The 106,458-nt window shown below is 72.9% G+C and carries 97 protein-coding genes, 1 tRNA gene and 1 pseudogene (1 of these 99 only partly in view); 58 read left to right on the top strand and 41 right to left on the bottom strand.

Annotated elements, in window-relative coordinates:
* Positions 1-147: 147 nt before the first annotated feature.
* On the bottom strand, positions 148-765 hold the full coding sequence (locus AB0D32_RS18955; RefSeq protein ID WP_357091360.1) for a DUF4126 domain-containing protein: 618 nt from the start codon (positions 763-765) through the stop codon (positions 148-150).
* A gap of 71 nt (positions 766-836) precedes the next feature.
* Between AB0D32_RS18955 and nucS the strand changes: the two genes are divergently transcribed.
* Positions 837-1,496: an endonuclease NucS gene (gene nucS, locus AB0D32_RS18950; protein WP_357091358.1), complete on the top strand. Its 660-nt coding sequence runs from the start codon at positions 837-839 to the stop codon at positions 1,494-1,496.
* A 69-nt stretch (positions 1,497-1,565) separates the two neighbouring features.
* On the opposite strand, the gene AB0D32_RS18945 is transcribed toward nucS, so the two are convergent.
* Positions 1,566-3,062 (bottom strand): aldehyde dehydrogenase family protein, encoded by a 1,497-nt coding sequence (locus AB0D32_RS18945; protein ID WP_357091355.1) that lies wholly within the window; start codon positions 3,060-3,062, stop codon positions 1,566-1,568.
* A gap of 352 nt (positions 3,063-3,414) precedes the next feature.
* Between AB0D32_RS18945 and AB0D32_RS18940 the strand changes: the two genes are divergently transcribed.
* From AB0D32_RS18940 to AB0D32_RS18910, 7 genes are all read left to right on the top strand, one after another.
* Positions 3,415-3,870 carry an FHA domain-containing protein gene (locus AB0D32_RS18940; protein ID WP_357091353.1) on the top strand — a complete coding sequence of 152 codons (456 nt, stop codon included), beginning with the start codon at positions 3,415-3,417 and terminating at the stop codon, positions 3,868-3,870.
* A gap of 98 nt (positions 3,871-3,968) precedes the next feature.
* Positions 3,969-5,027 carry an alpha/beta hydrolase gene (locus tag AB0D32_RS18935; RefSeq protein WP_357091351.1) on the top strand — a complete coding sequence of 353 codons (1,059 nt, stop codon included), beginning with the start codon at positions 3,969-3,971 and terminating at the stop codon, positions 5,025-5,027.
* Between the two features lie 119 nt (positions 5,028-5,146).
* Positions 5,147-6,985: a 3-hydroxybutyryl-CoA dehydrogenase gene (locus AB0D32_RS18930; protein ID WP_357091349.1), complete on the top strand. Its 1,839-nt coding sequence runs from the start codon at positions 5,147-5,149 to the stop codon at positions 6,983-6,985.
* Positions 6,986-7,025: 40 nt separating this feature from the next.
* A complete protein-coding gene (locus tag AB0D32_RS18925) occupies positions 7,026-7,520 on the top strand; it encodes a SigE family RNA polymerase sigma factor (protein ID WP_357091347.1) in 495 nt (164 codons plus the stop codon).
* Positions 7,517-8,569, top strand: a complete 1,053-nt coding sequence (locus AB0D32_RS18920) for a hypothetical protein (protein WP_357091345.1) — start codon at positions 7,517-7,519, stop codon at positions 8,567-8,569. The genes AB0D32_RS18925 and AB0D32_RS18920 overlap by 4 nt, the downstream gene beginning before the upstream one ends.
* Positions 8,570-8,621: 52 nt before the next feature.
* Complete coding sequence (locus tag AB0D32_RS18915) at positions 8,622-8,948, top strand: hypothetical protein (protein ID WP_357091343.1); 327 nt, start codon at positions 8,622-8,624, stop codon at positions 8,946-8,948.
* 66 nt (positions 8,949-9,014) lie between these two features.
* Complete coding sequence (locus tag AB0D32_RS18910) at positions 9,015-9,824, top strand: alpha/beta hydrolase (RefSeq protein WP_357091341.1); 810 nt, start codon at positions 9,015-9,017, stop codon at positions 9,822-9,824.
* A 132-nt stretch (positions 9,825-9,956) separates the two neighbouring features.
* Here the strand turns inward: AB0D32_RS18910 and AB0D32_RS18905 are convergent, their stop codons facing one another.
* From AB0D32_RS18905 to mce, 5 genes are all read right to left on the bottom strand, one after another.
* Positions 9,957-11,273 (bottom strand): AI-2E family transporter, encoded by a 1,317-nt coding sequence (locus AB0D32_RS18905; RefSeq protein WP_357091339.1) that lies wholly within the window; start codon positions 11,271-11,273, stop codon positions 9,957-9,959.
* Between the two features lie 411 nt (positions 11,274-11,684).
* On the bottom strand, positions 11,685-13,928 hold the full coding sequence (locus AB0D32_RS18900; RefSeq protein ID WP_357091337.1) for a hypothetical protein: 2,244 nt from the start codon (positions 13,926-13,928) through the stop codon (positions 11,685-11,687).
* Positions 13,929-14,103: 175 nt separating this feature from the next.
* Positions 14,104-15,363: a DivIVA domain-containing protein gene (locus AB0D32_RS18895; protein ID WP_357091335.1), complete on the bottom strand. Its 1,260-nt coding sequence runs from the start codon at positions 15,361-15,363 to the stop codon at positions 14,104-14,106.
* 288 nt (positions 15,364-15,651) lie between these two features.
* A complete protein-coding gene (gene ccrA / locus AB0D32_RS18890; RefSeq protein ID WP_357091333.1) occupies positions 15,652-17,016 on the bottom strand; it encodes a crotonyl-CoA carboxylase/reductase in 1,365 nt (454 codons plus the stop codon).
* Between the two features lie 284 nt (positions 17,017-17,300).
* Positions 17,301-17,774, bottom strand: a complete 474-nt coding sequence (gene mce, locus AB0D32_RS18885) for a methylmalonyl-CoA epimerase (RefSeq protein ID WP_357091331.1) — start codon at positions 17,772-17,774, stop codon at positions 17,301-17,303.
* A 60-nt stretch (positions 17,775-17,834) separates the two neighbouring features.
* Here mce and AB0D32_RS18880 point away from each other — a divergent pair, with 60 nt between their 5' ends.
* The 6 genes from AB0D32_RS18880 to AB0D32_RS18855 all read left to right on the top strand — a co-directional run bounded on the left by AB0D32_RS18880 (position 17,835) and on the right by AB0D32_RS18855 (position 25,087).
* The gene (locus tag AB0D32_RS18880; protein ID WP_357091329.1) at positions 17,835-19,034 is read left to right on the top strand and encodes an acetyl-CoA C-acetyltransferase; all 1,200 of its coding nucleotides are present in this window, start codon (positions 17,835-17,837) and stop codon (positions 19,032-19,034) included.
* Between the two features lie 66 nt (positions 19,035-19,100).
* Positions 19,101-20,105: a methylmalonyl Co-A mutase-associated GTPase MeaB gene (gene meaB / locus AB0D32_RS18875; protein ID WP_357091327.1), complete on the top strand. Its 1,005-nt coding sequence runs from the start codon at positions 19,101-19,103 to the stop codon at positions 20,103-20,105.
* A 120-nt stretch (positions 20,106-20,225) separates the two neighbouring features.
* Positions 20,226-20,639 carry an Asp23/Gls24 family envelope stress response protein gene (locus AB0D32_RS18870; RefSeq protein ID WP_357091325.1) on the top strand — a complete coding sequence of 138 codons (414 nt, stop codon included), beginning with the start codon at positions 20,226-20,228 and terminating at the stop codon, positions 20,637-20,639.
* Between the two features lie 106 nt (positions 20,640-20,745).
* Complete coding sequence (locus AB0D32_RS18865; RefSeq protein ID WP_357091323.1) at positions 20,746-22,434, top strand: methylmalonyl-CoA mutase family protein; 1,689 nt, start codon at positions 20,746-20,748, stop codon at positions 22,432-22,434.
* Between the two features lie 285 nt (positions 22,435-22,719).
* Positions 22,720-23,637, top strand: coding sequence for a tetratricopeptide repeat protein (locus AB0D32_RS18860; RefSeq protein WP_357091321.1), 918 nt, complete (start codon positions 22,720-22,722; stop codon positions 23,635-23,637).
* 67 nt (positions 23,638-23,704) lie between these two features.
* The gene (locus tag AB0D32_RS18855) at positions 23,705-25,087 is read left to right on the top strand and encodes an arginase family protein (RefSeq protein WP_357091318.1); all 1,383 of its coding nucleotides are present in this window, start codon (positions 23,705-23,707) and stop codon (positions 25,085-25,087) included.
* A gap of 70 nt (positions 25,088-25,157) precedes the next feature.
* Here the strand turns inward: AB0D32_RS18855 and AB0D32_RS18850 are convergent, their stop codons facing one another.
* The gene (locus AB0D32_RS18850; protein WP_357091316.1) at positions 25,158-27,119 is read right to left on the bottom strand and encodes a penicillin-binding transpeptidase domain-containing protein; all 1,962 of its coding nucleotides are present in this window, start codon (positions 27,117-27,119) and stop codon (positions 25,158-25,160) included.
* 287 nt (positions 27,120-27,406) lie between these two features.
* Between AB0D32_RS18850 and AB0D32_RS18845 the strand changes: the two genes are divergently transcribed.
* Positions 27,407-32,482 (top strand): NAD-glutamate dehydrogenase, encoded by a 5,076-nt coding sequence (locus tag AB0D32_RS18845; RefSeq protein ID WP_357091314.1) that lies wholly within the window; start codon positions 27,407-27,409, stop codon positions 32,480-32,482.
* A 101-nt stretch (positions 32,483-32,583) separates the two neighbouring features.
* Here the strand turns inward: AB0D32_RS18845 and AB0D32_RS18840 are convergent, their stop codons facing one another.
* Positions 32,584-33,270, bottom strand: a complete 687-nt coding sequence (locus tag AB0D32_RS18840; protein WP_357091312.1) for a class F sortase — start codon at positions 33,268-33,270, stop codon at positions 32,584-32,586.
* 1 nt (position 33,271) lies between these two features.
* Positions 33,272-34,339 (bottom strand): hypothetical protein, encoded by a 1,068-nt coding sequence (locus AB0D32_RS18835; protein WP_357091310.1) that lies wholly within the window; start codon positions 34,337-34,339, stop codon positions 33,272-33,274.
* A gap of 568 nt (positions 34,340-34,907) precedes the next feature.
* On the opposite strand from AB0D32_RS18835, the gene AB0D32_RS18830 reads away from it, so the two are divergent.
* Positions 34,908-36,701, top strand: coding sequence for a glycoside hydrolase family 6 protein (locus tag AB0D32_RS18830; RefSeq protein WP_357091308.1), 1,794 nt, complete (start codon positions 34,908-34,910; stop codon positions 36,699-36,701).
* Between the two features lie 103 nt (positions 36,702-36,804).
* On the opposite strand, the gene AB0D32_RS18825 is transcribed toward AB0D32_RS18830, so the two are convergent.
* From AB0D32_RS18825 to AB0D32_RS18815, 3 genes and pseudogenes are all read right to left on the bottom strand, one after another.
* Positions 36,805-37,188: a hypothetical protein gene (locus tag AB0D32_RS18825; protein WP_357091306.1), complete on the bottom strand. Its 384-nt coding sequence runs from the start codon at positions 37,186-37,188 to the stop codon at positions 36,805-36,807.
* A gap of 775 nt (positions 37,189-37,963) precedes the next feature.
* Positions 37,964-38,197 (bottom strand): annotated as a pseudogene (locus tag AB0D32_RS18820) (hypothetical protein); the annotation flags it as partial.
* 225 nt (positions 38,198-38,422) lie between these two features.
* A complete protein-coding gene (locus AB0D32_RS18815; protein ID WP_357091304.1) occupies positions 38,423-39,016 on the bottom strand; it encodes a hypothetical protein in 594 nt (197 codons plus the stop codon).
* 190 nt (positions 39,017-39,206) lie between these two features.
* Between AB0D32_RS18815 and AB0D32_RS18810 the strand changes: the two genes are divergently transcribed.
* The 9 genes from AB0D32_RS18810 (at position 39,207) to AB0D32_RS18770 (ending at position 50,018) form a co-directional block, all read left to right on the top strand.
* A complete protein-coding gene (locus AB0D32_RS18810) occupies positions 39,207-39,626 on the top strand; it encodes a Fur family transcriptional regulator (protein ID WP_357091302.1) in 420 nt (139 codons plus the stop codon).
* A gap of 34 nt (positions 39,627-39,660) precedes the next feature.
* Entirely contained in the window at positions 39,661-41,151 is a 1,491-nt protein-coding gene (locus AB0D32_RS18805) for a catalase (RefSeq protein WP_357091300.1), read from the top strand.
* Positions 41,152-41,379: 228 nt separating this feature from the next.
* Positions 41,380-43,857, top strand: coding sequence for a nitrate- and nitrite sensing domain-containing protein (locus AB0D32_RS18800; RefSeq protein WP_357091298.1), 2,478 nt, complete (start codon positions 41,380-41,382; stop codon positions 43,855-43,857).
* 12 nt (positions 43,858-43,869) lie between these two features.
* Entirely contained in the window at positions 43,870-44,289 is a 420-nt protein-coding gene (locus AB0D32_RS18795; RefSeq protein WP_357091296.1) for a roadblock/LC7 domain-containing protein, read from the top strand.
* On the top strand, positions 44,279-44,668 hold the full coding sequence (locus AB0D32_RS18790) for a DUF742 domain-containing protein (RefSeq protein WP_357091294.1): 390 nt from the start codon (positions 44,279-44,281) through the stop codon (positions 44,666-44,668). The genes AB0D32_RS18795 and AB0D32_RS18790 overlap by 11 nt, the downstream gene beginning before the upstream one ends.
* The gene (locus AB0D32_RS18785) at positions 44,649-45,251 is read left to right on the top strand and encodes an ATP/GTP-binding protein (protein ID WP_357091292.1); all 603 of its coding nucleotides are present in this window, start codon (positions 44,649-44,651) and stop codon (positions 45,249-45,251) included. The genes AB0D32_RS18790 and AB0D32_RS18785 overlap by 20 nt, the downstream gene beginning before the upstream one ends.
* 134 nt (positions 45,252-45,385) lie before the next feature.
* The gene (locus AB0D32_RS18780; protein ID WP_357091290.1) at positions 45,386-46,423 is read left to right on the top strand and encodes a lactonase family protein; all 1,038 of its coding nucleotides are present in this window, start codon (positions 45,386-45,388) and stop codon (positions 46,421-46,423) included.
* Positions 46,424-46,565: 142 nt separating this feature from the next.
* The gene (locus AB0D32_RS18775) at positions 46,566-48,326 is read left to right on the top strand and encodes a substrate-binding domain-containing protein (protein ID WP_357091288.1); all 1,761 of its coding nucleotides are present in this window, start codon (positions 46,566-46,568) and stop codon (positions 48,324-48,326) included.
* A 210-nt stretch (positions 48,327-48,536) separates the two neighbouring features.
* Entirely contained in the window at positions 48,537-50,018 is a 1,482-nt protein-coding gene (locus AB0D32_RS18770; protein WP_357091285.1) for a sugar transferase, read from the top strand.
* Positions 50,019-50,030: 12 nt separating this feature from the next.
* On the opposite strand, the gene AB0D32_RS18765 is transcribed toward AB0D32_RS18770, so the two are convergent.
* Positions 50,031-51,161: a PP2C family protein-serine/threonine phosphatase gene (locus AB0D32_RS18765; RefSeq protein ID WP_357091283.1), complete on the bottom strand. Its 1,131-nt coding sequence runs from the start codon at positions 51,159-51,161 to the stop codon at positions 50,031-50,033.
* Positions 51,162-51,257: 96 nt separating this feature from the next.
* Between AB0D32_RS18765 and AB0D32_RS18760 the strand changes: the two genes are divergently transcribed.
* Positions 51,258-51,791, top strand: a complete 534-nt coding sequence (locus AB0D32_RS18760) for a MarR family transcriptional regulator (RefSeq protein ID WP_357091281.1) — start codon at positions 51,258-51,260, stop codon at positions 51,789-51,791.
* 51 nt (positions 51,792-51,842) lie between these two features.
* On the opposite strand, the gene AB0D32_RS18755 is transcribed toward AB0D32_RS18760, so the two are convergent.
* Positions 51,843-53,081 carry an ROK family protein gene (locus AB0D32_RS18755; protein WP_357091279.1) on the bottom strand — a complete coding sequence of 413 codons (1,239 nt, stop codon included), beginning with the start codon at positions 53,079-53,081 and terminating at the stop codon, positions 51,843-51,845.
* Positions 53,082-53,157: 76 nt separating this feature from the next.
* Between AB0D32_RS18755 and xylA the strand changes: the two genes are divergently transcribed.
* The 3 genes from xylA (at position 53,158) to AB0D32_RS18740 (ending at position 57,388) form a co-directional block, all read left to right on the top strand.
* Positions 53,158-54,345, top strand: a complete 1,188-nt coding sequence (xylA, locus tag AB0D32_RS18750; protein ID WP_357091277.1) for a xylose isomerase — start codon at positions 53,158-53,160, stop codon at positions 54,343-54,345.
* 11 nt (positions 54,346-54,356) lie between these two features.
* Positions 54,357-55,823, top strand: coding sequence for a xylulokinase (xylB, locus tag AB0D32_RS18745; RefSeq protein ID WP_357091274.1), 1,467 nt, complete (start codon positions 54,357-54,359; stop codon positions 55,821-55,823).
* A gap of 140 nt (positions 55,824-55,963) precedes the next feature.
* Complete coding sequence (locus tag AB0D32_RS18740) at positions 55,964-57,388, top strand: MFS transporter (RefSeq protein ID WP_357091272.1); 1,425 nt, start codon at positions 55,964-55,966, stop codon at positions 57,386-57,388.
* A gap of 44 nt (positions 57,389-57,432) precedes the next feature.
* Here the strand turns inward: AB0D32_RS18740 and AB0D32_RS18735 are convergent, their stop codons facing one another.
* The 5 genes from AB0D32_RS18735 to AB0D32_RS18715 form a co-directional block, all read right to left on the bottom strand.
* A complete protein-coding gene (locus AB0D32_RS18735) occupies positions 57,433-59,109 on the bottom strand; it encodes a glycoside hydrolase family 13 protein (protein ID WP_357091385.1) in 1,677 nt (558 codons plus the stop codon).
* A gap of 59 nt (positions 59,110-59,168) precedes the next feature.
* On the bottom strand, positions 59,169-60,212 hold the full coding sequence (locus tag AB0D32_RS18730) for a LacI family DNA-binding transcriptional regulator (protein WP_357091270.1): 1,044 nt from the start codon (positions 60,210-60,212) through the stop codon (positions 59,169-59,171).
* A gap of 60 nt (positions 60,213-60,272) precedes the next feature.
* A complete protein-coding gene (locus AB0D32_RS18725) occupies positions 60,273-61,241 on the bottom strand; it encodes a carbohydrate ABC transporter permease (protein ID WP_357091267.1) in 969 nt (322 codons plus the stop codon).
* Between the two features lies 1 nt (position 61,242).
* Entirely contained in the window at positions 61,243-62,292 is a 1,050-nt protein-coding gene (locus tag AB0D32_RS18720; RefSeq protein ID WP_357091266.1) for a sugar ABC transporter permease, read from the bottom strand.
* Positions 62,293-62,364: 72 nt separating this feature from the next.
* Positions 62,365-63,705 (bottom strand): ABC transporter substrate-binding protein, encoded by a 1,341-nt coding sequence (locus tag AB0D32_RS18715; RefSeq protein ID WP_357091264.1) that lies wholly within the window; start codon positions 63,703-63,705, stop codon positions 62,365-62,367.
* Positions 63,706-63,952: 247 nt separating this feature from the next.
* On the opposite strand from AB0D32_RS18715, the gene AB0D32_RS18710 reads away from it, so the two are divergent.
* A complete protein-coding gene (locus AB0D32_RS18710) occupies positions 63,953-64,726 on the top strand; it encodes a peptidoglycan DD-metalloendopeptidase family protein (RefSeq protein WP_357091262.1) in 774 nt (257 codons plus the stop codon).
* Positions 64,727-64,789: 63 nt separating this feature from the next.
* Here the strand turns inward: AB0D32_RS18710 and AB0D32_RS18705 are convergent, their stop codons facing one another.
* From AB0D32_RS18705 to AB0D32_RS18685, 5 genes are all read right to left on the bottom strand, one after another.
* Positions 64,790-65,284 carry a TspO/MBR family protein gene (locus AB0D32_RS18705; protein WP_357091260.1) on the bottom strand — a complete coding sequence of 165 codons (495 nt, stop codon included), beginning with the start codon at positions 65,282-65,284 and terminating at the stop codon, positions 64,790-64,792.
* 159 nt (positions 65,285-65,443) lie between these two features.
* A complete protein-coding gene (locus AB0D32_RS18700; RefSeq protein ID WP_007464364.1) occupies positions 65,444-65,587 on the bottom strand; it encodes a GPGG-motif small membrane protein in 144 nt (47 codons plus the stop codon).
* Positions 65,578-66,354, bottom strand: a complete 777-nt coding sequence (locus tag AB0D32_RS18695; protein ID WP_357091258.1) for a metallophosphoesterase — start codon at positions 66,352-66,354, stop codon at positions 65,578-65,580. The genes AB0D32_RS18700 and AB0D32_RS18695 overlap by 10 nt, the downstream gene beginning before the upstream one ends.
* 9 nt (positions 66,355-66,363) lie before the next feature.
* Positions 66,364-66,639: a hypothetical protein gene (locus tag AB0D32_RS18690; RefSeq protein WP_357091256.1), complete on the bottom strand. Its 276-nt coding sequence runs from the start codon at positions 66,637-66,639 to the stop codon at positions 66,364-66,366.
* The gene (locus AB0D32_RS18685) at positions 66,636-67,274 is read right to left on the bottom strand and encodes a nucleotidyltransferase (protein WP_357091254.1); all 639 of its coding nucleotides are present in this window, start codon (positions 67,272-67,274) and stop codon (positions 66,636-66,638) included. The genes AB0D32_RS18690 and AB0D32_RS18685 overlap by 4 nt, the downstream gene beginning before the upstream one ends.
* A gap of 103 nt (positions 67,275-67,377) precedes the next feature.
* On the opposite strand from AB0D32_RS18685, the gene AB0D32_RS18680 reads away from it, so the two are divergent.
* The 4 genes from AB0D32_RS18680 to AB0D32_RS18665 all read left to right on the top strand — a co-directional run bounded on the left by AB0D32_RS18680 (position 67,378) and on the right by AB0D32_RS18665 (position 71,619).
* Positions 67,378-68,085 carry a dTMP kinase gene (locus AB0D32_RS18680; protein WP_357091252.1) on the top strand — a complete coding sequence of 236 codons (708 nt, stop codon included), beginning with the start codon at positions 67,378-67,380 and terminating at the stop codon, positions 68,083-68,085.
* A gap of 254 nt (positions 68,086-68,339) precedes the next feature.
* Positions 68,340-69,254, top strand: a complete 915-nt coding sequence (locus AB0D32_RS18675; protein ID WP_357091250.1) for a MurR/RpiR family transcriptional regulator — start codon at positions 68,340-68,342, stop codon at positions 69,252-69,254.
* Positions 69,251-70,207, top strand: coding sequence for an N-acetylmuramic acid 6-phosphate etherase (gene murQ, locus AB0D32_RS18670; protein ID WP_357091248.1), 957 nt, complete (start codon positions 69,251-69,253; stop codon positions 70,205-70,207). The genes AB0D32_RS18675 and murQ overlap by 4 nt, the downstream gene beginning before the upstream one ends.
* Positions 70,208-70,629: 422 nt before the next feature.
* Positions 70,630-71,619: a sigma-70 family RNA polymerase sigma factor gene (locus AB0D32_RS18665; protein ID WP_357091383.1), complete on the top strand. Its 990-nt coding sequence runs from the start codon at positions 70,630-70,632 to the stop codon at positions 71,617-71,619.
* A 73-nt stretch (positions 71,620-71,692) separates the two neighbouring features.
* On the opposite strand, the gene AB0D32_RS18660 is transcribed toward AB0D32_RS18665, so the two are convergent.
* On the bottom strand, positions 71,693-72,667 hold the full coding sequence (locus tag AB0D32_RS18660; RefSeq protein ID WP_357091246.1) for an NlpC/P60 family protein: 975 nt from the start codon (positions 72,665-72,667) through the stop codon (positions 71,693-71,695).
* Between the two features lie 492 nt (positions 72,668-73,159).
* On the opposite strand from AB0D32_RS18660, the gene AB0D32_RS18655 reads away from it, so the two are divergent.
* The gene (locus tag AB0D32_RS18655; protein WP_357091244.1) at positions 73,160-73,684 is read left to right on the top strand and encodes a DUF6232 family protein; all 525 of its coding nucleotides are present in this window, start codon (positions 73,160-73,162) and stop codon (positions 73,682-73,684) included.
* 6 nt (positions 73,685-73,690) lie between these two features.
* Here the strand turns inward: AB0D32_RS18655 and AB0D32_RS18650 are convergent, their stop codons facing one another.
* A complete protein-coding gene (locus AB0D32_RS18650; RefSeq protein WP_357091242.1) occupies positions 73,691-74,020 on the bottom strand; it encodes a DUF3817 domain-containing protein in 330 nt (109 codons plus the stop codon).
* A gap of 26 nt (positions 74,021-74,046) precedes the next feature.
* Positions 74,047-74,478 carry a hypothetical protein gene (locus AB0D32_RS18645; RefSeq protein ID WP_357091240.1) on the bottom strand — a complete coding sequence of 144 codons (432 nt, stop codon included), beginning with the start codon at positions 74,476-74,478 and terminating at the stop codon, positions 74,047-74,049.
* A 120-nt stretch (positions 74,479-74,598) separates the two neighbouring features.
* On the opposite strand from AB0D32_RS18645, the gene AB0D32_RS18640 reads away from it, so the two are divergent.
* Genes AB0D32_RS18640 through AB0D32_RS18630 form a run of 3 tightly spaced genes read left to right on the top strand, consistent with a single transcriptional unit; the run spans position 74,599 to position 75,818 of the window.
* The gene (locus AB0D32_RS18640) at positions 74,599-74,925 is read left to right on the top strand and encodes a DUF6158 family protein (RefSeq protein WP_357091381.1); all 327 of its coding nucleotides are present in this window, start codon (positions 74,599-74,601) and stop codon (positions 74,923-74,925) included.
* Entirely contained in the window at positions 74,925-75,245 is a 321-nt protein-coding gene (locus tag AB0D32_RS18635) for a hypothetical protein (RefSeq protein WP_357091238.1), read from the top strand. Before AB0D32_RS18640 ends, AB0D32_RS18635 begins: the two co-directional genes overlap by 1 nt.
* A gap of 36 nt (positions 75,246-75,281) precedes the next feature.
* Complete coding sequence (locus tag AB0D32_RS18630; protein WP_357091236.1) at positions 75,282-75,818, top strand: DUF1360 domain-containing protein; 537 nt, start codon at positions 75,282-75,284, stop codon at positions 75,816-75,818.
* Positions 75,819-75,887: 69 nt separating this feature from the next.
* Here AB0D32_RS18630 and AB0D32_RS18625 read toward each other — a convergent pair whose 3' ends face one another.
* The 3 genes from AB0D32_RS18625 to AB0D32_RS18615 form a co-directional block, all read right to left on the bottom strand.
* Positions 75,888-76,097, bottom strand: coding sequence for a hypothetical protein (locus AB0D32_RS18625; RefSeq protein WP_357091234.1), 210 nt, complete (start codon positions 76,095-76,097; stop codon positions 75,888-75,890).
* Between the two features lie 27 nt (positions 76,098-76,124).
* Positions 76,125-76,373: a hypothetical protein gene (locus tag AB0D32_RS18620; RefSeq protein ID WP_357091379.1), complete on the bottom strand. Its 249-nt coding sequence runs from the start codon at positions 76,371-76,373 to the stop codon at positions 76,125-76,127.
* Between the two features lie 354 nt (positions 76,374-76,727).
* The gene (locus AB0D32_RS18615) at positions 76,728-77,825 is read right to left on the bottom strand and encodes a 3-deoxy-7-phosphoheptulonate synthase (RefSeq protein ID WP_357091377.1); all 1,098 of its coding nucleotides are present in this window, start codon (positions 77,823-77,825) and stop codon (positions 76,728-76,730) included.
* A gap of 284 nt (positions 77,826-78,109) precedes the next feature.
* Between AB0D32_RS18615 and AB0D32_RS18610 the strand changes: the two genes are divergently transcribed.
* The 5 genes from AB0D32_RS18610 to AB0D32_RS18590 all read left to right on the top strand — a co-directional run bounded on the left by AB0D32_RS18610 (position 78,110) and on the right by AB0D32_RS18590 (position 83,025).
* Entirely contained in the window at positions 78,110-78,325 is a 216-nt protein-coding gene (locus AB0D32_RS18610) for a hypothetical protein (protein ID WP_357091232.1), read from the top strand.
* Positions 78,326-78,540: 215 nt separating this feature from the next.
* Positions 78,541-79,833, top strand: coding sequence for a pitrilysin family protein (locus AB0D32_RS18605; protein WP_357091230.1), 1,293 nt, complete (start codon positions 78,541-78,543; stop codon positions 79,831-79,833).
* The gene (locus AB0D32_RS18600) at positions 79,833-81,179 is read left to right on the top strand and encodes a pitrilysin family protein (RefSeq protein ID WP_357091228.1); all 1,347 of its coding nucleotides are present in this window, start codon (positions 79,833-79,835) and stop codon (positions 81,177-81,179) included. The genes AB0D32_RS18605 and AB0D32_RS18600 overlap by 1 nt, the downstream gene beginning before the upstream one ends.
* Positions 81,180-81,435: 256 nt before the next feature.
* Complete coding sequence (locus AB0D32_RS18595; RefSeq protein WP_357091225.1) at positions 81,436-82,461, top strand: aspartate-semialdehyde dehydrogenase; 1,026 nt, start codon at positions 81,436-81,438, stop codon at positions 82,459-82,461.
* A gap of 123 nt (positions 82,462-82,584) precedes the next feature.
* On the top strand, positions 82,585-83,025 hold the full coding sequence (locus AB0D32_RS18590) for a PPOX class F420-dependent oxidoreductase (RefSeq protein WP_357091223.1): 441 nt from the start codon (positions 82,585-82,587) through the stop codon (positions 83,023-83,025).
* A gap of 171 nt (positions 83,026-83,196) precedes the next feature.
* Here AB0D32_RS18590 and AB0D32_RS18585 read toward each other — a convergent pair whose 3' ends face one another.
* Positions 83,197-84,789, bottom strand: coding sequence for a hypothetical protein (locus tag AB0D32_RS18585; RefSeq protein WP_357091220.1), 1,593 nt, complete (start codon positions 84,787-84,789; stop codon positions 83,197-83,199).
* A gap of 248 nt (positions 84,790-85,037) precedes the next feature.
* Between AB0D32_RS18585 and AB0D32_RS18580 the strand changes: the two genes are divergently transcribed.
* The 7 genes from AB0D32_RS18580 to AB0D32_RS18550 all read left to right on the top strand — a co-directional run bounded on the left by AB0D32_RS18580 (position 85,038) and on the right by AB0D32_RS18550 (position 91,485).
* Positions 85,038-85,454 (top strand): CBS domain-containing protein, encoded by a 417-nt coding sequence (locus AB0D32_RS18580; protein WP_357091218.1) that lies wholly within the window; start codon positions 85,038-85,040, stop codon positions 85,452-85,454.
* Between the two features lie 306 nt (positions 85,455-85,760).
* Positions 85,761-86,324, top strand: a complete 564-nt coding sequence (locus AB0D32_RS18575) for a hypothetical protein (RefSeq protein ID WP_357091216.1) — start codon at positions 85,761-85,763, stop codon at positions 86,322-86,324.
* Positions 86,325-86,489: 165 nt separating this feature from the next.
* Positions 86,490-86,867 carry an SCP2 sterol-binding domain-containing protein gene (locus AB0D32_RS18570; protein ID WP_357091214.1) on the top strand — a complete coding sequence of 126 codons (378 nt, stop codon included), beginning with the start codon at positions 86,490-86,492 and terminating at the stop codon, positions 86,865-86,867.
* A complete protein-coding gene (locus AB0D32_RS18565) occupies positions 86,867-88,927 on the top strand; it encodes a glycogen debranching N-terminal domain-containing protein (protein ID WP_357091212.1) in 2,061 nt (686 codons plus the stop codon). Before AB0D32_RS18570 ends, AB0D32_RS18565 begins: the two co-directional genes overlap by 1 nt.
* Positions 88,928-89,034: 107 nt before the next feature.
* Positions 89,035-89,784, top strand: a complete 750-nt coding sequence (locus tag AB0D32_RS18560; protein ID WP_357091210.1) for a lysophospholipid acyltransferase family protein — start codon at positions 89,035-89,037, stop codon at positions 89,782-89,784.
* A 101-nt stretch (positions 89,785-89,885) separates the two neighbouring features.
* On the top strand, positions 89,886-90,500 hold the full coding sequence (locus AB0D32_RS18555) for an isochorismatase family protein (RefSeq protein ID WP_357091208.1): 615 nt from the start codon (positions 89,886-89,888) through the stop codon (positions 90,498-90,500).
* Between the two features lie 4 nt (positions 90,501-90,504).
* Positions 90,505-91,485: a DJ-1/PfpI family protein gene (locus AB0D32_RS18550; protein ID WP_357091206.1), complete on the top strand. Its 981-nt coding sequence runs from the start codon at positions 90,505-90,507 to the stop codon at positions 91,483-91,485.
* Here the strand turns inward: AB0D32_RS18550 and AB0D32_RS18545 are convergent.
* The 4 genes from AB0D32_RS18545 to AB0D32_RS18530 all read right to left on the bottom strand — a co-directional run bounded on the left by AB0D32_RS18545 (position 91,367) and on the right by AB0D32_RS18530 (position 95,195).
* Positions 91,367-92,092: a hypothetical protein gene (locus tag AB0D32_RS18545; protein ID WP_357091204.1), complete on the bottom strand. Its 726-nt coding sequence runs from the start codon at positions 92,090-92,092 to the stop codon at positions 91,367-91,369. The genes AB0D32_RS18550 and AB0D32_RS18545 overlap by 119 nt on opposite strands.
* A gap of 73 nt (positions 92,093-92,165) precedes the next feature.
* Entirely contained in the window at positions 92,166-92,879 is a 714-nt protein-coding gene (locus AB0D32_RS18540) for a response regulator transcription factor (protein WP_357091202.1), read from the bottom strand.
* Positions 92,852-94,012: a hypothetical protein gene (locus AB0D32_RS18535; protein ID WP_357091375.1), complete on the bottom strand. Its 1,161-nt coding sequence runs from the start codon at positions 94,010-94,012 to the stop codon at positions 92,852-92,854. Before AB0D32_RS18535 ends, AB0D32_RS18540 begins: the two co-directional genes overlap by 28 nt.
* 4 nt (positions 94,013-94,016) lie before the next feature.
* On the bottom strand, positions 94,017-95,195 hold the full coding sequence (locus AB0D32_RS18530; RefSeq protein ID WP_357091199.1) for an ATP-binding protein: 1,179 nt from the start codon (positions 95,193-95,195) through the stop codon (positions 94,017-94,019).
* Here AB0D32_RS18530 and AB0D32_RS18525 point away from each other — a divergent pair.
* A complete protein-coding gene (locus AB0D32_RS18525; RefSeq protein ID WP_357091387.1) occupies positions 95,158-95,328 on the top strand; it encodes a hypothetical protein in 171 nt (56 codons plus the stop codon). The genes AB0D32_RS18530 and AB0D32_RS18525 overlap by 38 nt on opposite strands.
* Before the next feature lie 141 nt (positions 95,329-95,469).
* Here AB0D32_RS18525 and AB0D32_RS18520 read toward each other — a convergent pair whose 3' ends face one another.
* Positions 95,470-96,027 carry a DinB family protein gene (locus tag AB0D32_RS18520; RefSeq protein WP_357091197.1) on the bottom strand — a complete coding sequence of 186 codons (558 nt, stop codon included), beginning with the start codon at positions 96,025-96,027 and terminating at the stop codon, positions 95,470-95,472.
* Between the two features lie 151 nt (positions 96,028-96,178).
* Between AB0D32_RS18520 and AB0D32_RS18515 the strand changes: the two genes are divergently transcribed.
* Both AB0D32_RS18515 and AB0D32_RS18510 read left to right on the top strand, forming a co-directional pair.
* Positions 96,179-96,769: a hypothetical protein gene (locus tag AB0D32_RS18515; protein WP_357091195.1), complete on the top strand. Its 591-nt coding sequence runs from the start codon at positions 96,179-96,181 to the stop codon at positions 96,767-96,769.
* Between the two features lie 132 nt (positions 96,770-96,901).
* Entirely contained in the window at positions 96,902-97,588 is a 687-nt protein-coding gene (locus AB0D32_RS18510) for a tyrosine-protein phosphatase (RefSeq protein WP_357091193.1), read from the top strand.
* A gap of 64 nt (positions 97,589-97,652) precedes the next feature.
* Here the strand turns inward: AB0D32_RS18510 and AB0D32_RS18505 are convergent.
* Positions 97,653-97,725, bottom strand: a tRNA-Arg gene (locus AB0D32_RS18505).
* Between the two features lie 165 nt (positions 97,726-97,890).
* Here AB0D32_RS18505 and AB0D32_RS18500 point away from each other — a divergent pair.
* A complete protein-coding gene (locus AB0D32_RS18500) occupies positions 97,891-98,592 on the top strand; it encodes a hypothetical protein (protein ID WP_357091191.1) in 702 nt (233 codons plus the stop codon).
* A 55-nt stretch (positions 98,593-98,647) separates the two neighbouring features.
* Here the strand turns inward: AB0D32_RS18500 and AB0D32_RS18495 are convergent, their stop codons facing one another.
* The gene (locus AB0D32_RS18495; RefSeq protein WP_357091189.1) at positions 98,648-99,685 is read right to left on the bottom strand and encodes an alpha/beta hydrolase; all 1,038 of its coding nucleotides are present in this window, start codon (positions 99,683-99,685) and stop codon (positions 98,648-98,650) included.
* An 81-nt stretch (positions 99,686-99,766) separates the two neighbouring features.
* Positions 99,767-100,177 carry an HPF/RaiA family ribosome-associated protein gene (locus AB0D32_RS18490; RefSeq protein WP_357091187.1) on the bottom strand — a complete coding sequence of 137 codons (411 nt, stop codon included), beginning with the start codon at positions 100,175-100,177 and terminating at the stop codon, positions 99,767-99,769.
* 457 nt (positions 100,178-100,634) lie between these two features.
* Between AB0D32_RS18490 and AB0D32_RS18485 the strand changes: the two genes are divergently transcribed.
* The 3 genes from AB0D32_RS18485 to AB0D32_RS18475 all read left to right on the top strand — a co-directional run bounded on the left by AB0D32_RS18485 (position 100,635) and on the right by AB0D32_RS18475 (position 104,959).
* Entirely contained in the window at positions 100,635-101,492 is an 858-nt protein-coding gene (locus AB0D32_RS18485; RefSeq protein WP_357091185.1) for a single-stranded DNA-binding protein, read from the top strand.
* Positions 101,493-102,401: 909 nt separating this feature from the next.
* A complete protein-coding gene (locus AB0D32_RS18480) occupies positions 102,402-103,418 on the top strand; it encodes a cobalamin biosynthesis protein (RefSeq protein ID WP_357091183.1) in 1,017 nt (338 codons plus the stop codon).
* Entirely contained in the window at positions 103,415-104,959 is a 1,545-nt protein-coding gene (locus AB0D32_RS18475) for a cobyric acid synthase (protein WP_357091181.1), read from the top strand. The genes AB0D32_RS18480 and AB0D32_RS18475 overlap by 4 nt, the downstream gene beginning before the upstream one ends.
* 395 nt (positions 104,960-105,354) lie before the next feature.
* Here AB0D32_RS18475 and AB0D32_RS18470 read toward each other — a convergent pair whose 3' ends face one another.
* Entirely contained in the window at positions 105,355-105,756 is a 402-nt protein-coding gene (locus AB0D32_RS18470; protein ID WP_357091373.1) for a rhodanese-like domain-containing protein, read from the bottom strand.
* Between the two features lie 216 nt (positions 105,757-105,972).
* On the opposite strand from AB0D32_RS18470, the gene AB0D32_RS18465 reads away from it, so the two are divergent.
* On the top strand, positions 105,973-106,458 hold the 5' portion of the coding sequence (locus AB0D32_RS18465; protein WP_357091179.1) for a hypothetical protein. 138 nt of this gene lie beyond the right edge of the window; only the first 486 of its 624 coding nucleotides appear in the window; it begins with the start codon at positions 105,973-105,975; the stop codon falls past the right edge of the window.

Below are 106,458 nucleotides of genomic sequence, written 5' to 3'. Positions count from 1 at the left end.
CCGGCACCCCACCCGGGGTGCCGGCCAGCGGCGTCTGCGCGTCCGGGGCCGAGAAGTCAAGGGCCGGCCAGCAAGCCGGCGAGGGGCTGCCTCGACGTGGCGGGGTGGCGTACCGGTAGGAGAGGCGTGTCGGTGGGCGTACGACGGTCAGACGCGGAAGCCGGCGGCCCGCGCCGCCTGGCGTTCCCGGCGACGCTCGGAGCGGCGGCGCAGGAACCAGAAGAGGAAGACGACCAGCCCGAGCAGGAACGCCAGCACCAGCACCGGCAGGATGATCGCCACCACCGACATGACGACGCTGGTGGCGTCCTCGGCGGTGCTGGCCACCGGCGCGCCGACGCCGGCCGTGGTCGCGTTGATGACCGGCCGGGCGGCGGACTTCAGCAGGTGCACGCCGAGGGCGATCAGCACCCCGGTCACCACCGGGACCCACTGGCTGGACGAGAAGAAGCTGCCCGGGTCGCTCACCGTCACCGTCTCCGAGGACGAGCCCGCGCCGAACGCCAGGCCGCCGGCGGTCGGCCGGACCACGGTCTGCACCACGTCGTTGACGTGGTCGACCACCGGGACCTTGTCGGCGACGACCTCGATGACCAGCAGCACCGCCAGGATCGCGATCACCCAGCCGTTGCCCAGCCACTGCCACCCGCCGGGCAGGTCGATGAGGCTGGTGTAGCGGGCCAGGAGGCCCATGGTGAGCAGGGGGATGTATGCGTTCAGGCCCGCCGAGGCGGCGAGACCGGTACCGGTGAGAACTTCGAACACCGGCTCAGCATCGCACCGGCACGCCAGTGCCGCTCGGTGGAGCGGGCCGGGGTCTCGGCTACCCTCGTCGGGTGCGGTTGGTCATTGCGAAGTGCTCGGTGGACTACGTCGGACGGCTCTCGGCCCACCTGCCGCCGGCCACCAGGTTGCTCATGGTGAAGGCGGACGGGTCGGTGTCGATCCATGCCGACGACCGGGCGTACAAGCCGTTGAACTGGATGAGCCCGCCCTGCCGGCTGGAGGAGGCCCCCGGTGTGTGGCGGGTCGTCAACAAGGCGGGGGAGGAACTGCGGATCACCCTGGAGGAGATCTTCCAGGACACCTCGTACGAGCTGGGTGTCGATCCGGGCCTGCGCAAGGACGGCGTGGAGGCGCACCTCCAGGAGTTGCTGGCGGCCAACCTGGAGACCCTCGGTGAGGGGTTCACGTTGATCCGCCGGGAGTACATGACGGCCATCGGGCCGGTCGACCTGCTCTGCCGGGACGCCGCGTCCGGCACCGTCGCCGTCGAGGTGAAGCGCCGGGGCGAGATCGACGGTGTGGAGCAGTTGACCCGGTACCTGGAACTGCTCAACCGCGATCCGCTGCTCGCCCCGGTCGCCGGGGTCTTCGCCGCTCAGGAGATCAAGCCGCAGGCGCGGGTGCTCGCCGCGGACCGGGGCATCCGCTGCGTGGCCGTGAACTACGACAGGCTGCGCGGCATCGAGCGCGACGAGCTCACCCTCTTCTGAGGCACGCCGGGACACCCGACGCCACGCTGCTCCCACCACGCTGGACACACGTGGGGACGTGTCTGACAGTCACCTGCCGTACATGACCTTGATGGCCTTCACGAGCCGGGCGACGTCGGCCGGCGTCCGTTCGAAGGTCGTCGAGGGCAGCAGCGACCGGGCCCGCCGCCGGGTGATGGCCTTGGCGCGGCCGAACTCGCGCAGCCCGTCCTCGCCGTGGATGCGCCCGAAGCCGGAGTCGCCGACTCCGCCGAACGGCAGGGTGGACATCCCGGCGAAGGTCAGCGCCGAGTTCACCGACGCCATGCCCGAGCGCAGCCGCCGGGCGATCGCCACCGCGCGCCGCTGGCCGAAGACCGAGCCCCCCAGGCCGTACGACAGGGCGTTGGCCCGGGTGACGGCCTCGTCGGCGTCGCGGACCCGGTTGATGGTCAGGGTCGGGCCGAACGTCTCCTCGCGTACGGCGGCGGAGTCCTCCGGGACGTCCACCAGCACGGTCGGCCGCACGTACGGCGGCTGCACCGCGTCCGCGCCGCCGAGTACGGCCCGGCCGCCCCGGGCCAGCGCGTCGTCGATGTGCCGGCGGATCACGTCGACCTGGCTGGGCATGGTGATCGGGCCGATGTCGGCGTCGTCGGGGCCGACGGTCAACCGGCCTGCCCGCTCGACCACCTTGCCGACGAAGGCGTCGAAGACCGGCTCGACCGCGTAGACCCGTTCGATGCCGATGCAGGTCTGGCCGGCGTTGGTCAGCGCGCCCCAGACGCACGCCTCGGCGGCGGCGTCCAGGTCGGCGTCGGCGTCGACGATCATCGCGTCCTTGCCGCCGGCCTCCAGCAGCACCGGCGTCAGTGACTCGGCGCAGGCCGCCATCACCTTCCGGGCGGTGGCCGGCGAACCGGTGAAGGCCACCTTGTCCACTCCGGAGCGGCAGAGCGCCGCCCCGACGTCACCGAGCCCGTGCACCGTGGTGAACACGGGCTGCTCCGGCACCACCTCGGCGAACGTGTCGACCAGCCACTGCCCGACGGCGGGGGTGTACTCGCTGGGCTTCAGCACCACCGCGTTCCCCGCCGCCAGCGCGTACGCGGCGGAGCCGATCGGGGTGAAGACGGGGTAGTTCCACGGGCCGATGACGCCGACGACGCCGTACGGCTGGTATTCGAGGTGGGCGGAGAACTCGGCCAGGATGAACCGCGAGCGGACCCGGCGGGGGCCCAGCACCCGGCGTGCGTTGCGGGCCGCCCAGTCGACGTGCTCGACGGCGCTGACGATCTCGACGATGGCGTCGGCGACCGGCTTGCCGCCCTCGACGTGCACCAGCTCGGCGAGCTCCTCGATCCGTCGGGCGAGGAGGCTGCGCCAGCGCAGCAGCCGCTCCCGTCGCCCACCGAAACCGAGCCCGGCCCACCACCCGCCGGCCGCGCGGGCCCGGTCGACGGCCCGTCGGACGTCCTCGGCGGTGGCGACCGGCAGCCGGCCGGCTTCCGCGCCGTTCGCCGGGCTCGTCGAGACCAGCCGACCGTCCTCGATGACCGGGGTACCCGGGACATGCACAGCCGTCATGGCGGAAGTCTAGACCCGAGGCTTACTCGCCGGTAGGGCTCCGGGCCCGGTCCCGCCCGCCGGATCGGCCCGCGTGACATGCCTCCCGAGCTCGCCGAACGCCGGCAGGCATGCTTCGGGCGGTGGTGGGCGTGCCCGTCGAGCGGGGCGCTGACCGGCCGCGTGGGGTCGGGGCGGGGTGGACGGGTGTCGGCCGAACTTGTGATGATTCTTCCATCGGTGCCCGCCGAACCGGCGAACGCGAGGTGTCCGGCCGGAGGCGCGGAGGTGACCACGCGGCGGTGTGGGGCGACTACCGTGTGATGGCAAGCTGACGCGCGGGGTGGCCGCGTGGGGTGGAGGCTGACGGTCCATGGAGGAACATCTGGAACTGAGGCCGTTGTTGACGGTGGCCGGTGGGTCGATGCGGGGGCTGAGCTTCAGGGTCGGCCCTGAGCGGCAGGTCATCGGCCGGGCGTCGACCGCCGACATCGTGGTGAACGACGGCCATCTGAGCCGCCGGCACGCCGAGGTCTGGCTGACGGGCGAGGGGGTGGCCCTGGCGGACCTGGGCTCCACCAACGGCACCTGGCTCAACGACCGGCGGATCGTCGGCGTGGAACGGCTGGCCGACGGGGACGTGATCCGGCTGGGCCGCACCGAGCTGCGGATCTTCGACCCGGGCGTGGCGCGCACCGACCCGGTGGGGTTCAGCTTCGGCGAGCCGCGCCGCGACCGCCGTCCGACCCTGCCGTTGCCGATCGCGGCCCCGGCCGCACCCGACGCCGGCGCGGTGGTGGTTCCGGCGATCCTGTCCGCCCCGTACTGACCGGGTCGGTGGCGGACGCCGGAGCACACCTTCCGGTGCTGGAAGGTGGCGGGCCGGCCCATGGACGCGTCCGACGCCGTCGTGGCAGCATCCGGCGGATGGAGACCGGACAGCAGTTGGTGTCGGCGAACGGAATCACCCAGGCGGTACGGGTGGCCGGGCCGCCGGACGGCGTTCCCGTGCTGCTGATCCACGGCAACTGCTCGTCGGCGGCGTTCTGGGAGCCGCTGGTGCGGCGACTGCCGGCCACGCTCCGGGTGGTCGCGCCCGACCTGCGCGGCTACGGGCTCACCGACACCGCCCCGGTCGACGCGACCCGGGGGCTGGCCGACTTCGCCGACGACGTCGCCGCGCTGCTCGACGAGCCGTCCCTCTTCGTGCCCGGCGCCCGGCCGGTGGTGGCGGGGCACTCGCTCGGCGGCGGGGTGGCCATGCGGCTGCTCGTCGACCACCCCGACCGGGTGGGCGCGCTGCTGCTAGCGGCGCCCGTGTCGCCGTACGGCTACGGCGGCACCCGGGACCTCACGGGGACGCCGACCACCCCCGACTTCGCCGGCACCGGCGGCGGCACCGCCAACCAGGAGTTCGTCAAGCGGCTGGCCGCCGGCGACCGGAGCGCGGACGACCCGGCCAGCCCGCGCGCCGTGCTGCGGGCCACGTACGTGGCGGACCCGGCCTCGCTCGGCGACGACGAGGAACTGCTGCTGGACAGCCTCCTCTCCACCGCGACCGGCGACGGCAACTATCCCGGCACGGCGGTGGCCTCGGCGAACTGGCCCGGCACGGCACCGGGGCGGCGCGGCGTGCTCAACGCCCTCTCCCCGGCGCACTTCCGGGTCGCCGACGAGCTGGTCGCCGTGGCCGTCAAGCCGCCGATCACCTGGGTCCACGGGGACGCCGACGTGATCGTCTCGGACACCGCGATGATGGACCTGGCCCACCTCGGCTCGCTGGGTGTGGTGCCCGGCTGGCCGGGGGAGGGGGCCTGCCCGGCGCAGCCGATGGTGGGGCAGACCCGGGCGGTGCTGGAGCGTTACGCGGCGGCCGGCGGGGCGTACCGTGAGGTGCTGCTCCCCGGCTGCGGGCACAGCCCGCACCTGGAGCGACCGGCCGAGTTCGTCGCCGAGCTGCTGAGGCTGACCGACGAGGCGGGCTGACCGCCGGGCTCGTGAAATTTCCCACGGCGCCTCGACAACACAGTGTCGCGTGGCAGACTCGCGCGCATAACCTTAATGGTCGTTCATGCGGCCGTTCGGAGTAGTTGAGGAGGCTGGTCGTGGCGCGCGAGTTCACCAGCGTGGGCGTTGTGGGTCTGGGCACCATGGGTGCCGGCATCGTCGAGGTATTCGCGCGCAACGGGGTCGACGTCGTCGCGGTCGAGATCTCGGAGGACGCGCTGCAACGCGGTCGGGCCATCCTCACCGGGTCGACCGACCGGGCCGTGGCCAAGGGCAAGCTCGCCGAGGCCGACCGGGACGCGCTGCTGAGCCGCGTACGGTTCGCGGTCGGGCTGGACGCGCTGCACTCGGTGGACCTGGTCGTCGAGGCGGTGCCCGAGCACCTGGACCTGAAGCAGCGGATCTTCGCCGAGCTGGACCGGGTCTGCAAGCCCGAGGCGATCCTGGCCACCAACACCTCGTCGCTGAGCGTCACCGAGATCTCGGTCGCCACCACCCGGCCCAACCAGGTGATCGGCATCCACTTCTTCAACCCGGCCCCGGTGATGAAGCTGGTCGAGGTGGTCCGCACCGTGGTCACCTCCGCCGACGTGGTCGCCGACGTCGAGGCGCTCTGCAAGCGACTCGGCAAGGTCGACGTCACCATCAGCGACCGCGCCGGCTTCATCGCCAACGCGCTCCTCTTCGGCTACCTCAACCACGCCGTCGGCATGTTCGAGTCGCACTACGCCACCCGCGAGGACATCGACGCCGCCATGAAGCTCGGCTGCGGCCTGCCGATGGGCCCGCTGGCGCTGATGGACCTGATCGGCCTGGACACCGCGTACGAGATCCTCGACACCATGTACCGGCGCGGCGGGCGGGACCGCCGCCATGCCCCGGTACCGCTGATCAAGCAGATGGTCACCGCCGGGCTGCTCGGTCGAAAGTCGGGCCGGGGCTTCTACACCTACGAGCGGCCGGGCTCCCCGGTCGTCGTACCCGACGAGCGGACGCCGGTGGTGACGGAGGCGGCGCTCGGCGACGGCACCGGCGCGATCTACGCGGCGGGGGGCGCCGGGAGCGAGCTTGCGAGCCCCGCAGTCGTGACCAAGATCGGTATCGTCGGCTCCGGGACGATGGCCACCGGCATCATCGAGGTCTTCGCGAAGGCCGGCTACGAGGTCGTCTCGGTGACCCGGGGCGCGGAGAAGTCCGCCAAGGTCTTCGAGGCCGTCAAGACCTCGCTCAACAAGGGCGTGGTGCGCGGCAAGCTCAGCGAAACCGACCGGGACGCCGCGCTCGGCCGGATCAACTGGTCGGCCACCCTGGAACACCTCGCCGACGTCGACCTCGTCGTCGAGGCCGTGGTCGAGGAGTTGAGCGTCAAGAAGGCCCTCTTCGCCAGCCTCGACGAGATCTGCAAGCCGGGCGTCGTGCTCGCCACCACCACCTCCTCGCTGCCGGTGATCGACGTCGCGATGGCCACCCAGCGGCCCGCCGACGTGGTCGGGCTGCACTTCTTCAACCCGGCGCCGCTCATGCCGCTGGTCGAGGTCGTGGAGACCATCCGCACCTCGGCGGAGACCACCGCCACCGCCCGAGCGGTCTGCGCCGCGCTGGGCAAGACGGGCGTGGTCTGCGGTGACCGGTCCGGCTTCATCGTCAACGCGCTGCTCTTCCCGTACCTCAACGACGCGGTGAAGATGCTGGAGGCGAGCTACTCGACCGCCGACGACATCGACCACGCGATGAAGCTGGGCTGCGGCTACCCGATGGGCCCGTTCGAGCTGCTCGACGTGGTCGGCCTGGACGTCGCGCTGGCCATCCAGCGGGAGCTCTACCTGGAACTGCGCGAGCCGGGCTTCGCGCCCGCGCCGCTGCTGGAGCACCTGGTCACCGCCGGCTATCTGGGCCGCAAGAGCGGCCGGGGCTTCCGCGACCACACCCGTCGCTGAGCGGGTCAACACCGGCGGCCGGTGACGGCGTCTGGATGGTGTGACCTTCGAGGAGTACGTCAGCAGCCGGGGCCCGGCCCTGATCCGGCTGGCCCGGCTGCTGACGGGGGACGAGCACCGGGCCGAGGACCTCACCCAGGACGTCCTGGCCCGCGCGTACGTGCACTGGCGGAGAATCGCCCGGGCGGACCGGCCGGACGTGTACGTGCGCCGGATGCTGGTCAACGCCAACAACTCCTGGTGGCGCCGGCGCACGAACCGGGAACTGGCCACCGCCGATTTCGCGGAACGGCCGCACCGCGGCGACCTGGGCGGCGAGATGGCCGAACGGGACGCGATGTGGCGGCTCATCCTCGCGTTGCCGCGCCGCCAGCGGGCGGTGCTCGTGCTGCGCTACTACGAGGACCTCGACGACGCGACGATCGCCCAGATCCTCGGCTGCTCGCCGGTCACCGTCCGCACCCATGCCATGCGGGCGCTCATCCACCTCCGGGAGCGCTGCGGCGCCCCGGCCACGAACGGGAGCGGGCTGTGATCGACCTCGACCAGCGGATCGTACGGACGCTGCGGGAGCGCGCCGAGGGAACGGTCGACACCGACCGCCTGACGGCACTCGCCGTCGCCCGGGGCAAGGCCCGCCGCCGTCGTCGCCAGGCCGGCACGGGCGTCGCGGTGGGCCTGGCGGCGGTGCTCGGATTCACCGTCGCCACCGGCACGGGGCTGCCGGAGCGGGTACGGCCGCCGGACGCCGCCGCACCGGCCGTCGCCACCGCCGCGCCGGCCCGGCTGGACGGCGTCCCCGGCGCCGCCGCCCGGCCCGACCTGGTCGGCACGGATCCGCAGGTGCTGCACTTCGGGTTCGATCCGGCCCGGGCCCGCTACCTGGGCTGGCAGGTCGAATCCGGCGTGGAGGGCGCCCGGATCGCTGTCGACGGCAACCGGGCGGTCACCGTCGAGCTGGCCTCCTCCGCCGCCGCGCTCATGCACGGTGTGGTCGACGGACTGCCGGTCGACGTGTCGGCGATGACGGTCGAGGAGGCATACGACGGCAGCGACCGCCGGCACCGGGGCAGGGGAGAGACGCCCAGCTGGTTCCGGCTCTGGCAACCAGCTCCCGGCCTGTACGCCCGGGCCAGTGTGACCGCCGCCACCGCCCGGGAGATCGACGTGGCGGTCGACGCCCTCCGGCTGGACGACGCGCGCCGCTGCGACGGTCCGGTGCGGCTGACCACGTTGCCCACCGGCGCCCGGCTCACCGGCTGCCGGATCGACGCGGACTCCTTCCCCGACACGCTGCGGGTGTCGCTGCGGGTGGCCGCGACCGAGCAGCGCCAGATGACCGTGTCCTTCGAGTACGCGAGCAGTATCGCCAGCAGCCGGGCCGAGGGGAACCGGACGATCGCCGGCCGGCCCGCCTACCGTTACCCGCAGGGCGAGCAACTGGAGCTGCTCGGCTTCCCGGAGGCCCATCTGGTGGCCGACTTCGGCTGGCCCTTCGGCGGCTTCACCGAGCAGGACGCCGCCCTCGTACTGGGCGGGGCGTGGGTGGCCGAGGATCTGGGCCGCCCGGAGACCTGGGACTGACCGGCCAGCCGTCCCGGGCCGGCTCCGCCGTCGGCCCGTACGCTTGGCAAGCGTGAGCCCCCGTCGCAACCGACCCCGCCGCGATGAGTCCGCGCACCTCGACTCCGACCGGGCCCGCCAGGGCGTCGCCTCGGTGCAGCAGTGGCGCGACGGCGACTGGCAGGTACGCGGGATCAGCGGCGGCGCGTCCACCAAGACGTACCGCTGCCCCGGCTGTGACCAGGAGATCCGGCCCGGGGTGGCGCACCTGGTGGCGTGGCCGGCGGACGGGCGGGGCGACCTGACCGACCGGCGGCACTGGCACAGCGGGTGCTGGCGGGCCCGGGACCGGCGCGGGCCGGCCGTCCAGCGCGGTCGCGGCGCTCCCCGGTACGGCTGAGCGACCTGGATCACGCTGTTTCCGCCCCGCCCGGCGGTGCCCGGCCGCACCGGCGAGACTGGAGGGGTGAGCACACCGATCCGCGCGTCCTCCATCCTGCCCGGGCACCGCGAGGCCATCGAGCTGCACACCGCGGACGGGCTGCGGCTGGTCGGCGAACTGGCCAGGCCGCTGGACCGTGAGCCGGTGGCCACCCTCGTCTGCCTGCACCCGCTGCCGACGCACGGCGGGATGATGGACAGCCACGTGTTCCGCAAGGCGGCGTGGCGGCTGCCGGCCCTCGCCGATGTGGCGGTGCTCCGCTTCAACACCCGGGGCACCACCAGCCTGCGCGGCACCAGCGAGGGGGCCTTCGACAACGCGGTCGGCGAGCGCTTCGACGTTGCCGCCGCCATCGAGTACGCCGAGTTCCACGAGCTGCCGGACGTCTGGCTGCTCGGCTGGTCGTTCGGCACCGACCTGACCCTGAAGTACGGCTCCGACCCGGCCGTCGTCGGGGCGATCCTGCTCTCCCCGCCGCTGCGTTACTCCGCCCCGGCGGATCTCGACCAGTGGGCGGAGTCCGGCAAGCCGCTGACCGCGCTGGTCCCCGAGTTCGACGACTACCTGCGTCCCGACGAGGCCCGGGAGCGCTTCGCGGCGGTGCCGCAGGCCGAGGTGGTCGGGGTGCCCGGCGCGAAGCACCTCTGGGTCGGCGACGCCGAGACCGTACTGGACGAGGTGGTCCGCCGGGTCAACCCGGCCGCCACCGTGCCGCTGCCGACGACCTGGGACGGCCCGATGGAGACCGGCGACGTCAGCGCGTACGCCGACCGCACGGTGGCCTCCTTCGCGGACCGCCCGGTGCCCGGCCCGCCCCCCGGCCAGGCCGGCTGACCGCCCCGGCGCCCGCTGTTTCTCGTTCGTCGCGCCGAGGGCGGTGGTCGTCGGGATCGACGTGCGGCGTTCCGCCGTCGGCCGCACACCCGTCGTGGGCCCGGCGGTTTGCCCGGGTGCGGCCGGCATAGGTCAGCGGGTGTCCTGCCTGGGCAGGACCACCTCCCGCAGGATGAGCTGGAGCGCGGCCACCGCCGGGATCGCGATCAGCGCGCCCACCACCCCGAGCAGGGAGACCCCGAGCAGGGCGGCGACCAGGGCGGCCACCTCGTTGACCGACACCGACCGGCGCATGATCTTGGGGTAGATCAGGTAGTTCTCCACCTGCTGGTAGATCAGGAAGAACACCGCACAGGCGATGCCGACCGGCAGGTCCGTGGCGAACCCGACCAGGCTGACGATCACCGCGCCCAGGGTCGCGCCGATCTGCGGGATCAGGTCCGTCACCGCGACCACCACGGCCAGCGCGAACGGGTACGGCAGCCCGACGATCAGCGCGAAGACGTACGTGGAGACCCCGGCCAGCACCGCGATGCTGAGCGCGCCGACCATGTACGCGCCCACCTTGGTCAGGATCTCGTCCCCGATGAGCCGCACCCGTTCCCGGCGCGAGCGAGGCACCAGCGAGTAGCCGAGTTCGCGGAGGCGGTCGAAGTAGGCCAGGAAGTAGATGGTCAGCACCAGCACGGTCAGCCCCCGGAAGACCGTGCCGAAGACCAGTTGGGCGCCGCCGAGCACCCCGCCGAGGGCCTGACCCACCGTGTTGGCGTTCGCCGCGCTCTGCACCCGCTCCATCAGGTCGTACCGCTCCACGAGATCGTTGACCGTCTCGTTGCGGCGTAACGCCTCCAGGTAGCTCGGCAACTGGTCGATGAACTGCCCCGTCTGCGTCACGATCGGCGGCACCAGGGCGAACACGCCGCCGCAGAGCAGCAGCACGACGGCCAGCGCGACCACCGCCACGGCAAGCCCGTGCGGCAGCCCCACCGACCGCAACCGGACCACGGCGGGATGCAGGCCGACGGCGAGGAAGAGCGCGATGGCCACCAGGACCAGGATCCCGGCCGCGTTGCGCAGGCCCAGATAGAGGGTGTACGCGAGCAGCACCCCGGCCGCCCCGGTGAAGCCGACGAGGAAACTGCTGCGCTTCAACGGGCGCCCCGGCGTACCGAACCGGCTCGATCCGTTCGTCGCCTGCTCGTCGTCACCCGCCGCGTCCGCCGCCCTAGGGCGCACTGCGACCCGGTCCCGCTCGCCGGTGACCTCCTCGGGGGTGGTGGCGCCCCCGGGGCCGGTGGCTGGCTCGGGCCTGGCGGCTGGTTTGGGTCCGGCGGCGTGGTCCGGCTTTGGTCCGGTGGCGTGTTCCGGCGTCGGGTTCGTGTTGCCCGGTGCCGGGTTGGTGCCGGGCTCCCGGTCGCCGCTCGACGCCGTCGGTCCGTCGTCTGCCATCGGACCTCCCTGATCGACTCCCCGCCGGACGCCCGACTGCGGGCACACCTCCGCGCTTTCCACACAGGAGCGTACGCCGCAGGCCCGACCCTTCCGCCCAGCGTGGCCGTGCCCACCGGAACCGGCCGCGAACCCCTGTTCGAGCAGCAACATGACGGCAAGGCCAGCCCGATCCTGAGATCTTGGAGGAAGGCGGCCCCCGGAGGGGCCTGATCCTTCCAGGTCTACTAGACGTAACGTGACCCGAGCCGGCAGGCGACATGCGGCGGAGCGCGGGGAACGAAGGAGATCTTGGTACGAATCGGCCCTTGGAGGGGCCGTCCCGTACCAAGATCTCGGAGCAGGGCGAGACCGGGGACGGCGAGCGGCCACCGACCAGGTGTGGCCCCGCCGTGCCCGGTGCCGGGGGCGTCAGTCCTTTTCGACGACGACCTTGCTCGGCTTCGCGCTGCGCTCGTCGGTGGTCGGCTTCGCCGGTCGCTTGCCGTTCTCGCCGGTGCTGGTGATCTTCGTCGGGGCGGCACCTCGGCCGCCCTCGCCGGGCACCGCCGCCACGGTCGGTTCCCCGTCCACGCCGGCACTGGCCGTACCCCCGTCGACGGTGGTCACGGTCGCGACCTTGCCGTTGTCCGGCTGCCCGGAGTCGGCCGGCTCGATGCGGCCCTTGGCCGGTTGTCCGGCATCTGCCGGCTCCACCTTGCCGGCGGCGGGTTTCCCACCCGAGGGGGGTGCCGCCTCCGCGGGGCCGGTCGCCCCACCCACCGCGGCCACGCCCACGCTCGCGCCGGCCTTACCCGTGCCCGCCGTGTCCGCCGTGTCCACGCCCGCAGTGCCTGCCTTGCCCGTGGTGCCCGCGCCCGCGCCCGCCGAGACCGCACCCGCACCCGTGCCCGCCGGAGCCTTGTCCGCGTCGGCACGGGGCTTCCCGCCGTTCGCCGTGGCCGGCCCGCCGCCTGCCACCACCGGGGCGGCCACGACGGCGCCGTCGGTCCCGCCCGGGCGGTCGGCCGCGCCGACCAGGCTCAACCGCAGCTCCGCCACCTGTCGCTGGAGCTCGTCGGACTCCTGCCGGGAGGTCCAGGTCTCCTGCCGCAGGTCGGCCAACTGCTGCTGGGCCTGGGCGATCTCCAGCATCACCTGGGCGAGCTGCTGCCGGCTGGCGGCGGCTTCCTGCTGCGTGGCGGCGAGGTGCTGCTGGGTGGTGGCGAGGTGCTGCTGCGTCGTGGCCGCGTACTCCTCGAACTGCCGGCGCGACGTGGACACGTGCTCGTCGGCCTTGCGGCGCTTCTCGGTCGCCTCCGACTCGGCCCGGCTGAGCAGCGTCGTGGCCTCCTCCTCGGCCTGCCTGCGCATCGTCAGCGCGTCCTGCTCGGCGGCCTGGCGGATGGTGGCCGCGCCCTGCTCGACCTCGTTCTTGCGGGCGGTGTACTCCGCCTCCAACGTGGTGCTGCGCGACTCGAACCCGGACTCCAGTTCCTCGTGCCGGCTCTTGTGCTGCTTCTCCAGCTCGGCCTGCCGGGTCTTGTGCTGCTGGTCCAACTCGTCGCGGCGCTTCGTGAACTCCTGCTCGGCCGTCGCGCGGCGCTGGGTCAGCTCGCGGTCCGCCGCCTCGCGCCGGCTGTTGACCTCCTGCTCCACCCCGGCCCGCCAGGTGCCCAGCTCCTGCTGCGTCTGGGCCCGGGCGTGCTGCACGTACGCCTCGGTCTCGGTGCGCATCCGCTGCACGTACGCCTCGGTCTCGGCGCGGCTGCGCTTGGCCGTCTCGGTGGCCTGGGTGGTGAGCCGCTCCGCCTCCTGGCGGGCCTTCTCACGGGTGGCCCGGCCGGCGCCGGCGGCGTCGTCGATGATCTGCTTGGCGTCCCGCTGCGCCTTGGCATGGGTGGCCCGGCCCGCCTCGGTCGCCTGGTCGACCAGGCGCTTGGACTCCTGCTGGGCCTTGGCGTGCACCTCCTTGGCGGCCTCGCGGAGCTGGGTGGCCTCCTGCTGGGCCTTGGCGTGCACCTCCTTGGCGGCCTCGCGCAGCTTGGTGGCCTCCTGCTGGGCCCGGTGATGGATCTCCTTGGCCGCGTCCCGCAGCTGGGTGGCCTCCTGCTGGGCCTTCGCCAGCGCCTCCTGGGCGGCCTTGCGGAGCCGGGCGCCCTCCTCCTTGGCGGTCCTGACGGCGGCGTCCGCCTCGGCCTTGCGGGCCGCGGTGTGTCGCTCCTCCTCCGTCCGGCGGGCGGCCAGCGCGATCTCGAAGTCCTTGAGGGCGGTGGCGGCCTGCTCGCGAGCTTCCTCGACGATGTGCTCGGCGGCACCCCGGCGCGCTTCGATCTCCTCGCCGGCGGCCACCAGGATCGCGTCGGCCTGCTCCTCGGCGAGGGTGAGGATCTGCTCCACCCGGGGGCCGAGGTGCCGGTAGGAGACGTTCTCCAGCGCCCCGGACGACTTGCGCGCCTGGGCCAGGTCCCGCTGGAGCACCTCGACCTGACCGGCCAGCTTGTGGATCTGTGTGTAGGCCTGCTCCCGTTCGGCCGCCAGGGCCGCGATCTCGTGCTCCGCGCGAGCGACGTACCGGTCGACCTGTCGTTTCTCGTACCCCCGCAGAGCGGACTCGAAGCTGGGCTCCGTGGTCACGTCCCCGCCGAGAGCGAACAGTTCCTCGCCGTGCGACATGCCCCCATCCTCACACGCATCCAGTCCGGCTGGGGCGATACGGACGCCCCGGATAGGACCTACTTCACTACTGACACGCCCGGGCAATTCACTTGGCCCGCAAACGCATACGGCGCGGGGCGCACCGGTCACCCGGTGTCACCCCGCGTCGCGGATCATGCCCCGGTCAGGTGGGTCAGTTGGTCGTCTCCGCGGTCGCCCGCTCGTCGGCGCCGTCGGCCTTCTTCGCCTCCGGCTTGGCCTGTGCCGGCGGCGCGGCGGGCACGCCCGGCACGATGCCGGCGAGACCGGAGAGCATCTGGCCGAGCTGCGAGGTGACGGCGTCCTTCTGCCGGGTGAGGTCCTCGACCTCGCGGCGGGCCGCCTGGGTGGTCAGCTCGGCCTCGGTGCGCGCCTCGGTGAGCAGGCGGTTCGCCTCGGCCTTGGCCTCGGTGAGCGTCTTGTCGGCCAGCGCCTTGGCCTTGTCGACGGTCTCGTTGGCGGTGCGCTCCGACTCGACCCGGCGGGCCTCGGCGCGCTGCTCGATCTCCTTGGCCCGCTCCTGCGCGGCGTGGGCCCGCTGCTCGGCCTCGCTGACCAGCTTCTGGGTCTGGGCGACCTGCGCGGCGTGCCGCTCCGACTCCTCGCGCTCGGCCTTCTCCCGACGCTCGGCGAGCTGGAGCTCCAGGGCCTGGAGGTCCTTGTCGCGCTTGTCGCGGGCGTCGGTGAGCAGCTTGGTCGCCTCGGCGCGCTTCTCCTCGGCCTCGCGGGCGGCCTTCGCCCGCTGCTGGGTGATCTCCCGCTCGGCGGTGGCCCGCAGGGTGGCGACCTCGCGCTCGACGGTGGACTTCAGCTCGGCGACCTCGTGGGCGGTGACCGTGCGCAGCTGCTTGGTCTCCCGATCGGCGTCGGCACGCAGCGTGTCGGCCTCGCGCCGGGCCTGGACGCGGACCTCGGCGGCCTCGCGCTCGGCGGCGGTGCGGACGCTGCCCGCCTCCCGCTCGGCGTTGGCCTTCATCGCCGCCGCCTCGGCGCGCGCCTTGTCGGTGATCTCGCGCGCCTCCAGGCGGGCGGCGGAGAGGATGCCCTCCGACTCCCGCTTGGCCTCGTTGCGGTGGTCGTTGGCCTGCTCCTCGGCCAGCCGGAGGATCTGCTCGACGCGGGTGCCGAGGCCGGAGAGCGTGGGCCGGCTGTTCTCCTCGAGCTGCTTGTTGGTGTCGGCGAGCTTCTGCTCCAGCGTGCTCATGCGCTGCTCGGCCTGGCGGAGCCGCCGCTGGGCGTCGTTCATCCGCTGCTCAGCCTCGGCGCGGGCCTGCTCGGACTGGGTCAGCGCGGCCGTCATCCGGCCGAGGAAGTCATCGACCTGGTGGGTGTTGTAGCCGCGCAGGCCAACGGTGAAATCGGGCTGCGAGTTCGCGTTATCGAAGAACGCAAGAGGGGAGGACTGCTGGGGCATTGGGACATACTCGCAGACTCCCCAGGGTGCTTCGCAAGGGCGGTGGCGAGCTTTCCTGTCCTCTTTACATGGTCAACTACGGGTCCGCGGATCGCCGGACAGATCGCCGATCTTGGCAGGTCCCGGGCGGGTCGGACGGCACGGAGAGTGACATCGAAAAAGGGCCGCGGTGGCACCCGCGGCCCTTTGTCGCGACATGGTCCGGGTCACTCGAATGAGCGTCCGGCGCCTCCGGCGGAAAGACAATCGTCGTTCACCGCAATGGTCGCCGGCGCGTCATCCGTCGGGTCAGTGGCCGCGGAACCGGTTGATCGCGTCCTCGTGGCGGGAACGCAGCTCGCGGTCGCGTACGCCGAGGCCGTCCGACGGGGCCAGGCAGCGGACACCGACCTTGCCCTGGTGGGCGTTGCGGTGCACCTCGTACGCGGCCTGCCCGGTCTGCTCCAGCGCGTAGGTCTTCGACACGGTGGGGTGGATCTTGCCCAGGGCCACGAGCCGGTTGGCCTCCCACGCCTCCCGGTAGTTGGCGAAGTGGCTGCCGACGATCCGCTTCAGGTGCATCCAGAGGTAGCGGTTGTCGTACTGGTGCTGGAAGCCGCTGGTGGATGCGCAGGTGACGACGGTGCCGCCGCGCTTTGCCACGTAGACGCTCGCGCCGAAGGTCTCCCGGCCCGGGTGCTCGAAGACGATGTCCGGGTCCTCGCCGCCGGTCAGCTCCCGGATCCGCTCGCCGAAGCGGCGCCACTCGTCCGGGTCCTGGGTCTGCTCGTCGCGCCAGAACCGGTAGCCCTCGCCGGTGGCCTCGGACCGGTCGATGACCAGCTCGGCGCCCATCTTGCGGCACAGCTCCGCCTTGTCGGGAGAGGAGACCACGCAGACCGGGATCGCCCCGCCGTTGAGCGCCATCTGGGTGGCGTAGCCGCCCAGGCCGCCGGAGGCGCCCCAGATCAGCACCACGTCGCCCTGCTTCATGTTGGCTCCGTGGTGCGACACCAACTGCCGGTACGCGGTCGAGTTGACCAGCCCGGGGCTGGCCGCCTCCTCCCAGCTGAGGTGGCGCGGCTTGGGCATCAGCTGGTTGGCCTTGACCACGGCCAGCTCGGCCAGGCCACCGAAGTTGGTCTCGAAGCCCCAGATCCGCTGCTGCGGGTCCAGCATGGTGTCGTCGTGCCCGGCCGCGTCCTCCAGTTCCACCGAGAGGCAGTGCGCGACCACCTCGTCACCGGCCTTCCACCGGGTCACGCCGGGCCCGGTGCGCAGCACCACGCCGGCCGCGTCCGAGCCCACCACGTGGTACGGCAGGTCGTGCCGGCGGGTCAGCTCCGACTGCCGGCCGTAGCGCTGGAGGAACCTGAAGGTGGACAGCGGCTCGAAGATGCTGGTCCAGACAGTGTTGTAGTTGATCGCGCTGGCCATCACCGCGACCAGCGCCTCGCCCGGCCCGAGTTCCGGGGTCGGCACCTCCTGCACGTGCAGTGCCTTGCGCGGGTCCTTGTCCCGGGTGGCCAGGCCGTCGAACATCCGGGTCTCGTCGGCGCGCACCACGACACCGCGGTACGACTCGGGTACCGGCAGGCCGGCGATTGCGGCGAGCTCCCGTTCCGGCTGGCCGGAGCCCTCCACCGCCATGATTGCTTCGAGGATGTCCTGCACGTCGACCTCCCGTTCGTCCGCACCCGGCGCGAGTGGGCCTGGGTGCTGCCATCGTCGGCGCCGGTGCGGCCGACCGCCATGTCGGCATCCGACACATCCGGTACCGGCCGCGCTCCCGTGGGGCCGGACGTTACTGAACGGTAGTTACGGCCGGAAGCCCTCTGTGAAAAACTGCATTGGCCGATGCGTGGACGTGTCCGGTCGGCGGCCCAACCACGCAATGTCGCGCTCGGTGAGGGAGGGATCACCGTCCCCCGCCGGGTGGCGGGGGACGGCGGCGGAGGTCAGTGCGCGGCGGCGGGCTCGACGAGTTCGACCAGCACCCCGCCGGCGTCCTTCGGGTGGACGAAGTTGACCCGCGAGTTGGCCGTACCGCGCTTCGGGGTGTCGTAGAGCAGCTTCACGCCACGCTCGCGCAGCTTCGCGCAGGCGACGTCGATGTCCTCGACGGTGTACGCCACCTGCTGCACGCCCGGGCCCTTACGGTCCAGGAACTTGGCGATGGTCGACTCCGGGGTCAGCGGGGCGAGCAGCTGCACGCAACCGCCCTCGGCGGTCGGGCCGACGGCCAGCATCGCCTCGCGGACGCCCTGTTCGGCGTTCACCTCGGTGTGCACGCAGCGCATCCCGAAGGTGCGCTGGTAGAAGTCGATCGCGGCGTCCAGGTCGGCGACGGCGACCCCGACGTGGTCGATGCGGCGCAGGCCGATGTCTGTGACATTATCGGCAGCGGTCTCGACGGGGGAGTTCTCAGCCATGGCGCTAGTCTGACCGAACAATCGTTAAGGCGTACAGGTCGGCACCCCTCGGAGGCAGGCATGGCTTCGGTGATCGTCAGCGGCGCGCGGACCCCGATGGGGCGCCTGCTGGGCAACCTCAAGGACCTCCCCGCGACCCGGCTCGGCGGCGTCGCGATCAAGGCGGCGCTCGAACGGGCCGGCGTCGCCCCCGAGCAGGTCCAGTACGTGATCATGGGGCAGGTGCTCCAGGCCGGCGCCGGGCAGATCCCGGCCCGCCAGGCGGCGGTCGAGGCGGGCATCCCGATGTCCGTGCCGGCGCTGACCGTCAACAAGGTCTGCCTCTCCGGCCTGGACGCGATCGCCCTGGCCGACCAGTTGATTCGCGCCGGCGAGTTCGACGTCGTCGTCGCCGGCGGCATGGAGTCGATGACCAACGCCCCGCACCTGCTGCTCGGCCAGCGCGGCGGCTACAAGTACGGCGACGTGCCCCTCAAGGACCACATGGCGCTCGACGGGCTCACCGACCCGTGGGACTCCTGCGCGATGGGGGAGTCCACCGAGCGGCACGGCGAGCGGCACGGCATCACCCGTACGGAACAGGACGCGTTCGCCGCGGCCAGCCACCAGCGGGCCGCCGCCGCGCAGAAGAACGGCCACTTCGCCGACGAGATCACCCCGGTGATCATCCCGCAGCGCAAGGGTGACCCGCTGGTGATCAGCGAGGACGAGGGGATCCGACCGGACACCACCGTCGAGTCGCTGGCGAAGCTGCGTCCGGCGTTCGCCAAGGACGGCACGATCACCGCCGGCAGCGCCTCGCCGATCTCCGACGGCGCCGCCGCCGTGGTCGTGATGAGCAAGGCCAAGGCCAAGGAGCTGGGGCTGACCTGGCTGGCCGAGATCGGCGCGCACGGCAACGTCGCGGGCCCGGACAACTCCCTGCACTCGCAGCCGTCCAACGCGATCCAGCACGCGCTCAAGAAGGGCGGGCTGGGCATCGAGGACCTGGACCTCATCGAGATCAACGAGGCGTTCGCCCAGGTCGGCATCCAGTCCACCCGTGACCTCGGGGTCAGCCCGGACAAGGTCAACGTCAACGGCGGGGCGATCGCGCTGGGCCACCCGATCGGCATGTCCGGCGCCCGGCTGGTGCTCACCCTCGCGCTGGAGCTCAAGCGCCGGGGCGGCGGCACGGGCGCGGCGGCGCTCTGCGGTGGCGGTGGCCAGGGCGACGCCCTGATCATCCATGTCCCGGCCCCCGGCGAGAGCGGTCAGTGACCGCAGGACGGCCGATTCCCTAGCAAGACGACGGCGAGCCCCGCAGTCGCGAACAGAGGCAGGACAGTGAGCGAGATCGTCGACAGCGGCCCGGCGGCGGGCGCACCCCCGGTGCGCCGCAGCCGGGACGTGCCGATGCTGGTCGAGCGGGCCCGTGCGGGTGACCCGCGCGCGGTGGCCCGGCTGATCACCCTGGTCGAGTCGGGCGACGAGACGCTGCCGCGGATCGCGGCGGCGCTCGCGCCGTACGCCGGTCAGGCCCAGGTGGTCGGGCTGACCGGCTCGCCCGGGGTGGGCAAGTCGACCACCACCAACGAGCTGGTCCGGGCGTTGCGTGCCCGTGGCCACCGGGTGGGCGTGCTGGCGATCGACCCGTCCAGCCCGTTCACGGGCGGGGCGATCCTCGGTGACCGGGTCCGGATGCAGGACCACGCCACCGATCCGGGCGTCTACATCCGGTCGATGTCCAGCCGGGGTCACCTCGGCGGGCTGTCGGCGGCCACGCCGCAGGCGGTCCGGGTGCTGGAGGGCGCCGGCTGCGACGTGGTGCTGGTGGAGACCGTGGGTGTCGGGCAGGCCGAGGTGGAGGTCGCCTCGCTGGCCGACACCACGCTGGTGCTGCTCGCCCCGGGCATGGGTGACGCGATCCAGGCGGTCAAGGCCGGCATCCTGGAGATCGCCGACGTGTTCGTGGTCAACAAGGCCGACCGGGACGGCGCCGACGCCACGGTGCGCGACATCCAGGGCATGATCGCCCTGGGCGAGCGCGGGCCGGGCGAGTGGCGACCGCAGGTGGTGCGCGCGACCGCCGTGCGGGGCGAGGGCATCGACGACATCGCCGCCGCCATCGACAAGCACCGTGGCTGGCTGGTCAAGCACGGCGAGCTGCGCCGCCGCCAGGAGGCACGGGCCGCCGCCGAGGTCGAGGCGATCGCGCTGGGCGTGCTCCGCGCCCGGATCGGCTCCCTGCGCGACGGTACGGAGCTGTCGGCGCTCGCCGCGAAGGTGGCCGAGGGCGCCCTCGACCCGTACGCGGCGGCCGACGAACTGCTCGCCCAACTCGGCTCCTGAGGCGTCTGCCGAATCAGGCCGGTTCTCTGCCGAACCGGTACGTCCACTACGGACGACTCCCGGCTAGTACGCTCGCACCGCCCCGCCGACGGCGCGGGGCGCTGCGAGGGTGGGGAGATCATGGCTGACGAGGCGACGCAGGAGCTGTCGGTGACGCCGGACGCGGTGGCGGGCGGGAGCACGCTCGTCTCCGACGAGGTGGTGGAGAAGATCGCGGTCGCCGCCACCCGAGCGGTGCCCGGGGTGGTCGAGCTGGGCGGGGACGTGGCCCGGTTCTTCAACGCGGTGCTCGACAAGGTCGGGCTCGACAAGGTCGGCGATGCCCGGCGGGGCTGCTCGGCGCACGTCACGAACGGCGCGGCCGTGGTCAACCTGGTCATCGTGATCGAGGCGGGCCGTCCGGTGCCGCAGGTGACCGAGGCGGTCCGGGTGAAGGTGACCGAGGCGGTCGAGGCGTACGGGCTGCGGGTCGACGAGATCAACATCCGGGTCGACGACGTGGCCCTGGAGGATCCGGGCGCGGCGACCGCCTGACGTACCGGCAGTTCGGGTTACCGACCGGTACGACATTCCTTAGCGATCGTTCAGGCTGGGCTTTACACTCGACGTGCAGACGAGGACTCGAGGAGGAGCCCCGCGGATGAACGCCGACGAGATCGCTGCCGGACGGGCACGCTGGCAGGCCCGCTACGACGCCGCGCGCAAGCGGGACGCCGACTTCACCACGCTCTCCGGGATGCCCGTCGACCCGGTCTACGGGCCCCCCGAGGGAGTCGACCACCCGGGCTTCGAGCGCATCGGTTGGCCGGGCGAGTACCCGTACACCCGGGGCCTCCACCCGACCGGCTACCGGGGTCGGACCTGGACGATCCGGCAGTTCGCCGGCTTCGGCAACGCCCAGCAGACCAACGAGCGCTACAAGATGATCCTGGGTGCCGGCGGCGGGGGCCTGTCGGTCGCCTTCGACATGCCCACGCTGATGGGCCGGGACTCCGACGACCCGCAGGCGCTCGGCGAGGTGGGTCACTGCGGCGTCGCCATCGACACCGCCGCCGACATGGAGGTGCTCTTCGAGGGCATCGACCTGGCCGGGGTGACCACGTCGATGACCATCTCCGGGCCGGCCGTGCCGGTGTTCTGCATGTACCTGGTGGCCGCCGAGCGGCAGGGCGCCGACCTGTCCACCCTGGACGGCACGTTGCAGACCGACATCTTCAAGGAGTACATCGCGCAGAAGGAGTGGCTCTTCGACCCGGAGCCGCACCTGCGCCTGATCGGCGACCTGATGGAGTACTGCGCCCGGGAGATCCCGCGCTACAAGCCGCTCTCGGTCTCCGGCTACCACATCCGCGAGGCCGGCTCGACCGCCGCGCAGGAGTTGGCGTACACCCTCGCCGACGGGTTCGGCTACGTCGAGCTGGGGCTCTCCCGGGGGCTGGACGTCAACGTCTTCGCGCCCGGCCTGAGCTTCTTCTTCGACTCGCACGTCGACTTCTTCGAAGAGATCGCCAAGTTCCGGGCGGCCCGCCGGATCTGGGCCCGCTGGCTGCGCGACGTCTACGGCGCGACCAGCGAGAAGGCGCTCTGGCTGCGGTTCCACACGCAGACCGCCGGCGTGTCGCTGACCGCCCAGCAGCCGGTCAACAACGTGGTGCGTACCGCCGTGGAGGCCCTCGCGGCGGTGCTCGGCGGCACCAACTCGCTGCACACCAACGCCCTGGACGAGACCCTGGCGCTGCCCACCGACGAGTCCGCCGAGATCGCCCTGCGTACCCAGCAGGTGCTGATGGAGGAGACCGGGGTGACCAACGTGGCGGACCCGCTGGGCGGGTCCTGGTACGTCGAGGCGCTCACCGACAAGATCGAGGCCGAGGCGGAGGAGATCTTCGCCCGGATCCGGCAGCTCGGCGGGGAGGGCCCGCACCGGATCGGCCCGATGACCTCGGGCATCCTGCGCGGCATCGAGGACGGCTGGTTCACCGGCCACATCGCCGAGTCCGCCTTCGTCTACCAGCAGGCGCTGGAGAAGGGCGACAAGAAGATCGTCGGGGTCAACTGCCACACCGGCACGGTCGCCAAGGACCTGGAGATCCTGCGCATCTCGCACGAGGTGGAGCTGGAGCAGCGCCGGGTGCTGGCCGAGCGCAAGGCCGGCCGCGACGAGGCCGCCGTCAAGGCCGCGATCGAGCGGATGGTCGCCGTCGGCCGGACCGACGGCAACATGATCCCGGCCATGCTGGACGCCGTCCGCGAGGAGGCCACCCTCGGCGAGATCTGCGACGCCCTACGCGCCGAGTGGGGCATCTACCGCGAACCCGCCCGCTTCTAACCCACCCCCACCCCACCCCACCCCTCCCCGCCCCTCCCCTCCCCTCCCCCCACCCCTTTCCACCCCCGCGATCTTGCACTTCTCGCCCCGGCAAATGCCGCGTACGCCGCGTACCGGGGGCCGTAAGTGCAAGATCGCGGAGTGCTGGGCGGGAGGGGGCGGGGAGCGGGTGCGGAGGAGGGCGGGGAGGGGCGGGGACGGGGTGCGGGAGCAGGCGTGACAGTTGCAACTGTCGCCGTCGCGGCTGGTCTGAGTTCGGCGGGTCGCGTGCGAGACTAGGTAACCATGAGCGACCCACGGATCACCTCGTCGATCTTCACCCGCGGCGCGGTCGACCTCAGCGCGCTGCGCACCCCCGCACCGGCCCCCGCCCGCCCCACCGCCCCGGCCCAGTCCGCCCCCTCCGCCGAGCTGCCCGGCACCGCCGGCGGCGGCGTCGCCGTCATCGACGTGAGCGAGGCGACATTCCAGTCCGAGGTTCTTGAGCGCTCGCTCACCACACCGGTGGTCGTGGACTTCTGGGCCGAGTGGTGCGAGCCGTGCAAGCAGTTGTCGCCCGTGCTGGAGCGGCTCGCCGCCGAGGGCGGCGGCGCCTGGGTGCTCGCCAAGGTCGACGTGGACGCCAACCCGCGGATCGCCCAGATGTTCCGGGTGCAGGGCATTCCCATGGTCTACGCGGTGGTCGGCGGCCAGCCGATCGACGCCTTCTCCGGAGTGGTGCCCGAGGCGCAACTGCGGCAGTGGCTCCAGGCGGTGCTCAAGGCCGGTGGCGTGAGCGTCGCCGAGCCGGAGGACCCCCGCCTCGACGAGGCCGACGACGCCCTGATGAGCGGCGACCTCGACGCGGCCGAGCAGGCGTACCGCAAGATCCTCGCCGAGTCACCGGCGGATGCCGCGGCGGAGGCGGGCCTCGCCCAGGTCGGGCTGGCCCGCCGGGTGGCCGGGGCCGACCCGGGCGCGGCGATCACCGCCGCCCAGGCGAACCCCGACGACGTCGAGGCCCAGCTCCTGGCCGCCGACATCGAGGTGCTCAGCGGTCAGGCCGAGGCGGCGTACGCCCGCCTGGTGGGCCTGGTCCGCCGCACCGCCGGTGAGGATCGGGAGAAGGTACGCCAGCACCTCGTCAGCCTCTTCACGGTCGCCGGGCCGGAGGACCCCGCGGTCGCCTCGGCCCGCCGGGCCCTGGCCAGCGCCCTGTTCTGAGCACGTAGCACGCCAGCGCGGGCCGGCGTTCCGGCCGGCCCGCCCGACACCTCGAGGACGGGAGCCCATGATGCGCCGGATCGCCGTCCTCGACGCGCCCAGCAATCTCGGCCTGCGCCCACCCACGTCCACCTCGGTCCCCGGCTGCGGTAAGGCCCCGGGCGCGCTGCGCGACCAGGGGTTGCTCGCCCGGTTGCGCGCCCGCGACGCGGGCTGCCTCACCCCGCCCCGCTACGACCCCGGCGACTGGCGGCCCGGCGACGGGGTCTGCCACGCCAGGGAGATCGCCGACTACTCGGTGGCGCTCGCGGAGCGGATCGGCTCCATCATCGACCGGAGCGAGTTCCCGCTGGTGCTCGGCGGCGACTGCTCGATCCTGCTCGGCTCGGCGCTGGCCATGCACCGGCTCGGCGAGGCGGTCGGCGGGCGCATCGGGCTGGTCTTCGTCGACGGCCACTCCGACTTCCGGCACCCCGGCAACGCCTCCTACGTGGGCGCGGCGGCCGGCGAGGACCTCGCGCTGGTCACCGGCCGGGGGCAGGCCGACCTCGCCGCCATCGAGGGCCGCCGGCCATACTTCCGCGACATCGACGTGGTGGTGCTCGGCATCCGGGCACAGGACGAGTACCGCCTGGACCTCCAGGCCGCCGGGATCACCACCCGGCCGGTGCCGGCGCTGCGCGCCGAGGGCGCCGCGCGTACGGCACAGTGGGCGCACGAGCAGCTCGCCGACTGCGCCGGCTACTGGGTGCACATCGACGTGGACGTGCTGGACCCGGCCGTGATGCCGGCCGTCGACGCCCCCGACCCGGGCGGGATCGCCTTCGCCGAGCTGGAGATCCTGCTGGCCGGGCTGGTCGACACCCCGCACTGCCTCGGCGTCGAGCTGACCGTCTTCGACCCCGACTACGACCCGGACGGCGCGTACGCGGCCGAGATCGTCAACACCGTGGTGGCCGGGCTGCGCCCTGTCTCCGCGCCGACGGCGTCGCCGCCCCGACTGCTGCCGGGACCGTCGGCGTCAGCCACCCCATCCGGCCGGTCGCGGGCTGCCGTGTCGTCCGTCCCGTCGGCGGGCGGCGTCTCGCCCGTTACCTCGGCGGGCGGCGTCTCGCCCGTGCCCTCGGCGCGGCGGGGCAACGGCCGTCCCGAGGTTCCGGTCATGCCTGCCCCGGCTTCCAGCCCGGCCCTCGTCCCGGAGAGCGGCGGCGACGACCGCCAACCGGGCAGCCAGGCGGATCATGCGGAGGACGTTCCGCCGCCCCCGTTCGGGCCGGTCGTCCCGGTGGCTGCCGCCCTCGACGGTCCGACCGGGCCGGAACCCGTCGGCCCGCCCGCCTCCGCCGGCCCGGGCCTGCTGCGCCGGGCACCGCTCGCCGGCCTCGACCCGGACGACATGCTCCCCGCACCCGAGGACGGCACCTCGCCGTCGACCGCTGGCATCGCCTGACCGGCGGAGGTCCCCGGTCCCGGCCGGTCGGCCTGCCCCGTCCGTCGGTCGAGGTGCCCGGTGGCTCTGGTCAGCGGGGGAGAGCGCGGAGGAAGCGTTCGACGGCGGGGACGGCGGTGGCGGTGCTGGCCCCGCCCTTCTCGACGAAGACCGCGAACGCGACGTCGCCCTGCCAGCCGACGAACCAGGCGTGCGTGTTCGCCGGGTTGTTGTCGTACTCGGCGGTGCCCGTCTTGCCGTGCACCGGCGCGCCCGGCACGTCCCGCAGCGCGCTGCCGCTGCCGGCCGTGACCACCTCCCGCATCATCGCCTTCACCGCCTCGACCGACTCCGGCTTGAGCTGCGGCCCGGGGGCGGCGGGTTGGGCCGGGGCCGGGTCGAGCACCAGCTTCGGCTGCTCGAAGCGACCTCGGGCGACCGCCGCGGTGGCCGACGCCATCGACAGCGGGCTGACCAGCGTGGTGCCCTGGCCGATGGCGGCGGCGGCCTGCTCCGTCGCGCCGCCGTTCGCCGAGACCTTGCCCGTGAAGGCGTCCAGGCCGACGTCCCACTGCCCCTCCAGCCCGAGGGACCGGCCGGCGACGGCCAGCCCGTCCGGGCCGAGCTTCGGCGCCAGCGCGGCGAAGGCGGTGTTGCAGGACTTGGCGAAGTCGGTGCGGAACGGCACCGGCCCCAGCGCGAAGTTGTCGGAGTTCTTGAACGGCCGGCCGTCCACGACGAAGTTCTTCGGGCAGTCCACCGTCGCGTCGGGCGTGACCGCGCCCCGATCGAGCAGGCCGAGCGCGCTGACCATCTTGAAGGTGGAACCCGGCGGGACCTGGGCGGTGAAGGCCAGGTTCTCCCCGGCCGCGCCGGGACCGTTGGCCGCGGCGAGCACCGCGCCGTCGCTGATCCGCACCGCCACCAGCGCCGCCCGGCGCTTCTCGCCGCGCAGCGCGGTGTCGGCCGCGTTCTGGGTGGCCGCGTCGAGTGTGGTCTTCAGGGGCTGCCCCGGCTTCGGCTCGCTGCGGAACACCTCGGTGCCGGTGGGCACCAGCGTGCCGTCCGGGCCGGAGCGCTCGATGAGCACGGTCAGCCCCGGCGTGCCGCGCAGCCGCTCGTCGTGGCGGCCCTGGAGGCCCCCGTGGCCGACGAGGTCACCGGCCTCGTACCGGTCGGGGTGCCGGGCGAGGTCGTCGGCCTGGGCCGGGTCGACGGAGCCGAGCACCGCCCGGGCGAACTCCCGGGTGGGCGCGAGGTCGAGCTTGTCGCTGCGGAACTTCGTGCCCGGCAGGTCGTGGACGCGCGGCTTGATCTGCCGGTACGCCTCCTCCCGCAGGGTCACCACCTCGACGAACGCGCCCGGGTCGGCGTCGGCGAGCCGCTTGGGCAGGCCGGAGAGGTCGACCGGCGGGGTGATCGCCGGCCGGATCGCCCGGAAGGCGGCGTCCAGCTTCCGGGTCAGGCCCGGGAGGTCGGTGACCTCGCTCGGTTGGAGCCCGACGCGCACCACGGGCCGGGGGGCCACGATCGGTTGGCCGGCGTCGTCGAGCACCGCCGCCCGGGTGGCGGCGTCGCGGCGCAGCCCGAGCCGGTCGCCCCGGGTGAGCTGCTCCTGCACGAGCTGCGGTTCCCAGATCACCCGCCACTCGTCGCCGCCCTGGGTGAGCCGCACCTGGCGGTCGTACGCCCAGCGGGTCTGGCCCGGCAGGGCCCAGTCGATCTTCACTGTCGCGGTCGCGACGTCCCTGGTCACCTTCGCCTCGCCCTGGCGGGTCAGCGTGGGCGGCGTGGCCGCCAGTTCGCCGGAGAGCTCCTTGAGCTCGCGGGCGACGTCGGCCGCGGGCACCTTGGCGCCGGTCGGGTCGACGAAGCCGACGGCCTGGAGGTCGCCCGAGCGCCAGCCGGCGAGGAACGCGTCGACGCTGCGCGCCGGCCCGTCACCGCCCGAGCACGCGGTGAGGGCACCGGCCGCGAGCGCGGTCGCGGCGACCAGCGCCAGCGGCGGGCGGAGTCGATTGCGGCGGGGGCGGGGAGGGTACGACAGGCGCATGGAGCGGATCTCCGATCTCGGAACTGCCCTGCACGCTAGTACGGCCTCGCCGTCCGCACTGTCCCCCCTCGCCCGGGAAGTGCGGAAAGAGGGCTGGTGCCGGGGTGATGAACGACTGGAGGCGGGGTACTCCCGGACCGGCCAACCTCGTACCCGCAACGGGTGAAAGGACGAAGTCCCGATCCGGACGTCCGCACTGTGGTCCGCCGTGTAAGGGGCGGAAGGGCAGGGCCTAGGCTGGGCGTCAGAGTGACCCACAACGCGGTGGGTCGAGGGGAGTGGCACCGATGGACCGGCGTCCGGCGATCAAACCGGGACCCGACCTCCGGCAGGCTGACACCAGCCGGGACGACAGCTTCGATTCGGCAACCGACGGGGACGGCTTCGGCCGGCTCGACACAGGAGTTACCGGGATGACCGGTTCGAGTATCGACACACTTTACGATCTGGGCCTACCCGCTGACGCGCTGGCCGACGTGGAGGACGACGAGCTCGACGAGCCGGTCCCGAACGCGGAGCGCCTGGTGGCCCAGGCGGTCGCGCTGGCCGGCGACGACCACGACGCGGCGACCCTGGTCAGCCGCTTCTGGCGGTTCGCGCCGGACGAGGAGCTGATCGGCTTCACCGCCGAGGAGATGCTGGAGGCGGCCCGCGCACATCGCGACCTCGCCCAGCAGCGGGTACCGGGCGAGTTGAAGCTGCGGATCCACGAGCCGGACGCCGACCAGCACCACACGGTCATCGAGATCGTCACCGACGACATGCCGTTCCTGGTCGACTCGGTGACCGCCCTGCTCAACTCGCACCACCTGGACGTGCACCTGCTGGTCCACCCGCTGGTGGTGGTCCGGCGCGAGCCACTGGGCCAGCTGCTCGAGGTCTCCGCCGACGTCGAGCCGGACGACGCCCTCTCCGGCGACCTGGTCGAGAGCTGGATGCACATCGAGGTCGACCCGGTGCGCGACGCCGACGAGCGGGACACCCTGCGCCGGGAGCTCCATCGGGTGCTCACCGACGTGCGCGAGGCGGTGGAGGACTGGCCGAAGATGCGCCAGCGGGCCCTCGCCCTCGCCGACGAGCTGGCCGCCGCGCGGACGTCGGACAACCGGCCGCCGGTCCCGGAGAAGGACATCACGGACTCGGTGGAGCTGCTGCGTTGGCTTGCCCACGACCACTTCACCTTCCTGGGCTACCGGGAGTACCGGCTGGCCGACACCGACGAGCCGGCGGCCGGGGACGGGGACCGCGGCAACGGCCAGGCCCTGGAGGCGGTGCTCGGCACCGGGCTGGGCATCCTGCGCCAGGACTCCCCGGAGGCCCGGCCGCTGTCGTCGATGACGCCCGAGGCGCACGACAAGGTCACCGAGAAGCGCCTGCTGATCATCACCAAGGCGAACTCGCGGGCCACCGTGCACCGTTCCGCCTACCTCGACTACATCGGCTTCAAGATCTTCAACGAGGCCGGCGAGGTGGTCGGCGAGCGGCGCTTCCTGGGCCTGTTCTCCACGGCCGCGTACCGGACCAGCGTCCAGGAGCTGCCGGTGGTCCGCCGCAAGGTGGCCGAGGTGCTGGACCGCTCCGGCCTGAGCCAGCGCAGCCACTCCGGCAAGGACCTGCTCCAGATCCTGGAGACCTACCCGCGCGACGAGCTGTTCCAGATCAAGACCGAGGACCTCTACCACGCGGTGATCGGCGTCCTGCGGATGGCCGGCCGCCGGCAGCTGCGGGTGTTCCTGCGCCGGGACGCGTACGGGCGGTTCATCTCCTGCCTGATCTATCTGCCCCGGGACCGGTTCACCACGCAGAACCGGCTGCGGATGCAGGACATCCTGCTCCGCGAGCTGAACGGCGTCGGGGTCGACTACACGACCCGGGTCACCGAGTCGATGCTCGCCCGGGTGCACTTCATCGTCCGGACCGACCCGACCGGGGCCCCGGTCGACATCGACGCCGACCTGCTCGCCGAGGAGCTGGCCGACGCCACCCGGCTCTGGGACGACGACTACCGGCTGGTGCTGGAGCGCAAGCTCGGCGACGAGCAGGCCAAGCACCTGTTCACCCGGTACGCCGACGCCTTCCCCGAGGGCTACAAGGACGGCCACACGCCGTACGAGGCGATGAAGGACCTGGCGAAGCTGGAGCTGCTGGAGGAGCCCGGCCAGCTGGAGATGCACCTGTTCCGCAAGCAGCTCGCGCCGCGGGCCGGCGGGCGGGGGCCGGACGTCGACGAGGCGATGGACGTCCGGTTCAAGGTCTACCGCTACGGCGAGCCGATGATGCTCTCCGCCGTGCTGCCGGTGCTGCACTCACTCGGCGTCAAGGTGGTCGACGAACACCCGCACGAGGTGGACCGGATCGACGGTCGGGTCTACCTCTACGACTTCGGGCTGCGTCTGCCCGAGGGGCACCAGGAGCTGGCCGAGGTGCGCCCGCACGTGGAGAACGCCTTCGCGGCGGCGTGGCGGGGCGAGGCCGAGGTGGACGGCTTCAACGAGCTGGTGCTGCGCGCCGGTCTCACCTGGCGGCAGGTGGTGGTGCTGCGCGCGTACGCGAAGTACCTGCGCCAGGCCGGCACGGTCTTCTCCCAGGAGTACATGGAGCAGACCTTCATCGCGTACCCGAGGATCGCCGCCCTGCTGGTGGAGCTGTTCGAGGTGCGGTTCGCGCCCGGCGCGGACGGCCACGAGCAGCGGCAGCAGCGCAGCGCCGAGCTGGTGGGCGACATCCGGACCGCGCTGGACGATGTCGCCAGCCTCGACCAGGACCGGATCCTGCGTTCCTACCTGACGATGATCCAGGCCACCCTGCGCACCAGCTTCTACCAGAAGCGCACCGACGGGCGGCCGAAGTCGTACGTGGCGCTCAAGCTGGACCCGCAGGCGATCCCGGACCTGCCGGCGCCCCGGCCGAAGTTCGAGGTCTTCGTATACTCGCCGCGCTTCGAGGGCGTGCACCTGCGGTTCGGGTCGGTGGCCCGGGGCGGGCTGCGCTGGTCCGACCGCCGCGAGGACTTCCGCACCGAGGTGCTCGGCCTGGTCAAGGCGCAGATGGTGAAGAACGCCGTGATCGTGCCGGTCGGCGCGAAGGGCGGCTTCGTGCTCAAGCAGAAGCCGGGGGACCGGGACGAGGCGGTCGTCTGTTACAAGGAGTTCATCTCGGCGCTGCTGGACGTCACCGACAACATCGTCGCCGGTGAGATCGTGCCGCCGGAGGACGTGGTCCGGCACGACAGCGACGACCCGTACATGGTGGTCGCGGCGGACAAGGGCACTGCCTCCTTCTCCGACATCGCCAACGAGATCTCCACGGCGCACAACTTCTGGCTCGGCGACGCGTTCGCCTCGGGCGGCTCCGCCGGGTACGACCACAAGAAGATGGGCATCACCGCCCGGGGCGCCTGGGAGTCGGTGAAGCGGCACTTCCGCGAGCTGGGGCACGACACCCAGACCGCGGACTTCACCGTGGTCGGCGTCGGCGACATGTCGGGCGACGTGTTCGGCAACGGGATGCTGCTGTCGAAGCACATCCGGCTGGTGGCCGCGTTCGACCACCGGCACATCTTCCTCGACCCGGATCCGGACGCCGCCACCTCGTACGCCGAGCGGAAGCGGCTGTTCGAGCTGCCCCGCTCGTCGTGGGAGGACTACGACCCGAAGCTGATCTCGGCCGGCGGCGGGGTGCACTCGCGTACGGCCAAGTCGGTGCCGATCTCGGCGCAGGTCCGCGAGGTGCTGGGCCTTGCCGACGACGTGACGCAGCTCTCCCCGCAGGAGCTGATGAAGGCGGTCCTTACCGCGCCGGTCGACCTGTTCTGGAACGGCGGCATCGGCACGTACGTGAAGGCGTCCAGCCAGACCAACGCGGAGGTGGGCGACAAGTCCAACGACGCGATCCGGGTGGACGGCAGGAACCTGCGGTGCCGGGTGGCCGGCGAGGGCGGCAACCTGGGCTGGACCCAGCACGGCCGGATCGAGTACGCCCAGACCGGCGGCCGGATCTACACGGACTTCATCGACAACGCGGCCGGGGTGGACTGCTCCGACCACGAGGTGAACATCAAGATCCTGCTGAACACGGCGGTCGCCGACGGCGCGCTGTCCCTCCCCGAGCGGGACGAGCTGCTCGCCGACATGACCGACGAGGTCGCCGAGCTGGTGCTGCGGGACAACTACGACCAGGCCCGGGCGGTCAACAACGCGCAGGCGCAGGCCGCCTCGCTGCTGCCGGTGCACCGGCGGATGATCACCGAGCTGGAGCGTTCCGGGGCGCTGGAGCGGTCCCTGGAGGCGCTGCCGCCGGACGACGAGCTGGCGGTGCGGACCGAGTCCGGGCTGACCGCGCCGGAGTTCGCGGTGCTGCTCGCGTACGTCAAGATCGTCCTTGAGACGGAGATCCTCGCCGAGGGGCTCGCGGACGAGGAGTGGACGACCGACGTCCTGGTCAACTACTTCCCGACGCCGATGCGCGAGCGGTTCGCCGACCGGATGGGCCAGCACCGGCTGCGCCGGGACATCGTCACGACGGTGCTGGTCAACGAGGCGATCAACCGGGGCGGCATCACGTTCGTCTTCCGGGTGGTCGAGGAGACGGCCGCCTCGGCGGCGGACGTGATCCGGGCGTACGTCGTGGTCCGCGAGGTGTTCGGGCTGGGCGCGCTGTGGGACGCGGTGGAGGCCCTGGACAACAAGGTCGCCCCGGAGTTGCAGACCAGCGTCTACCTGGACACCCGACGCCTGCTCGACCGGGCGGTACGGTGGCTGGTGACCAACCGCCGCTCGCCGATCGACGTGCCGGCGGAGATCGCCCGGCTGCGAGACGGTGTGGCCCGGCTCCTGCCCGACCTGGAGGAGCGCTTCCACGGCAGCGAGCGGGAGTCGCTCGCGGCGCACATCGACTCGCTCACCGAGCGGGGGCTGCCGCGCGACCTGGCGGAGCAGGCGACCCGGCTGATGTACAGCTTCGGGCTACTCGACGTGGTGGAGACCGCGGCGAGCAGCGGGCGGGACGTCGGCGAGGTGGCCTCGGTCTACTTCGTGCTCTCCGACCGGTTCCGGGTCGACTCGCTGCTGTCGAAGATCTCCCTGCTGCCGCGTGAGGACCGCTGGCAGACGCTGGCCCGGATGGCGCTGCGCTACGACCTGTACGCCGCGCTGGCCGCGCTGACGGTGGAGGTGCTCGACTCCACCGCCGACACCCTGTCGCCGCAGGAACGGGTGCTCCAGTGGGAGCAGTCGAACGCCACCTCGATCCACCGCGCCGAGCGGGCGATGGGTGAGTTCGACGAGTCCCGGGCGGATCTCGCCGCCCTGTCGGTGCTGCTGCGCCAGATCCGCACCCTGGTGCGGACCTCCGCCGCCGCCTGACGCGTACGGCACGCGGTCCGGCCGGTCGGGCTTCCCGACCGGCCGGACCGCGTCCGTCGTACCGTCTGGTGAAGGGCTTGCGCCGTGCCTCGGTTGCCCGCTCACGCGGGCATGGAGGCGAAGACGACCACGTTGTCCGGGTAGCTGCCGGCGGCCTGGTCGAAGGTTCCGCCGCAGGTCACCACCCGCAGCCCGGCCCGGTCGCTGGGGCCGTAGACCTGTTCGGTCGGGAACTCGGTCTTCGGGTACGCCTTGACCGTCTCGACCGTGAAGGTGGCCTGCTGCCCGTCCTCGCGGGTGACGGTGATGGTGTCGCCCGGTTGCAGGGCGCCGAGGGAGAAGAAGACCGCCGGCCCGATCTTCGCCGAGTCGACGTGCCCGACGATGACCGCGTTGCCGATCTCGCCCGGGCTGGGCCCCGGCTCGTACCAGCCGGCCAACTGCGCCTGCTCCAGCGGCGGCACCTGGACGGTGCCGTCCGGGTTGGTGCCGAGCGACATGATCGAGGCGTCGACCCCGATCCGGGGGATGGCGATCGTGGTGGGGGCGGAGCGGGCCAGGCCCGTGGCGGCGGCGACGTCCGGGTCCCCACCCGGGTCCCGGGTGTCGGCGACCGCCGGCCCGGTGCTGGCGGGCGCGGCCACGGGCTGTGGTGGGCGGGAAGCGGGCGCGGTCTTGAACGAGGCCCCGATCAGGCCGGCGCCCACCATGGCGACCACGACGACGGCGGCCGCGCCGGCGGCGCGCCACGGTTTCCCGTGACGGCCGCCGGCCGGTGTCGCCGTCATGTCAGACGAAGGACTCATCGGTCCGACGCCGGCGCATCAGCACGAGGCCGCCCAGGGCGGCTGCGCCGACCAGGCTCGCCCCACCGGCGGCCAGGCCCCGGTCGGTGCCGGCACCGACGCCACCGTCACCACCGTCGACCCCGCCGCGCGGCAGCACGACCAGCTCGCCCTCGCCGCACGAGCCCTTGAGCTCGTAGCGGCCCGGCTTGGCGTCCTCGGAGACCTTGGCCTCGCCGTAGTAGACGAAGTCCCGCTTGTGCTCCCAGCGGTCCTTGTCCTTGCCGTAGCTGCCGGACTCCTCGTCCGACCAGCCGTTGTCGTGGCCCTTGCGGTCGTTCTCGTCGGAGCCCCACTTGTCCTTGTTCTCGTGGTCCTTGCGGTCGCGCTCGTCGGAGCCCCACTTGTCCTTGTTCTCGTGGTCCTTGCGGTCGCGCTCGTCCGAGCCCCACTCGTCCTTGTTGTCGCGGCCCTCGCGGTCGGACTTGTCGTGGCCCTTGTCGCCGCGGTCACCCTCGGCGTCCTGGCCGTGCTCGTAGCCCTTCCAGTCGCGCTCGCCCTCGCCACCGGCGGTGTCGGCGGCGCCGCCGCCCTGGCCGCTGTTGGACGGCTGCCCCGGCTTGCCGTTCTCGTCCTTGCCGTGGTCCTTGTCCTTGTCCTTGCCGTGGTCCTTGTCCTTGCCGTCGTGGTCCTTGCCCTTGTCGTGGTCCTTGCCGTCGTGGTCCTTGCCCTTGTCGTGGTCCTTGCCCTTGTCGTGGTCCTCGTGATCGCGGCCCTTGTCGCGGTCGCGGGAGTCCTCCTCCCCGCCACGCCAGTCGCCCCGGTCCTCGGCCGACTTGAGCTTCACCTTGCCGGTGACCTTCGACCAGACGAAGGCGTGCTCCTGCCGCTCCGAGCAGACCTCGATCAGCTTGACCGTCTCGCCCGCCTTGACGACGTGCGGCTTGGCGTAGACCTTGCCCTCGTCCTCGTGGTGGCCGTCCGCGAACGCGATCCCCGGCGTGAACACGAGCAGGGAGGCCCCACCGAGGGCAGCGCCCGCAACGACTTTCCCGAGCATCTTGTTTGCCATGACCTGCGTCACTCCATCCCCTGTTGTCCTGGGCTCGGCGACAACCGAGCTACGGACGACGTTAGACCGTTTCACGAGCTATGAAAGGAAAGATTCGTGTTTTGGTACTTCGCGGACCTAAGGGCGGTAGGGGCGCTACGCAGCCTTAGCGGCTTATGACAGTGGGCCCGGGCGGTTCCCGCCTCGTGGCGCCGCCAAGGCACGCTCGGGCGGCTCGCGCCGGGACGGTCGCATCGTCCGGTCCCGTCCGCCCCAGAGATCGTCGGGAGCCCCGGCCGGCTCCCGCGTCTCATCGAGGCATTGCCATGGAAGCGCTCCCATGCAAGAATCGCTGCACGCGGTTCGGGGAGCCACACCGCGTAGGCAGGAGTCGAGGGCACCGGTCCGCCGGACGACCTCCCGCCTCCCGGCCGGCCATCGTCGCCGGTCGGACCACCACCAAAAACGCCCGTCCGGGTCGGGCACCCCCGAAGCACCCCGTGGCACCGGCGGACGTCCGCGCAGGACGCCATCGGGCCGTATCGCCGGGCCGTTCGCGGATCCGGTCTCGCCCAAGGAGATCAGTGGCATGAATGTGTGGAGAAGGCTGTCCGGCCCACGCCGGGCCCTCGCGCTCGGCGGCGCGGGCGCTCTGGTCGCGGGCGGGCTGGTGACCCTGCCGGTCACCATGGCGCACGCCGCGACCCAGTGCGACGTGTCGTACACGACCAGCGACTGGCAGGGTGGGTTCACCGCCACCGTCAACATCAAGAACGTCGGCGACGCCCTCAACGGCTGGACGCTCGGCTTCACGTTCCCCGACGGGAACCAGCGGGTGCAGCAGGGCTGGTCGGCCCGCTGGACGCAGACCGGTCAGAACGTCACCGCGCAGAGCGAATCCTGGAACGGCGCGGTGGCCAGCGGCGCCACGGTGAGCGTCGGCTTCAACGGCGCCTGGAGCGGCAGCAACCCCAAGCCCACCTCGTTCACGCTCAATGGCGTGACCTGCAACGGGGGCGGCACCAACCCGACCACGCCGCCGCCGAGCACCCCGCCCCCGACCACGCCGCCGCCGACCACGCCGCCGCCGACCACCCCACCGCCGACCACGCCGCCGCCCGGGCAGCGCGTGGACAACCCCTACCTGAACGCCCAGGGGTACGTGAACCCGGAGTGGAAGGCAAAGGCCGAATCGGTGTCCGGCGGCAGCCGGGTGTCGAGCAACCCGACCGCCGTCTGGATCGACCGGATCGCCGCCATCAACGGCACCCCGGACAGCAGCTCCAACGGCGCGATGGGCGTGCGGAACCACCTGGACAAGGCCCTCGAGCAGGGCGCGGACTACATCCAGTTCGTCATCTACAACCTGCCCGGCCGGGACTGCGCCGCGCTGGCCTCCAACGGTGAGCTGCAAGCTCACGAGCTGCCCCGCTACAAGGCCGAGTACATCGACCCGATCGCCGCGATCCAGGGCGACCCGAAGTACGCCGGCCTGCGGATCGTCAACATCATCGAGATCGACTCGCTGCCGAACCTGGTGACCAACACCTCCGGCAACCCCGGCGGCACCGCGATGTGCGACACGGTGAAGGCCAACGGCGCCTACGTCAACGGCGTCGGCTACGCCCTGTCGAAGCTGGGCGCGATCGGCAACGTCTACAACTACATCGACGCCGCCCACCACGGCTGGATCGGTTGGGACAGCAACTTCAGCCCGACCGCGCAGATCCTGAAGGACGCCGCCGTCGCTTCCGGCAGCACGGTGAACAACGTCCACGGCTTCATCGTCAACACCGCCAACTACTCGGCGCTGCGCGAGCCGTACGTCAAGATCACCGACTCGGTGAACGGGACCACCGTGCGGCAGTCCAAGTGGATCGACTGGAACTTCTACGTGGACGAGCTGTCGTTCGCCCAGGCGTTCCGCAACGAGCTGGTGGCCAAGGGCTTCGACTCGAAGATCGGCATGCTGATCGACACGTCCCGCAACGGCTGGGGCGGCTCCGCCCGGCCCACCGGCCCGGGTTCGACGACCACTGTGGACACGTACGTCAACGGTGGTCGGGTCGACCGTCGGATCCACGCCGGCAACTGGTGCAACCAGTCCGGTGCCGGCCTGGGCGAGCGCCCGAAGGCCGCGCCGGAGCCGGGCATCGACGCGTACGTCTGGGTGAAGCCCCCGGGCGAGTCGGACGGTTCCAGCAGGGAGATCCCGAACAACGAGGGCAAGGGCTTCGACCGGATGTGCGACCCGACCTACACCGGTAACGCCCGCAACGGCAACAGCATGAGCGGTGCCCTGCCGGACGCCCCGATCTCGGGCGCCTGGTTCCCCGCGCAGTTCACGCAGCTCATGCAGAACGCGTACCCGCCGCTCTCCTGACACCGGCGCCCACCCGCCGCTGGCAGTCAGGTGAGGCGCTCCAGCGGCAGGTTCCCCGGGCCCCCGGCCCGACCGTCCGACGGTCGGGCCGGGGGCCCCTCGGTCAGGGCACCGTCTTCTCGATCGCCGCGCGGCCCAGCTCGGCCAGGTCCCGGCGGGCCCGCTCGACGTTCTCCGGCGTGAGGTCCTGCCCCCGGGCCGCCACCAGGTCCTCCGGCTCCCAGGGCTGCTCGGCCCCGGTGCGGATGTTGTCCGGGGCGGCGCCCGTGCCGGTGCCGGTCGCGCCGGTGCCGGCGGCGTACGGGTCGCCGATCAGATCGTCGCTCCGCGCGCCGCCACCCGGCCGGTCCCCGGGGCCGGTGAACGACGGAGTGTCGCGGTCGGCGCCGCCACCGGTCATCAGCTGCGGGATGCCGGTGTCGTCCTCGACCGCCGCGGCCACCTCCGGGCGTTCCTCCAGCGGCCGGTCCCGGTCACGATCCGTCATGTCGCTGCCCTCCTGTCGCCAGGTGGTCTCCTGATCCTGCTCGCGTACCCGGCGAGGCGCTCCCCATTCCCGCCCGCCGGTGTAAGGAAGGGACCCTTCCTCTACCGCAAGCGTGAACAAGGGGCCCTTCCTTACGCCGGCGTGGAGTGGGGGCCGGGTGCGGGTGTGCGCGGGCACCCCCGGCCGACCGGCCGGGGGCGCCTGCGGAAGCCGGTCAGCGCCCGAGTACCCGGTCCAGGAAGTCGCGGTAGTGGCGGACGGCCATCCGGAGCTGCTCGGTGTCGGCGGATCCGGCGTCCTGCCAGCCGCCCAGCTTGTTCTTCTGCGAGGAGAGCGCCGAGGAGAGCGCCTGGATGGCCTCGTCGACGAGCGACTGGGCCTCCCCGGCCGCCGCGCGGGGGTCGTCCACGAACCGCAGTTGGACGTCCCGCCAACGGTCCCGGAAGCCCTGCGCCATCGCGGGGTCGAGGAGGCTGGCCGGCTCGGCGGCCACCGTCGCGCCTGCCGGCCGGTCGGTCCCGGCGGCCCCCAGTGTCCCGGTGCCCGCCCGGCCCGTCGGCGCGTGTTCGGCGTCCGGGTCGACCATGGCCGGCGTGGCGCTGCCGTACCCGGCGGCGCCGGCCGCACCGCTCTCGGAGTCGCCGGTCGGGCCGGTCAGGTCGGCCCGCCGCTCGGGTCGGCCGTCGGTGGCGTCCGGGGGCAGGGTCTCCGTGCCGCGCCGGCGGGCCTGCCGGCCGTCGGGCTGGTCGTCGCCGAGCCCGACGGACGGGTGGAGATCGGCGGTCGGGTCCGCCCGGCGGCCCTCCCGTGGGCCGTCCACCGCGCCGTCGCCCGGCCGCGCGGTCGATTCCGTACGCGGGTCGGGCTCGTCCTCGGGCAGGGGGCTGGCCAGGGCGGACGCGGCGACCGCGCCGCCGACGCTGGTGGCGCCGAAGGCCGTCGGCACCGGCCCCGGCTGGTGGAACGCGGGCCGGTCGCCGTCGGTGTCCCGCTCGGCCGACCGGCTCCTGCCGGCGCTGCCGCCCTGTGGTGGCCCGGCGTCGGCCCGGCGGGCCCGGCCCTGCTCGTCGGCGATCGCCGGATCGTCGAAGGTGCCCCGGTCGTCGAGGGCGTCCTCGGGTACGGCGGCCCGGCCGGCGCGGTCGCCCGGAGGCGTCACCGGCACCGGCTCGGAGCGGACGGCCTCGGGGTGCTCGTTGCCCACCCGCTGCTCTTCCTGGCGCATGGTCTCCTCCTAGCGGCTCGTGACGTCGTGCTGGATGTCCGGGTTGCGCTGCTCGGCCGGTCGGTCGGCGACCGGCTCCTCGCCGAGCAGGTCGGCGAAGAGGGCGCGGTAGTGCACGACGGCCTGGCGGAGTTCCTCGGTGCTCGCCTCGCCCCGGGAGTTGCGCAGGTGGATCTCGTGGGCGTCGCGGTAGTGGCCCAGCGTGCGGGCGTGCTCGACGGAGAGGTGGGCGATCTGGTCGGAGAACTCGCCGGTCGGGTAGCCCCGTTCGGCGATGAGCCGGGTGACCAGTTCGTCCGCGTCGCCGACGGTCTCGGCGGGGGAGTCGACGAAGCGGACCTGGAGCTCCTCCCACGCGGCGGCGTACCGGGCCCGGGACTCGGGGGCGAGCGGGGTGAGGGTGAGGTCCGCGTGGCGGCGTTCCCGCTCCCGCAGCTCCCGCTCGGCGGCGGCCCTGCTGTCCTGCTCGGCGACGGTGCGGTCGTACTCGGGACCGAACCGTGACCGCAGCGCGCGGCGGCGGGCGTACGACCGGGCGGCCACGGCAACGGCCGCGATCACCAGCACGACGAGAACTATGACGATTACCTGCGTGGGCGACATGGCTCCTCCTTCGTGAGGTGGTATTCCCTCCGCTCACTGATCGCCAATCCCGTTCCGGGGCACTTTCCTGACGAACCCGGTCGTCACGAGCCCGGCCGTCCGGATTCCGCGCTGCGGCATGACGAGTCACACAGGGTGATCGGGGCCGCCAAAATTTGACTCATTCCAGAAAAGGCGCTTGGGTGGGGTGATGCCGGTCGAGTCCGATGCCGAACGCCTGCGGGCGGCCGGGCTGCGTGTCACGCAGCCCCGGCTCGCGGTGCTCGCGACGGTGCGCGACCGGCCGCACCTCGATGCCGACACGATCACCCGGCTCGCCCGGCTCCGCCTGGGGCGGATCTCGGGCCAGGCGGTCTACGACGTCCTGCGCGCGCTCACCGGCGCGGGCCTGCTGCGCCGGTTCGCCCCGGCCGGTGGGCCGGCCCGGTACGAGCTGGCCGGGGCCGACCACGACCACCTGGTCTGCCGGGACTGCGGCGCGATCGTCGACACCCGGCGCAACCGGGCCCCCGGGCCCTGCCTCGACCCCGGGGCCTCCGCCTTCGCGGTGGAGTTCACCGAGGTCACCTACTGGGGCCGGTGCCCCGGGTGTCAGCCGCGGCACGACTGACGCCAGCCCGCCACACCCGATCAGGAGGAGAGCCATGAGCGACCCACAGGCCAACAGGCCGATCCTCACCACCCGTCAGGGTCACCCCGTGCACAACAACCAGCAGCAGCGGACGGTCGGTTCGCGCGGCCCGGCGACGCTGGAGAACTACCACTTCCTGGAGAAAATCAGCCACTTCGACCGGGAACGGATCCCGGAGCGGGTGGTGCACGCCCGCGGCTTCGTCGCACACGGCGAGTTCGAGGCGTACGGGACGATCGGCGACCAGCCGGCGTCGACGTACACCCGCGCCAAGCTGTTCCAGAGCAAGGGCAAGAAGACGCCGGTCACCATCCGCTTCTCCACCGTCATCGGCGGCCGGGACTCCTCCGAGGCGGCCCGCGACCCGCGCGGCTTCGCGGTCAAGTTCCGCACCGAGGACGGCAACTGGGACATGGTGGGCAACAACCTCCAGGTCTTCTTCATCCGCGATGCGATCAAGTTCCCCGACGTGATCCACTCGCTGAAGCCGGACCCGGTCACCTTCCGCCAGGAGCCGAACCGGATCTTCGACTTCATGTCGAACACGCCCGAGTCGATGCACATGCTGACCTGGCTCTTCTCCCCGTACGGCATCCCGAAGAACTACCGGACGATGCGCGGCTCCGGGGTGAACACCTACCGCCTCGTCAACGCCGAGGGCGAGGGCGTACTGGTCAAGTTCCACTGGCTGACCCAGCAGGGTGAGCACAACCTGACCCAGGCCGAGGCGGACGCCATCCAGGCCACCGACCTGGGCCACGCCTCGAAGGACCTCTACGAGGCGATCGAGCGCGGCGACCACCCGAAGTGGGAGCTCAACGTCCAGGTCATGAGCGACGACGAGCACCCGGAGCTGGACTTCGACCCGCTCGACGACACCAAGATCTGGCCGGAGGAGGACTTCCCCTACCTGCCCGTCGGCATGATGACGCTCAACCGCAACATCACCGACCACCACAACGAGAACGAGCAGATCGCCTTCGGCACCGGCGTGCTGGTCGACGGCATCGACTTCTCCGACGACAAGATGCTGGTCGGCCGGACGTTCTCCTACTCGGACACCCAGCGCTACCGGGTCGGCCCGAACTACCTCCAGCTGCCGGTCAACCGGCCGCGTGAGGACGTGCGGGTCAGCACCAACCAGGGTGGCGGCCAGATGTCGTACGGGGTGGACAACCGCGGCGCCAACCCGCACATCAACTTCGAGCCGTCCTCGGTCGCCGGCCTCCAGGAGGCGGACGAGTCCTACCGGGAGTTCCGCCCGTTCGTCTCGGGTCAGATCATGAAGGCCCCGATCGAGCGGCAGAACAACTACGCCCAGGCCGGCCGGCGCTTCCGCGAGATGGCCGACTGGGAGCGGGACGACCTGGTCCTCAACCTCACCACCCTGCTGGCCCAGTGCGACAAGCACATCCAGGAGAGGATGGTCTGGCACTTCAGCCAGTGCGACGAGGAGTACGGCCGACGGGTCGCCGAGGGCCTCGGCATCTCCGCCGACGCCTGATCCGTACCGCCACGAACGCCCCGCCGGTCTCCGGCGGGGCGTTCGTCGACTGTGGACGTCTTCCGGTACGCCCGACACGACGGACGGTAGTGCATCGGGCGAGGATTACGTATCCTGCCCAAGGCGTCCGCCGGACCGCCCCCGTACGAGGGCCGGGACCGTCCGACCGCGACGCTGCCCGGCCGGTGCCGGCGCCCCCGCAGCCACACCTCTCCGGGCGAGGTCTGATTGAACACCCGCGACTGGCCGATCCGCTCCAAACTGACCGCACTGGTCGTCGTGCCCGTGACGGCGCTGCTGGCGCTCTGGATCTTCGCCACCACGCTCACCTTCGGGCCGGCCCTCGACCTGCTCGCCGCCCGCACCCTCCTCTACGACCTCGGCCACCCCGGCGAGACCGTGGTGGCCGAGCTGCAACGGGAGCGCCGGCTCTCGGTGGTCCAACTCGCCGGCGACGGCACCGCTCCCGGGCTCGCCGAGCAGCGGCAGCGGACCGACCGGGCGATCGCGGAGCTGCGCCGCCGGGTCGGCGGGGAGGACCTGCGCGATGCCGCCGACGACATCCTCGACGCCCGGCTCGACCAGCTGGTCACGGCGCTGGAGTCGCTGCCCGCCGGGCGGGAGTTCATCGACCGGCGGGCGGTGGACCGGGCCGGGGCGATCGGGCTCTACAGCGGGATGATCAACTCGGCCTTCCTGGCGTTCTCCGCCATGGCCAACCTGCCCGACCAGGACCTCAACCGGCAGGCGCTCGCCCTCACCGCGCTCGGCCGCTCCCGGGAGTTGCTCGGGCAGACCGACGCACTGCTCGCCGGGGTGTTCACCGCCGGCCGGTTCGCCGACGGCGAGCACCTCCAGCTGGTGCAGACCATCGGCAACCAGCGGTTCCTCGCCGAGACTGCGGTCGCCGACCTGCCGGGCCCCGAGCGCGCCGCGTTCCAGCGGATGACCGAGGGGCCGGCCTTCGGCCGGTTGCGGACGATGCAGGACACGCTGATCGGCGCCGGTTCGTCCACCCGGCCGGCCGTCGACCCGGCCGCCTGGCAGGAGAACCACCAGACGGTGCAGCAGGCGCTGCGGGCCTTCGAGCTGGCCCAGGCAGACGGGCTCGCCGACCGGTCGGTGCCGACGGCCGTACGCATCCTGGTCCGGCTCGGCGCCGCCGGGGTGCTGGGTCTGGTCGCCGTCGTGGTCTCGGTCCTCGTGTCGCTGCGGGTCGGCCGTGGCCTCGCGCACCGGCTCACCGGCGTACGCAACGCCGCGCTGGAGACAGCCGAGCGCCGGCTGCCGGACGTGGTGGCCCGGCTGCGCCGGGGCGAGCAGGTCGACGTCGCCCGGGAGGCACCCCCGCTGGAGTACGGCGCCGACGAGATCGGCCAGGTGGCGCGGGCGTTCAGCGAGGTGCAGCGCACCGCTGTCCAGTCGGCCGTCGACGAGGTCACCCTGCGCCGGGGGCTCAACGAGGTGTTCCTCAACATCGCCCGGCGCAGCCAGGGGCTGGTGCACCGGCAGCTCGCGCTGCTCGACCGGATGGAGCGGCACACCGAGGACCCGGACGAGTTGGCCGAGCTGTTCCGTGTCGACCACCTCGCCACCCGGCTGCGGCGGCACGCCGAGGACCTGGTCATCCTGGCCGGCGCGGCCCCCGGGCGGGGCTGGCGCAACCCGGTCGCGGCCGTCGACCTCGTCCGGGGCGCGATCTCCGAGGTCGAGTCGTACGACCGGGTCGACATCACCGCCGTGGCACCCGCCGGCGTGCTCGGGCGGGCCGTCGGCGACGTGATCCACCTCCTCGCCGAGCTGATCGAGAACGCCACCGCGTTCTCGGGGCCGAAGACCCGGGTGGAGGTCTCCGGGCAGCACGTGGCGAACGGCTACGCGGTGGAGGTCACCGACCGGGGCCTGGGCATGTCCGACGCCGCGCTGGAGGAGACCAACCGGCGGCTGGCCCGCTCGCCCGACTTCGAGCCGACCGAGACCGCCCGCCTCGGCCACTTCGTGGTGGCCCGCCTCGCCGCCCGGCACGGGATCCGGGTGCGGCTGCGCCCGTCCGACGGCGGCGGGCTGACCGCCGTGGTGCTCATCCCCGTCGACCTGGTCACCGAAGAGCCCTCCCTGCCGCCGACCGGTGGCCCGCCGGTGGCGCGCCGGTCCGCGGCGACGCCGGAGGAACGGCGGCTCGCCCGGGCGGGCCGGCTGGGCACGGTGCCACACCCGGCCCTTCCCGCCGGGCCAGCCTCGACGCCCTCCGCCGCCGCCCCGGCCTCCGGCGGTCCCGCCCCGGCCGGTCCGGCTCCCGGCGCTCCGGCTTCCGGCGGTCCCGCCGCCGTCGAGGCGGTCGGCGAGATCGACGGGCTGCCCCGTCGGGTGCGTCGGCGGCCGCCGGCGGTGCGGCCCCGGCAGCCCGCCCAGGATCAGCCCGCGGGGCAGCCGTCCGTGGGGGACGCCCCGGGGCGGCTCTCCGCGCTGGACGGTCCGACGCTGCGGCAACCCGTGATCGAAAGTCCGGCCCCACGCAGCCCGGAGGAGGCGCGACGGATCATGTCCGCCCTCCAGGCCGGCACGGCCCGGGGCCGGGCGGCGGCCACCGGGACGGACCCGGAGCAGGCCGCTGCCGGCATCGACGACCGGCAGGGCCCGCCGCGCGACGACCCGAGCCCCACCCCGGCCGAGCGGCCGGCGGACCGAACCCACGACCGCAACTGAGAGGGACGCCTGATGCATCCGACTAGGCAGAGCGCCGATCTCGACTGGTTGCTCGACGAACTGGTGGAACGGGTGCCGCCCGCCCGCCAGGCGGTGGTGCTCTCGGCGGACGGGCTGCTGATCGGCTCCTCCGCCGGCATGGACCGGGCCGACGCCGAGCACCTGTCCGCGCTGGCGTCCGGCTTCTCCAGCCTGGCCCGGGGCACGAGCCGGCAGGTGGCCGGCGGGGCGGTCCGGCAGACCGTCGTGGAGATGGAGTCCGCGTACCTCTTCGTCACCGCGGCCGGGCAGGGCGCCTGCCTGGCCGTGGTCAGCGACGCGGACGCGGACATCGGCCTGGTGGCGTACGAGATGGCGATGCTCGTCACCCGGGTGGGGGAGTACCTGAGCGCCCCCGCCCGGTCGACCGCGGGGGCCGCCGATGCGGGCTGAGTCGCCCGGGCCGCAGCACGAGTGGCTGGACGACGACGCCGGCCCGGTCGTACGGCCCTACACCCTCACCGGCGGCCGGGTCCGGTCGGCCGTCGACGGGTTCGACCTGGTCGCGTACGTGCTGGCCGAGCCGGCCGCCGACCCGACCGGGCACCCGGAGCTGCACCCCGAGCACCGGCGCCTGGTGGAGCTGACCGTCCGGCCGGTCCCCGTAGCGGAGCTCGCGGCCGACCTCAACCTCGCGGTGGGCGTGGTCCGCGTACTCCTCGGCGACCTGCTGGCGCGGGGGCTGGTCGCGGTGCACCAGCCGACCCCCGCCGCGTACCTGCCCGACGACGACATTCTCAAGGCGGTGGTCAGTGGACTCCGTGCGCTATGACCGAACCGGATCCGGCCCCCGGATCCCGCTCGCGCTGAAGATCCTCATCGCCGGAGGGTTCGGCGCCGGCAAGACGACGCTGGTGAGCGCGCTCAGCGAGGTCCGGCCGTTGCAGACCGAGGAGGTGCTGACGGGTGCCGGCATCGGCACCGACGACCTCTCCGGCGTCGAGGCCAAGTCGACCACGACGGTGGCGATGGACTTCGGCCGGATCACGATCAACGACGACCTCCAGGTCTACCTCTTCGGCACCCCGGGCCAGGACCGGTTCTGGTTCCTCTGGGACGAGCTGGCGTTCGGGGCGCTCGGCGCGGTGGTGCTCGCCGACACCCGCCGGCTGGCCGACTGCTTCCCGTCGATCGACTACTTCGAGCAGCGGGGCGTCCCGTTCGTGGTGGGGGTGAACTGCTTCGACGGTGGCCGCCGGTTCAACCTGGAGACCGTACGCGAGGCGCTGGACCTCGACCCCGACGTGCCGCTGGTGCTCTGCGACGCGCGGGAGCGGCAGTCCGGCAAGGAGGTGCTGATCGCGCTGGTCGAGCACGTGGCTCGGCAGCGAGGCGAGCCGGTGCCGGCGGCCTGAGCCGGCTCGGCGGCGGACCCCGGCGGTCGTCTTCCGGCGACCCGCCGCGATTCGGCGCGGTTTTCGGGGCTGAGCGGGCGGTCCAGTGGGAAGGCTGATGGGATCGACGGAGGAATCGGCGGAGGGCGGATCCGGTGACAGGTCAGGACGAGGTCGTCCACATCGGCGGCTACACGGCACACAGCGGGGGCCGGGGCACCGGCATCGTCGCGGCGCGGCGGGACCCGGGCACCGGTGAGCTGACGCCGCTCGGCACCGTCGCGGTCACCCCCTCGCCCTCCTTCCTCGCCCGGCACCCGCGGCTGCCCGTGCTGTACGCGGTGAACGAGCTGCCCGACGGGCGGGTCAGCGCCTTCCGGGTCGGCGCGGGCGGCGACCTCACCCCGCTCGGCACCCGGCCCACCGGCGGCGCGGATCCCTGCCACCTGGCGGTCGCCCGGGACGGCGGCCACCTCGTCGTCGCCAACTACGGCGGTGGCAGCGTGACGGTGTTCCCGCTCGACCCCGACGGGGTGCCCGGCGAGCGCAGCGACCTGGTGGAGCACGAGGGGCACGGGCCGGACCCGGAGCGTCAGGACCACGCACACGCCCACATGGTGAGTCCCGACCCAGGCCGGGGCCCGTTGCTCGCGGTCGACCTGGGCACCGACTCGATCTACCGCTACGACCTGGACGGCGCCTCCGGCCGGCTGGTGCCCCGGGCGCCCCGGGTGCGGACGGCCCCCGGCGTCGGCCCTCGGCACCTGGCCCGGCATCCCGACGGGCGGCGCTGCTGGGTGGCGGGGGAGCTGGACGGCTCGGTCACCGCCTACGAGCTGACCGGCGACGGCGCGCTGCACCGGCGGGGTCGCGTCGAGGCCAGCGACCGGACGGGGCACGTCCAGCCGTCGGAGATCGCGGTCGGCCCGGACGGCCATTACCTCTACGTCGCCAACCGGGGGGTGGGCACGGTCGCGGTCTTCGCCGTCGCCGGCGAGCTGCCGGAACTGGTCGCCGAGGTGGACACGGGCGGGGAGTGGCCCCGACACTTCGCCCTGGCCGGCGAGCACCTCTACGTCGCCGACGAGCGGGCCGACATGGTCCGGGTCTTCCGGGTGGACGCCGCCACCGGCGTCCCGGCTCCGGTCGGGGAGCCCGTGGTGGTGTCGAGCCCCACCTGCGTGCTGCCCTGACCAGCGATCCTGCGCGTGACATCGACACCGCGGGGCGGAGTGGTCACTCAGTGTCGTGACTTGGCGCTCGACTGTCTCTGCTGCGTAACTTTCGTCCGAACGGCCGTGGCAGTCGTCCCGACGGGTACGCAAGATGGTCAGCGTGTCAGCAGGCCGCCATCGAATGCGTAGGAACCTTCACGCAGCCACCGCCGCCGCTGCCGTGGGCGTCCTCGCCGTTACGGCTGGTGGCTGGTTCGGCTACCGGCAGTTGGCACAACCGGACTGCTCTGGGCGCATCGAGCTGTCCGTGGCGGTCGCCGGCGAGCTTGCCCCGGCCGTCGAAGCCGCCGCCGCCGAGTGGGTGAAGGACGGCGCGGCGGTGGGCGGCACCTGCATCGCGGTGAACGTCTCGGCGTCCGATCCCGTCGACGTGGCCGCCACGGTCGCCGCCAAGCACGGCGTCACCCTGGCCGGCGTGGGGCAGGCCAGCGGCACGTCGGTCAGCCCGGACGTCTGGGTGCCCGACTCCTCCACGTGGCTGCTGCGGCTCAAGACCGGTGGCGCCACCGCCTTCGAGCCGGGCAACGGGGCGTCCATCGCGCGCAGCCCGGTGGTCGTGGCGATGCCGGAGCCGATCGCCACGCGGCTGGGCTGGCCGCAGAAGAAGTTCAGCTGGACCCAGCTCCTCCAGCAGGTGCAGAGCGACAAGCCGCTGCGTACCGGGATCGTCGAGCCGACCCGCGACGCCGCCGGCCTGTCCGGCCTGCTCTCGCTGACCGCGGCCGCCAGCGCCACCGGCGGCCCCGAGGTCGAGAAGGAGAAGGTCGCCGCGCTGCGGGCGCTGGCCACCGACCGCTCGGCGCTGCGGCCGGACCTGCTCGCCCGGTTCCCCACCGCCTCGGATCCGACGACGATCGCGAGCAGCCTGGGTGCGGCGGCGCTCTCGGAAGAGGACGTGATCCAGTACAACAGCAAGAAGCCGCCGGTGCCGCTGGCCGCGCTCTACCTGGAGCCGGCGCCCGCGCCGCTGGACTACCCGTACGCGGTGCTGCCCGGCATCGAGCCGGCCAAGGCGTCGGCGGCGCGGGTGCTCTACGAGGTGCTCACCGCAGACGGCTTCCGCGACCGGCTGGCGAGTCAGTCGCTGCGTGCGCCGGACGGCAGTTGGGGCACGGGCTTCGACGCGCCGCAGGGCGCACCCAGCCCGGGGAGCGGCGCGGCGGCCCCGCCGGGCAACGGCGGCGGCTCGGCTCCCGGCGGGCTCGACCCGCAGTCCATGGACCGCGCGGTCTCCAGTTGGTCGATCGCCACCCAGTCCGGGCGGATGCTCGCCGTCATCGACGTCTCCGGCTCGATGAAGGAGAAGGTGGCCAACGCCGGCAACGCGACCCGGCAGCAGGTCACCGTCGAGGCGGCCCGGCGCGGGCTGAACCTCTTCGACGACTCCTGGTCCATCGGTCTCTGGACGTTCTCCACCGAGCTGGTGGGCTCCCGCGACCACCGGGAACTGGTGGCCATCGGGCCGCTGTCCCGTCAGCGCGGCAAGCTGGAGCAGTCCCTGGGATCGATCCGCTCGTCGGTCGGCAGCACCGGCCTCTACGACACGGTGCTGGCGGCGTACCAGAAGGTGCAGGACAACTGGGAGCCCGGCCGGGTCAACTCGATCGTGCTGTTCACCGACGGCAAGAACGAGGACTCCAACGGCATCACGCAGCAGAAACTGCTGGGCGAACTCGACAAGATCAAGGACCCGGAGCGGCCGGTGCAGGTCGTGATCATCGGTATCGGCAGCGACGTGAGCAAGGCCGAGCTGAAGTCGATCACCGACGTCACCGGCGGCGGCGCCTTCGTCACCGAGGACCCGACCAAGATCGGCGACATCTTCCTCAAGGCGATCGCGCTGCGCAAGGCCCCGGCCTGAGTCGCGACACAACGCGGGGCGGCCCGCCGTACCGGAATCTGGTGCCCTGGGCCCGGTCCGGGGGTGGGGTTCCCCGGGAAAAGTGACGGTAATGCGTCCGAAGCAATCGGCGGCCCTGGTCGGCGGGGCAGGATGTCGTAGTGCCCCGACGGTCGGCCCGCGACCTGGGCCCGGCGTACGGGCCGTCGGCGACCGAAGTGGGGAGGGCCGGTGACCTCAGCGACGTTGTTGATGCCCGCCAGCACGTCGTCGAGACCGGACGAGACACGGCCAGGGCCGGCCCGCACCCGGGAACGCGCCTACGTCCGCTCCCTGGTGGTGCTGGACACCACCGTCCTGACGGTCGCCGTGCTCGTCGGGTACGTCGCCCGGTTCGGCGACGACACCCCCGGCGGCTCGAAGATCCCGTACATCCTGGTCGCCCCCGGGCTGGTCCTCGCCTGGCTGGTCTCGCTGCGGGTGCTGCGCTGCTACGACGACCGCGTACTCGGCTACGGCGCCGACGAGTACCGGCGGGTCGGCACCGCCAGCCTGCGACTGGCCGGCGGCATCGCGATCGCCGGCTACATCGCCGACGTCGGCGTCTCCCGGGGATTCCTCGCCATCTCGTTCGCCATCGGCATGCTCGGCCTGGAGGTGGCCCGGTTCGCCGCCCGCAAACGGCTGCACCGGGCGCGGTCCGAGGGCGCCGGCTGGTCGCGCAAGGTACTGGTGGTCGGCGACACCGCGCACGTGCTGGAGCTGGTGCACACCCTGCGGCGCGAGCCGTACGCGGGCTACCAGGTGGTCGGCGCCTGCATCCCGGACGCGCTACTCGCCCCGGTCGCGCAGCGGCTGGGCGACGTGCCGGTGGTCGGCTCGTTCCGGGGCATCCCGGAGGCGGCCACCGCCATCGGCGCGGACACCGTCGCGGTGACCGCCTCCGGCGAGCTGACCGCCACCCGCCTGCGCCGGCTGGGCTGGCAGTTGGAGGGCACCGGCATCGACCTGGTGGTGGCCCCGGCGCTGACCGACGTCGCCGGCCCGCGCATCCACACCCGGCCGGTCGCCGGCCTGCCGCTGATCCACGTCGAGGCGCCGGAGTTCCGCGGCGCCCGCAAGCTGGTCAAGGGCTTCGTCGACCGGGCCGTCTCCTCGGTGGCCCTGACGCTGCTGCTGCCGCTGCTGGCCGTCATCGCGCTCGCCATCAAGGTCGACAGCCGGGGGCCGGTGCTGTTCCGGCAGACCCGGGTCGGGCAGGGCGGACGCGAGTTCGGCGTCTACAAGTTCCGCACCATGGTGGTCAACGCCGATGCCCTGCTGGCCGAGCTGGCCGCCCGCAACGAGACCGACGGGCTCATGTTCAAGATGCGCGACGACCCGCGGGTGACCCGGATCGGGCGGCTGCTGCGCAAGTGGTCCCTGGACGAGCTGCCGCAGCTGGTCAACGTCCTGCTCGGGCAGATGAGCCTGGTCGGCCCCCGCCCGCCGCTGCCCTCCGAGGTGGCCCGCTACGACGGCGACGTGGCCCGCCGGCTGCTGGTCAAGCCCGGCATGACCGGGCTCTGGCAGGTCAGCGGCCGATCCGACCTGAGCTGGGAGGACGGCATCCGGCTCGACCTCTACTACGTGGAGAACTGGTCACTCGCGGCCGACCTGACGATCCTCTGGAAGACCTTCGGCGCGGTGGTCAACAGCCGCGGGGCGTACTGAGCGGCCGGCCGCTCAGTCCTGCGGGCCCGTCCAGTCCAGGCACACCACCACCGCGTCGTCGACCAGGTCGCCGGCGACGAACGCGCGCAGGTCCCCGATCAGCGAGCGGACGGCGTCCAGCGGCTCCATCGGTCCGGTACGGCTCAGGAACCGGTCCAGCGCGGTCTCGCCGTACCGGACGTCCCGACCGACGGCGTCGACGACGCCGTCGCTGACCACGAAGAGCCGGTCGTCCCGGCTCAGCTCGAAGCGCTGCTCCCGGTAGTCGGTGGCCTCGAACATGCCGAGCGGGAACTGCTCCTCCAGCGGCAACTCCTGGACTTTTCCGTCGCGCAGCAGCACGAGGCGGGGCGATCCGGCGTCGACCACGGTGAGCTGCCCCGAGCGCAGGTCCAGCTCCATCAGCAACGCCGCGAGGTGCTGGCCGCCCCGGTGCAGGTCGTAGACCGCCTGGTCGGCGAGGGCCGCCTGGTCGGCGAGGCTGAGCCCGGCCCGGCGGGCGTTGCGCAGCGCGTGGGTGGCGAGCGAGGTGAGCATCGCGGCGGCCACCCCCTCACCCGTGCCGTTGATGGTCGACAACCAGACCCGGGTGCCGTCGTCGGACCAGTCGAAACTGTCGCCGCGCACCGCGTACGCCGGTTCCAGTTGGCCGGCGAGGCTGAACGACGGGCGGATCCGGCTGCGGCCGGGGAGCATCTCCCACTGCATCTCGGCGGCGAGGGTGAGCCGCCTGTTGCGCCGCGCCGTCCGGTACACGTCGGTGCCGGCGCTGACGGCGGCGATCTCGTGGGCCAGCGCGGTGGCGATCTCCACCAGTTCGCCGAGCACGGCCGGGTCGTCGGGCACCGGCGCGACCCGTAGCACTCCCCAGCGTTCGCCCCGCACGGACACCGGGAGGTAGCCGGTGTCGTCGGCGACGGTCGGGGTCTGGTGGTCGAAGCAGCGCCAGGCGGGGTGCCCCGGCGTGGTGACGGGCTCGTCCCCGACGAGCGGCAGCAGTACCGCCAGCCGGTAGTCGACCTGGAGCAGGTCCACCCGGGTGACGTGGTAGCCCGCGGCGAGGACCTCGGCGATCCGGTCCAGCAGGAGGTCGGCGGGTGCCTCGTTGAGGACGCGTCGTGCCCGGTTGACCGATTCGCTCATCATCGCTCCTTCATCACGAGCCCAGACCAGCGGATTCGGAGTAGTCTCGGGCCCACCATGGCGGAAGTGCAGGGTCCCTACGGACCAGAGACGAGTATGGCTGTCGAGCTCGACGCGGTGGCCGACGCCCTGCTGACGGTCTGGGAGGCGGCACGGGAGCGGACGACCAGTCGGGTCTCCGGTGCGCAGTTGCGCGCGATCATGCTGGTCGAGCAGCACGAGGGGATCAATCTCCGTCGCCTGGCCACCGGGCTCGACATGCTGCTCTCCTCCGCCAGCCGGCTCTGCGACCGTCTGGTCGCGGCGGGCATGCTGGAGCGCGAGCCCGGCCGGTTCGACCGGCGGGAGATCTCGCTGCACCTCACCCCGGAGGCCCGCCGGCTCCTCGCCGAGCTGCGTGACGACCGGCGCCAGCAGCTCGCGGCGATCCTCGCCGACATGACCCCGGAGGGGCGCCAGGCCCTGCTGCGGGGCATGCGGGAGTTCGACGAGGCGGCACGCCACCGGAATGCGTCCGTGCAGTCCGTCGAGGCGAGCGGCCCCTGGCCGGCTGTGCCGCTGGAGCGCCCGGTCGGGCTGCCGACGCAGGAGCTGCCGGCGAACGGGCCGAGGGTGGCCAGGACGGCCTGACCCCGGGCGGATGGCCCATCGTCGTCCGTGCCGGGCGACCCGGGGCGGGGCTCAGCCCGAACGGGCCAGCCAGCCGGCCGGGCGGGCCAGGATCCGGCGTACCACCGAGCCGGCCCCGCCGACGGCTGCGGCGGTGACGCCGAGGGCCGCCGGGCGGACGGTGACCGGTGACCAGGCGGCGGTGAGCACCCGCCGGGAGATCTCGGCGAGCACCGGCGGTCGCAGCCACGGTGCCAGTGGGGCGTATCCGCCGCCGAGCACGACGGTGTCGAGGTCCAGCAGGTTCACCACGCCGGCGACGGCGACGCCCAGGGCGGTCCCGGCCCCGGCCAGGGCCCGCAGCGCGGCGGGGTCGCCGGCCCCGGCCAGCTCGGCCAGCCGGGTCGTGGCGGTGTCCGCCGGAAGGTCCGCGCCGGCGAGGCCGGCCGCCGCGAGGATCGCCTCCTGACCGGCGTACGTCTCCAGGCAGCCCTGGCCGCCGCACCGGCAGGGCGGGCCGTCGGGCCGGACCGGAAGGTGACCGATCTCCCCGCTCCAGCCGCGCGTACCCCGGAACAGGGCGCCGTCGAGCACGATCCCGGCGCCGATGCCGACCTCGCCGGAGACGTGCAGGAAACTGGCCCGGTCCGCCGGCCCGGCGTGCAGCTCGCCCAGCGCGGCGAGGTTGGCCTCGTTGTCGACCACCAGCGGCGGTACGCCGTCGACGTGCGCGGTCAGCGGCGCTTCCTCGGCGAGCAGCGCGGGGACGGGCACGTCGCGCCAGCCGAGGTTCGGCGCGAGGCGGACCAGGCCTGCGTCGTCGACCAGGCCGGGCACCGCGAGGGCCGCGCCGGCCAGGGTGAGCCCTTCGCGGGCGGCGTCGGCGCGGGCGCGGGCGGCCAGCTCGGCCAGCCGGGCGAGCGCCTCGGCGGGGGAGACCGGTCGCAGGTCGGCGCGGTGCACGGTGTGGTGGCGGACCCGGCCGGCGAGGTCGACCACGCAGGCGGCCAGGTAGTCGACGTTGACCTCCAGGCCGAGCCCGGCCGGGCCGTCCGTGGCGAGCGCCAGGCCCCGGGACGGCCGCCCCGCCCCGGTGCGCGGGGTCGGCTCCGCCTCGGCGACCAACCGGCCGGCGAGCAGGTCCTCCACCACGGCCGACACGGTGGCCCGGGTGAGGCCGGTGCCGGCGGCCAGCTCGGCCCGGGAGGGCGGGCGGTCGGCGGCGGCGATCCGGCCGAGCACCACGGCGAGGTTCCACTCGCGCAGGCTGCCCTGCCGCACCGCCCCGGGCGGGGAGCCTGGTCGGGTCACCCCTTGACACTGCCACAGGCCGATCAAATAATTCAACCACTGAACAAATAGCGGAAGACACCTCCGGAGGTCAGCCATGGCACCCCGTCCCGCGCCCGCCGACAAGTTCTCCTTCGGCCTCTGGACGGTGGGCTGGCAGGCCCGCGACCCGTTCGGCGACGCCACCCGGCCCGAGCTGGACCCGGTCGAGGCGGTGCACCGGCTCGCCGGGCTCGGCGCGTACGGGATCACGTTCCACGACGACGACCTGGTGCCCTTCGGCGCGGACGCCGCCACCCGCGACCGGCACGTGGCCCGCTTCCGCAAGGCGCTCGACGAGACCGGCCTGGTGGTCCCGATGGTGACCACCAACCTCTTCACCCACCCCGTCTTCAAGGACGGCGGCTTCACCAGCAACGACCGCGACGTCCGGCGGTACGCGCTGCGCAAGGTGCTGCGCAACGTCGACCTCGCCGCGGAACTCGGCGCGCGCACCTTCGTCATGTGGGGCGGCCGGGAGGGCGCCGAGTACGACCTCGCCAAGGACGTCCGGGCCGCGTTGGACCGCTACCGGGAGGCCGTCGACCTGCTCTGCCAGTACGTCGTCGACTCCGGCTACGACCTGCGCTTCGCCATCGAGCCCAAGCCGAACGAGCCGCGCGGCGACATCCTCCTGCCCACCGTCGGGCATGCCCTGGCCTTCATCTCCACCCTGGCCCGGCCCGAGCTGGTCGGGCTCAACCCGGAGGTGGGGCACGAGCAGATGGCCGGCCTGAACTTCGCCCACGGCATCGCCCAGGCGCTCTGGCAGGGCAAGCTGTTCCACATCGACCTCAACGGGCAGCGCGGCGTCAAGTACGACCAGGACCTCGTCTTCGGCCACGGTGACCTGCTGAACGCGTTCGCCCTGGTCGACCTGCTGGAGCACGGCGGCCCCGGCGGTGGGCCCGCCTACGACGGCCCCCGGCACTTCGACTACAAGCCCTCGCGCACCGAGGACATGACCGGCGTCTGGGCGTCGGCGGAGGCGAACATGCGCACCTACCTCCTGCTCAGGGAGCGGGCCGCGGCGTTCCGGGCGGACCCGGAGGTCGCCGAGGCGCTGGCCGCGAGCCGCGTCGCCGACCTCGGCACGCCCACGCTGGCACCGGGGGAGGGTCACGCCGACCTGCTCGCCGACCGTTCCGCGTTCGAGGAGTTCGACGTCGACGGGGCCGCCGCGAGGGGCTTCGGCTTCGTCCGGCTCAACCAGCTCGCCGTCGAGCACCTGCTCGGCGCCCGCTGAGGCCGCCGGCGATGCCGATCGTCGCGGGGGTCGACTCCTCGACCCAGTCCTGCAAGGTCGTCGTCCGGGACGCGGACACGGGCGCCCTGCTCCGGCAGGGCCGGGCGCCGCACCCGGAGGGCACCGAGGTCGACCCGTCGGCGTGGTGGTCCGCGCTGGGCGCGGCGGTCGACGCCGCCGGCGGCCTGGCCGACGTCGCGGCGCTCTCCGTCGCCGGCCAGCAGCACGGCATGGTGTGCCTCGACGAGGCGGGCGGCGTGCTCCGGCCGGCGCTGCTGTGGAACGACACCCGCTCCGCCGGGGCCGCCGCCGAGCTGGTCGAGGAGGCCGGCGGCGGGGCGGCCGGCCGCCGTTTCTGGGCCGACGCGGTGGGCAGCGTGCCGGTGGCCAGCTTCACCGTCACCAAGCTGCGCTGGCTGGCCCGGCACGAGCCGGAGCACGCGGCCAGGGTGGCGGCGGTCTGCCTGCCGCACGACTGGCTGACCTGGCGGCTGGCCGGCGCGCCGGGCCTGGCGGCGCTGCGCACCGACCGGGGGGACGCCAGCGGCACCGGCTACTGGTCCCCGGCCACCGGCGACTACCGGCTCGACCTGCTGGAGCAGGCGCTCGGCGGGCGACCGCACGTGCCGACCGTGCTCGGCCCGGCGGAGCCGGCCGGCGCGGTGCGTCCCGACACGCTGCCGGGTGCCACCGCGCGTCGCCTGCTGCCCGAGGGGGCGGTGCTCGGCCCCGGCACCGGGGACAACGCCGCCGCCGCGTTCGGCGTCGGCGCGGGCCCCGGCGACGTGATCGTCTCCATCGGCACCTCCGGCACCGTGTTCAGCGTCGCCGACGCCCCGGCGGCCGACCCGAGCGGTGCGGTCGCCGGCTTCGCCGACGCCACCGGCCGCTTCCTGCCCCTGGTCTGCACGCTCAACGCGGCCCGGGTGCTCGACGCCGCCGCGGCGATGCTCCGGGTCGACCCGGACGAGCTGGCCAAGCTGGCGCTCTCCGCCCCCGCCGGCGCGGACGGCCTGGTCATGGTGCCCTACCTGGAGGGCGAGCGGACGCCCGACCGGCCGCTGGCCTCCGGTGCCCTGCACGGGCTGACCCTGCGTACCTCGACGGCCGCCCACCTGGCCCGGGCCGCCGTCGAGGGCCTGCTCTGCGCCCTCGCCGACGGCCTCGACGCGCTCACCGCCCAGGGCGCCACGGTGCGCCGGGTGATCCTGGTGGGCGGCGGAGCCCGATCGGCGGCCGTGCGCCGGATCGCGCCGCAGGTCCTCGGGGTGCCGGTGGTCGTGCCGCCGCCCGGCGAGTACGTCGCCGACGGCGCGGCACGCCAGGCCGCCTGGGTCGCCCTCGGCGACGCGGCACCTCCCACGTGGTCCGTCACCGGCACCGAGGAGTACGCCGCCGCACCCGTTCCCGCCATCCGCGAGCGGTACGCCGCCGCCCGCGAACACTTCCTCGGCCGGGTCGACGCCGTGGCGGGGTGACCGACCGTACGGGCGGGCCCGACGACGCGGACGAGCTGGCCTTGCCGGACTTCGTCACCGGCCGGCACCCGTGGTCGGTACTGCCGGCGCGCCCGCGCGTCGTCACCCGCTCGTGACCTGATCCTGGTTGGCTGCCGCACATGACCTTGACCAGGGGTGGGCCGGCGCGGGCCCGGGGCGGGACGCCCGCGCACCGGTACTACAGCGTCGTGGTCTTCGTGCTGCTCGCCTCGCTGGACAACGTGGCGATCGGCCTGGTGCCCCCGCTGTACGGGCCGATCTCCGACACCTTCGACGTGCCGCAGCGGCTGCTCGGCCTGGTCACCGCCGTGAGCTTCCTGGCCAGCGCGGTGGCGGCGGTGGGTTGGGCGTACGTCGGCGACCGCACGAACCGCAAGCCGTTGCTGATGATCGGCACGCTGATCTGGGCGCTCGGCACGGGCGGCAGCGCGGTCGCGGCCAACTATCCGGCCTTCCTGGCCGCGCAGATGGTGGCGGCGGTCGGGCTGGGCGCGGTCGGGTCGGTCGGGTTCTCGGTCGTCACCGACCTGATCTCACCCCGCCGCCGGGGGCTGGTGATGAGCTTCTGGGGGCTGTCCCAGGGCGTCGGCACGCTGGCCGGCACGCTGGTCGGCGGGCTGCTCGGGGCGGCCGACTGGCGGCGGCCGTTCCTCGTGCTGACCGTGGTCGGCCTGGCGGCGACCCTCGCCTACCTGTTCACCTACGACATCCGTCGCGGGCAGAGCGAGCCGGAGTTGGCCGACGCGCTCGCCACCGGCGCCGAGTACGACTACCGGATCAGCCGGGCGGACCTGCCGAGGATCCTGGGCAGGCGCACGAACCGTTGGCTGATCCTCCAGGGACTCACCGCCCAGGCGGCCTTCGGGTCGCTGGTCTGGCTGCCGGTGCTCTTCGCCGAGCGGGCCGAGGACCAGGGCTACTCCGCCGCCACCGCCGTGGTCGTGGGCAGCGTCTTCGCCACCCTGTTCCAGCTCGGCGGGGTGCTCTCCATCGTGGGCGGGCTGATCGGCGACGCGCTGCAACGGCGTACGCCCCGGGGCAGGGCGCTGGTCGCGGCGGTGGGCATCCTCGCGGCGCTGCCGTTCTACCTGGTGCTCTTCTTCGTCCCGGTACGCATCGACGTGCCGGACGGCGCAGGCGCCGGGACGGTGGTCCGGGCGGTGCTGGCCAGCGTGGTCACCGAGCCGACGGTCGGGCTGAGCCTGCTCACCGCCGTGGTGGCGCTGGCGCTCACCTCGGCCAACTCGCCGAACTGGTTCGCCCTGATCGCCGACGTCAACCCGCCCGAGCACCGGGGCACCGTCTACAGCCTCGGCAACCTGGTCAACGGCGTCGGCCGGGCGGCCGGCAACGGGCTGGTGGGGGTGGCCTTCCACGGGCTGCGGGCGGCCTTCCCGCCGCCGCTGAACTTCGCCGTCGGGCTGGCGGCGTTCCAGCTCTTCTTCATCCCGACGGGCGTCATGTACTGGCTGGCCTCGCGAACCTCGCCGCAGGACATCGCCGACGTCCAGGACCTCCTGCACAACCGCGCCGAGCGCCTGTAGGGAGGGCCCTCGTCGACAGGGGCCCCTCCCTACAGCTGACGGCGTCAGGCCGGGCGGACCCAGACCGTCACGTCGGTTCCGACGGCGCCGTCGGCGTCCAGCGGGGCGCTGGCGTGCACCAGTTCGGCCCCGGTGGGCACCGGCACGGCGGCGTCGCCGAAGTTGGTCAGCACGGTCAGTGCGCCGTTGCGGAACGAGAGCACCTCGTCGCCGGAGGCGAGCCACTCCAGCGGGCCCTCGCCGAGCCGGTGCTCGCGGCGCAGCCGCAGCGCCGTCCGGTACAGCTCGTACGTCGAGCCGGGCGCGTCCCGCTGCCGGTCCAGGGCGTACTCCGCCCAGAGCGGCGGCTGCGGCAGCCAGCTCGCGTCGGTCGGCCCGAAGCCGTACGACGGGGCGTCGGCCTCCCACGGGATCGGCACCCGACAGCCGTCGCGACCCCGCTCGGTGTTCCCGCTACGTGCCCAGGTCGGGTCCTGCCGGGCCTCGTCCGGCATCGTGGTGTGCTCCGGGAGGCCCAGTTCCTCGCCCTGGTAGAGGTAGGCCGAGCCGGGCAGGGCGAGCATCAGCAGCGTGGCCGCCCGGGCCCGGCGCAGGCCGAGCGCGGCGTCCGGCTGCGGGTCGCCGATGCCGATGCCGTTGGGCCGCTTGCCGCCGATCGGCAGCCCCAGCCGGGAGGCGTGCCGGACCACGTCGTGGTTGGAGAGCACCCAGGTGGTCGGTGCGCCGACGACGTCGGTGGCCTCCAGCGAACGGGTGATCACGGCGTACTGGGCGGGCGCGGTCCACGCGGCGAGCAGGTACTCGAAGTTGAACGCCTGGTGCATCTCGTCCGGGCGGACGTACCTGGCCAGCCGCTCGGCCGGTTCGACCCAGGCCTCGGCGACCAGGATCCGCTCGCCCGGGTAGCCGTCCAGCACCCGACGCCAGTCCCGGTAGATCTCGTGCACGCCCTCCTGGTCCCACATCGGCGGGCGCGGCTTGTCGATCTCCGGGCCGGAGAGGATCTCCTGCGGTTCCTGCCAGTCGGCCAGGTCGGCCTGCTTGATCAGGCCGTGCGCCACGTCGACGCGGAAGCCGTCCACGCCGCGGTCCAGCCAGAACCGCAGCACCCCCAGGAACTCCTCCCGGACCTCGGGGTTGTCCCAGTTGAGGTCGGGCTGGCCGGTGTCGAACAGGTGCAGGTACCACTGGCCGGGGCGGCCGTCAGCCTCGGTGACGCGGGTCCAGGCCGGCCCGCCGAAGACGCTCGTCCAGTCGTTCGGGGGCTGCGCGCCGTCGGGGCCCGCCCCGTCGCGGAAGACGTAGCGGTCGCGCTCCGGGCTGCCCGGGGCGGCGGCGAGCGCCGCGGCGAACCACCGGTGCGCCGACGACGTGTGGTTGGGCACCAGGTCGACGATGACCCGCAGCCCGCGCGAGTGCGCCGCGGCGATCAGCCGGTCGGCGTCGGCGAGGGTGCCGAAGAGCGGGTCCACGTCCCGGTAGTCCGCCACGTCGTACCCGGCGTCGGCCTGCGGCGACGGGTAGAACGGCGACAGCCAGAGCGCGTCCACGCCGAGTTCGACGAGGTGGTCCAGCCGGGCGGTGATGCCGGGCAGGTCACCGATCCCGTCGCCGTCGGAGTCGGCGAAGGAACGCGGATAGACCTGGTAGATGGTGGCCCTGGTCCACCATCCGGTGGCCGGGTCGGCGGGCGTGTCCTGGTGCGTCGGATTGCTGTTCAGGGCCTTCTCCCGTGTGTCGAGCCGGATGGTCGGATGCTGCCGGACGTCGGCGGTCCCGGTCAGTGTGCCCGGGGTGGTGCGGTCGATTCACGCACGATCAGCCGAGTGGGCAGGATCACCGGGGATCCCGGCGTGTCGAGGTGGGGGTGGTTCGACAGCGGGAGGGCCCGGCCCTGTAGCGAGCCGAGCAGGATCCGTGCGGCGAGCCGGCCCTGCTCCGCCGCGGGCTGGGCGATGGTGCTCAGCCCGAGGACCCCGGCCAGGTCGTGGTCGTCGACGCCGATCACGCTGACGTCCTGCGGTACGCGCAGGCCGGCGTCGCGCAGCGCCGTCATCGCCCCCATGGCCATCTCGTCGCAGGCCGCGAAGATCGCCGTCGGCGGGTCGCCACGTCGGAGCAGTTCCTCGGTGGCCCGGGCGCCGCCGCCGGTGGTGAACTGCGACTCCACGTCGAGGCAGGGGTCGGGGTCGATCCCGGCGTCGCCCAGCGCGTCCCGGTAGCCGCGGCGCCGGTCGAGGTGGGTGGTGTAGGCGAGTTCGTCCGGGTCGCCGGTGATGTGCGCGATCCTCCGGTGGCCCAGGTCGAGCAGGTGCCGGGTGGCGGTCCGCGCGACGCCGACGTCGTCGATGCGTACGCAGGGCCAGCCGGGCACAGCCGTGCCGGAGCTGATGGTCACCCCGGGCAGTTCCAGCTTCGTCAGGGCGGTCAGCTCGGTGGCGCGCAGGGGCGTGGCGACCAGCATGACCGCGTCCACCCGCTTCGGCAGGTCGGCGGTACGCAGCACCCGCTGGCGGGTCTGCTCCCGCCCACCGAGGTTGTAGAGCAGCAGGTCGTAGCCCGCCTGCTGGAGGAAGTCCTCGACCGCCTCGACGACGGTCCCGAAGAACCACCGGGTGATCCGGGGGACCACGACGGCGATCGTGCCGGTGCGTCCCCCGGCCAGCCGCGACGCGCTCGGCGAGACCGCGTACTCCAGTTGTTCGGCCGCCGCGAGCACCCGGTGCCGGGTCGCGGCCGAGACCATCGGCAGCCCTCGCAACGCCCGGGACACGGTGGCGGTGGAAACCCCGGCCAGGCGTGCCACATCGTCGATCTTCGCCACGCTACCCCCGCTCCGCCCCGCTCCGCCGCCGCCGGTTGCCCCGGCGGCGGCGGAGACACCTCAGCCCTTGACGCTGCCGGCGAGCAGACCGCGTACGAAGTATCGCTGAAGGGACAGGAAGACGATCAGCGGTACGACGATCGAGATGAACGCGCCGGCGGTGAGCCGCTGCCACTCGTTGCCCCGGGTACCGGCCATCTCTGCCAGCCGGACGGTGAGCGGGGCGGTCTCGTCGCCGCCACCGGCGAAGATCAGCGCGACCAGCAGGTCGTTCCAGACCCAGAGGAACTGGAAGATGCCGAACGCGGCCAGCGCCGGGGTGATCAGCGGCAGGACGATGCTGCGGAAGATCTTCGGGTGGGTGGCCCCGTCGACCCGGGCGGCCTCCATCAGGTCACCCGGGAGCTGCGAGATGAAGTTGTGCAGCAGGAAGACGGCGAACGGCAGCGCGAAGCAGGTGTGCGCGAACCACACCTGCGCGAACTTCTGTTCGTCGGCCAGGTCCCAGGCCGGCATGAGGGTGACCCCGGCGACGGTGACCCCGGTGGAGAAGAACTTCAGCAGTGGCACCAGGGCCATCTGCAACGGCACGATCTGCAGCGCGAAGATCGCGATGTACATCCAGTCCCGCCCCCGGAAGTTGATCCAGGCCAGCGCGTACGCGGCCAGGGCCGCGAAGGCGAGCGGGAAGAGCACCGACGGGATGGTGATCGCCAGCGAGTTGATGAAGTAGCTGGCGAGCTGCGGGGACGACGAGCTGCTCCCGAACAGCACTTCCTGGTAGTTCTCCAGGGTGAACGACGGGTTGGTGAAGAAGGTCCACCACCCGCTGCTCTTGATCTCGTCCTCCGGCCGGAACGAGGAGATGAACAGGCCGAAGGTGGGGATGGTCCACACCAGTGCGATGACGATCGAGACGAGGGTCGCGGTGCGGCTGTTCAGCCGCTTGCGGACCCGTCCGGCGGTGCTGGTTCCGCGGCCGGCGGTCTTCTGGGTGCCGGTGGCGGCGGTGGGCGTCGTGGTGGTCATTTCAGCCCTCCCGCTGCTGACGGAGGTTGCGGATCTGGTAGATCACGATCGGGACCACCAGGACGAACAGGAAGACCGCGAGCGCCGAGCCCTGCCCGTTCTGGCCGTACCGGAACGCCTGGTTGTACATCTCGTTGGCGATCACGCTGGTGTCGTAGTTGCCGTTGGTGGACGTCCGGACGATGTCGAAGACCTTGAGGGTGGCGATCGAGAGCGTCACCACGACCACGACGAGCGCCGGCCGGATGCTCGGCATGGTGATCTGCCAGAACATCTGCCAGGGGCTGACCCCGTCGAGCCGGGCCGCCTCCACGATGTCGGCGGGGATGGCCTTGATCGCGGCGGAGAGCACCACCATGGCGAAGCCCGCCTGGATCCAGACCATGATCACGATCAGCAGCAGGGTGTTCAGCGGCGACTCCAGCAGCCACTGCTTCGGCTCGCCGCCGAGGCTGACCACGATCTGGTTGAGCAGGCCGATCTGCTCCTGCCCGTCGCCCCGGTAGGCGTAGACGAACTTCCAGATGATGCTCGCCCCGACGAAGGAGATGGCCATCGGCAGGAAGATCAGCGACTTGGCCACCGCCTCGAACCGGGCCTTGTCCACCATCACGGCGTAGAGCAGGCCGAACGAGGTGGCCACGAGCGGGACGAGGAGCACCCACACCAGGGTGTTGATCAGCACCCGGACGATCGAGTCCTCGGAGAACATCCAGCCGTAGTTGCGCAGCCCGACCCAGTCGTTGCTGTTCGCGTCCATGAACGAGAGCAGCGTGGTGCGGATGGCCGGGACCACCAGCCCGATGGTGAGCAGCAGCAGCGTCGGCAGCAGGAAGAAGAGCGCGAACACGCCTTCCCGCGGCTTGCGCCGACGGGGGAGCGGGGCGCCGCTCGTGGAGGCGGCGACGAGCTGCGCCTCCCGGCGGCGGGCGAACCAGGACGGCACCACGTCGAGGAGCAGGAGCAGGCCACCCACCACCACGACGAAGGCGAGCAGCCCCCACCCCAGCATGATGAACTTGTCCGTCTCTTCGATGAAGTCGAACTCCATCGACCCTCCTTCAAGGGTTCGGTAACGGACCGGTGGGCCGGCCCGCGTCAGCGGACCGACCCACCGGTCAGATCACTTCCAGCTGCTCTCGATGCCCTGGAGCACCGTCGCGGTGTCCTTGCCGTTGATCCAGTCGACCATGCCCTTCCAGAACGTCCCCGCGCCGACCGCGGCCGGCATCAGGTCCGAGCCGTCGAAGCGGAAGACGGTGGTCTTGTCCTGGAGGATCTGGACGGAGAGCTTGTCGATCGGGTTGGCGACGTTGGCCAGGTCGAGCTTGTTGTTGGCCGACACCCAGTCACCGATCTTGGCGCGGCTGTTGGCGTACTCGCCCGACGCGAGGTAGGTCTGCACGGCCTGGACCTCGGGACGGTCGGCGAAGGCCACGGTGAACTCGCCACCGCCCAGGACCGGCTTGCCCTTGCTGGCGTCGATCGCCGGGAAGTAGAAGGCGAAGACGTCGCCGTCCTCGGCCACCTTGGTGCCCTTCGGCCACTGGTTGGCGTAGAAGGACGCCTGGCGGTGCAGCGCGCACTTGCCGGTGGTGATCGGCAGTCCGGCCTCGCCGAAGGCGGTGGTGGTGATGCTCTTCACGCCACCGTAGCCGCCGTTCATGTACTTCTCGTTCTTGAGGATGGTGCCGGCCCGGTCCACGGCCTCGGCGACCTTCGGGTCGTTGAACGGGATGCCGTGGGTGGTCCACTGGTCGTAGACCTCGGGGGTCTGCGTCCGCAGCATCACGTCTTCGATCCAGTCGGTGGCCGGCCAGCCGGTGGCGTCACCGGACTCGATGCCGGCGCACCACGGCTTGGTGCCGGTGGCGGCGATCTGGTCGCTGAGCTTGATCAGCTCGTCCCAGCTGGTCGGGATGGTCCAGCCCTTCTCCTTGAAGGTCTTCGGCGAGTACCACACGAAGGACTTCACGTTGGAGCCGAGCGGGGCACCGTAGAACTGGCCGTTGACGGTGCTGTACTTCAGCCAGTCGGCCGGGTAGTTCTCCTCGGCCATCTTCTTGGCGTCGGCGCCGGCCGGCTTGAGCTTGCCCGAGTCGACGAAGCGCTTGACCAGACCCGGCTGCGGGATGAACGCGAGATCAGGGGCGTTGCCGCCGTCGACCCGGACGCCGAGCTGAGCCTCGAACTCGGCGCTGCCCTCGTGGTCGATCTCGATGCCGGTGCACTTCTCGAACTCCTTCCAGGACTGGTCGAGGCGGTCGGCCTCGATGTCCCGGATGGACGAGTAGATCGTGACCTTCTTGCCGTCGTTGTCGCCGTACTTCTCATATGCCGCGCACTCGGGCGAGCCCGCGCTGCTGCTCTTCTTGTCGTCGCCGGTGCCGCAGGCGGTGGCGCTCAGCGCCAGCCCCAGCACGCCGGCGATCGCGAGAGCCTGGCGTGATCTGGCAAACGCCATGCCGTTCTCCTTCCTTGCCGGCGCGTGCAGGGTGGAACCCGCGCCGGTCCGATGGGCGTCACCCACATGTAAGCGCTTGCATCTGGCCCGGTCCACCCCTAACCGGACACGGGGAAGTAACAATCAAGAAACGTGAAACCCGCCGTTGGGTGCGCTCCCACACGGGGGTCGGACCCCTTTCCATCGATGGTGATTTCTGACACGCTGAGGGCAGGTGATCGAAGGATTTCGACATAGGAGGTGCTGGATGGGCAAGCGGTGGTTGGGCCTGCTGTCGGCTGGTCTGCTGGCAGTGGGCGTCCTGGTCCCGGCGGCCCCGGCGATGGCCGCCCCCACGTTCAAGGTTCCGTTCCCGTGCGGGCAGTCCTGGTCCGGCCAGACCCGGTCCGGCCACAGCCCGGCGTACGCGGTGGACTTCAACCGCACGAACGATCTCGGCGATCCGGTGGTGGCGAGCGCGCCGGGCACCGTCGACCGGGTCACGGATCTCGGCGGCACCAGTTACGGAAAGTACGTCCGGATCAACCACGGTGGCGGATACAGCACCTACTACGCGCACCTCAACGGTTTCAACGTCTCCGTGGGCCAGACCGTCGGCTACGGGAAGGTGATCGGCTGGGTCGGCAGCACCGGTGGTTCCACCGGCCCGCACCTGCACTACGAGCAGCGGCTCAACGGCGCCGACATCCAGGTGCGGTTCAACGGCGCGCTCGCCCTCTACTGGGGCACGAAGAACTACAGCAGCGACAACGGCTGCGGCAGCGGTGCCGGCTCCGGCACGGTCAACACCAGCGGGACGCCGCTGACCGTCCGCTCCGGCCCGGGCACCGGCTACGCCGCGGTGGGCACCGTCGCCGACGGCACCCGGGTGACCATCCAGTGCCAGACGAGCGGTACGAGCGTCACCGGCACCTACGGCACCAGCACGATCTGGGACCGGATCGGGTCGGGCCGCTTCATCGCTGACGCGTACGTCCACACCGGCTACGACGGGTACATCCCCAACGTGCCCCGTTGCTGAGCTGACACGGGGCCCCGGGTGTGCGCCCGGGGCCCCGTGCCGTCGTCCGAACCGGGGACGGGCTCAGCTGTTCAGGCGCCAGACGGCGAAGTTGAGTGCGGCGGCGAAGGTGACCCACGCCCAGTAGGGCAGCATCAGCAGCGTCGCCGGGCGGGACACCCTGCGGAAGAGCGCGACCGTCACGCCGATCGCCACCCACATCAGCAGGATCTCGAGGAACGCCAGCCCGTAGCGGCCGGCGCCGAAGAAGAGCGGTGTCCAGATCGCGTTGAGCACCAGCTGGGCGATCCACGCCCAGAGGGCCGGGCCGAAGCCGACCCGCCGCCAGACCAGCCAGCCGGCCACCGCGATCATCGCGTAGAGCAGGGTCCAGACCGGTCCGAAGAGCCAGGACGGCGGGGCCCAGGCGGGCTGTTCGAGGCTCGCGTACTCGGCCGAGGTGCCGCGTACGCCGATCCCGCCGATCGCCGCGGCCACGAACACCGCGGCCCCGAAGCCGAGCAGGGCCCACCACTGCCGGACGCCGCCCGTACGTTCACCGCTCCGAGGTGTCTCCATGGTCGAGATATCTCCGCCGGAGGGGGCCGGTAAACCCGCGGTCACCCTCCGGACGCGACAGCACCGGGGTCGTCATGCCCGGGTGCTCCTGTCGGGAGGACGGAACTCCGGTCACGACGACCCCGGTGGGTCCGTGGACGGCGGCGTGCAGCCGCCACGTCAATTGAAGATGCTCACACCACCCGGCCCGACGAGCAGGCCGACCACGATGAGGACGATGCCCCACAGGATCTGCCGCCGGAACAACGCGAGAATGCCGGCGACCACGAGTACGACTGCGAGAATCCAGAGAATCAGCTCCATGGTTGCTGAATACCCGAGCCGCCGACGCCGGAAACCTGTGCCGGATCGAGGTGGTCGCCCAGGTGGAAGACGCTGTACGCCTGCTTGATCACGGGGTGGGCGACGTTGCGGACGCGGACCCCGCCGGGCGTGGTGCCGCGCTCGGTGCCGGCGTGCGCGTGCCCGTGCAGGGCCAGCGCGGTCGGCGCCGAGTCGATCGCCTGACCGAGCTGGTACGAGCCCAGGAACGGGTAGATCTCCAGCGGCTCACCGGCGAGCGTGTCCGGCACCGGCGAGTAGTGGGTGAGCGCCACCAGCACGTCGCAGTCCAGCCCCCGCAGCGCGGCGGACAGGGCGTCCGCGCTCTTCGTGGTGGTCCCGACGAACGCCTTCATCTCCGGCTCGCCGAAGTCGCTGGCGCACCGGCCGGCGAAGCCCCCGCCGAACCCCTTCACCCCGGCGACCCCCAGCCGGCGACCATCGCAGTCCAGCACGATGCCGTCGCCCTCCAGCACCCTGATCCCGGCGTCCTCGAGCACCCTGACCACCTGCGGCACCTGGTCGCACTGGTGGTCGTGGTTGCCCAGCACCGTCACCACCGGGACGCCGAGCCCGCCGAACTCGGTGGCCACGCACCGGGCTTCCGACTCGGTCCCGTGCCGGGTCAGGTCGCCGGCGAGCAGCAGCACGTCGGCGTGCTCGGGCAGCTCGTCCAGGGCCGGCCGGAACCGGCCGAGCACGTCCTTGTCCAGATGCACGTCGCCCACGGCGGCGATCCGGATCACCATGGAACCTCCTCAGGGCAGTTGCTCGATCTCCGTGGGCGCCTGCGCGCGGATCACCCCGATGTCGCTGGTGATCGGCACGTGCGGGAAGCGTTCGGCCACCAGGCGCAGGATCTCCTCCCGGCGGTGCGGGCTCTCGACCTCGCCGTAGAGCACGAGGCCGCGCTCCCGGCGGACCACGGTGATCCCCTGCTCGGCCACGTCCGGGTCCTCGGCGAGCAGCCGGTGGATCTCCGCCTCGACGTACTCGTCGGGCGGTCCGGTGGCGACGTCACGGTGCTCGGTCACGGTGTCCCCTCTCCCTGCGGAGTGCCGGAGTCCGGCACCACCTCCAGCCGATCCAGCAGCACCAGGAACGCCTCCGCGTACGGCGAGTGCTGCGTCTCCTTCCGTACCCGTTCCCAGTCGATCTGCTCCCGCAGGGAACGGGCCAGCGGCAGACCCCGGGCGAAGTCGCAGTAGTGCTGCGAGAAGCTCAGCAACTTGTGCACCATGAGCTGGGTGGCCGAGAGCACCGGCATGTGGATCGCGTCGACCGGCCGGACGACCGTGTCGGCGAACGTCTCCTCGGTCACCGGCGTCTCGATCGGCCGGTGGATCAGGTCGACCATCCGGCCGTCGTCGAAGACCTTGACCAGCCAGTCCTCGGGCGGTCGCTCGGCGACGAAACCCGCCGCGACCAGCGCCTCCAGCGAGCGTTCCACGTCGACCTCGCGGATCAGGAAGTCGACGTCGTGCTCGCTGGAGTGACCGCCGTGGGCGTACACGGCGAAGCTGCCCCCGAGCGCGAAGGGAATCTCTTCCTGCTTGAGCACGGCGGCGACCTTCTTCAACGTGTGCACCAGGCTCTCGTCCCCGCGCTCTGCCATTGGCGTCTCCCGTCGACGGTGGTGGGCGGCTGATCCAACTCCGGTACCCGGCATGGCGGTGGGCCACACCTGGCAGGACGCCACGGTCGGGGTCAACCGGGAGCACGCGGCACAAATCTCCCCGGTGGGCGGGCGTGGGTCGGATAGCCTGTGCAGAGTGTCCAGATCACCAGAGGCACGGCGCGGCAGGGCCCGATTGCGCGCCGTCGCCCTGATCGGCATCGACGGCTCGGGCAAGACCACCCAGGCGCACCGGCTGGCCGACGCGCTCACCGCGGCGGGCCGACCCGCCACCTACCACCGCAACGCCGGCGGGCGGCGCTGGCTGGGCCGTCTCGCGCACCGGCTCGGCCTTCCGGACGCCCAGCGGCTCGTCGGCCGGAGCGGGATGCTGGCGGTGGAGTCCGTGCTCCGCTGGCTGGCCATCGCCCTCGCCCTGCTCAGCTGCCTGGCCACCGGCCGGGTCGCGGTCATGGACCGCTACTCCGTCTGCCAGTACGCGAGCATCCGGGCGCACGGGGGCCAGCGCTGGGAGCGGCTGGCCCGCGTCGGCTACCGGGTGTTCCCGCGACCGCGGGTGACCTTCCTGCTGACCGTCGATCCCGCCGAGGCGTACCGGCGGATCGAGCAGCGTGGCACCGATCACGAGAGCATGCGGTACCTGACCGCCGCGGACACCGCGTACCGGACACTGCCGGAGTACCCGACCTTCGTGGTGGTGGACGCCGGACGCCCGCCGGAGGAGGTCTCCCGGCAGATCCAGGCCCACCTCGCCGGCTGGCTGGAAGCCGACGGGCGTGACGGCCGGCCCGCCGTCACGCCGCCGGGCGCGGACCCGGTCCCGGCCGGCCGGCTGACCGCCTGAGTCGACGGCGTCCGGGCCACGCCGCGTCGTGCCTGGCCGGGCACCGGGCATCGCGGGGGCCGGCGGGGTGGCATCGTCTGTACGAGGGCGGTCGGGCGGCGGCCGTCCGGCAGTGCGCCCGGGCCTCACGGGGGAGGCGACGGCGTCCGGGAAGATGGCACGCTGCCCGAAACGACGCGTCCGGGCAGGCGGTACTTTCGTCAACACGCGGAGTCATGGTTGACGCTCACGCCTCGTGAAAGTAAGTTTCATCCGTGGCGAAGAGTCCGAAGATTTCTGCGAGTCACGAGCCGGGTGGGCTGATCGTCCACATCAGCGGCCTGCTCCCGTCGTTGTCGCCGGCCGAGCAGCGGGTCGCCCGGTTGGTGGTCGCCGACCCGGCCGACGCCGCGCGTCGGACCATCACCGATCTCGCCACCGCCGCCGAGACATCCGAGGCGACCGTCATCCGGTTCTGCCGGTCGGTCGGCATGGACGGCTACCCGCAGCTGCGGATCCGGCTCGCCGCCGAGGCCGCCCGCCGGGTGGAGCCGCCGGACGCCAGGGTGGTCGGCGGCGACATCCCGCCCGGGGCCGACCTCGCCCAGATCATCGCGACCATCGCCTTCAACGACGCACGGGCCGTCGAGGAGACGGCCGAGCAGCTCGACCCGGCGATCTGCGAGCAGGTCGTCGACGCCATCGCGGGGGCTGCCCGGATCGACGTCTACGGGGCGGGTGCCAGCGGCTTCGTCGCCTCGGACTTCCAGCAGAAGCTGCACCGCATCGGCCGCACCGCCTTCTACTTCCCGGACGTGCACACCGCGCTGACGTCGGCCGCGCTGCTCGGGCGGGGTGACGTCGCGGTCGGCATCTCGCACACCGGCACCACCTCCGACGTGATCGAGGTGCTGGAGCAGGCCCGGGCCCGCGGGGCGGCGACGGTGGCGCTCACCAACTTCCCCCGCTCGCCGATCACCGAGGTGGCCGACTTCGTGCTCACCACGGCCGCCCGCGAGACCACCTACCGCTCCGGTGCGATGGCGAGCCGGCTGGCCCAGCTCACCGTCGTCGACTGCCTCTTCGTCGGGGTGGCCGCCCGCAACCGCTCCCGGGCCAGGAAGGCCCTCGAAGCGACAGCCGAGGCGGTCCTGTCGCGCCGGGTCGGCCCGGGACGGAGGCGGTCATGACGGCGGGCGCGGTGGAACCCCACGAGGTGACGTCCCCGGTGGCGGCCCGGCCGGTGATCCGGGTCGGCGCGCCGACGGAGCGACGCAACCCGCTCAGCACGGACCTCGACCTCATGTCGACCCGGGACGTGCTCACGGTGATCAACGAGGCGGACCGGCGGGTCCCCGGCGCCGTCGCCGACGTCCTCGACGAGATCGCCGCGACGGTGGACCTGGCGGTGACCGCCCTGCGTGGCGGGCACCGGGTGCACTACTTCGGCGCAGGCACCTCGGGCCGGCTCGGTGTGCTCGACGCCGCCGAGCTCGCACCCACCTTCAACTCGCCCCGGCACTGGTTCTGCGCCCACATCGCGGGCGGGCCCGAGGCCATGTGGCGGGCGGTCGAGGACGCCGAGGACGACGACCGGGGCGGCGCGGCCGAGGTCGCCGACTGCGTACGGGCCGGGGACCTGGTGGTCGGACTCGCCGCCAGCGGACGCACACCGTACGTCCTGGGGGCGCTGGCCGCGTCGAGGGCCAAGGGGGCCTCGACCGTGCTGCTCTGTGCCAACCCGGAGGCGGCGGCCGCCCGGTCGGTGGACGTCTTCATCGGGGTGGACACCGGACCGGAGGTCGTCACCGGGTCGACCCGGATGAAGGCGGGCACCGCGCAGAAGCTGGTGCTGAACACGTTCTCGACGGCCGTGATGGTCCGACTGGGCCGGGTCTACTCGAATCTCATGATCGACATGGTGGCCACCAACGCCAAGCTCCGGGGCCGGATGATCTCGATTCTGATCGAGGCCACGGGCTGCTCGGAGGAGATCTGCCGGCGGGCCCTGAACGAGGCGGACGGCGACATGAAGGCGGCGCTGGTCTCGCTCGTCTCCGGGGTGGAGGTCTCCGCCGCGCGGGCCGCCCTGGCCCGCTCCGCCGACCAGGTCCGCGGCGCCCTGGCCCTGCTCGCCTCCTGACCCCCCGCCTCTCTGCGAGCCCCGTCACATACGGGCACGGATTCCCGGCGCGGATTGTTCATCGAGGGGTGGGGTATTACCACGGGCGTGGATGAACCCACCCGTGCACCGGTGCGTGTCTGGCAAGTGACCAGGATCGCAGCGCGGCGGTGACCCGGGTCGCTGTGTCTTCGGGGCGGGCGATGCTGCCATGGACCGGGGGACGGCGACACGTCGATCCACCGCCCCTGACGTGGTGCCCATCGGAGAGCCGCCACCTGGGGTGCTGACAGCAAACGTGGATCGCGCTCTCAGCGGATTATCAGGCATTCGTGACACTTTCGACTCACGACATGGAATCCCCGACGCGTCTCAACTGTTGTGTAGGTGTCAGCACCGGTGGGCACAGCGCAAGTTACGGGGGAGGGCTGATGGACGTGGGGATGGCAAGGAACCGGGCAACCGGCGCGAGCGAGGGGACCGTGGGCAACGTGGACAAGAACATCGGCATGCGAACCGACGAGGTTGCCGAGGAGCGCGACCTGGTCGGCGTCTACCTTCACGAGATCTCCCGGACGCCGCTGCTGGACGCCGCCAGGGAAGTCGATCTCTCCAAGGCAATCGAGGCCGGCCTCTACGCCGAGCACCTGCTCGGCGAGGACCGCGTCCCCGCCGGTGTCGACCGGGACGACCTGGAGCGGCTGGTCGCCGAGGGTGAGCGGGCCAAGGACCTCTTCATCCGGGCCAACCTGCGGCTGGTCGTGTCGATCGCCCGCCGCTATGTCCGTTCGGGCATGCCCATGCTGGATCTGATCCAGGAGGGCAACACCGGCCTGGTGCGCGCGGTCGAGAAGTTCGACTACGTGCGCGGCTACAAGTTCTCCACCTACGCGACCTGGTGGATCCGCCAGGCGATCAGCCGGGCGATCGCCCAGCAGGAGCGCACCGTGCGACTGCCGGTGCACCTGGTCGAGGACGTCAACCGGATGCGTAACGTGGCCCGGCAGCTCACCCGCGAGCTGGGCAGCGACCCGGAGCCGGAGCAGATCGCGGCGGCCCTCGGGGTCACCGTCGAGCGGGTCAACGAGCTGGTCCGCTGGTCGCAGGACACCGTCTCGCTGGACACCCCGGTGGGCGACGACGGCGACACCAACCTCGGTGACCTGGTCGCCGACAGCGACGCGCCGTCGCCGGAGGAGATCGTCCTGACGGGGCTGGAGCGGCAGCGGATCGAGGGCCTGCTCAACCACCTCGACGACCGCTCGGCCGGCATCATGCGGGCCCGCTACGGGCTGGAGGACGGCCGGGAGCACTCGCTCACCGAGGTGGCCTCGCGGTTCTCGCTGTCCCGGGAGCGGATCCGGCAGCTGGAGATCCAGGCGCTCGGCCGGCTCCGCGAGCTGGCCCGGGCCGAGGGACTTCAGGCGGCCTGAGCGGGGTAGGAACGACGGCGAACGGCCGGCGTCCGGTAGGGGGACGCCGGCCGTTCGCCGTCTCCGGGCGGGGTCAGCGGACCCGGCCGTAACCGTGGATGGGCATCAGGTTGATGCCGCGTTTGAGCACGTTGCGCCCGGCGCTTGGCGCGTCGATCACCTGGCCGCCGCCGACGTAGATGCCCATGTGCCCGAGCCCGCTGTAGAAGACGAGGTCACCGGGCCGCAGCTCGCTCCGGCTGATGTGGGCGACCGCGCTCCACTGCATCCGGGTGTTGTGCGGCAGCGACTTGCCGGCCGCCCGCCAGGCCGCCGAGGTCAGGCCCGAGCAGTCGTAGCCGTTCGGCCCGTCGGCGCCCCAGACGTACGGCTTGCCGAGTGCGCCGTACGCGTACCGCACCGCGACGCCGGCCCGGCCGGAGACGGCGGGCGCGTCCTTCGCGCTGTCGGGCCGGGCGGTCGGCTTCTCCGTGGCCCGGCCGTACGCCTGCCGGCGCAGCTCGTAGAGCTCGGCCAGGTCGCGCTCGATCCGTTTCTTGGCGGCGGTCATCTCGCGGGCCTGGGCCGCCTGCCTGCCCAGCGTGACCTCCAGCCGGGTCTTCTCGTCGAGCAGCCGGCGCTGGTTGCCGGTGAAGTTCGTGATCTTCGCCTGCCGCTGCCGGGTGAGCTGGTCGAGCATCCCGATCCGGTCCAGCAGGGTGTCGGCGTCGCCGGCACGCAGCAGCGCCTCCGCGGTGGTCAGGTTGCTGCCGGTCTTGTACGCGGTCACCGCCATCTCGCCGACGTCGGCCCGGCTCCGCTCGGTCTCCTGCTCCAGTGGACCGATCCGGCTCTGCACCCGCGCGACGGCGGCCTGGTTGGCCTTGATCTCCTCCCGGATCTTGTTGTACGCCTCGACGACGTGTTCCAGCTGGTTGGAGGAGTTCTCGATCCGCCGGGTCAGCTCGGCGGGGGACGGTTCGGCCCGGGCGGGTACCGCCGGTGCGAGCAGCGTGGCCGACAGCACGGCGACCGCCAGGGCGCGCAGCGTGTATCTGAGGGACGACAAGAGCGGAATGCTCCTCTCCCACCGGCCGCCGCGGGCTGCTGACGCCCTCGGCGACACCGGGCCGGTGCTGTCCGGGTGGACGGCGATCGACCGGGCCGGCTCGGACAACCTAACCCGGGGCAGGAGTTGTGCGCAGTTGAAGCAGGGGCGAATGTTGGCGGAGTGACGGAGATTGTTGATCACCGGCCGCCACGGTGAGTGATCTACTTTTCGGGCTCGGCGCAGCTGCATCGCGGCTAATGCCGGTGATGGAGCGATGCGTGCCATTCGTCGTTGTCGACGTATGCCGGTGGAGCCTGGGCCGTTATGACCGACAAGACCGACATGGCGGTCGGAACAGGCGGCACCCGCCACCGGCCCTGTCGGACGCGAGTCATCCAGGCTGGCACGTGCGTCACACAATGAAGCGCGCAGCCGGGAATCCTGTCGACCGGCACCGATGCGAGACCGTCGACGGGAGCCGACCCGGCACCAGCCGCGGGAGGTAGAACCATGAACCCTCAAGGCGCAACCCGAGCGACGCGGTCACCGGGAACGACCGCGAAGAAGAACACGCTCCTCTACGCCCGGCCCGGGATCATCGTGACGGTCGACCGGTTCACCGTCGGACGCAACAGCTGGCAGGTCACCGAGCTGACCCACCTGCACACGGGCCGCGGCCCGCACGACCGCGTCGCGGTACGCGCCGTCGTGGTCACCGGCGCCATGATCGGCGGCGTCGGCCTGCTGCTCGGCTTCAGCGGCGGGCTGCAACGGCTCACCGCGGGGGCGTACCTCGTCCTGGGCGTGGTGTTCCTGCTGCCGGTGCTGGTTGCGCTGGTGGGGGACCGGTGGCGACCGCCGGCGTACGAGCTGTGGGGCAGGCGCCGGGGCGAGCGGGTGCTGCTGTTCAGCAGCGACGACGAGCGGCAGTTCGGCCAGGTCACCCGGGCCCTGCGCCGGGCCCGGGAGATGAACCGGTACGGCGGCTGGGAGGACCCGCTCGCCTCGGCCGACCCGTGGCGGCCGAACCGGTGACCGGCGTCAGCCGGCGACCGGCTCCGGGGTGCGCTCGGACTGTCCGGTCGTCACCCAGGAGCTGACCCGGCGCTCGGCGAAGAAGGAGACGAACGGCACCGTGCCGGCCAGCATCACCAGGACCATCCGCTTCAGCGGCCAGCCCGCCCGGCGGGACAGGTCGAAGGCGGCCAGCAGATAGAGCATGTAGAGGAAGCCGTGCGCCTGACCCACGGTCTCCACCAGGATCGGTTCGTCGAAGCCGTACTTCATCGGCATGCCGATCACGACCAGCAGGATCAGCGCCACGCCGACGATCCAGGCGATGACTCGGTACCGGGTCAGGGCTGCGCCCACCGTCGTCCGTCCTTTCGCGCCCGGCCTCAGCCGGGATAGTCACCGGGCTTCGCGCCCGGGTTGTCGTTCAGCCATTGCAGGTAGTGGTTGTAGGCGGCCAGGTCGCCGTCCTCGACGCCGCCGACAGCCGCGGGCACGCGGGCGACCCGCACCGGTCGGCGTACGACCGGGCGCGGCGCGGCGGCCTCCGGGGCGTCGGCCGGCCGCGTCCCGGCGGCGGGCGACGCCTCCTCGGGCGCGGCCGGTGCCGGGCCGCGCAGCGTGTGCCGGACCTCGCGCCACCAGACGAAGACCACGAAGCAGGCGAAGATCGGCCACTCGACCGCGTAGCCCCAGCTGATCGCGTTGCCGGCGGCGGCCCGGCTGACCTGCCACCAGCCCAGCGCCAGGAAACCGGTGACCAGCACGACCATGGCCACGTGGCGCGCGATCCACGCCGGGGTCCAGAGCCGATTCATGGCATCGAGAGTACCGGGGGCCGCGGCGTTCTCCGACGCGGTGTCGTAGGCGCGGATGGTTTGGTGCCACCCGGCGTGGGCATCCGTCTAGACGCGAGCCCAAACCAGACCAGGGGGTCGATCATGACGGGATCTGTACGGCAGGACGACTTCGGCAGCCCGGAGCAGCGGATGCCGGAGTGGGACGGCGACCATGTCCACGACAGGGCCTCCGGCGTGGCGGACCAGCCCGACGCCGACCTGCTCGGCGTCGACCCCGCCGAACTGGGCGACGAGGACCTGATCCGGGAGATGCACAGCCTGCACCGCACCCGCCTGGACACCCTGCGCCACGCGGCGGACTCCGCGCTCGCCAACCACCTGCGGCGCACCGCCGAGCTGGAGACCGAGTACCTCGCTCGGCATCCCGGCCGCGAGGTCGACCCGAGCCGGCTGCGGGACGCGTGATGGCGTCCGCCGAGCGCGGGATGTCCGCGCCGCCGGAGGTCGTGTTCAACACCGCCACCGACCCCGCCCGGGCGTCGGCGTGGCTGCCCGAGCCGCTGCGGGCCGACGGCAGCCCGGCCGAGGAGGTCAGCACCGAGGAACTGCGGGCCCGGTGGAGCGGCGCCGAGGACTGGTCGGCCGAGATCCGGGTGGAGCCCGCCCAGGCCGGTGGCGCCCGGATGCGGCTCGACCTGACCGGCGGGCCGGACGCCGAGCGGCTGGCCGACGAGGCGCTGGACAGCCTCGCCCGTGAGGTGGCCGACAACCTACAGGCCGGCTGAGCCGGACCGCGCGACCCGAGAGACCGAGGAGACCGGGTGACCGACCTGAGGGAGAAGGTGGCGCGGCTGCGCCAGGCGTACGCGCCGCACGAGCACCGGCCGCTGGGCGGATACCTGGCGGCGATGGGAACGTACGCCGGGGTGACCGCCGGCATCGCCGGTCTGGTCCGGGTGACCGGTCGGTCGGTGCCCGAGCGCCCCACCCCGGCCGACGTGGTGCTGCTCGGCATCGCCACCCACAAACTGAGCCGACTGCTGTCGAAGGACGCGGTGACGAGCCCGCTGCGGGCACCGTTCACCCGGTACGACAAGCCGATCGGCAGCGGCGAGGTGATGGAGCAGGTCCGTGACCAGGGCAGCTCCACCCGGCACGCCATCGGGGAGCTGCTGAGCTGCCCGTTCTGCCTCGCCGTCTGGGTCGCCACCGGGCTCACCGGCGGGCTGGTGCTCGCCCCCCGACTGACCCGCCTGGTGGCCACCGCGCTGACCGCCGTGGCCGCCTCGGACTTCCTCCAGATGGCGTACGCGATGGCGCAGCAGGCGGCCGAGGGCGGCGGCCACGACGAGGACTGACGGCGTACGCACGCGAAAGGGGGCCGGCGCAGAGCCGGCCCCCTTTCGCGTCGGTGTCCCGCCGGAGCGTCAGGTCGGGGTCGTGCCGTGGTCCTCGCCGGCCCAGCCCCGGGAGGCCTCCGGCTCGCGCTCGTCGGCGTCCGCCCCGGTGATGATGTCCCGGTCGACAGCCGTACGGTCGTGTTCGTCGGCGAAGTCGGGCTCCGGCAGCGTGTCCCGGCCTCCCGGGGGTTGACCGAGTGCCGGTGGCCCCTCGCGTTTTTCCTCGTGGTGGGACATCTCGCTCTCCTCACTGCCTCGGGGGCGTCAGGTGACCGAACCGCCGAGCAGGTCGGCCACCTCGTCCACGGCGTACGTGCCCTCTGGCAGGGCGGCCAGGCGGGTGAGGAGCTGCGCGGGAAGCTCCGCGGCAACCGCCCGGCGGTAGATGTCGGCCTGACTGATCCGTTCCTGACCGTGGTAGAGATCCTCGAGCAGCTCGTCGAGGCGCCTGGTGTCCGGCTGCTCGATCACGGGCGCTTCGGTCACGGGTGCGTCATCGGTCACGTCGGTCAGCTACCCGCGTCCGAATCGGTCAAACGTCACCGCGCGGCCGGCGCCCGCGCCCTCTCCGACCGGTTCGGGCGTGCCGCCGGGCTGTGACGACGGTCATGGCGGAGGCCGGAACACCGGCGACCGGTCGCCCGTTGAGTGAGGTGTCGGTGTGCCAAGTGTCCCCGGGCCTCACCTAAATAGCCTTCGCGGAATACCGTCCGGCTGGAGCCGCGTCGCGCCACTCGCCGAGAGGCGACCTGCACACCGACACCGGTGCCGCCCCCGAGCCCTCAGGGCCCGGGGGCGGCACTGTCTGTCCCCACTTCCCGCCCCGCCCGGTCTCATGATCACCGGGGACCGGACGGGGCGGAGAGGTCAGGCGGGAGCGGTGGCGAGGGCGCGGCGGCGGGCGCGGACGGCGGAAGCCAGGTGGGTGAGGACCTCCTCGGTGGTGTCCCAGCCGATGCAGGCGTCGGTGACCGACTGGCCGTACGTCAGATCCCGGGTCGGATCGAGGTCCTGGCGGCCGGGGAAGAGGAAGCTCTCCAACATGATCCCGACGATGCCGCGCTGCCCGGCGTCGAGCTGGGCGGCCACGTCGGCGGCCACCCTCGGCTGGTTGCGGTGGTCCTTGCCGCTGTTGGCGTGGCTCGCGTCGATCACCACGCGCTCGGGCAGGTCGGCCGCCCGCAGCAGGTCCAGGGCGCCGGCCACCGACTCCGCGTCGTAGTTGGGTCGGCCGCCCCCGCCGCGCAGCACCAGGTGCCCGTCGGCGTTGCCCCGGGTGTGCAGGATCGCCGGCGTACCGGAGACGTCGATGCCGGGGAAGACGTGCGGCACGCCGGCGGCCCGGATGGCGTCCACGGCGGTGCCGATGCTGCCGTCCGGGCGGTTCTTCATGCCGATCGGCATCGACAGGCCGGAGGCGAGCTGCCGGTGCACCTGGCTCTCCACCGTGCGCGCGCCGATCGCGCCCCACGCCACCGTGTCGGCGATGTACTGCGGGGTGATCGGGTCGAGGAACTCGCAGCCGACGGGGAGCCCCAGGCGCAGCACGTCGAGCAGGAGCGCGCGGGCGGTACGCAGGCCGGTGTTGACGTCGCCGGAGCCGTCCAGCCCGGGATCGTTGATCAGGCCCTTCCAGCCCACCGTGGAGCGCGGCTTCTCGAAGTAGACCCGCATCACCACCAGCAGGTCGTCGGCCACCCGGTCGGCGGCGGCGCGGAGCCGCCGGGCGTATTCCAGGGCGGCGGCCGGGTCGTGCACCGAGCACGGGCCGACCACCACCAGCAGGCGGTCGTCGGCGCCGTCCAGCACCCGGCCGACCGCGCGCCGCCCCGTCAGCACGGCCGAGGCGAGCGTGTCGTCGAGGGGAAGCTCGTGGTGCAGCAGGGCCGGAGTGGTCAGCGGCACGACACGGTCGATCCGCTGATCGCTGACCCGATCGGTCTCCGGGGTCGTCACGGTGGGAATCCTTTCGCCGACCGTGCCCCGGGGCCGGTGCCCAGGTCGAGCCGGCTGCTCGTACGCAAAAAGGCAGGAGCGAGAGCTCCTGCCCGGCCGGCTCGAAAAGTGGTGACGTCAGATCATGGTGAAGTCACCGGCGTGCGAGCCGGCTGCCTAAACCATCGATACGAACGCGTCACGCGGCCCAGCCTACCCGATCGCGCCGGAAGGTCCACCCCTGTCGCCCACCTCGCGGGACCGATCACGATCATGCGGCGTGCCGGCGGCGCCGACGGGGTATGTGAGCGGTCATGAGTCACGAGCAGAGCGACCAGGAACGAGTGGAGTCCCGCGCGCACCTGCTGCCCGAGGAGGCGGCAGCCGGCAGCGACGACGCCCGGGCGCAGGCGGAAGCCATCCTCAGGGAGTCCGACATCCGGGAGGAGCACCGCAACGCGGCCCCGGACACCGTGCTGGAACGGCGTAACTCCGATCAGACGGTCACCCCCATCGAACCCCCGGACTGAGACTCGGTGCCCGGGCCGGTGCCAGCTGACCTGCCCGGACGGCCGCCACGGCCCGGCGGCGGACGCGACCACGAGCACCAGGCGTGGCGCGTCCTCCGCCGGGCCGTCGCGTACCCGCCGCGGCGGGTACGTCCGGGGCCGCGGCGGGCTCGGCCGGCACGTCGCCCGAGCGGCGCGTCTCCTTCCGGCGCACCTGATCGGATAGCGTCGTGCCCATGCCCGACAGCGGTTACCCCTGGCCCATCGAGACCACCCGACTGGACAACGGCCTGCGCGTGGTGGTGAGTGAGGACCGCACCGCCCCCGCGGTCGCCGTGAACCTCTGGTACGACGTCGGCTCCCGGCACGAGCCCGAGGGGCAGACGGGCTTCGCCCACCTCTTCGAGCACCTGATGTTCGAGGGCTCCGTCAACGTGGCGAAGACCGAGCACATGAAGCTGGTGCAGGGTTCGGGCGGCTCGCTCAACGCCACCACCAACCCGGACCGCACCAACTACTTCGAGACCGTCCCCGCCGAGCACCTGGAACTGGCGCTCTGGCTGGAGGCGGACCGGATGGGCGGCCTGGTCCCCGCGCTGACCCAGGAGACGCTGGACAACCAGCGGGACGTGGTCAAGAACGAGCGGCGCCAGCGCTACGACAACGTGCCCTACGGCGACGCCTGGCTGCGGCTGCTGCCGCTGCTCTACCCGCCCGGGCACCCCTACCACCACGCCACGATCGGGTCGATGGCCGACCTGAACGCCGCCGACCTGGCGACCTTCCAGGCGTTCCACCAGACCTACTACGCGCCCAACAACGCGGTGCTGACCGTGGTGGGCGACGCCCCGGCCGCCGAGGTCTTCGCGCTGGCCGACAAGTACTTCGGCGCGATCCCGCCTCGCGTGCAGATCCCGCCCGCGCCGGACGGCCGGACCGTCCCGGCCACCGGCCGACCCGCCGTCGAGACGGTCACCGCCGAGGTGCCGGCGCCGCGCGTCTACGTCGCGCACCGCACCCACCCCTTCGGCAGCCCGGGCTACGACGTGATGACGGTGCTCGCCACCGTGCTGGGCAGCGGCCGGGGCAGCCGCCTCTACCAGCGCCTCGCCGACGGGGAGCGGATCGCCCAGCCCGACCTGGTCGGGGCGTACGGGGTGGATCTGGCACACGCCCCCGCACCGCTGATCGCCACCGCCACGGCCCGCCCCGGCGTCACCGCCGAACGGCTGAGCGCCGGCCTGGCCGAGGTGGTCGACGAACTGGCGACCGTCCCGGTCACCGCCACCGAACTCGACCGGGCCAAGTCCCTGCTGAGCACGTCGTGGTGGCGGCAGATGGCCACGGTGGACGGCCGGGCGGACACGCTCGGGCGCTACGCCACCCAGTTCGGCGACCCGGCGAAGGCCGCGGAGCGGCTGCCGGCCTGGCTCGCGGTGACCGCCGAGCAGATCGCCGAGGCCGCCGCCGAGGTGCTCGGCGCCGACGACCGGGTGACCCTGACCTACCTGCCCGAGGAGAAGCCCTGATGACGCTGATCGCTGACCGTCCCGGGCCGGGCGCCGCCCGCCCCTACCGGTTCCCGCAGGTGATCCGCCGCACGGTGGCGGGTGGTCAGGTGGTCGCCGCGCACCTGCCCGGGCAGAACCTGGCCGTGGCGCTGCTGCTGCTCGACGGGGGCGCCGGCCGCGAGCCCACCGGCAAGGAGGGGCTCGGCGCGGTGCTCGCCAAGGCCCTGGAGGAGGGGACCGCGCAGCGCGACGCGACGGCGTACGCGCTGGCGATCGAAGGGCTCGGCACCGAACTGGTGACCGGGCTGGACTGGGACTCCTTCCAGGTCAGCGTGCAGGTGCCGGTGGAGCGGCTGGGCGCCGCCGTGGCGTTGCTCGCCGAGGCGGTGCGCACCCCGAAGCTGGACCCGGACGACGTCCGGCGCGTCCGCGACGACGAGGCGACCGCGCTGCGGATGGACTGGGCCAACCCCGGCCCCCGCGCCGACGCGGCCCTGCGCGCGGACCTGTTCGGCGCAGACAGCCGCTGGGGCCGCCCCATGTACGGCGACCCGGAGTCCGTGGCCGCCCTGGACGTCGAGGACGTCACCGTCTTCCACTCCGAGTGGTTCATCCGCCCCGGCACCCTGATCGTCGCCGGCGACCTGGACCGGCTCGACCTGGACGCGCTCGGCGCGACTGCCTTCGCCGGCACCGGCGGCGGCCCCGTCGACCGGGGCGGCCCGATCGAGGTGCCGACCCGCCCCGGCCGGCGGATCATCCTGGTGGACCGGCCCGGCTCGGTGCAGTCCACGCTGCGGCTGGGCCACCCGTCGCCGCACCGCGCCCACCCCGACCACGTGCCGATGACACTCGCCGGCACGGTGCTCGGCGGGGCCTTCACCTCCCGGCTCAACCACCTGATCCGCGAGGTGCGTGGCTACACGTACGGCATCCGGGGCGACTTCGCCTCGTCCCGTCGCTTCGGCCGCTTCGGGGTCAGCTCCAGCGTGCAGACGGCCGTCACCGCGCCGGCCGTCGTCGAGGCGGTCGGCGAGATCACCCGTACGCGCCAGACCGGGGTGACCGAGGAGGAGTTGGCGGTCGCGCGTTCCTGGCGGGCCGGGCAACTCTCGGTGGAGTTGCAGAGCCCCCGGGCCATCGCCGCCGCGCTGACCACCCTGGTCGTGCACGACCTGCCGGACGACTACCACGCCCGGCTGCGGGAGTCGCTGCTCGCCGCCGACGTGGCGGAGGTCTCCGCGGCGGCCGCCACGCACCTGCGCCCGGAGGAACTCGCCCTCGTGGTGGAGGGCGACGCCGCGGTGATCCGCGACGAACTCGTCGCCACCGGCCTGGGCGAACTGGTCGATCACGCCTCCTGACCGGCCGGGGCGGTGTGACGTGGGTCGCGCCGCCCCCGGCCGGTGCCGTGGCCCGGCCGGGCGGGTCGGCGTGGATGCTCCGGCGATCCGCCCCGCCGGCCCGCGATTCTTCCGGGCCACCGGCCCGTCCGGCGAGGTCGTTCCGTCCCGGTCGCGGCCCGGGTGACCGGCGCCACCCCCGGTCCTGGCCGCCGCCGGCCCCCGGCCGTGGGAAAGCGTTGCCGGTCGAGCCGTCGGGCTGGGTAGCCTCGCGGGCATGAGGATCGGCATTGTGGGGGCCACCGGCCAGGTCGGTGGCGTGATTCGGCAGGTGCTGGCGGATCGGGAGTTCCCGGCGGAGCAGGTGCGGTTGTTCGCCTCGGCGCGGTCGGCCGGGCGCACCCTGCCCTGGCGGGGCGGCGAGGTGACCGTGGAGGACGCGGCCACCGCCGACTACTCCGGGCTCGACATCGTGCTCTTCTCCGCCGGCAAGGGCAGCGCGAAGGAACTCGCGCCACGGGTCGCCGCCACGGGCGCCGTCGTCATCGACAACTCCTCGGCGTTCCGCATGGACCCCGAGGTGCCGCTCGTCGTCGCCGAGGTCAACCCGCACGCCGCCGCCGTACGCCCCAAGGGGATCATCGCCAACCCGAACTGCACGACGATGGCCGCGATGCCCGTGCTGCGCCCGCTGCACGCCGAGGCGGAGCTGGTCAGCCTGGTCGTCTCGACGTACCAGGCGGTCTCCGGCGCCGGCCTGGCCGGCGTCGCCGAACTCGACGAGCAGGTCCGCAAGGTCGCCGAGCACGCCACCGGCCTCGCCTTCGACGGCACGGCCGTGGAGTTCCCGGCCCCCCGCTCGTTCGCCCGGCCGATCGCGTTCAACGTGCTCCCGCTCGCCGGCTCGATCGTCGACGACGGCAGCTTCGAGACCGACGAGGAACAGAAGCTGCGCAACGAGAGCCGGCGCATCCTGGAGATCCCCGGGCTGCGCGTCTCCGGCACCTGCGTCCGGGTGCCGGTGTTCACCGGCCACTCGCTCCAGATCAACGCCCGGTTCGCCCGCCCGATCACCCCGCAGCGGGCCCACGAGCTGCTCGACGGCGCCCCCGGCGTGGCGCTCGCCGACGTGCCGACCCCGTTGCAGGCCACCGGCCAGGACCCGACCTACGTGGGCCGGATCCGCGCCGACGAGACCGTCGAGCACGGCCTCGCCCTGTTCTGCTCCAACGACAACCTGCGCAAGGGCGCCGCGCTCAACGCGGTGCAGCTGGCCGAGCTGGTCGCCGCCGAGCGCCGCTGACCGACGCGTTCCCGGTCCCCCGCCGGCTTCGGCGGGGGACCGTCTCCTGTCGGTGTACGGAGCGGGCGGGGCGTCCGCCGTGGTTCGATGGGGACGCCGTGACCGGTTCGAGCGGAGGTTGCCATGGCGGACGACGAGACCCAGCGGGCGTTGGCGGACCTGATCGCCGGCCAGCGGCTGGGGGTGCTGGCCACGCTCAAGCGGGACGGGCGACCCCAGCTGTCCACCGTCATCTACGCCTTCGACAGGGAGGCGGCCCTCATCCGGGCCTCGGTGACCGACGGCCGGGCCAAGACCGCCAACCTGCGCCGGGACCCGCGCGCCTCCTTCCACGTCAGCAGCGACGACGGCTGGGCGTACGCGGTCGCGGAGGCGCGCGCCGAGCTGACGCCGGTGGCCGCCGACCCGGACGACGCCACCGTGGAGGAGCTGGTCGACCTCTACCGGGCGATCCAGGGCGAACACCCGGACTGGGCCGACTACCGGCGGGCGATGGTCTCCGAGGGGCGCCTCGTGCTCCGGCTGCACGTCGAACGTCTCTACGGCATGCCGCCGCGCGCCTGACCCGAGGTTCCCGCCGGAGGCCTCAGCAGGTCAAGGTGATCGACCAGGGCCTGGTGGCGGCGCGTCCGGCGATCCCTGCGTGCTGTCGGCGGACGTCGCGTGCTGAGCTGTCCGACGACAAAGGTGCGGCCCTCCCGGGCGAGGGAGGGCCGCACCTTCGTACGTAGCAGGTCAGGCCGCTGGCAGGCTGGTGAACACCAGCGGCCCGGACGGTGCCGGAGCACCGCCGTTGGGGTAACCCCAGAGCGCGCGGTTGCCCGCCGAGGTGCTGAGCGTGAAGCCCACCGTGTACGTCCCCGGCGGCAGGTCGCGGAAGTACACCGGCAGCGAGACGCGCCCGTCGGGCTCGACCTGGATGCCGCCGCCCGCGCCGCCAACGGAGTGGCCGAGGGAGTTGTAGATGGTGGTCGAGAAACCGGTCACCGGAGCGAGCGTGACGTCGTCGATGGTGACGTTGACGGTGATGCCGTTGAACAGGTCACCCGGAGCGGCCTCGGTGCGGCTCAGTGCCGCCGCGATCGCCACCGGCTGGGCCGTGTCGGGCACCCGAGTGGCCCGCAGGTCGAGCACGGGCCCGCCGTAGTAGGCGCCGTACGCCGAGACCGAACCGGCCGCGTCGGTGAGCAGGATTCCGTTGACGGTGCAGGAGGTGGTCAGCGCGCTCATCACCAACGGCAGTGAGTACGTGCCCGCCGGTCCCTCGGTCAGCACCTGGTTCCAGGCCGAGCAGCCCGTGGACTGGACTGAGGCAGTCAACTCGCCCTGTACTCCGCTGGCGGTGAACGTCAGGGAGGTCGTCGCCGAGTCGCGCCAGTTGTTCACCTGCGTCGGGTTCAGCGCGAACCCGGTGGCGCCTATCGTCTCGTTGCGGGTGACCCGCACCGTCGGCACGTCGAGGCCGGTGTAGCGCTTGGTGTTGCCGACCCGGTCGGTCAGGCTGACCGCCTTCACCTTCCAGTCGCCGGTGGGGCTGCCGGCCGGAAGGGTCACCGGCACGTTGCACTGGACCAACCAGAATTCCCAGTTCTCCGTGTCACCGCAGAGCATGCCGCCCTGGTCGGTGCGCACCAGACTGATCGGTGCGACGACCTCGGCGGCGCCGGGGCCGTCCAGCACGAGGCGACCCTTCCAGAAGCCCGCGCCCGGCTCGTCCTGGATCCGCAAGCCGTAGCGCAGGGTTACGCCGGAGCCGTCGTCGTACACAGGACTCCTGGTCGGCGATCCGAGCCAGACCTGGTCGGCCACCGGCGGCGCGGTGTCGGGGGTCTGGACGGCGGTCAGCACGGCGGCCGGGCTGATCTTGTCGCCGGACAGGGTCCGCGTCGTGCCCTGGTCGTCGGTCGCGGTGATCTTCGTGACGCGGTAGGTCACCGGCGCCGCCGGGCCGTACTCGGTCACGAGGAAGTCGTACGCGTACGACGATCTGGCGATCCCGCCCGTGTGCGGCCCGACGACGGGCCAGCCGCCGAGACCGAACCGGATCTGCTCGACCGGCCCGACCGGGGTGGTGCCGCTGTAACGCCGCACGTAGATGCTGCCACTGAGATCCTGGGCGGTGGTCGACGTGTCGGTCACCGTCCAGTTCAGGGTGACGGTCGTGCCGCCGGTGGTGGTGTCGACCTGCTCCGTCGCGAATGCGATGTCCGAAAAGGTGATCTTCGGCTTCGCCGCCACGGCCGGTGCGGCAGCCGCCGCGAGCAGCGCTGTGGCCGTAAGGGCCGTGGCCAGGATGCGTGAGACTGCGCAGAGGCGCGCAGCGGCCATTGTGTCCTCCCCGTTGACGTACGACCGGACCGCGATGGTCCGGTCGGCATGGCCCGCCGTACGGCGGACCGCGCGCGTAGCGTATTTGACGGGCGTCGAAGTGAAAACGCGAATACGGCCTTTCTGACGCGGCGGCGCCGTAGGACCCATTCGCCTCCTGTGGGCGGGTCGGCCGCGCTCGGGCCGCGTCGCGTTACCCCGTTCGGCCGGCGGGTAGACGGCGGTGCCGACACCGAGAGGGGAGCACCATGACAACGGTCGGAGAGTTCATGACGACCCGGTTGGTGACGATGGACGGCAACGACACGCTGACCGCCGCGGCGCAGGAGATGCGCGACAGTGCCATCGGCGACGTGGTGGTGACCGACGGCGACAACGTCATAGGAATCGTGACGGACCGGGACATTGCGGTCCGGGGCGTGGCGGAGAACATGGACCCGAACTCGACCCCGCTCAACCGGATCACCAGCAAGGACGTGATCACGGTGAGCCAGTACGACGACGCGGTGGCCGCCGCCGACCTGATGCGGACCTACGCCGTGCGCCGGTTGCCGGTGATCGACGACGGGCGGCTGGTCGGCCTGGTCTCGATGGGCGACCTCGCCGTGGAGCGGGAGCCGCAGTCGGTGCTCGCCGACATCAGCGCCGACGAACCCAACAACTGACCGTCCGCCGCGGCACGCCGGCCTCCCAGGGTGGGGGCCGGCGTGGCGGCTTCAGCGAGGTGGCCGGAGCCCGACCGCTGCCGACGTGCCCGCTCACCGACAGCATGCTCGTCCCGACGCCGACCACGTGTGGACCGCCGGGTCTATGATCTTGCCGTGTCAGCCCAACCCCCCGCACCAGGCCGAATTCCTCCGACAGGATGGCGACCCGTCCACCACGGAGGCCCCGCCGGAAACAGTGTCGGCGGGGCGCCGCCAGCCCCCGTCCTGATGGCGGGAGCCTGGTCGGCCGGCAGGTCCGTCGGGATGACGCTGCTGGTGGTGCTGATGGGCCTCGTGTTCGTCGGGCTGAACACCGGCGTCGCGTATGTCGCCGTCAGCACGAAGGCCGTCCCGATCAGCACCGGGGTGATCCTCTGCCTGGTCTTCGTGATCGCCGTACGTCTGCTGCACCGGGCCGTGTGGCTGGCCTTCCTCGCGGTGGTTCCGGCCCTGTTGGTTCTCGTGGGGTCGGTGCAGTTCGCCCCGGAGGCGGTGCTGGAAGGGCGCGGCGTGCGCCAGGAGGTGACCATCGTCGCCGTCGAGGTCACCGGCAAGCGGCACGCGTTCACGCTCCAGGGCGCCGACGGGCGCCTCGACGAGCCGCTGATCTATCAGGGCAGCAACCCGAACCACCGGGTCGGCGACCGACTCGCCGTGCTCACCGATCCGGAGGGGAAGGTCGAACTCGAAGTCGCCGACCGGGTCGACTCCGGCGGGATGCTGGGGATGCTGCTCCTCGGCGGGGCCGGCTGGACCTGTATCGCGCTGCTCGCCGGGTGGCGCGGCCACGTTCGTCGCCGGAAGGGCCGGCACGACATCTGGACCTGATCCCCGGCGCCGTCACCACCTCGGCGAAGACGCGGGCCGTCACCTGGAACGCGGCCAGTTCGTAGGCGAGGACAGTTCCCGACTCACCCGATCCGGGCGAGATTGGCCCGGCACCGGACGGGGACCCCTGCTCGGAGAGTGACCGACGGGGGAGGAGATGACCCGATGGTGGACGCGACGACGAGGTTCTTCGAGGACCTCGACCGGCGGGAGTACGAGCCCCTCCTGGCGAAGTCCTCCGGCATCCTGCGCTGGGACCTGCAGGAGGGCGCGCGGACGACGCACTGGCTGTTGCGGATCGACCACGGGCGGGTCCAGGTGAGCCAGGAGGACCAGGAGGCCGACGCGGTGGTCGGGACCAGCCCCGAGCTCTTCGACGACCTCGCGACCGGCCGGGAGGACGGGATCGCCGCGCTGCTGCGGGGAGACCTGGCGGTCACGGGAGACCTCCGGCTGGTGGTCCAGCTGGATCGGCTCTTTCCCGGCCCGCCGGACACCCGGGGACCACGCCGTCATTTCGGGGCCCACGGGGAGGTGCGGTGATGGCGACGAACAACACGGTCCGGATCCTGGACGGCAGCACCTTCGTGGTGTCGGAGGACACCGGGGACATCGAGGCGACACCGAGCGAGCCGACCGGGTTCTTCGCCCTGGACACCCGGTACCTGTCGACGTGGGTGTTGACGGTCAACGGAGAACGGCTCAACCCGCTCTCGTACGACGATCTCCAGTACTACGAGGCCCGGTTCTTCCTGGTGCCGGGAATGGCGACGCACTACATCGACGCCAAGTTGTCGATCATCCGGGAACGGATGGTGGGAAACAGCTTCCGGGAGCAGCTCACCATCCTCAACCACGACGAGAAGCCGGTCGACCTGGAGATCAGGATGGACGCGGCGTCCGACTTCGCCGACCTGTTCCAGGTCAAGGACGAGATCCTCAACAAGAAGGGTGAGCTCTACACCGAGGTCGAGTCCGACCGGCTGCGCCTCGGCTACCGGCGGGGCAACTTCACCCGGGAGACGGTGATCTGCTCGTCCCCGCCGCCACGGTACGACAGCAGGGGCTTCGCCTACTCGATCCACCTCGAACCCAACGAGCAGTGGGAAGCCCAGATCGACGTCACGACCGCGGCCCTCTCCACGGGCGGCCGCGACCTGCGGATGGCGCTGCGGGAGCAGACCGCGGGACGGCTGGCACTCCAGCAAGACCTCGAGGAGTGGATCGCCCGGGCCCCCAAGGTGAACAGCCAGCACGACCGGGTCGCCGCGACGTACCGCCGCAGCCTGGTCGACCTGGCCGCGCTGCGCTTCTCGCCGCTCTCCCTCGGCGGGGCGACGTTGCCGGCCGCCGGCCTGCCCTGGTTCATGACCATGTTCGGCCGGGACAGCATCCTGACCTGCCTCCAGACGCTGCCGTTCACGCCGGAGCTGTCGAAGACCACGCTGCGGATCCTGGCCTCGTTGCAGGGCTCGCGGTTCGACGACTTCCGGGACGAGGACCCGGGCCGGATCATGCACGAGATGCGGTACGGCGAGACCGCCGCCTTCGAGGAACAACCGCACTCGCCGTACTACGGGTCGGTGGACGCGACCCCGCTGTTCCTGGTGCTGCTCGACGAGTACGAGAAGTGGAGCGGGGACACGGCGCTGGTCATGGAGCTGGAGCGGGAGTGCCGCGCCGCGCTGAAGTGGATCGACGACTATGCCGACCTGGTCGGCACCGGCTACATCTGGTACGAGCGGCGCAACACCGACACGGGCCTGGAGAACCAGTGCTGGAAGGACTCCTGGGACTCCATCTCCTACCGGGACGGCAAGCTGCCGCCGTTCCCCCGGGCCACCTGTGAGGTGCAGGGGTATGCGTACGACGCGAAGCTGCGGGCGGCCCGCCTGGCCCGCGAGTTCTGGGACGATCCGACGTTCGCCGACCGGTTGGAGCGGGAGGCGGCAGCACTGAGGGAACGCTTCAACCGGGACTTCTGGGTGGAGGACGGCGGGTACTACGCCCTCGCCCTGGACCCGGACGGACGCCAGTGCGACGTGCTGAGCTCCAACATCGGTCACCTGCTCTGGAGCGGGATCGTCGACCACGACCGGGCCGAGAAGATCGCCGAGCACCTCATCGGGCCCCGGCTCTTCACCGGCTGGGGGGTGCGGACGCTGGCCGAGGGCGAGGTCCGCTACAACCCGATCGGCTACCACAACGGCACGATCTGGCCCTTCGACAACTCGTTCATCGCCTGGGGTCTGCGCCGGTACGGTTTCGCCGAGGAGGCGGCGGTCATCGCCAGCGGCATCCTCGACGCGGCCACCTACTTCGAGGGCCGGCTGCCCGAGGCGTTCGGGGGCTACCCCCGCGAGCTGACCAAGTTCCCGGTGGAGTACCCGACGGCGTGCAGCCCGCAGGCGTGGTCGACCGGCACGCCGTTGCTGCTGCTGCGCACGATGCTCGGCCTGGAGCCGCACGAGGGGCACCTCGCGGTGGAGCCCCGGCTGCCGATCGGGATGGGCCGCATCGAGGTGCTGGACATCCCGGGCCGGTGGGGCCGCGTCGACGCGTTCGCCCGGGGCCGCCTCGACGTGCACCGGCTGACCGAGTGACCGCTGGTCCCGAGCCCGCGACCGCCGGCCCTCGCCCGCACGGGCCGGCCGGTCGCGGGCGTGGCGGGGCCGGCGTGGGGTTCAGCCGGGCAGGGTAAGTTCGCGCCATGCCGGAACTCGTGTACCCGCCCGTGATCGCCGCCGCCAAGACGATGTTCCGGGTCCTCGACCTGAAGATCACTGTCGAGGGCGCCCACCACGTTCCGCGTACGGGCGGGGCGGTGCTGGCCAGCAACCACGTCAGCTACCTGGACTTCATCTTCTGCGGGCTGGGCGCGCAACCCTCGAAGCGGCTGGTGCGGTTCATGGCCAAGAAGTCCGTCTTCACGCACAAGGTGTCCGGCCCGCTGATGCGCGGGATGCGGCACATCCCGGTGGACCGGCGGGCGGGCGCCGGGTCGTACGCGACGGCGGTCAGCGCACTGAAGCGCGGCGAGGTGGTCGGCGTCTTCCCGGAGGCGACGATCAGCCGGTCGCTCACCGTCAAGGAACTCAAGAGCGGCACCACCCGGATGGCGTCGGAGGCCGGTGTGCCGGTGCTGCCGGTGGCGCTGTGGGGCACCCAGCGGCTCTGGACCAAGGGCCGGCCGCGCACCCTCACCCGGCGGCACACCCCGATCACCATCCTCGTGGGCGAGCCGATGGACCCGGCCGACTACCCGGACGCCAACGCGATGACCGTCGACCTGAAGGCGCGGCTGAGCGCGCTGGTCGACCGGGCCCAGCGGGACTACCCCGACGCGCCTGCCGGCCCCGACGACACCTGGTGGCTCCCGGCACACCTGGGCGGCACCGCGCCCAGCCCGCAGGAGGCTGCCGCCCTCGACGCCCCCGGCCGCCGGACCCCGACGAGCTGACGGGGCGTCGCCGGCCGTGGCCACGGGGTTGGCCGGATCGTTCCGCAGCGGGTCGGGATGGTGTCTGCCATGCCGGCCCGCGCCCGGCGAGGATTCAACCCATGAGCAGAGCGGCACTCGTCGTCATCGACGTACAGGAGTCCTTCCGCCAGCGCCCGATCTGGGCGTACGGCTCCAACCCCGACATCGTCGGCCAGGTCGACCGGCTGGTCGACGCCGCCCGCGCGCGCGGTGACCTGGTCGTCTGGGTCCTGCACGCCGAGCCGGGCACCGGCGGGGTCTTCGACCCGGCCAACGGGCACGTCCGCCTGATCGAGGGGCTGTCGGCCGCCCCGGGGGAACCGACGCTGGTCAAGACGTCGCACAACTCCTTCACCACCACCAACCTCCAGCAGGTGCTGACGGCGGCGGGCGTACGCGAGATCACCGTCTGCGGCATCCGCACGGAGCAGTGCGTCGAGACGACCGCCCGGGTCGGCAGCGACCTCGGCTACCAGGTGACCTTCGTGACGGACGCGACGATGACGTTCCCGATCCCGCACCGGGACCTGCCGGCCACGGCCACGGCCACGCCGGAGGAGATCCTCGCCGACCCGCGCACCCTGTCGAACGAGGAGATCGTCACCCGCACCGAGTACGTCCTCGCCGGCCGGTTCGCCACGATTCGCACCGTGGCCGAGCTGACCGGCGTCACCCCGGCCGGCGCCCGGGGCTGAGCCGATGGCCCGGGTCGTCTTCCTGCTCGTCCCGCAGCTGCACCTGCTGGACCTCGCCGGCCCGGCCCAGGTCTTCTCCACCGCCGCCGACCTCGGCCACGACTACCGGCTGCACTACGTCGCCGACCGGGAGATCGTGCCGACCGTGCAGGGCGTACCGCTGGTGGCCGGGCTGGAATGGCCCGAGCTGACCCGCGACGACCTGGTGGTCGTACCCGGATGGCGGCTGCGCGCGCACGGACCGCAGGGGCCGGTCGGGCCGGACGACCTACGGCGGCTGGCCGACCACCACGCCGGCGGCGGCACCGTCGCCAGCGTCTGCGCCGGGGCGTACGCCCTCGGCCGGGCCGGCCTGCTCGACGGCCGCCACTGCACCACCCACCACGACGTGCAGGACGAACTGGCCCGCCTGTTCCCGGCGGCGCGGGTGGTCCGCGACGTGCTCCACGTGGTCGACGAACGGGTGGTCACCTCCGCCGGCATCGCCAGCGGCATCGACGTGGCGCTGCACCTGGTGGCCACCCGGCACGGGCCCGCGGTGGCGGCCCGCATCGCCCGCACCCTCGTCGTCCACTCCCGGCGCAACGGCCACGAGCCGCAGGCCGGCGCCATGATGCGGCACCGTTCCCACCTCTCCGACGCGGTGCACCGGGTGCAGGACCTGATCGACCGCCGGTACGCCGAGCCGCTGCCGCTGGCCGACCTGGCCGCCACCGGCGGGGTGGCCGAGCGGACGCTGACCCGACTGTTCCGGCAGGCCACCGGGCTGACCCCGCTCGGCTACCAGCAGTTGCTGCGGGTGGAACGCGCCGAGCACCTCATCGGGCACGGGACCACCATGGAGGCGGCCGCCCGCACCGTCGGCTTCACCGACGCCCGGATGCTGCGCCGGCTGCGGGCCCGTGCCACCCACGGTCGAAGCCTCCCTGCCGGTAGTAGTCCTCCCGGGAGTGGAACTCGACCGGCAGCGACCCGGGCAGGGTGATCCGGGCCTCGCCGGCCCCCGGCCCGCCCCCGGCCCGCACCGCCAGCACGTCCCGCTCGGGCGGCGACAGGTCCACCAGATCGGGGTGGGTCAACCGGAACCCGGCCACCGCCCGGCGCACCCGGCGGGTCAGCTCGGTGACCTCCCCGGCAGGGCCGGTGAGACCGAGGGCCGGCTGCTGGATGGTGCGCAGCGCGTCGCAGACCACCAGCAGGCGGGCCTGCTCTCCCGGCCCGGCCGTCAGCAGCTCCAGCCGCGACGGCCACTGCCAGCGGATCTGGCCGCTGACCAGCCCCGGCAGCCGCACGCCCCGGCGGTGCCGCGCGCCGTCACCGGCCCCACCGACCAGGGCGAGCTGCGGCCCGCCGCCGACGTACGCGATCCGCCGGTCGGTGACGGTGACCGTCACCGGCTCGGGCAGCGTCCATCGGCGTCGCGCCTCCGTCGGGCCGAGCAGATGCCCCGACGCGTGCAGCCGGTGCCGGGCGAGCACCTGCTCGCCGGCCTCGACGATCAGCTCGTGCCGCCGGTCCAGTACCGGCGTCGCGGCGTCGTCCGCGTCGAAGCGGTGCGGTGCGATGAAGAAGGGGGACGCGTCATCGTGCATCGTCATGACCTCCGGTGCCGACGGCATCTGCGCACGAGCGTGGTCGATCCCCGACCGGCTGTCATGACGCCCGTTAGGGGGTCGGCCGGTCGTGGGAAGCCTGTGACCGGTAGATGCCGATCTCCTCCGGTCGGACCAGGCCGTCCTCGATCGCCCGGGCGAGCAGCGCCGCCTTTGTGGCGGCAGGTCGCCCCGCCCGGGTGTACTTGATCCGCGCCCGGTCGACGTACTGCTTGACGGTGTGCTCGCTGATCCGCATCCGCCGGGCCACCGACGCCTTCGACATCGACTGGAACCACAGCAGCAGCGCCTCGCGTTCCTTGTCGGACAGGGCGGGCCGGTCCGGCCGGGGGTCGCCCACGATGGCCCCGGCGAGCGCCGGCGGCACGTACGGGCGGTCGCTGGCGGCGGCCAGCACGGTGGCCACGCAGTGCTCCCGCCCCTCGTGCTTGGCCAGGAACGCGACCGCCCCGGCGTCCAGGGCGGCGAGCATCGTCTGCGGGTCACTGTGCTCCGAGTACACCACCACCCGCCGGCCGGCCGCGCTCAGCTCGGCCAGCTTGTCCAGGGCCATCCGCCCGTGCAGCCGCAGGTCGAGCAGGAGCACGTCGGCGTCGGGGGCGGCCCGCAGCACGGCGTCCGGGTCGTCGCCGGTCGCCAGCACGGACAGCCGGGGCTCGGCGGACAGCCAGGCGCGGACCCCCTCGATGACGACCGGGTGGTCGTCCACGATCGCCACGCCGACCCGCCGCCCGTCGGTCACCCCCGCCACCGGGTCTGTGCCCATCTGATCTCCCCGTCCCGCTCGTAGAGGTACTCCACCCGCCCGTCGTCGCCCGGTGGCCCGGCGGTGTCGGGGCCGGCCCGGTCGGGCGTGACCAGACTGACCACCACCTCGTCGGGACCGGCGACCACGGTCAGCCGGGCCCAGCCCCGGGCGTCGGCCAGGATCGCGGTGAGCGGGTCGGCCAGCCGGCGGCGCACCTCCACCGGCAGCGGCGGCGGGTTGCCGATCGTCACCAGGTCGATCGGCAACCCGTTGCGCTCCGCCAGGTCGACGGCGGCCCGCAGTTCGTGCAGCAGCGGGTCGGGCACGTCGTCGGACTCGGCGATGAGCCGGCGCAGCCGGGCGGCAGCCAGCACGGCCCGCCGCTGCACGTCCGGGTCGGCCGGATCGGCCCGACCGTCAGCCAGTTCCGCGAGCACCTCCTCGGCGGCACCGCTGACCAGCGCGAGGCGGGCACGCCGCTCCCGCCGGGCCCATTCGGCGGCGTCCCGCTCGGCCTCCGCGGCGTGGGCGGTCGTCGCCGTGCGGGCCCGCTGCCGGGCCAGCCCCGCGATCGCCGTACTGCCCACGAAGACCGCCACCGGCAGCGTCGAGGTGCCGTAGACGTACATCGCGTACCGGGCCAGGTCGGCGGGGGCGGTCGCGCCGTGACCGAGCAGCCCGGCCAGCGCGATCAGCGAGTGCGCGCCCAGCAGGGCGACCAGCCCGGACGCCCGCCGCCCCCACAGCGCCACCACGAAGAACCAGCCGAGGGTGCCCCACACCCAGTTCCCGGCGGTGAAGAGCTGCCGCTCACCGGCCGCGGCGAAGACCGCCGCGTCGACCACCAGCAGCAGTGCGGCCACCGGCCAGGCCGGCAGCGGAACGCCGCGCAGCAGACGGAAGGCCGCCAGCACACCGGTGGCCGCGACGAGCAGCCAGCCGGCGAGGACCACCGCCGGCGCCGCGAGTTCCGCCCGGGCACCCAGCGCCGCCGGCAGCGCGATCGCCGCGTGCCAGGCCAGCGCGATGACCACCGCCGCGATCCGGGCCCCGTGGTCGGAGGCGTCGGCCACGGCCGCCGCCGGGTCCGTCGGGGGCTGTCCCCCGTCCGGCGTACGCGCCGTGGGCACCACCGTCGCCGGCGGAGTCATCGTCTCAGTCGACACCGGACCACTCCAACCGGATCCGGGTGCCGGCGCCGGGGCGGGAGTGGATCTCGGCCCGCCCGCCGACCGTGGACATCCGGCCGCGTACCGACTCGCGCAGGCCGTACCGGTGCGCCGGGACGCCTGCCGGGTCGAAGCCGGGACCGTCGTCGGCCAACTCGACCACGACGGTGTCGGCGACCCGGGCCAGCCGTAGCGCGGCGGTCGCGCCCGGCGCGTGCCGGACCACGTTGGACAGCGCGGCGTACGCGCTCTCGGCGAGCGCCTCCGCGACCGGCCCCGGTACCGCGCAGGCCGCCAGCTCGACGGTGACCGGCAGCTCGGGCAGCCGGGCGCGCACCGCCCGCAGCCGCTCGTCCAGCGGCACCGGCCCCTCGGCGGGAGTCGCCCGCGCGTCGGCCAACGCGGTGAGGGTACGCAGGTCGGCGGCGCACCGCTCCCGCAGCGCGGCGGACGGGCCGGCCACCGCGCCCAGCCCGACCATGGTCAGGGTGGCCAGCACCGTGTCGTGCAGATCCCGGTTCTGCCGCCGCTCCGCCTCCCGGGCCCTCCGGGCGACCAGCGCCTCCCGGGTGAGTCGCTGGTGTGCGACGAACGCGTGGTCGGCCCGGCCGATCCGCCGCCGCATGATGGCGGTCATCAGCGCGGCGCACACCGTCTGCACCAGCAGCGTCGCCGCGTGCGCGGTCGCCTCGTCGGGGTGGCCGGCGGCGTGCGCGCCGGCCGCGTAGGCGGCGGTGACCAGCAGCCCCGCCGGGACCGACCAGCGTGCCGGGGCGGTGGCCTGCGCGCTGATCACGGTGGTGCTCGCGAGGATCGCGATCCAGCTTCCCTCGCCGGGCAGCACCTCCGGGGCCACCAGCACCGGGATCGCCAGGCAGGCGGCGGTGGTCGCGGCCACGTCGCCGGCCACCATCCAACGGTCGATGCCGCGCCGCAGCGCGCGGACGCCGTACCAGAGCGACCAGGCGGTCAGCGCCGCGACGGCCGGGACCAGCAGCGTCGGCTCGACGGGCGGCGTGCGCACCGACAGAGCGACCACCGCGCCGACCAGGCCGCAGGTCAGCCGCAGCAGCGCCGGCATGCGGGTGAAGATGAGGGTGAGCGCGCCACCGGCCGGGATGTCCAGCATGGTCGGCGACGTGCTCGGGGCGGCAACGGCCGGCATCGGGGGAGAGGCGTCCTTCTGCGACAACGACCCGTCGGGGTACGCGCGGCGGAGATCGACGCCGGAGAATAACACGGGCGGCTATCCGCAATCACCCTCGGTGCGCACCGTGTCGCTGGTCCGTCAGCGCTGACCGCTCCGGTCGACCTCGGTCCGCGCCGCCGCCAGCCGGACGCCCGCTCCGTTGGTCGGCAGGGCCCTCGCCCCGCCGCCGCGATCGACCGGCGCCGGCCAGGTCCCCTCGGTGCCGGCCGGCCTGCCGCACCTGCCCGGGTCAGCCGAGTCGCAGGTAGAGGTCGCGTAGCAGCGCGACCTCGGCGAGGTGATGGATGGCCTCCCGGTTGATGTGCAGCACGAGCGCCGCCAGCGTCCGGTCCGCGAATGGCCCCTCGGCCGGGCCGCACGGCCGGGCCAGCCCGTCGCGGCCCAGACCGCGCACCCCGGCGACCCACCGGTCGTACGCCTCGTCGAGTTGCGCCAGCGCCGCGTCGGCGGTGCCGGCGTACGCGAAGGAGTCGTAGTCGACCGGAGGGCCACCGAAATGGGCGGCGACGCGGGCCCCGAACACCCCCACGACGACGTGCCCGAGCCGCCAGGCGATCGTGGTGACGGGCGCGGGATCGGGCTGCGGAAACGCGAAGTCGATCAGATGGTCGCCCTGCCCGGCCGCCATCGTGGTGCTGCTCCGCCCACGCGGCCGGACGCCCCAGGCGCCCGGGGCGGGCTCCCAGTGGTATTCGGCGTCGGTCAGCCCGTCGAGACGCGGGCGGGCCTGGTGACGCCAGTGCCAGTCGAGCTGGTCGAGCAGCTCACCGTTCCAGTCGACGCTCACGCCCTGACGCTACGCTCCACCACCGACACAGGCGGCGACGGCACGGCGGGCTCCGGCACGGCGGCGCACCCGTCGGCAGCGCACCGGAGACCTTGGACGGCGGTGCTACTTTCACGCCAATCGCCGCCTTCACCGCAGCCGGGAGCCCACCGTGAAGAAGAGGTACGCCGGCCTGCTGGCCGTCATCGTGGGGACGGCATTCCTCGCCGTCATCGGCACCCTCGGCGGCTGGTACCTGGCCGACCCCACCGACTCCGGACCGGCTGACCGCACCGCGTCCGGATCGGCCGCGCCCACCGCCGCCGGCAGCCCCTCGACCAGGTCCACCGCCCCCGGCCCGTCGGAGTCGCCGACGAAGGAGCAGCCCACAACCCGCACCTACCAGATCGACCGGCTGGTCTACGACCAGGCGGGCCTGACCGTCAGGCTGGTCAGCGCCGAGACCATCGGCGGCAAGCTGCGACTGAACCTGAGATACCGCAACGGCTCGTCGGTCGCCTGGCCGGTTGCTTGCCCGACCGTCGAGGTCGACCGCACCTCATCGGAGATCGTCCTGCCGGGTGGGCGGAGCGTGCATCCCGAGTCGACCTGGTGCGCCACGACACGGGCCGACGAGTCGTTCAGCATCGCGCCGGGCGAGCAGGTGAACAGCTGGGGTGTCTTCCCGGTGACCCCGGAGGCCGGGTCGTCCTTCGAACTGACCTGGTACGACTTCCCGAGCCTCGACGTCCGGCTCCGCTGACCGTCTCGCGGTTCGCCCTGTCGGTCGCCAGCGTCGTCACGACGGCCCTCCAGCAGCGGCGAACAGGTGACGCCCCAGGTGAAACGGGGTTCCCGCGTCGGTGGCAGGTGAGCGGACCAGTAACTTGGCAACGTGCCTGCTGATGTTGACGAGGCCGAGACGAGCCGAGTACCGGTCGCCGTGCCCGGCGTGCGGAACTTCCGGGACGCGGGCGGTGTCGGGGCACTGCGTCGTGGCGTGCTGTACCGGTCCGGCGCGCTGCACGAGCTGCTGCCAGGCGGGGCACAGTCGCTGGAGCAGTTGGGGGTTCGTACGGTCGTCGACCTGCGCAGCGTCCCCGAGATGGCCGACCGGCCGGACGTGTGTGACGGGTACGGTCTCACGCACGTACGTGCGCCGGTGTTCGCCGAGCGCAGCTGGCCGGACGACCAACTGGAGCTCTACCCGTTCATGGCCGAGCACGCGGGGCGATCCGTGGTCGCTGTCATCCGTCGTCTCCTCACCCCGGGCCCGCCCGTCCTGGTTCACTGCGCCTCAGGCAAGGACCGGACCGGTGTCGTCGTCGCCGTCCTTCAGACATTGTGGGGAGCGTCCGAGGCGGAGGTCGTTTCGGACTTCCTCCGGTCGAACGCCGAACTCGGCCTGTCCGGGGGCCCGGCGCCGTCCGCGACGGGACACGGCGCTCTTCCCGTCACGGCCACCCACATCCGTCGGGCGATGCTCTGGATCCGCAGCATCCACGGTTCCGTCTCCGCCTACCTCGTGGAACATGGCGCCACGGAAGCGGAACTGACAGCACTACGAATGCGCGTGACCTGACTGAGCCGGGCCGCTCGCACCACGAATAGCTCCACGCGAGCCGGCCAGGAGAGAGAAGTACCTGTGCGCCCGGCAGGATTCGAACCTGCGGCCTTGGGATTAGAAGTCCCCTGCTCTATCCGCTGAGCTACGGGCGCGCGCGTGCGTGTCGCGCGAGAAGGGTACCGCCGCCCACCGGGTGACCGGTGGAACGGGTGGTCGCGTTCCACGTCGCGGATCAGCGTCGCACGTACCCCCGGTGTTGGTCATCCGGGTTCCGCCGCCCGCGCGGGCTCCCCGGCGGCGGGTCGTACCCTCGGCTGGTGCTGCTTGACCCGGACACCGAGAACGACGTCGCCTACGAACTGTGCCAGCTCCTCGGCCGCGCGATCCTGCCCATCCGCCGGACCGACACCGGGGTGGGGGACGGCGACCGGGGCGAGGGCACCGCGTTTCTCTTCACCGGGCAGGGACGGGAGTACCTGTTGACAGCCGACCCGCTCACCCGCGCCGGGGCGGGGGAGATCGGGCTGCGGGCGAGCGTGACCGAGCCGGCCGGGGTGGCCGCCGAAGCCGTGGCCCTGCCCGACTTCGCCGCCCGGTGGCGGCACCACGAGGATCTCGGTGTCGCCGTCATGCCCACGGCCGGCCTGCACGAGCACGCCGACGGGGAGGGTTGGCGGTGGCGTACCCAACAGGTGCCGGATCCGATCGCGGCCGATCGGGACGCGATCGCCCGGGTGGGCGCGGAGCCGGGCTCCGCCGTCGTGCTCGCCCACGGCGTCGGCGCGGGCGGCACCAGGCCGCTGGAGGTGGCGATCGAGCGGGTGGCGCGCGTGGACGACACCGTCCGGCTCATGGCGGAGCTGCCGGCCGGCTACGTCGGTGCGCCGGTGTTCGGTGTGCAGGCCGACGGCGACGGCGAGGTGGGGCTGCGGTGCCTGGGCCTGGTGCTGCCGGCCCGCGATGGGGGCCACCCGCTGGCCACCTTCGACCGCATCCGGGAGGCAGTCGCCGGGTCGTGAGACCGATGCTGGGTCGCGGGGCTGGCGGCGCTGACGGTGGGTCGCTGGGCCGCGCTCAGTCGCCCTGTGCGGGGGAGCCCGCCGGGTCGGCCTCGTCCGCCGGTTGCCGGCTCGCCGGTGGGCGCTCCCCGGCGCGGACCGTCGGCCCGGCGTCGAAGAACGCGTCGGCCCAGCGTCCGACCTCCTCGAAGACCTTTTCGCGTACGGCGGGGCCGGAGAGCGTGAGGTCGTGCATGCCGCCATCGAAGCGTGCCAGGGTGACGTGCCGGCCGAGACGGGGCGCCCACCGGACCATGTGCTCGACGTCGAGGACGGCGTCGGCGAGGGCGGCCGACTCGTGCCACTTCGCGCCCTTGAACGAGCGGGTCGAGCAGGCGAGCAGCACCGGCACCTGGATGTCCAGGCCGGCGCGGAGCTGCCGCTGGGCGGTGCGGACGGCGTTCAACCAACCGACCCGGACGGGGAAACCGGCGAGCGGCTTCCACGTCAGGTCGTAGTTCCACTCGCCGTGGTGCTCGACGTGGATGCTCTCGCTGTAGACCGTGCCGAGCCCGAAGGGCAGCACCCGGCGCGGCGCCCGGCGGGCCAGCCGGCTGACGGCGGCCGCGAGGGGCCGGCGTACCAGCCACGGGGCGTTGATGTCGAAGAAGGGGCTGTTCAGGAAGAGCCCGTCGATGATCCCGGCGTCGCGGCGGGCGTGCGCCCAGAGCGGCATGATCAGCCCGCCGGTGGAGTGACCCATGGCGAGCAGCGTGTCGTGCCCGTCGTCCTCGCGGATGATCTTCGCGGCGGCATCCAGCTCGGGAAAGTGGTCGCTGAGGTCGCGGCAGAAGTTCGGCGTCTGGTGGGGTAGCAGGCTGCGACCGTACTTGCGCAGGTCGAGGGCGTAGAAGTCCCACCCCCGCTCGGCGAAGAAGTCGCCGAGATGACCCTGGAAGAAGTAGTCGGTGAAGCCGTGCGTGTAGAGCACGGCCCGCCCCGTCGGGCGGTCGGCACGGCGACGGACCAGGGTGGCGACCACCGGTCCCTCGTCGTCGTTGCCCAGGTCGATCGTTTGCCGCTCGTACGGCGGGCCCAGCACGTCCGGTTCCACGACCGCGACGGTACGCCGGGAAACTACCGGGTGGTAGCCCCGCCCGCCCGCACCCGGCGGACGGGGCCTCTCGCGTACGCCTCAGTCGGCCTCGGCGCGGGCCGGTTCCGTGTCGGGCTTGACCTCGACGGCCGGCTGGCCGACGTCGCGCAGGTGCTTGTTGTGCCGGGGCTCCTGCTTGGTCTTCGCGTCGTTGAGCCGCCGCCGCAGGTCGTCCCGGACGTCGTTGAGCGCGGCGTGCAGGTCCTCCTCGGCGGAGGTGGTGACGATCTTCTGGCGGCCGGCGACCCAGCACTCCAGGGTGACCTTCTGGCCCCTGGCCTCCCGGTCCTTCACCGACACCTCCAGCTCGGTGGCGTCGGCGTGGAACCCGGCCAGCCGGGCGTCGAGCGTGGCGAACTGCTCCGCGATCCAGTTCCGGTCACCCTGCGAGAAGCCCGCGCCGACCCGCAGGCACTCCGCCACGGTGGCCGGGTTGGCGACGGCGCTCATCGCCGCACCTGGCCGGAGACGGTGACGGCTGCGGTGCTGGTCATCTTCATGATCGCTGACCTTTCGTTCGTCGTGCTGTCGGCGGTGCGGTTGATCGAATCCATACCCCGCCACCTTCCGTCCGGAACGTGACGTGTCACCCGGCCCTGTCGTCCGGCCGTTGTCCTCCGGTCCTGTCGCTTGGTCCTGTCGTCGGGCCCTGTCCTTCAGTGCTGTCGTCTGGCGCTGTCGTCGTCCGGGGCTGGAAGCGTTGTCGCCTCCCGATCATCGGGCTCATCGCGTGGGCTTCCCAGGGCCGCCCGGCCCTATCACACCGGGACCTTGATCAGGTTCTTGTCCACAGACGGTCCGGTTGTCCACAGGCCGGCGCCTGGTGCTGGCAACGATCGCGCTGAGGGCCCAGGCTCGGCATCGAGTCGACTCGCGATGGCAAGCCCGATCTTCCCCTGGAGGGACGATGTTCGACACCTACGTCACGATCGTGGGCAACGTGTTGACCGCGCCGGAGTGGCGCAGAACCACCCAGAGCAGCACCCTGGTGGCCAACTTCAAGGTCGCCTCGACCGCCCGTCGGCTCGACCGCGAGAGCGGCCGCTGGGTCGACGGCAACAGCCTGCGCGTCCGGGTCAATTGCTGGCGCAAGCTCGCCGAGGGGGTGGCCGCCTCGGTGATGGTCGGCGACCCGGTGGTGGTCTGCGGCCGGCTCTACACCCGCGACTGGACCGACGACGCCGGCAACCACCGCACGCTCTACGAACTGGAGGCGGTTGCCGTCGGCCACGACCTGTCCCGGGGCCGCAGTCGGTTCCAGCGCAACCGGCCGACGATGACCACCAGCACCGTCGAGGACAACGAGGCCGAGCACCGCGTGCACGGCGAGGCGACCGAGCCGGTGCCGGACGGGGAGGCCCCTGTCCTGCCGGACCGCCGACCGCTCGACGACGATTTCGAGCCCGACTTCGGCGCGTTCGCCGCCGGTCGAGGCATGCCGACCGACGCCACCGTCGACGGCTCGCTCGACCCCTTCGACGACCCGGCGGACGACCCCCGCGACGAGGAGCCCGACGGCCCTGAGCCGCAGAACGGCGGCCCGACGGTGGGTGGTGTGACGTCCACGGTGGGTGGTGTGGAGTCCACGGCGGGAGGCTTCAGGGCCGGTGGCGTGAGGCCGGAAGCCGGCGTGTCGGAGAGGGAGGCGGATTCGCCCGACAACACGGTGGGCGAGTCGGGTTCGTCGTCTGAGGAGGCCGAGGCGGGCGTCTCCCCGGCCGGCCGTGGCCGCCGGGGCCGGGGGCGGGCGCCGCAGCCCGCGTGATCAATTGAGCCCGGGCGGCACGACGGGGGCGGGGTGGCGCGGCACTGCCGTCGTCACCCCGCGTGTCGCCCGGTAGCGCTCCCTGTGGGCGCCGCTCAGGTTGGGGAGGGCGCTCCGCTGGGCGGTGCCCTCTGTGGGATGGCGCTTCGGTCGGTGGTGCCCCGCTGGGCGGTGCGTCGGGCGCTCCGCGGGCGGTGCTTTGGCGGGCGACGTTTCGGTTGGAGGGCGCTCCGTGCGGCGCTCGGCGGGGGTGCACCGGTGGGGGTGCGCCGGTGGGGGTGCGTCCAGCTCGACTCGTCTCAGCCGTGCCCACCGGTGGGGTGGCGCTCAGGTTGGATGGTGCTCCCGGCAGGGGGTGGCGCTACGTGGGGCGGTGGTCAGGTCGCGCCATCGGCGCACAGCGTGCCGGCGTGCTCGCCCGGGGTGTCAGCCTGCTCGCCCCGGGGTGTCGGCCTGCTCGCCCCGGGTGCGGCCCGATCACGGTTCGGGCGCGCAAGATTGTTTGCGCCTCAGCCGGGTGTTCGCCGTCGTTTCGCCCGGCTGAGGTGCAAACGATCAGGTCCGCCCGTCCGGCTGGCTGCGGCCGGGCGAAGTCGCAGGCGGAGGCCGAGTGATTCGGGGGATGGGCGACCGTGAGCGGCGCGATCGGGGGCGGGGCGATCGGGGCGGGGTGTTTGGAGACGGGAGCGACCGTGAGGGGGCGATCAGAGGCGGGGCGACCGTGTGCGGGTGCTCGGGGATGGTGGCGGCCGTATGCGGGGCAAGCAGAGACGGGGCAAGCAGAGACCGGGCGAAGAGGAACAGGGCGAAGAGGAACGGGGCGATCAACGACAGGTCGCTCGGGGGCGCGGGTGTTCGGCCGGGGGTGGCGGGCGCTCGGCTAGGCTGGCCGGCCGGAGGTGGTGGCGGGTGCGACAGGCGACGCCGGTGGCGACCGCGGTGGGGCTGGTCGCAGGGTACGCCCTCGACGCGCTCCTCGGAGATCCCCGCCGGTACCACCCCGTGGCCGGCTTCGGCCGAGCCGCCGGGGCACTGGAGCGGAGGATGCACCGCCCGGACCGGGCGGCCGGGACGGCGTTCACCGCGCTGGCTGTCGGCGCGCCGGTGCTGCTCGGGGTGGCCGCCACGGTCGCCACCCGACGCCGGCCGGTGGCCCGGGCGGCCCTGGTCGCGGCTGGAACCTGGACGGTGCTGGGCGGGCGGACCCTGCGGCACGAGTCGACCGTGATGGGGCGAGCCCTGCGCGCCGGCGACCTGCCGGCGGCCCGGCAGCGGCTCGGCCACCTCTGTGGGCGGGACCCGTCCGCGCTCGACGAGCCCGAGCTGGCCCGCGCCACCGTGGAGTCGGTCGCCGAGAACACCTCGGACGCGGTCGTCGCCCCGCTGCTGTGGGGCGCCGTCGCGGGGCTGCCCGGTTTGCTCGGCTACCGTGCGGCGAACACCCTCGACGCGATGGTGGGCCACCGATCGCCACGGTACGCCCGGTTCGGCACCCCCGCCGCCCGCCTCGACGACCTGCTCAACCTGGTGCCCGCGCGGTTGACGGGCCTGCTCACCGTCGCGGTCGCGCCGACCGCGCACGGCGACCGGGAGCGAGCCTGGCACGTGTGGCGCCGGGACCGCAACGACCACCCCAGCCCGAACGCCGGGCAGTGCGAGGCGGCGATGGCCGGTGCCCTCGGCGTACGGCTGGGTGGGCGCAACGTCTACTTCGGGCGCTCCGAGGTACGCCCGTTCCTCGGTGACGGTCCCCGGCCCGAGGCGCGGCACCTCAAGCGGGCCGCCCGGATCTCGGGCGCGGTCGGGCTGGCCGCGCTCGGGCTGGCCGCCGCGTACCCGCTGACCCTCGGCCGGCTGGTGGGCGCCGTCGGCCGGCACGTCGTCAGGAGCGTCAGGGCCGGGGCAGGGCGGGGGAATGAACGGTGACCGGGGGCCTGCTGGTCGCCGGCACCACCTCCGACGCGGGCAAGAGCGTGCTCACCGCCGGCATCTGCCGCTGGCTGCACCGCCGGGGCGTGAAGGTGGCGCCGTTCAAGGCGCAGAACATGTCGAACAACTCTGCCGTCGTCGTCGGTCCGGACGGCAGGGGCGGCGAGATCGGGCGGGCGCAGGCGATGCAGGCCGCCGCCTGCGGCATCGCCCCTGACCTGCGGTTCAATCCGGTGCTGCTCAAGCCCGGCAGCGACCTGGCCAGTCAGGTGGTGCTGCTCGGCGAGGCGGTCGACACGGTCACCGCGGGCAACTTCCGCGAGTTGCGTCCCCGGCTCGCCGAGACGGCGTACGCGGCCCTCGCCGAGCTGAGGACGGCGTACGACGTGGTGATCTGTGAGGGAGCCGGCAGTCCGGCGGAGATCAACCTGCGGGCCGGCGACTACGTGAACATGGGCCTGGCCCGGCATGCCGGCCTGCCCACGATCGTGGTCGGTGACATCGATCGGGGCGGGGTCTTCGCCTCGATGTTCGGCACCCTCGCCCTGCTGGACCCGGCCGACCAGGCGCTGATCGCCGGCTTCGTGATCAACAAGTTCCGGGGCGACCTTGGTCTCCTCCGTCCGGGACTGGACATGCTGCGCCAGGTCACGGGCCGCCCGGCGTACGGGGTGCTGCCCTGGGCGCTCGACCTCTGGCTCGACGCGGAGGACTCGCTCGCGTACGGCCGGGTGCTCGGCCGGCCGGCTGCCCCGCGGGGTACGGACTGGCTGGACGTGGCCGTGGTCCGGCTGCCCCGGATCAGCAACGCCACCGACGTGGAGGCGCTCGCCACCGAGCCGGGCGTACGGGTCCGGCTGACCGTCGAGCCGGCCGAACTGGCCGCTGCCGACCTGGTCGTGCTGCCCGGCTCGAAGTCGACCGTGGCGGACCTGGCCTGGTTACGGCAGACCGGCCTGGCCGACGCCGTCCTGGCGCACGCGTCGGCGGGCAAGCCCCTGCTCGGCATCTGCGGCGGCTTCCAGATGCTGGCCCGCGCGATCCACGACACCGTGGAGAGCCGGCAGGGGAGCGTGCCGGGGCTGGGCCTGCTGCCGATCGAGGTCACCTTCGACCCGCGCAAGACCGTCCGGCAGTCGACCGGCACCGCCGGCGACGACGTCCCGGTTCGCGGCTACGAGATCCACCACGGGTACGTATCGCACGCCGACCCGACGCTGACCCCGCTGTTGACCTGCGCGGACGGCAGTGGGGAGGGAGCGGTCGTCGGTGCCGTGCACGGCACCCACTGGCACGGCGCCTTCGAGTCCGACGGGTTCCGCCGTCGGTTCCTGAGCGAGGTGGCCCGCCTCGCCGGCCGGACCGGCTTCACGGTCGCCCCCGACACCGCCTTCGCCGCCGCCCGCGAGCGCTCCCTGGACCTGCTCGGCGCCCTGGTCGAGGAACACCTGGACACCGACGCCCTCTGGCGCCTCGTCGAGTCCGGCCCGCCCGCCGACCTCCCCTTCATCCCACCCGGAGCCCCACCCCTCCCCTGAGAACCCCCACCCACTCACGGTCCCGCATCACCCCGCCGTGCTCCGCGCCCTCCACCGGCCGGCCAGGGCCAGCGGCAACTGCTCCACGTGCTTCGCGCTCCGCACCCGCCCGTCGATCAAGAGGTTTGCGTCCCGTATGGGCCGCGAACGAGGACACAACCTCTTGGTCACCGCTGCGTGGCGGCGGCGGCTTGCCCGGGGTTGGTGCGGGGCGGTCGGGTGGTGGTGCCGGGCCGGGCGAGCGCCGTGCAGCGGGACGGAGAGCGCGCCGCTCTCCGCCGTCGCCGTCCGTCTCCGTCTCCGTCTCCGTCTCCGTCTCCGTCGCCGGCCTGCCGGTGCGCCGATGGGCCGGGTGAGCCATGGTCAGGGCCGGGTCAGGGCAGGGGCCAGGGCTGTCAGTAGCGGATGTCGGCGGGGCGGTCGGACATTGGCAGTCCCGCCTCGCGCCACGCCTGCACCCCGCCGATCATGTCGGTCGCGTGGCGCAGCCCGAGTGCCCGCAGGCTCGCCACGGCGAGGCTGGAGCTGTAGCCCTGGCAGCACACGATCACGAGCCGCTGGTCGTACCCCGTGGCCTCGGGGATTCGCCAGGCGCTGGCCGGATCGAGTCGCCACTCCAGCACCGTCCGGTCGATCACGATGGCGCCGGGGAGGTCCCCCTGCTCCCGCCGCTGTCCGGCGGTGCGGGTGTCGACGAGCAACGCCCCGGTACGGACCGCCTCGACGGTCTGGTGCGGGGTCAGCCGGAGTACCCCGGCGCGGGCCTGTTCCAGGAGGGCGTCAACGCCCGGACTCATCACGCTGTGGGACACCAGCAGATCATCCCGTCCCGTCCCCGGCTCCACCCGACGAACGCCCCGGCCCACCCGACGACCGCTCGTTCGGGCGACCCCCGATCGGAGTGCCCCCGCAGCCCGCCGACACCAACCCCTCCGTGCGGAGGCTCGTCCGCGCCCCCGCCAGCATCCGCCCGGGCGTCGGCCCGGGACCTGGTCTTGGTTACCGTCAGCCGCGTGGCGGTGGCGGTGGTCGAGGCGTACGACCGGCTGGCCCGGCGGGTGCTCGCCGGGCCGGTGCGGTTGGGGCGGACCCGGCTGGTGGCGGTGGACGGGCCGAGCGGCGCGGGCAAGAGCGTGTTCGCGGCGCGGCTCGCGGACGCCCTCGCCGCCCTGCCCGGGGGCGGCCCGCCGCAGGTGGTGCACACCGACGACCTGCTCGACGGCTGGCACGACCAGTTGACCTTCTGGCCCCGACTGGAGGAGTGGGTGCTCGGGCCGCTGCGCGCCGGGCGGCCGGGGGCGTACCGACCGTACAGCTGGGTGCGCCGGGCGTTCCTGCCGTGTCAGGTGCCGGTCCCGGTCGCGCCGGTCCTCGTCGTCGAGGGGGTGAGCGCGGCGCGGGCCGCCGTTGTCGCGGACCTCACCCTCGCCGTCTTCGTCACCGCCCCGGCGTCGTTGCGGCTGGCCAGGGCGGTGGAGCGCGACGGTGCGGGGATCCTG

The sequence above is a fragment of the Micromonospora sp. NPDC048170 genome (assembly GCF_040652795.1).
GTDB lineage: Bacteria > Actinomycetota > Actinomycetes > Mycobacteriales > Micromonosporaceae > Micromonospora.
The sequence above is the reverse complement of the archived record's forward strand: the minus strand, read 5'-3'. Positions and strand labels throughout refer to the sequence as shown.

Coding starts and splice junctions, on each gene's coding strand:
- AB0D32_RS18945 (WP_357091355.1), bottom strand. CDS start 3,062: ATGACGGCTGTGCATGTCCCGGGTACCCCGGTCATCGAGGACGGTCGG.
- AB0D32_RS18940 (WP_357091353.1), top strand. CDS start 3,415: ATGGAGGAACATCTGGAACTGAGGCCGTTGTTGACGGTGGCCGGTGGG.
- AB0D32_RS18935 (WP_357091351.1), top strand. CDS start 3,969: ATGGAGACCGGACAGCAGTTGGTGTCGGCGAACGGAATCACCCAGGCG.
- AB0D32_RS18905 (WP_357091339.1), bottom strand. CDS start 11,273: ATGGCAGACGACGGACCGACGGCGTCGAGCGGCGACCGGGAGCCCGGC.
- AB0D32_RS18900 (WP_357091337.1), bottom strand. CDS start 13,928: ATGTCGCACGGCGAGGAACTGTTCGCTCTCGGCGGGGACGTGACCACG.
- AB0D32_RS18895 (WP_357091335.1), bottom strand. CDS start 15,363: ATGCCCCAGCAGTCCTCCCCTCTTGCGTTCTTCGATAACGCGAACTCG.
- mce (WP_357091331.1), bottom strand. CDS start 17,774: ATGGCTGAGAACTCCCCCGTCGAGACCGCTGCCGATAATGTCACAGAC.
- AB0D32_RS18880 (WP_357091329.1), top strand. CDS start 17,835: ATGGCTTCGGTGATCGTCAGCGGCGCGCGGACCCCGATGGGGCGCCTG.
- AB0D32_RS18870 (WP_357091325.1), top strand. CDS start 20,226: ATGGCTGACGAGGCGACGCAGGAGCTGTCGGTGACGCCGGACGCGGTG.
- AB0D32_RS18865 (WP_357091323.1), top strand. CDS start 20,746: ATGAACGCCGACGAGATCGCTGCCGGACGGGCACGCTGGCAGGCCCGC.
- AB0D32_RS18860 (WP_357091321.1), top strand. CDS start 22,720: ATGAGCGACCCACGGATCACCTCGTCGATCTTCACCCGCGGCGCGGTC.
- AB0D32_RS18855 (WP_357091318.1), top strand. CDS start 23,705: ATGATGCGCCGGATCGCCGTCCTCGACGCGCCCAGCAATCTCGGCCTG.
- AB0D32_RS18850 (WP_357091316.1), bottom strand. CDS start 27,119: ATGCGCCTGTCGTACCCTCCCCGCCCCCGCCGCAATCGACTCCGCCCG.
- AB0D32_RS18845 (WP_357091314.1), top strand. CDS start 27,407: ATGGACCGGCGTCCGGCGATCAAACCGGGACCCGACCTCCGGCAGGCT.
- AB0D32_RS18840 (WP_357091312.1), bottom strand. CDS start 33,270: ATGACGGCGACACCGGCCGGCGGCCGTCACGGGAAACCGTGGCGCGCC.
- AB0D32_RS18835 (WP_357091310.1), bottom strand. CDS start 34,339: ATGGCAAACAAGATGCTCGGGAAAGTCGTTGCGGGCGCTGCCCTCGGT.
- AB0D32_RS18830 (WP_357091308.1), top strand. CDS start 34,908: ATGAATGTGTGGAGAAGGCTGTCCGGCCCACGCCGGGCCCTCGCGCTC.
- AB0D32_RS18825 (WP_357091306.1), bottom strand. CDS start 37,188: ATGACGGATCGTGACCGGGACCGGCCGCTGGAGGAACGCCCGGAGGTG.
- AB0D32_RS18815 (WP_357091304.1), bottom strand. CDS start 39,016: ATGTCGCCCACGCAGGTAATCGTCATAGTTCTCGTCGTGCTGGTGATC.
- AB0D32_RS18810 (WP_357091302.1), top strand. CDS start 39,207: ATGCCGGTCGAGTCCGATGCCGAACGCCTGCGGGCGGCCGGGCTGCGT.
- AB0D32_RS18805 (WP_357091300.1), top strand. CDS start 39,661: ATGAGCGACCCACAGGCCAACAGGCCGATCCTCACCACCCGTCAGGGT.
- AB0D32_RS18795 (WP_357091296.1), top strand. CDS start 43,870: ATGCATCCGACTAGGCAGAGCGCCGATCTCGACTGGTTGCTCGACGAA.
- AB0D32_RS18790 (WP_357091294.1), top strand. CDS start 44,279: ATGCGGGCTGAGTCGCCCGGGCCGCAGCACGAGTGGCTGGACGACGAC.
- AB0D32_RS18765 (WP_357091283.1), bottom strand. CDS start 51,161: ATGAGCGAATCGGTCAACCGGGCACGACGCGTCCTCAACGAGGCACCC.
- AB0D32_RS18760 (WP_357091281.1), top strand. CDS start 51,258: ATGGCTGTCGAGCTCGACGCGGTGGCCGACGCCCTGCTGACGGTCTGG.
- xylA (WP_357091277.1), top strand. CDS start 53,158: ATGGCACCCCGTCCCGCGCCCGCCGACAAGTTCTCCTTCGGCCTCTGG.
- xylB (WP_357091274.1), top strand. CDS start 54,357: ATGCCGATCGTCGCGGGGGTCGACTCCTCGACCCAGTCCTGCAAGGTC.
- AB0D32_RS18740 (WP_357091272.1), top strand. CDS start 55,964: ATGACCTTGACCAGGGGTGGGCCGGCGCGGGCCCGGGGCGGGACGCCC.
- AB0D32_RS18725 (WP_357091267.1), bottom strand. CDS start 61,241: ATGACCACCACGACGCCCACCGCCGCCACCGGCACCCAGAAGACCGCC.
- AB0D32_RS18720 (WP_357091266.1), bottom strand. CDS start 62,292: ATGGAGTTCGACTTCATCGAAGAGACGGACAAGTTCATCATGCTGGGG.
- AB0D32_RS18715 (WP_357091264.1), bottom strand. CDS start 63,705: ATGGCGTTTGCCAGATCACGCCAGGCTCTCGCGATCGCCGGCGTGCTG.
- AB0D32_RS18710 (WP_357091262.1), top strand. CDS start 63,953: ATGGGCAAGCGGTGGTTGGGCCTGCTGTCGGCTGGTCTGCTGGCAGTG.
- AB0D32_RS18705 (WP_357091260.1), bottom strand. CDS start 65,284: ATGGAGACACCTCGGAGCGGTGAACGTACGGGCGGCGTCCGGCAGTGG.
- AB0D32_RS18700 (WP_007464364.1), bottom strand. CDS start 65,587: ATGGAGCTGATTCTCTGGATTCTCGCAGTCGTACTCGTGGTCGCCGGC.
- AB0D32_RS18695 (WP_357091258.1), bottom strand. CDS start 66,354: ATGGTGATCCGGATCGCCGCCGTGGGCGACGTGCATCTGGACAAGGAC.
- AB0D32_RS18685 (WP_357091254.1), bottom strand. CDS start 67,274: ATGCCGGGTACCGGAGTTGGATCAGCCGCCCACCACCGTCGACGGGAG.
- murQ (WP_357091248.1), top strand. CDS start 69,251: ATGACGGCGGGCGCGGTGGAACCCCACGAGGTGACGTCCCCGGTGGCG.
- AB0D32_RS18665 (WP_357091383.1), top strand. CDS start 70,630: ATGGCAAGGAACCGGGCAACCGGCGCGAGCGAGGGGACCGTGGGCAAC.
- AB0D32_RS18655 (WP_357091244.1), top strand. CDS start 73,160: ATGAACCCTCAAGGCGCAACCCGAGCGACGCGGTCACCGGGAACGACC.
- AB0D32_RS18645 (WP_357091240.1), bottom strand. CDS start 74,478: ATGAATCGGCTCTGGACCCCGGCGTGGATCGCGCGCCACGTGGCCATG.
- AB0D32_RS18635 (WP_357091238.1), top strand. CDS start 74,925: ATGGCGTCCGCCGAGCGCGGGATGTCCGCGCCGCCGGAGGTCGTGTTC.
- AB0D32_RS18625 (WP_357091234.1), bottom strand. CDS start 76,097: ATGTCCCACCACGAGGAAAAACGCGAGGGGCCACCGGCACTCGGTCAA.
- AB0D32_RS18610 (WP_357091232.1), top strand. CDS start 78,110: ATGAGTCACGAGCAGAGCGACCAGGAACGAGTGGAGTCCCGCGCGCAC.
- AB0D32_RS18605 (WP_357091230.1), top strand. CDS start 78,541: ATGCCCGACAGCGGTTACCCCTGGCCCATCGAGACCACCCGACTGGAC.
- AB0D32_RS18600 (WP_357091228.1), top strand. CDS start 79,833: ATGACGCTGATCGCTGACCGTCCCGGGCCGGGCGCCGCCCGCCCCTAC.
- AB0D32_RS18595 (WP_357091225.1), top strand. CDS start 81,436: ATGAGGATCGGCATTGTGGGGGCCACCGGCCAGGTCGGTGGCGTGATT.
- AB0D32_RS18590 (WP_357091223.1), top strand. CDS start 82,585: ATGGCGGACGACGAGACCCAGCGGGCGTTGGCGGACCTGATCGCCGGC.
- AB0D32_RS18585 (WP_357091220.1), bottom strand. CDS start 84,789: ATGGCCGCTGCGCGCCTCTGCGCAGTCTCACGCATCCTGGCCACGGCC.
- AB0D32_RS18580 (WP_357091218.1), top strand. CDS start 85,038: ATGACAACGGTCGGAGAGTTCATGACGACCCGGTTGGTGACGATGGAC.
- AB0D32_RS18575 (WP_357091216.1), top strand. CDS start 85,761: ATGACGCTGCTGGTGGTGCTGATGGGCCTCGTGTTCGTCGGGCTGAAC.
- AB0D32_RS18570 (WP_357091214.1), top strand. CDS start 86,490: ATGGTGGACGCGACGACGAGGTTCTTCGAGGACCTCGACCGGCGGGAG.
- AB0D32_RS18565 (WP_357091212.1), top strand. CDS start 86,867: ATGGCGACGAACAACACGGTCCGGATCCTGGACGGCAGCACCTTCGTG.
- AB0D32_RS18560 (WP_357091210.1), top strand. CDS start 89,035: ATGCCGGAACTCGTGTACCCGCCCGTGATCGCCGCCGCCAAGACGATG.
- AB0D32_RS18555 (WP_357091208.1), top strand. CDS start 89,886: ATGAGCAGAGCGGCACTCGTCGTCATCGACGTACAGGAGTCCTTCCGC.
- AB0D32_RS18550 (WP_357091206.1), top strand. CDS start 90,505: ATGGCCCGGGTCGTCTTCCTGCTCGTCCCGCAGCTGCACCTGCTGGAC.
- AB0D32_RS18545 (WP_357091204.1), bottom strand. CDS start 92,092: ATGCACGATGACGCGTCCCCCTTCTTCATCGCACCGCACCGCTTCGAC.
- AB0D32_RS18540 (WP_357091202.1), bottom strand. CDS start 92,879: ATGGGCACAGACCCGGTGGCGGGGGTGACCGACGGGCGGCGGGTCGGC.
- AB0D32_RS18535 (WP_357091375.1), bottom strand. CDS start 94,012: ATGACTCCGCCGGCGACGGTGGTGCCCACGGCGCGTACGCCGGACGGG.
- AB0D32_RS18525 (WP_357091387.1), top strand. CDS start 95,158: ATGGTCGGCGACGTGCTCGGGGCGGCAACGGCCGGCATCGGGGGAGAG.
- AB0D32_RS18530 (WP_357091199.1), bottom strand. CDS start 95,195: ATGCCGGCCGTTGCCGCCCCGAGCACGTCGCCGACCATGCTGGACATC.
- AB0D32_RS18490 (WP_357091187.1), bottom strand. CDS start 100,177: ATGAGCGCCGTCGCCAACCCGGCCACCGTGGCGGAGTGCCTGCGGGTC.
- AB0D32_RS18485 (WP_357091185.1), top strand. CDS start 100,635: ATGTTCGACACCTACGTCACGATCGTGGGCAACGTGTTGACCGCGCCG.
- AB0D32_RS18470 (WP_357091373.1), bottom strand. CDS start 105,756: ATGAGTCCGGGCGTTGACGCCCTCCTGGAACAGGCCCGCGCCGGGGTA.